Annotated in this window: 83 protein-coding genes and 1 pseudogene (1 of these 84 running past the window's edge); 53 read left to right on the top strand and 31 right to left on the bottom strand. The window is 70.9% G+C overall.

What is annotated here, in order from left to right; genetic code table 11:
- From trpB to TsocGM_RS26895, 6 genes are all read right to left on the bottom strand, one after another.
- A protein-coding gene (trpB, locus tag TsocGM_RS06655; protein WP_126724522.1) for a tryptophan synthase subunit beta crosses the window boundary here: on the bottom strand, window positions 1-335 show its 5' end (the start). Its footprint begins 886 nt before the window's first position; the window shows 335 of its 1,221 coding nt (coding positions 1-335); the start codon lies at window positions 333-335; its stop codon lies beyond the left edge, outside the window.
- A gap of 181 nt (window positions 336-516) precedes the next feature.
- Window positions 517-3,381 carry a M16 family metallopeptidase gene (locus tag TsocGM_RS06650; protein ID WP_126724521.1) on the bottom strand — a complete coding sequence of 955 codons (2,865 nt, stop codon included), beginning with the start codon at window positions 3,379-3,381 and terminating at the stop codon, window positions 517-519.
- Window positions 3,382-3,650: 269 nt separating this feature from the next.
- Window positions 3,651-5,342: a hypothetical protein gene (locus tag TsocGM_RS06645; protein WP_126724520.1), complete on the bottom strand. Its 1,692-nt coding sequence runs from the start codon at window positions 5,340-5,342 to the stop codon at window positions 3,651-3,653.
- 1,076 nt (window positions 5,343-6,418) lie between these two features.
- Window positions 6,419-6,652 (bottom strand): PEP-CTERM sorting domain-containing protein, encoded by a 234-nt coding sequence (locus TsocGM_RS06640; protein ID WP_126724519.1) that lies wholly within the window; start codon window positions 6,650-6,652, stop codon window positions 6,419-6,421.
- A 201-nt stretch (window positions 6,653-6,853) separates the two neighbouring features.
- Window positions 6,854-7,264, bottom strand: a complete 411-nt coding sequence (locus TsocGM_RS06635) for a hypothetical protein (RefSeq protein WP_126724518.1) — start codon at window positions 7,262-7,264, stop codon at window positions 6,854-6,856.
- 825 nt (window positions 7,265-8,089) lie between these two features.
- Entirely contained in the window at window positions 8,090-8,446 is a 357-nt protein-coding gene (locus TsocGM_RS26895; RefSeq protein ID WP_126724517.1) for a hypothetical protein, read from the bottom strand.
- On the opposite strand from TsocGM_RS26895, the gene TsocGM_RS06625 reads away from it, so the two are divergent.
- Genes TsocGM_RS06625 through TsocGM_RS06615 form a run of 3 tightly spaced genes read left to right on the top strand, consistent with a single transcriptional unit; the run spans window position 8,418 to window position 14,151 of the window.
- Complete coding sequence (locus tag TsocGM_RS06625) at window positions 8,418-10,274, top strand: peptidase domain-containing ABC transporter (protein ID WP_233578469.1); 1,857 nt, start codon at window positions 8,418-8,420, stop codon at window positions 10,272-10,274. The genes TsocGM_RS26895 and TsocGM_RS06625 overlap by 29 nt on opposite strands.
- Window positions 10,259-11,974, top strand: a complete 1,716-nt coding sequence (locus TsocGM_RS06620; protein WP_126724516.1) for an HlyD family secretion protein — start codon at window positions 10,259-10,261, stop codon at window positions 11,972-11,974. The genes TsocGM_RS06625 and TsocGM_RS06620 overlap by 16 nt, the downstream gene beginning before the upstream one ends.
- Window positions 11,971-14,151 carry a TolC family protein gene (locus TsocGM_RS06615; protein ID WP_126724515.1) on the top strand — a complete coding sequence of 727 codons (2,181 nt, stop codon included), beginning with the start codon at window positions 11,971-11,973 and terminating at the stop codon, window positions 14,149-14,151. The genes TsocGM_RS06620 and TsocGM_RS06615 overlap by 4 nt, the downstream gene beginning before the upstream one ends.
- A gap of 118 nt (window positions 14,152-14,269) precedes the next feature.
- On the opposite strand, the gene TsocGM_RS06610 is transcribed toward TsocGM_RS06615, so the two are convergent.
- Together TsocGM_RS06610 and TsocGM_RS06605 are read right to left on the bottom strand one after the other, a co-directional pair.
- A complete protein-coding gene (locus TsocGM_RS06610) occupies window positions 14,270-16,060 on the bottom strand; it encodes an ATP-binding cassette domain-containing protein (RefSeq protein WP_126724514.1) in 1,791 nt (596 codons plus the stop codon).
- Window positions 16,061-16,254: 194 nt separating this feature from the next.
- The gene (locus TsocGM_RS06605; RefSeq protein WP_126724513.1) at window positions 16,255-17,157 is read right to left on the bottom strand and encodes an RAD55 family ATPase; all 903 of its coding nucleotides are present in this window, start codon (window positions 17,155-17,157) and stop codon (window positions 16,255-16,257) included.
- A gap of 293 nt (window positions 17,158-17,450) precedes the next feature.
- Here TsocGM_RS06605 and TsocGM_RS06595 point away from each other — a divergent pair, with 293 nt between their 5' ends.
- The 9 genes from TsocGM_RS06595 (at window position 17,451) to TsocGM_RS06560 (ending at window position 26,945) form a co-directional block, all read left to right on the top strand.
- Entirely contained in the window at window positions 17,451-19,421 is a 1,971-nt protein-coding gene (locus tag TsocGM_RS06595; protein WP_126724511.1) for a type II and III secretion system protein family protein, read from the top strand.
- Between the two features lie 69 nt (window positions 19,422-19,490).
- Window positions 19,491-20,243, top strand: a complete 753-nt coding sequence (locus TsocGM_RS06590) for a hypothetical protein (RefSeq protein WP_126724510.1) — start codon at window positions 19,491-19,493, stop codon at window positions 20,241-20,243.
- A gap of 16 nt (window positions 20,244-20,259) precedes the next feature.
- A complete protein-coding gene (locus TsocGM_RS06585; RefSeq protein WP_126724509.1) occupies window positions 20,260-21,234 on the top strand; it encodes a tetratricopeptide repeat protein in 975 nt (324 codons plus the stop codon).
- A 303-nt stretch (window positions 21,235-21,537) separates the two neighbouring features.
- Complete coding sequence (locus TsocGM_RS25875) at window positions 21,538-21,702, top strand: hypothetical protein (RefSeq protein WP_158633409.1); 165 nt, start codon at window positions 21,538-21,540, stop codon at window positions 21,700-21,702.
- Between the two features lie 332 nt (window positions 21,703-22,034).
- On the top strand, window positions 22,035-22,598 hold the full coding sequence (locus TsocGM_RS06580; protein ID WP_126724508.1) for a hypothetical protein: 564 nt from the start codon (window positions 22,035-22,037) through the stop codon (window positions 22,596-22,598).
- A complete protein-coding gene (locus TsocGM_RS06575; RefSeq protein ID WP_126724507.1) occupies window positions 22,595-22,900 on the top strand; it encodes a type II toxin-antitoxin system RelE/ParE family toxin in 306 nt (101 codons plus the stop codon). Before TsocGM_RS06580 ends, TsocGM_RS06575 begins: the two co-directional genes overlap by 4 nt.
- Before the next feature lie 356 nt (window positions 22,901-23,256).
- Window positions 23,257-24,567 carry a Gfo/Idh/MocA family protein gene (locus tag TsocGM_RS06570; RefSeq protein ID WP_126724506.1) on the top strand — a complete coding sequence of 437 codons (1,311 nt, stop codon included), beginning with the start codon at window positions 23,257-23,259 and terminating at the stop codon, window positions 24,565-24,567.
- 97 nt (window positions 24,568-24,664) lie between these two features.
- On the top strand, window positions 24,665-25,087 hold the full coding sequence (locus TsocGM_RS06565) for a hypothetical protein (protein ID WP_126724505.1): 423 nt from the start codon (window positions 24,665-24,667) through the stop codon (window positions 25,085-25,087).
- Between the two features lie 253 nt (window positions 25,088-25,340).
- Window positions 25,341-26,945 (top strand): MFS transporter, encoded by a 1,605-nt coding sequence (locus TsocGM_RS06560; RefSeq protein WP_126724504.1) that lies wholly within the window; start codon window positions 25,341-25,343, stop codon window positions 26,943-26,945.
- Window positions 26,946-26,994: 49 nt separating this feature from the next.
- On the opposite strand, the gene TsocGM_RS27555 is transcribed toward TsocGM_RS06560, so the two are convergent.
- Together TsocGM_RS27555 and TsocGM_RS06550 are read right to left on the bottom strand one after the other, a co-directional pair.
- Entirely contained in the window at window positions 26,995-28,686 is a 1,692-nt protein-coding gene (locus TsocGM_RS27555; protein WP_261341623.1) for a glycosyltransferase family 39 protein, read from the bottom strand.
- 244 nt (window positions 28,687-28,930) lie between these two features.
- Window positions 28,931-29,827: a ParB/RepB/Spo0J family partition protein gene (locus TsocGM_RS06550; protein ID WP_126724502.1), complete on the bottom strand. Its 897-nt coding sequence runs from the start codon at window positions 29,825-29,827 to the stop codon at window positions 28,931-28,933.
- A 163-nt stretch (window positions 29,828-29,990) separates the two neighbouring features.
- Here TsocGM_RS06550 and TsocGM_RS06545 point away from each other — a divergent pair, with 163 nt between their 5' ends.
- Together TsocGM_RS06545 and TsocGM_RS25870 are read left to right on the top strand one after the other, a co-directional pair.
- Window positions 29,991-30,881 (top strand): SDR family oxidoreductase, encoded by an 891-nt coding sequence (locus TsocGM_RS06545; protein ID WP_158633408.1) that lies wholly within the window; start codon window positions 29,991-29,993, stop codon window positions 30,879-30,881.
- Window positions 30,872-31,120, top strand: coding sequence for a hypothetical protein (locus TsocGM_RS25870; protein ID WP_158633407.1), 249 nt, complete (start codon window positions 30,872-30,874; stop codon window positions 31,118-31,120). Before TsocGM_RS06545 ends, TsocGM_RS25870 begins: the two co-directional genes overlap by 10 nt.
- Here the strand turns inward: TsocGM_RS25870 and TsocGM_RS06540 are convergent.
- Together TsocGM_RS06540 and TsocGM_RS06535 are read right to left on the bottom strand one after the other, a co-directional pair.
- Complete coding sequence (locus tag TsocGM_RS06540) at window positions 31,057-31,944, bottom strand: transposase (RefSeq protein WP_126724500.1); 888 nt, start codon at window positions 31,942-31,944, stop codon at window positions 31,057-31,059. The two genes, TsocGM_RS25870 and TsocGM_RS06540, sit on opposite strands and share 64 nt — an antisense overlap.
- Window positions 31,945-32,237: 293 nt before the next feature.
- Window positions 32,238-33,827, bottom strand: a complete 1,590-nt coding sequence (locus TsocGM_RS06535) for a thioredoxin domain-containing protein (RefSeq protein ID WP_126724499.1) — start codon at window positions 33,825-33,827, stop codon at window positions 32,238-32,240.
- Between the two features lie 1,080 nt (window positions 33,828-34,907).
- Here TsocGM_RS06535 and TsocGM_RS06530 point away from each other — a divergent pair.
- Window positions 34,908-35,768, top strand: coding sequence for a hypothetical protein (locus TsocGM_RS06530; RefSeq protein WP_126724498.1), 861 nt, complete (start codon window positions 34,908-34,910; stop codon window positions 35,766-35,768).
- Window positions 35,737-35,973 carry a hypothetical protein gene (locus TsocGM_RS06525; RefSeq protein WP_126724497.1) on the top strand — a complete coding sequence of 79 codons (237 nt, stop codon included), beginning with the start codon at window positions 35,737-35,739 and terminating at the stop codon, window positions 35,971-35,973. The genes TsocGM_RS06530 and TsocGM_RS06525 overlap by 32 nt, the downstream gene beginning before the upstream one ends.
- Window positions 35,974-36,257: 284 nt before the next feature.
- Here TsocGM_RS06525 and TsocGM_RS06520 read toward each other — a convergent pair whose 3' ends face one another.
- Complete coding sequence (locus TsocGM_RS06520; RefSeq protein ID WP_126724496.1) at window positions 36,258-37,253, bottom strand: alpha/beta hydrolase family esterase; 996 nt, start codon at window positions 37,251-37,253, stop codon at window positions 36,258-36,260.
- A gap of 403 nt (window positions 37,254-37,656) precedes the next feature.
- Here TsocGM_RS06520 and TsocGM_RS06515 point away from each other — a divergent pair, with 403 nt between their 5' ends.
- Window positions 37,657-38,457, top strand: a complete 801-nt coding sequence (locus tag TsocGM_RS06515; RefSeq protein WP_233578466.1) for a Rad52/Rad22 family DNA repair protein — start codon at window positions 37,657-37,659, stop codon at window positions 38,455-38,457.
- Window positions 38,458-38,777: 320 nt separating this feature from the next.
- Here TsocGM_RS06515 and TsocGM_RS06510 read toward each other — a convergent pair whose 3' ends face one another.
- Entirely contained in the window at window positions 38,778-39,272 is a 495-nt protein-coding gene (locus tag TsocGM_RS06510) for an acetolactate synthase (protein ID WP_126724495.1), read from the bottom strand.
- A 455-nt stretch (window positions 39,273-39,727) separates the two neighbouring features.
- Between TsocGM_RS06510 and TsocGM_RS06505 the strand changes: the two genes are divergently transcribed.
- The 3 genes from TsocGM_RS06505 to TsocGM_RS06495 all read left to right on the top strand — a co-directional run bounded on the left by TsocGM_RS06505 (window position 39,728) and on the right by TsocGM_RS06495 (window position 43,081).
- Window positions 39,728-41,053, top strand: a complete 1,326-nt coding sequence (locus TsocGM_RS06505; RefSeq protein WP_126724494.1) for a hypothetical protein — start codon at window positions 39,728-39,730, stop codon at window positions 41,051-41,053.
- A 677-nt stretch (window positions 41,054-41,730) separates the two neighbouring features.
- Window positions 41,731-42,180 carry a cytochrome c gene (locus tag TsocGM_RS25865; RefSeq protein ID WP_158633406.1) on the top strand — a complete coding sequence of 150 codons (450 nt, stop codon included), beginning with the start codon at window positions 41,731-41,733 and terminating at the stop codon, window positions 42,178-42,180.
- A 148-nt stretch (window positions 42,181-42,328) separates the two neighbouring features.
- Window positions 42,329-43,081: a lipoate--protein ligase family protein gene (locus tag TsocGM_RS06495; RefSeq protein ID WP_126724492.1), complete on the top strand. Its 753-nt coding sequence runs from the start codon at window positions 42,329-42,331 to the stop codon at window positions 43,079-43,081.
- A gap of 128 nt (window positions 43,082-43,209) precedes the next feature.
- Here TsocGM_RS06495 and TsocGM_RS26885 read toward each other — a convergent pair whose 3' ends face one another.
- Both TsocGM_RS26885 and TsocGM_RS26880 read right to left on the bottom strand, forming a co-directional pair.
- On the bottom strand, window positions 43,210-44,970 hold the full coding sequence (locus TsocGM_RS26885) for a hypothetical protein (RefSeq protein WP_233578462.1): 1,761 nt from the start codon (window positions 44,968-44,970) through the stop codon (window positions 43,210-43,212).
- The gene (locus tag TsocGM_RS26880; RefSeq protein WP_233578459.1) at window positions 44,967-45,653 is read right to left on the bottom strand and encodes a fused DSP-PTPase phosphatase/NAD kinase-like protein; all 687 of its coding nucleotides are present in this window, start codon (window positions 45,651-45,653) and stop codon (window positions 44,967-44,969) included. The genes TsocGM_RS26885 and TsocGM_RS26880 overlap by 4 nt, the downstream gene beginning before the upstream one ends.
- A 475-nt stretch (window positions 45,654-46,128) precedes the next feature.
- Between TsocGM_RS26880 and TsocGM_RS06480 the strand changes: the two genes are divergently transcribed.
- A complete protein-coding gene (locus TsocGM_RS06480) occupies window positions 46,129-48,957 on the top strand; it encodes a protein-disulfide reductase DsbD family protein (RefSeq protein WP_126724490.1) in 2,829 nt (942 codons plus the stop codon).
- 132 nt (window positions 48,958-49,089) lie between these two features.
- Here TsocGM_RS06480 and hisE read toward each other — a convergent pair whose 3' ends face one another.
- On the bottom strand, window positions 49,090-49,440 hold the full coding sequence (gene hisE, locus TsocGM_RS06475; RefSeq protein ID WP_233578457.1) for a phosphoribosyl-ATP diphosphatase: 351 nt from the start codon (window positions 49,438-49,440) through the stop codon (window positions 49,090-49,092).
- A 143-nt stretch (window positions 49,441-49,583) separates the two neighbouring features.
- Between hisE and TsocGM_RS06470 the strand changes: the two genes are divergently transcribed.
- Window positions 49,584-51,059 carry a PQQ-dependent sugar dehydrogenase gene (locus tag TsocGM_RS06470; protein WP_126724488.1) on the top strand — a complete coding sequence of 492 codons (1,476 nt, stop codon included), beginning with the start codon at window positions 49,584-49,586 and terminating at the stop codon, window positions 51,057-51,059.
- Window positions 51,060-51,126: 67 nt separating this feature from the next.
- Window positions 51,127-51,954 carry a tRNA (guanine(46)-N(7))-methyltransferase TrmB gene (gene trmB, locus TsocGM_RS06465; RefSeq protein ID WP_126724487.1) on the top strand — a complete coding sequence of 276 codons (828 nt, stop codon included), beginning with the start codon at window positions 51,127-51,129 and terminating at the stop codon, window positions 51,952-51,954.
- 107 nt (window positions 51,955-52,061) lie between these two features.
- On the opposite strand, the gene TsocGM_RS06460 is transcribed toward trmB, so the two are convergent.
- From TsocGM_RS06460 to TsocGM_RS06450, 3 genes are all read right to left on the bottom strand, one after another.
- A complete protein-coding gene (locus TsocGM_RS06460; RefSeq protein ID WP_126724486.1) occupies window positions 52,062-55,949 on the bottom strand; it encodes a CHAT domain-containing protein in 3,888 nt (1,295 codons plus the stop codon).
- 123 nt (window positions 55,950-56,072) lie between these two features.
- On the bottom strand, window positions 56,073-57,395 hold the full coding sequence (locus tag TsocGM_RS06455) for a lactate racemase domain-containing protein (protein WP_126724485.1): 1,323 nt from the start codon (window positions 57,393-57,395) through the stop codon (window positions 56,073-56,075).
- A 344-nt stretch (window positions 57,396-57,739) separates the two neighbouring features.
- Window positions 57,740-58,294 (bottom strand): DUF488 domain-containing protein, encoded by a 555-nt coding sequence (locus TsocGM_RS06450; RefSeq protein WP_126724484.1) that lies wholly within the window; start codon window positions 58,292-58,294, stop codon window positions 57,740-57,742.
- 132 nt (window positions 58,295-58,426) lie between these two features.
- On the opposite strand from TsocGM_RS06450, the gene TsocGM_RS06445 reads away from it, so the two are divergent.
- From TsocGM_RS06445 to cyaB, 9 genes are all read left to right on the top strand, one after another.
- Window positions 58,427-59,239, top strand: a complete 813-nt coding sequence (locus TsocGM_RS06445) for a class I SAM-dependent methyltransferase (protein ID WP_126724483.1) — start codon at window positions 58,427-58,429, stop codon at window positions 59,237-59,239.
- A 113-nt stretch (window positions 59,240-59,352) separates the two neighbouring features.
- Window positions 59,353-60,516 carry a tetratricopeptide repeat protein gene (locus TsocGM_RS06440; protein ID WP_126724482.1) on the top strand — a complete coding sequence of 388 codons (1,164 nt, stop codon included), beginning with the start codon at window positions 59,353-59,355 and terminating at the stop codon, window positions 60,514-60,516.
- A gap of 208 nt (window positions 60,517-60,724) precedes the next feature.
- On the top strand, window positions 60,725-62,872 hold the full coding sequence (glgP, locus tag TsocGM_RS06435; RefSeq protein ID WP_126724481.1) for an alpha-glucan family phosphorylase: 2,148 nt from the start codon (window positions 60,725-60,727) through the stop codon (window positions 62,870-62,872).
- A 339-nt stretch (window positions 62,873-63,211) separates the two neighbouring features.
- Window positions 63,212-65,008: a serine/threonine-protein kinase gene (locus tag TsocGM_RS06430; protein ID WP_126724480.1), complete on the top strand. Its 1,797-nt coding sequence runs from the start codon at window positions 63,212-63,214 to the stop codon at window positions 65,006-65,008.
- A gap of 201 nt (window positions 65,009-65,209) precedes the next feature.
- Window positions 65,210-65,506 (top strand): type II toxin-antitoxin system prevent-host-death family antitoxin, encoded by a 297-nt coding sequence (locus TsocGM_RS06425; RefSeq protein WP_126724479.1) that lies wholly within the window; start codon window positions 65,210-65,212, stop codon window positions 65,504-65,506.
- A 470-nt stretch (window positions 65,507-65,976) separates the two neighbouring features.
- Window positions 65,977-69,525 (top strand): DNA polymerase III subunit alpha, encoded by a 3,549-nt coding sequence (dnaE, locus tag TsocGM_RS06420; RefSeq protein WP_126724478.1) that lies wholly within the window; start codon window positions 65,977-65,979, stop codon window positions 69,523-69,525.
- A 532-nt stretch (window positions 69,526-70,057) separates the two neighbouring features.
- Window positions 70,058-71,191 (top strand): DUF1559 family PulG-like putative transporter, encoded by a 1,134-nt coding sequence (locus TsocGM_RS06415; protein ID WP_126724477.1) that lies wholly within the window; start codon window positions 70,058-70,060, stop codon window positions 71,189-71,191.
- Window positions 71,192-71,477: 286 nt separating this feature from the next.
- Entirely contained in the window at window positions 71,478-72,440 is a 963-nt protein-coding gene (locus TsocGM_RS06410; RefSeq protein WP_126724476.1) for a TolB family protein, read from the top strand.
- Window positions 72,441-72,628: 188 nt separating this feature from the next.
- Window positions 72,629-73,198: a class IV adenylate cyclase gene (gene cyaB, locus TsocGM_RS06405; protein ID WP_126724475.1), complete on the top strand. Its 570-nt coding sequence runs from the start codon at window positions 72,629-72,631 to the stop codon at window positions 73,196-73,198.
- Window positions 73,199-73,527: 329 nt separating this feature from the next.
- On the opposite strand, the gene TsocGM_RS06400 is transcribed toward cyaB, so the two are convergent.
- Window positions 73,528-75,642 carry a molybdopterin-containing oxidoreductase family protein gene (locus TsocGM_RS06400; protein ID WP_233578454.1) on the bottom strand — a complete coding sequence of 705 codons (2,115 nt, stop codon included), beginning with the start codon at window positions 75,640-75,642 and terminating at the stop codon, window positions 73,528-73,530.
- 213 nt (window positions 75,643-75,855) lie between these two features.
- Between TsocGM_RS06400 and TsocGM_RS06395 the strand changes: the two genes are divergently transcribed.
- The 6 genes from TsocGM_RS06395 (at window position 75,856) to TsocGM_RS06370 (ending at window position 82,113) form a co-directional block, all read left to right on the top strand.
- Window positions 75,856-76,449 (top strand): pyridoxamine 5'-phosphate oxidase family protein, encoded by a 594-nt coding sequence (locus TsocGM_RS06395; protein ID WP_126724473.1) that lies wholly within the window; start codon window positions 75,856-75,858, stop codon window positions 76,447-76,449.
- A 106-nt stretch (window positions 76,450-76,555) separates the two neighbouring features.
- On the top strand, window positions 76,556-77,122 hold the full coding sequence (locus tag TsocGM_RS06390; RefSeq protein WP_126724472.1) for a beta-lactamase hydrolase domain-containing protein: 567 nt from the start codon (window positions 76,556-76,558) through the stop codon (window positions 77,120-77,122).
- A gap of 88 nt (window positions 77,123-77,210) precedes the next feature.
- Window positions 77,211-77,474 carry a glutaredoxin family protein gene (locus tag TsocGM_RS06385; RefSeq protein ID WP_233578447.1) on the top strand — a complete coding sequence of 88 codons (264 nt, stop codon included), beginning with the start codon at window positions 77,211-77,213 and terminating at the stop codon, window positions 77,472-77,474.
- A gap of 4 nt (window positions 77,475-77,478) precedes the next feature.
- On the top strand, window positions 77,479-78,198 hold the full coding sequence (locus TsocGM_RS06380) for a TIGR04282 family arsenosugar biosynthesis glycosyltransferase (RefSeq protein WP_126724470.1): 720 nt from the start codon (window positions 77,479-77,481) through the stop codon (window positions 78,196-78,198).
- Between the two features lie 50 nt (window positions 78,199-78,248).
- Window positions 78,249-79,862, top strand: a complete 1,614-nt coding sequence (locus TsocGM_RS27550) for a hypothetical protein (protein ID WP_126724469.1) — start codon at window positions 78,249-78,251, stop codon at window positions 79,860-79,862.
- Window positions 79,863-80,400: 538 nt separating this feature from the next.
- Window positions 80,401-82,113, top strand: coding sequence for a hypothetical protein (locus TsocGM_RS06370; RefSeq protein WP_126724468.1), 1,713 nt, complete (start codon window positions 80,401-80,403; stop codon window positions 82,111-82,113).
- Between the two features lie 323 nt (window positions 82,114-82,436).
- Here the strand turns inward: TsocGM_RS06370 and TsocGM_RS06365 are convergent, their stop codons facing one another.
- Window positions 82,437-83,948: a WD40 domain-containing protein gene (locus TsocGM_RS06365; RefSeq protein ID WP_158633405.1), complete on the bottom strand. Its 1,512-nt coding sequence runs from the start codon at window positions 83,946-83,948 to the stop codon at window positions 82,437-82,439.
- A gap of 411 nt (window positions 83,949-84,359) precedes the next feature.
- Window positions 84,360-86,702, bottom strand: coding sequence for a PPC domain-containing protein (locus tag TsocGM_RS06360; RefSeq protein WP_126724466.1), 2,343 nt, complete (start codon window positions 86,700-86,702; stop codon window positions 84,360-84,362).
- 390 nt (window positions 86,703-87,092) lie between these two features.
- Here TsocGM_RS06360 and TsocGM_RS06355 point away from each other — a divergent pair, with 390 nt between their 5' ends.
- The gene (locus TsocGM_RS06355; RefSeq protein ID WP_126724465.1) at window positions 87,093-87,851 is read left to right on the top strand and encodes a hypothetical protein; all 759 of its coding nucleotides are present in this window, start codon (window positions 87,093-87,095) and stop codon (window positions 87,849-87,851) included.
- 131 nt (window positions 87,852-87,982) lie between these two features.
- Window positions 87,983-88,321, top strand: a complete 339-nt coding sequence (locus TsocGM_RS06350) for a hypothetical protein (protein WP_126724464.1) — start codon at window positions 87,983-87,985, stop codon at window positions 88,319-88,321.
- A 184-nt stretch (window positions 88,322-88,505) separates the two neighbouring features.
- On the opposite strand, the gene TsocGM_RS06345 is transcribed toward TsocGM_RS06350, so the two are convergent.
- From TsocGM_RS06345 to TsocGM_RS06335, 3 genes are all read right to left on the bottom strand, one after another.
- Window positions 88,506-90,227: an ATP-binding protein gene (locus tag TsocGM_RS06345; RefSeq protein WP_158633404.1), complete on the bottom strand. Its 1,722-nt coding sequence runs from the start codon at window positions 90,225-90,227 to the stop codon at window positions 88,506-88,508.
- An 88-nt stretch (window positions 90,228-90,315) separates the two neighbouring features.
- The gene (locus TsocGM_RS06340) at window positions 90,316-91,092 is read right to left on the bottom strand and encodes an SDR family NAD(P)-dependent oxidoreductase (RefSeq protein WP_126724462.1); all 777 of its coding nucleotides are present in this window, start codon (window positions 91,090-91,092) and stop codon (window positions 90,316-90,318) included.
- Window positions 91,089-91,643 carry a cob(I)yrinic acid a,c-diamide adenosyltransferase gene (locus tag TsocGM_RS06335; RefSeq protein ID WP_126724461.1) on the bottom strand — a complete coding sequence of 185 codons (555 nt, stop codon included), beginning with the start codon at window positions 91,641-91,643 and terminating at the stop codon, window positions 91,089-91,091. Before TsocGM_RS06335 ends, TsocGM_RS06340 begins: the two co-directional genes overlap by 4 nt.
- 158 nt (window positions 91,644-91,801) lie before the next feature.
- On the opposite strand from TsocGM_RS06335, the gene TsocGM_RS06330 reads away from it, so the two are divergent.
- The 4 genes from TsocGM_RS06330 (at window position 91,802) to gltA (ending at window position 96,245) form a co-directional block, all read left to right on the top strand.
- Entirely contained in the window at window positions 91,802-93,016 is a 1,215-nt protein-coding gene (locus TsocGM_RS06330) for a TolB family protein (protein ID WP_233578439.1), read from the top strand.
- A gap of 58 nt (window positions 93,017-93,074) precedes the next feature.
- On the top strand, window positions 93,075-93,563 hold the full coding sequence (locus TsocGM_RS06325) for a DinB family protein (protein WP_126724460.1): 489 nt from the start codon (window positions 93,075-93,077) through the stop codon (window positions 93,561-93,563).
- A gap of 328 nt (window positions 93,564-93,891) precedes the next feature.
- The gene (locus TsocGM_RS06320) at window positions 93,892-94,794 is read left to right on the top strand and encodes a sulfide/dihydroorotate dehydrogenase-like FAD/NAD-binding protein (protein WP_126724459.1); all 903 of its coding nucleotides are present in this window, start codon (window positions 93,892-93,894) and stop codon (window positions 94,792-94,794) included.
- The gene (gene gltA, locus TsocGM_RS06315; RefSeq protein WP_126724458.1) at window positions 94,791-96,245 is read left to right on the top strand and encodes an NADPH-dependent glutamate synthase; all 1,455 of its coding nucleotides are present in this window, start codon (window positions 94,791-94,793) and stop codon (window positions 96,243-96,245) included. The genes TsocGM_RS06320 and gltA overlap by 4 nt, the downstream gene beginning before the upstream one ends.
- A gap of 9 nt (window positions 96,246-96,254) precedes the next feature.
- Here gltA and TsocGM_RS06310 read toward each other — a convergent pair whose 3' ends face one another.
- Window positions 96,255-97,415 (bottom strand): tetratricopeptide repeat protein, encoded by a 1,161-nt coding sequence (locus TsocGM_RS06310; protein ID WP_126724457.1) that lies wholly within the window; start codon window positions 97,413-97,415, stop codon window positions 96,255-96,257.
- A gap of 322 nt (window positions 97,416-97,737) precedes the next feature.
- Here TsocGM_RS06310 and TsocGM_RS06305 point away from each other — a divergent pair, with 322 nt between their 5' ends.
- From TsocGM_RS06305 to TsocGM_RS06280, 6 genes are all read left to right on the top strand, one after another.
- The gene (locus TsocGM_RS06305; RefSeq protein WP_126724456.1) at window positions 97,738-98,655 is read left to right on the top strand and encodes an NAD(P)-dependent oxidoreductase; all 918 of its coding nucleotides are present in this window, start codon (window positions 97,738-97,740) and stop codon (window positions 98,653-98,655) included.
- 77 nt (window positions 98,656-98,732) lie between these two features.
- On the top strand, window positions 98,733-99,959 hold the full coding sequence (locus TsocGM_RS06300) for a DUF362 domain-containing protein (RefSeq protein WP_126724455.1): 1,227 nt from the start codon (window positions 98,733-98,735) through the stop codon (window positions 99,957-99,959).
- Between the two features lie 325 nt (window positions 99,960-100,284).
- Entirely contained in the window at window positions 100,285-101,229 is a 945-nt protein-coding gene (locus TsocGM_RS06295; protein WP_126724454.1) for a hydroxypyruvate isomerase family protein, read from the top strand.
- Window positions 101,230-101,305: 76 nt separating this feature from the next.
- The gene (locus tag TsocGM_RS06290) at window positions 101,306-101,584 is read left to right on the top strand and encodes a hypothetical protein (RefSeq protein ID WP_126724453.1); all 279 of its coding nucleotides are present in this window, start codon (window positions 101,306-101,308) and stop codon (window positions 101,582-101,584) included.
- A gap of 56 nt (window positions 101,585-101,640) precedes the next feature.
- Window positions 101,641-102,480, top strand: a complete 840-nt coding sequence (locus TsocGM_RS06285) for a YkgJ family cysteine cluster protein (protein ID WP_126724452.1) — start codon at window positions 101,641-101,643, stop codon at window positions 102,478-102,480.
- Window positions 102,477-103,127 (top strand): TetR/AcrR family transcriptional regulator, encoded by a 651-nt coding sequence (locus TsocGM_RS06280; RefSeq protein WP_126724451.1) that lies wholly within the window; start codon window positions 102,477-102,479, stop codon window positions 103,125-103,127. Before TsocGM_RS06285 ends, TsocGM_RS06280 begins: the two co-directional genes overlap by 4 nt.
- A 368-nt stretch (window positions 103,128-103,495) precedes the next feature.
- On the opposite strand, the gene rlmN is transcribed toward TsocGM_RS06280, so the two are convergent.
- On the bottom strand, window positions 103,496-104,554 hold the full coding sequence (gene rlmN, locus TsocGM_RS06275; protein ID WP_126724450.1) for a 23S rRNA (adenine(2503)-C(2))-methyltransferase RlmN: 1,059 nt from the start codon (window positions 104,552-104,554) through the stop codon (window positions 103,496-103,498).
- 297 nt (window positions 104,555-104,851) lie between these two features.
- On the opposite strand from rlmN, the gene TsocGM_RS06270 reads away from it, so the two are divergent.
- The 3 genes from TsocGM_RS06270 (at window position 104,852) to TsocGM_RS06260 (ending at window position 108,287) form a co-directional block, all read left to right on the top strand.
- Window positions 104,852-106,456, top strand: coding sequence for a trypsin-like peptidase domain-containing protein (locus tag TsocGM_RS06270; RefSeq protein WP_126724449.1), 1,605 nt, complete (start codon window positions 104,852-104,854; stop codon window positions 106,454-106,456).
- Window positions 106,457-106,807: 351 nt separating this feature from the next.
- Window positions 106,808-107,572 (top strand): DUF6655 family protein, encoded by a 765-nt coding sequence (locus TsocGM_RS06265; protein WP_126724448.1) that lies wholly within the window; start codon window positions 106,808-106,810, stop codon window positions 107,570-107,572.
- A gap of 181 nt (window positions 107,573-107,753) precedes the next feature.
- Window positions 107,754-108,287: an adenine phosphoribosyltransferase gene (locus TsocGM_RS06260; RefSeq protein WP_126724447.1), complete on the top strand. Its 534-nt coding sequence runs from the start codon at window positions 107,754-107,756 to the stop codon at window positions 108,285-108,287.
- Between the two features lie 285 nt (window positions 108,288-108,572).
- Here TsocGM_RS06260 and TsocGM_RS06255 read toward each other — a convergent pair whose 3' ends face one another.
- The 3 genes and pseudogenes from TsocGM_RS06255 to TsocGM_RS25860 form a co-directional block, all read right to left on the bottom strand.
- Complete coding sequence (locus TsocGM_RS06255; protein WP_126724446.1) at window positions 108,573-111,521, bottom strand: BamA/OMP85 family outer membrane protein; 2,949 nt, start codon at window positions 111,519-111,521, stop codon at window positions 108,573-108,575.
- Window positions 111,522-111,940: 419 nt separating this feature from the next.
- Window positions 111,941-113,215 (bottom strand): DUF1559 family PulG-like putative transporter, encoded by a 1,275-nt coding sequence (locus TsocGM_RS06250; RefSeq protein ID WP_126724552.1) that lies wholly within the window; start codon window positions 113,213-113,215, stop codon window positions 111,941-111,943.
- 135 nt (window positions 113,216-113,350) lie between these two features.
- Window positions 113,351-115,343 (bottom strand): annotated as a pseudogene (locus TsocGM_RS25860) (hypothetical protein); the annotation flags it as partial.

The raw sequence follows: 115,343 nt of genomic DNA, 5'->3' as shown, positions 1-115,343 counted from the left end.
ATCCGCTGGGCCAGCAGCACCTGGCCGATGCCGTTGTTGATCTTGTGGGCGCCGGTGTGGTTGAGGTCCTCGCGCTTCAGGTAGATGTCGGCGCCGCCGACCATGTCCGTCAGCCGCTTGGCGAAGTACAGCGGAGACGGCCGGCCGACGTAGTTGGTCAGGTAGTCGTTCATCTCCTGCCAGAAGGACGGGTCGGCCTTGATCCGCTCGTAGGCCTCGGCCAGCCGGTTCAGGGCGTCGATGAGCGTCTCGGGCACGAACCGCCCGCCGAACGGGCCGAAGCGGCCGAGGGCGTCGGGCAGTTGTCTCGGGTCGGTGGCGGCGGACGTGGCCATCAGCGAGCAAGTCCTTCCGATTGCGGCAGGTCGACTCGACCGTGCGGGAGAGCGGGAGGGCGTCGGGCGGGCGATGCCTCCATTGTTTCGGCCCCCCTCCGGCCGGGTCAAGGGAAGCGGCCGGGCGGGCAGCGAACCCGGCCGAGCCCCGGGGGGGCCGGGGCGCGGCGGGGGCGGGGGGTCAGCGGCCGCCGGGCTCGGAGGAGGCGGCGGCGGGGTCGACGGGGTTGCCCTGCTCGTCTCGAAGGGAGATCGAGGGGACAAACGGCAGGCCCTCCAGCTCCGAGGCGATGGCTTCGCGGTCGCCGACGACGAGTATCGTCATGCGGTCGGGGTGGAGGTGCGTTCGAGCGGCGTCGCGGACCTGATCCAGCGAGACGGACTCAAGCGTCTCCTGGTAGGTGGTGAAGTAATCATCCGGCAGTCCGTAGAGGACCAGCGCCTCCAGTTGCGAAGCGACCCCTCCGGTCGACTCCCAGCCGCCGGGGAAGCCGAGTACGAGTTGGCCCTTGGCGTCGGCCAGCTCCTGCTGGCTGACGGGGCGGTCGCCGCTGGTGATCTCGACCAGCTCGCGGTGCAGCTCGGAGAGGGCCGGGGCGGTGACGGCGGTCTGCACGTCGGCGCCGGCGACGAAGGGGCCGGGTCCCTTGCGGAAGGAGAACGTGGAGCGGGCGCCGTAGGTATAGCCTTTGTCCTCGCGGAGGTTCAGGTTGATCCGGCTGGAGAACTGGCCGCCGAGCACGGCGTTGAGCACCGTGACCGGGAAGTAGTCGGGCGTGTCGCGGGGCAGGCCGATCTGGCCGACCCGCAGGACGGATTGCGCCGAATCCGGCCGGTCGACCAGGTAGAGCGTCCCGGTCTCGGCCGGCTCGGGCGCGGGCAGGGTGGCCGGCGGCACGTCGCTCGGCTCCCAGTCTGCCAGCGGTGAGGCCTCCAGCCGCTCGACGATCGCGTCGGCCGTCGTGTCGCCGACGACGATCAACGCCGCGTTGTTCGGCCGGAACAGCAGGGAGTGGAAGGCGGTGATGTCGTCGCGGGTGATGGCGGGGACCGTTTCCAGGGTCCCCTCGACGGGGCGGCCGTAGGGGTGGTGCTTGCCGTAGAGCAGGATCGGGAAGACGTTCGAGGCGATCGCGCTGGCGTTGTCCCGCTGGCGGAGCAGGCCGGCCATCAGCAGGCCGCGCTGGCGCTCGAGGTCGGCCTGGCGGAAGGCGGGGTCGAGCAGCACCTCGGCGAAGAGGCCCAGGGCGGTGTCGGTCTGCTTGGTCAGGGTCGAGAGGGAGACGGTCAGGCTCTCGATGCCGGCCGAGGCGCTGATCGAGGCGCCGATCCGGGACAGGGCCCCGGCCAGCTCCTGGGCGTCTCGGTGGGCGGTTCCCTCGGTGAGCAGGTCGGCGGTCAGCTCGGCCACGCCGTCCTTGCCCTCGGGCACGAGCACGGCTCCTCCCTTGACGACCAGGTCCATCGTCAGGATTGGCAGCTGCGGCCGGCTGACGACCAGCACTTCGAGGCCGTTGCTGAGTGCCCGACGCTCGACCGGCGGAGGGGAGAACTCCGGCGCCGGGCCGGGCTCGGGCATGACCGAGCGGTCGAAGGAGTCGATCACGGGAGGCTCGTCGGCCACCAGGTCCACCGCGACGGCCGCGTTCGCGGCGACCTCGGGGGCCCGGGGGGTGGGGGCGCCCGGGGTCACGTCCATCCGGACTCGGTTCGGGGTCAGGTACTGCTGGGCGACGCGGCGAACGTCCTCGGGCCTGACGTCGAAGAGGCGCTGGAGCTGCTCGCGGTAGGCCAGCGGGTCGCCGAAGGCGACGTTGTTCTGGTTGAAGTAGTCGGATCTGGCGGCGACCGACTCCAGGCCGAAGATCAGGCCGCTCTCGGTCTCATTCTGGGCCTTGAGCACCTCGTCGTCCGTCGGCCCCTGCTCTTGGAGCCGGGCGATCTCGGCGTCGATCCGGGCCACCAGGTCGTCGAGGACCGTCTCCGGCCTCCCGGTGGCGATCACGGTGAAGGTGCCCGACAGCGCGCTGGTCGGATGGAAGGCGACCACCTGGCTGGCGACCGGCTCGTCATAGATCAGCGCCTTCTCCAGCCGGCTTTGCTTGTCGAGCTGCCCGAGCACCGACGCGAGGACGTCCAGCGCCTGCTCGTCCGGGTGCCCGTAGGGCACGGTCGGCCAGTTCAGGTAGACGCGGGGCAGCGAGACGCGATCGGTGATCGCCAGCGTCACCGGCTCGTCCAGGGTCGGCACCTGGGGCGGAAGCGGTTCGACCTCCGGGCCGGCGGGGATCGGCCCGAAGTACTTGGCGATCAGCGCCTTGGCCTGCTCGGGGTCGAAATCCCCGGCCAGGCAGAGGCTGGCGTTGTTCGGGTTGTAGTAGCGTCGGAAGAAGTTCTTCACGTCTTCGAGCGAGGCGGCCGAGAGGTCCGCCATCGAGCCGATGGTGCTGTGGTGGTACGGGTGGTCCTCCGGGTAGAGGGCCGCCAGCAGCCGCTCCTGCACCTGGCCGTAGGGGACGTTGTCGACGCGCTGGCGGCGCTCGTTCTTGACGACCTCCCGCTGGTTGTCCAGCTTCTCCTGGTCCAGCGCCGGGAGGAGGAAGCCCATGCGGTCGGCCTCGAGCCAGAGGGCCAGCTCCAGGGCGTTGCTGGGGACCGTCTCGTAGTAGTTGGTGCGATCGGTATTCGTGCTGCCGTTGATCCGGGCGCCGAGCGGTTCGAGCGGGGCGAAGTACTCGCCGTCGAGGTGCTCGGAGCCCTGGAACATCAGGTGCTCGAACAGGTGGGCGAAGCCGGTGCGGCCCTCGTCCTCGTCCTTGGAGCCCACCTTGTACCAGATGTTCACCGAGACGACCGGGACGGCGTGGTCCTCGTGCAGGAGGACCTCGAGGCCGTTGGGCAGGGTGTACTTCTCGACCTGGAGGTCGGGGATCTGGGGGCGTCTCGGTTCGTCGTCCTGTGGTCCGGCGGCGGCGAGGGGGGCCGGGGTCAGCAGCAAGGCGAGCGCCAGGCCCGGCAGAGCCCGGCGAGGAGGAGGCGATGGCATGGTGAGAGGATCCCCAGTGACCTGGCGAGGCCGACCTCCCTGTCCGAGGAGGGTCCCGATCACGTCCCCGGGCCGGCAAGCGGGGCGGATGTCCCCATCTTGCCGGGCTGAGGGCCGGGCCGTCCAGGGGGCCGGGGGCCGGGCCGTCCAGGGGACCGGGGGCCGGTCAGGGTTCGAGGGGCTCCGGCGTAATCTCAATCGTGAGCGGTGCGGTTTCATGGAAGGGGGTCCGGGATGCGGTTGGCCGAGATCGCTCCGTCGCGGTCGGGTCATCGCCGGGGCACGGCCGCCGGCACCCTGGCGTTCGGATCGAGGCCGAGGATGCGGCCGCGGGGGCGGGGGATGTCGAGCACGATGGGCTCGGTGGTTTCGACGGTGCTCTGGTTGCCCAGCGCGTCGAAGACGTCGAGACGGACGAAGAATCGGGAGGGAACGTTGGGGGAGAGGGGCCAGGCGAGGCGGCCGGTGTCGGGCTGGGGAGGAGTGACCTGCTGCCAGATGGCGTCGGGGGAGTCGGGGCGGATGGAGAGGATCACGGGGGCCTCGGCGGGATGGGGCTCCTCGGTCCTCCAGGAGAGGACGAGCGAGCCGGCCTCGGCCCCCGTGCCGAGGGCGACCGAGTCGACCGTGACGCGGGGGGCGGTCGTATCCACGACCACCTCCAGTTGCGGGGGGGTGCCGGGAGTGGGGCGGGGGTCCCCCAGGCCGTTCTGCGACCGGACGACGATGCGGAGGCCGTACCGGCCGTCGCCGCCGAGGTCGACAAAGAAGGGGGACTGGCGGTCGGGGTCGGTGCCGAGCGACTCCCAGGACCGGCCGTCGTCCCGCGTGACCCACATCTCGACGACGGCCAGCGACTCGGCGGAGCCGTCCTGCACGTCGTAGCTCAGCGGGAACCTCGGGCTCCCCACGATCAGGACCCCGCCGGAGGACGAGGCGGGGGCCGGGTCCGAGGGGGGAGCAGCCGGCGAAGGGCTCGGCGCGGGGGAGGGGGGCGCGGTCGGCCCGGGAGGGGGAGCGGCCCCCATTGTGCTCGGCGTCGCCTCGCCGTGGGGAACGGGAACCGGCTCCGGCTCCAGCTCCGGACCCGGCGCCGAGGCGCCTCGGTCGATCCCGGCGAACGGGTCCGGCTCGGGCGCGGCTCCGGCCCCGATCGTCCCCCGGCCCGAGGGGCGGTTGGCCTGCATGATCGGAGGAGGGGCCGACCCGGCGGCCGGGCCGACGGTCGCCCCGGGCGTCTCGGCGCTGCCGTCGGGCAACGCGACCTCGGCCACTCCCCGGTTCCCGGCGCGGTCGGCCACCGTCACCCGGACCATCACCGGAAAGCCCGTGCCCACCTCCCAGCGCTCCTCTCCCACCAGCCGGGGGCGCGCCGGCACCCTCCTCCAGGAGTTGGCCTGGGCCCCCTGCACCTGGTACTCCAGGGCGAAGGTCGAGAGATCCAGGTTCTCGTCCTGCACGCTCCAGTGCACGCCGACCACCCCCCCGCGCCGGGGCATGGCCCGGAGGACGACCGAGGGGGGCGTCGTGTCGACGATGACCCGGAGACGGGGGCGCACCTGGTCCATGTCGGGGGGGTAGAGCCGGTCCTGGTGATCTCGGGTGCGGACGGCGAACCAGTACTCGCCGTCGTGGTCGGCGCGATAAGGGAAGGCCATCTGGCTGGGCGGCGTGTTGCCGGCATACTGCCAGGACAGGCCGCGGTCGGCCGAGACGTACAGGTGCACCTCCGCGATCAACTGGAGCATCCGATCCGGGTCGGAGAGGTTGAACGGGATGCGGAAGGAGGGGCTGTCGGAGTAGGTCAGCGGCGGAGGATTGCCCTGCGGGGCCGGCGTCGGCATCGGCCTCGGGGCGGCTCGGGCCGGGGGGGCGATCGCCAGCGCCAGCAGGACGGCGAGCCGGGCGATTGCCGGCCCGACGCCCTTCCGTCGCGCCCGATTGCCCGCCGCGTCTGTCACTGCGCCCTCCTTGGCCGGATCCCGGGCCCGACGGCCCCCGGGGTCGGATCGGATCGGCCCTCCTTGGCCCGGACGCCGCGCAGGGCCGCGCCCCTTCGATCCGACCCCCGGAATCACCGCGATTATCGACCCGACCGGTTGCAACGCTTGAGGCGATCTCGACGCCCCCCGACCCCGCCCGGCCTCCCGGCAACCCCCCCCATCCCCCGCTCCTCGACCCCCTTCCGCAACGGCCCGGATCCCGGACGGTGCGCCAGCGGAACGCTCGGCCAGAAGAACAAAAAGACTTGGCTCGGAATGAGTTGTGTGGAATCGGTTGGGTTCGCTCCGCGCGGAGGGGCGCGCCAACCAGCGCCCCTGCCCCGAGACCGGCCCGACGCCCCCCCCGACCTCCGGAGTCGCCGTCTTGCTTCCCCCTCGGCCGACCGGCCGCCGCGCCGGGATCTCTCCCGGTGCGCGGCGATGCCGGTCGTGGTGCGCGGTTGGAACGCTCGGGCGATTTGACGAAACGATCAATACAGGAATGACTTGCGTCATTCCGCTTGGGTTCGCTCCGCGCCGGCGCCCCGCGTCCCGATCCGCTCCGAGGCGTCGCGTCGGGGCCCTCCCGAGCGACCGCCGGGCCGGCCAGACGGAGCCGGACGCCTCCAGGCGGCCTCGGGAGCGGATTGAAGGCGAGCGGCAATTCAACCAGCGAATGATTGATGCGTGCGTGAGCCGGGCCGGCGGTTCGCGATCGAGAGCGGCGAGCTCGGGAGGCCGGGGGGGTGCAGGGTGGGGGGAAACCAGGCGATCGACCATCGGTGGCGGCTCCCGGATCGGGACGGACGGGGAGCCTCCCCGGATCGCGCTCGGGCCTTCGGGAGAGATCATCGCCCGAGGGGAGGGATCGCACTCACCCGCCCCCGGCCTCCGAGGGGAGGGGAGCGTCGGCGATCGGTGCCTTCGGGGATGACGGGGGAGGCGGGCCGGAGGAGCCTCCCGCGTCGGCCTCCCGGTGAGGGCCGGCCGGATCGTTGGGCCGGCCGGCCATCGAGGTCGCGACCATCTCGGCCATCAGGGCCGAGGGGATCGACTCAGCGCGTCTCACCCCTGTTCCGCGATCGCCGGGCCTGCCAGCGGCGAGCGAGCAGGAGCAGGCCGGCCACCCCGGCCATTGCGAGGTTCGACGGCTCCGGGACGGCGGTGACGGCGAAGTTGTAGGTGGTGTCGGAGGGGCTGGAGCCGTCCATGGCCAGTCGCACCGAATCGGCGTACCCGATGAAGTCGGAGCCGATCGAGCTGCCCGCACCAATGCTGATGCCCGTCACGATGGCGTTCGGGTCGACAGAGAGGATCGTGTTCCTGGTCGTGGTGATGTCTCGGGCGGCATCCGAGTTGGCGATCTTCGTCCCGCTTCCATCGTAGACGCCGCGTCCGAAGCCCGTCGTCCAGACCCAGAGGCGGTTGGCGTCGGCGCCGAAGAAGTCCCCCGAATAGATCGTGCCGGTGGTCCCGGAGCCGGCGACGAACTACCGCTCAGAGGTCGATTGCTCGCCGTCTTCCCAGATGATTTCCAGGAAGCGATTGTTCACGGTGTCCTGCACATGCAGCCTTAAGGCCGGGGCCTGGGCGGTGCCGACTCCCCCGCCGACCTGCTGGACCACCCACTCGAAGCTGAAGGCCAGCAGATTGTCCAGGCGCCCGAGCCCTCCGGTCGGGAAGAGCCCGAAGCGGGTCCGATCGCCGGTCAGTTTCACGGACCCGTCGTTGAAGGCGCCACCGAAGCTGGAGGGTTCGATGGAGCTCGACCCTCCCCCGCTATTGCCGAAGGACTGCCAGCCCTGGGGGTCGGAGGGGGTGACCACAACGAGGCCGGCCTGAGCGGGGCCGGCAAATGCGCCGAGGGTGAGCACCAGACTGAGCAAACCGATGGAACGCATGAATCTCACACTCCTGGAGAAACGTCGATACCCCGGCTCCGTCCGCCGGGTTGAAGGGGCCTCTGGAGGCAAGGATCTCCCGACCGAGTCCCAAACGCAAGGAGGGAGGAGGCCGATTATGAGATCTTGGGCGCACTCATGTCAAAGGGGGAGGAGCGACGGAATGGCCGGGAGGTCGATGATCCGTCGTCAGAGGAGGGGAGCTGGCGGGAGAAGGGAGGGAGGAACTCGGCCGGGCCGCCTGGAGCGGGGCGGCATCGAGAACGTCCTGAGGAAGACCGGCGCCCTCGGCTGAGGATGACGGCGGATCGGCGAGGGGTCGGGATTCGAGGGGCTGAGGGGGTTGTCCGCTGGTCTGGCTGGCCTTGTCCTCGAACTCAAACTCCACAAATCGGTTGCGGAATTTGGAGCGTCTCGAGGCGCGGGCAAGTGTCTGGGGGAGAAGAGATGCCTTCGCAGGGGAGGGGGCCAACGGTATGCTGCCGTTGACGCGACAGGGACGCGGTCGGGAGGCTTGGAGCGCGTTGGGGGGAACCGGTGCGGGGGTCGGCGAGGGTTGGCGGTCGCCGTTCCGGGGGACGGTCGCCGCGATGGCGGTGGTGGAAGGGGAAGCGAAGGAGTTGGCGGTGATTTAACATAGGAAGAGGAGGATCCGGCATCGCGGAGGGACCGGGAGGGGCCATCCGGGGGCGTCCGGTGTGGGAGCGGGTGGGGTGGGAAACCAGGGTGAGGGGGAGCGATGGGTTGGACCGACGACCAAGTTCTGGACGCGTGCACGGAGGCGACCGGTCTGGAGTATGACCCGGTGCTGGGGAGGCAGTTGATTCACCAGTCGGAACGGGAGTATCCGGGAGCGCCGGAGGAGACCTGGGGGCCTCGGCTGGCGATGATTGGCAAGCAATTGGGCTTGCGGATGACGCCGGTGCGGTGGTCGATTCGGGAGGCGATCGCCAACGCCCGGCCGGACATGCCGGTGGTGACGTATGCGTCGGAGGGGGAGGGGAGGCCGGGGCGTTGGATCACGCTGGTGGGCCGCAAAGGGAACCGGGGGAGGCTGGCGGCGTCGGAGCGGGGGGCGGTGGGGCCGTTGATCTCGGTGCGGGAGTTGGTCAGACGGCTGGGGGTGGAGGGACCGAGGTCGGTTGTGTCGTGGATGATGGTGCTTCCGCTAGCGCCATGCAACGCGCTCCGCGATCCGGACGCGGACGAGCCGTACCGGGGGCGGGAGCTGCTGGGACGCGAGCGGGCCGGGGGGCATGGATCGGGAGGTGATCATCATGGTCACGGTCCGTCGCCGCTGAAGCGGTTGCTGGGCTTGTTGCGGCTGGAGGTGTCTCGGGATCTGGGGCTGGTGGTTGCCTATGCGGTGGGGGTGGGGATTCTGTCGCTGGCGACGCCGCTGGCGATTGAGGCGGTGGTGACGACGGTGGCGTTGAATTTGCTGTTGCAGCAACTGATTGTGCTGACGCTGATTTTGTTCGGTTGCTTGGCGTTGGCGGCGTTGTTGCGGGTGTTGCAGACCTACATGGTCGAGTTGGTGCAGCGTCGGTTGTTTGTCCGGGTGGCGGCGGATTTGGCCTATCGGTTGCCTCGGGTGCGAATCGATGCCTACGACCGGAGCAACGGGCCGGAGCTAGTCAACCGGTTCTTTGACGTGATGACGGTGCAGAAGGTGGCGGCCTTGTTGCTGCTGGACGGGATCTCGGTGGTGCTGGGGGCGGGGATCGGGCTGGTGGTGTTGGCGTTTTACCACCCGTTTCTGCTGGGGTTCGACCTGGTGCTGCTGCTGTCGATGACGTTGATCATTTGGTTGTTGGGCCGGGGGGCGGTGACGACGAGCATTCAGGAATCGATCGCGAAGTACCAGGTGGCCGGTGGATTGGAGGAGATCGCCCGGGTGCCGCTGGCGTACAAGGTGGATGGCGGGGCGGATTTCGCGGTGGACCGCACCGACGCGGCAACCCGACGTTATCTGTCGGCCCGGCGGAGGCACTTCGTGATTTTGATGCGGCAGATCGTCTTTGCGTTGGGGTTGCAGGCGGTGGCCAGTTCGGCGTTGCTGGGGCTGGGGGGCTATCTGGTGATCCGGGAGCAATTGACGCTGGGGCAGTTGGTGGCGGCTGAGTTGATTGTCGCGACGGTGTTGATGTCGTTCACGAAGTTGGGCAAGCATTTGGAGGCCTGGTACGACCTGATGGCGGCGATCGACAAGCTGGGAGTGCTGGTCGATCTGCCGTTGGAACGCTCCGATGGGGAGGTGCATCGGGAGACGGGCGTGGTGGGTGCGGCGTTGAAGGTCAAGGACATCAGTTACGGCTATGATCCGCATCATCCGGTGGTGCGGCATTTGGATCTGGAGATCAAACCGGGAGAGCGGCTGGCGGTGATCGGGCCGAGCGGTTCGGGCAAAAGCACGTTGGTGGATTTGATTTACGGGCTTCGGCAACCGACCAGCGGCACGATCGAACTGGATGGAGTGAACACTCGGGACCTTCGGCTCGAATCGTTGAGGGCCGAGGTGGCGGTGGTTAAGGGACTGGAGGTGATCGAGGACACGATTCTGGAAAACGTTCGGATGGGGAGGCTGTGGCTGTCGTTGGTCGATGTGCGTCAGGCGCTGGAGTCGGCGGGGCTGTTGGAGGAGGTGGCTCGGCTGCCTGATGGGATGCAGACGGTGCTCTCGAGCAAGGGGGCGCCGCTGTCGGTGGGGCAGACGCGTCGGCTGATGCTGGCCCGGGCGATTGTGGGGGACCCGAGGTTGCTGGTGATCGACGAGGGGCTCGACGGCCTGGACCTGGACGCCCGGAGGCGGCTGATGGACACCTTGTTCGATCGCTCGGCGCCGTGGTCGTTGCTGATCGTCTCCCACAGCCAGGAGGTGGTCGCGCAGTGCGACCGGGTGGTGATTTTGGCCGACGGCCATGTCGAACACACGCTGGAACCGGCTCCGGGCCGGATGCGGGACATCGAAGGCTGGCTTCAGGAGGCGGGGCTATGTCGCTTGAACTGAGCCGGGCGGCGTCGGTCGAGGCGCCGGGTCCCTCGAGCCAGGGAACGCCCGGCGAGGCCCCCCCGAGACGATTGCCGGTGCGGCGTCCTCCGGCGGTGTTGGCGCCGGTTCGGTCGGGGACTTCGGTCCCAGCGGTGCGGGCCTTCGACGCGGGCTCGGGGATGCCGGCGTTGCGTCAGGTGGGCACGCCCCGGGCGGCCCGCAAGGTGGGCGTGGCGTTGATGGTGGCCCTGCTGGGGCTGCCGTTCGTGCTGGCGCTGGTTCCCTGGCGGCAGTCGGTCTTCGGCGACGGTTCGGTGATCGGCTACCACCCGTTGGATCGGCAATTCCAAGTCGAGGCGCCGATTTCGGGCCGGGTGATCAGTTATGCCGTCATCGAGGGAGATCAGGTCCGCCGGGGGGACCTGATCGCGACGGTCAAGAATGTGGACCCGCGCTACCTGGAGACGTTGCGGTCGCAAGAGGAGAACTACCAGGCGGCCTTGGAGCAGGCGACGCAGGCGGTGGCGGCCTACACCGCGGCGCTGCGTCAAAAAGAAGCCGAGCGTGACCAGGCGATCCTGGAGGCCGAGGCGGGGATCCTGGAGGCCGAGCGCAAGGTGCAGGAGGCCGAGCAAAAGGTGGCGGAGGCCCAGACCGACGCCTCCGGTTACCAAATCCTCTACGAGCAGGCCAAGGCCCTGTATGAGCGGGGGCTGGAGGCTGGACAGGCCGTGGTCAAGGCCGAGCAGACCTATCGGACGGCCGAACGGAAGCTTGACCAGGCTCGGGAACAACGCAATCAGGCACAAGCGGCGCTGGAGCAGGCCAAGGCGAAGCGAAAGGTGGTCGAGGCCAAGGCGCAGGCCGAGATCGAGAAGGCGCGCACCGACATTCAAACCGCGGAGATGAAGGTTCAGGAGGCGAGGGTCAAGCTGACCGACACGCAGGTGAAGATCCGTCAGCAGGAACAGGGAGGCCGGGTCTTGGCCCCGAGAGCAGGGACGGTCTTGCGCCTGTTGACCAATGTGGGAGAGGGGGCCTACGTCAAGGAGGGGGATCCGCTGGCGATCCTCGTGCCGGAGACACCCCGGCTGGCGGCGGAGCTGTATCTGCCAGGCCGGGACATCCCGCTGGTTCGGGTGGGGGATCCGGTTCGGCTTCAATTTGAAGGGTGGCCAGCCTTGCAGTTCATCGGCTGGCCGGCGGCGGCGGTGGGGACCTTCCCGGGCAAGGTGGCGCTGGTGGATCCGACCACGACCAAGGGGGGGAAGTTTCGCGTGTTGGCGGTGCCGGATCTGGACGGCCCGGAACTGCGCTATCGGGAGCGGCAGGGAGGGCCGTTCGCTCCGGGGACGACGGTGACCGGCCTGTCCAGCGGGCAGTCGGGAACGATCGTCGCGGTCAAGCCCGACGAGAAGGATCCGAGGGCCGGGGTGTTGGTTTTGGAGCGAACGACTGGGGAATTTCTGCCGGATGAGCCGATAGCAAGCTCCGGGGAGACGAAGGCCGTGGTGAAGAGTCCCTGGCCGTCTCGGCGGTTTTTGCGTCAAGGGGCCCGGGCCAACGGCTGGGTGCTGTTGCGGGAGGTGCCGCTGGGCTACGAGATCTGGCGGCGGCTCAACGGGTTCGCTCCCGTGGTGGCTCAGGACGAGCCCGAGCTGACCGAAGGCGACGGGGCGGGCAAGGACGACAAGCCGAAGCTGAAGAGGCCGAAATGAGCCGAAGAACACGGAGGTTCTTCGCGGTGGCGGCCGGGGCGTTGGGAGTCTTCGACCCGGCCGCGATCGTCATCGGGCAGGAGGCCCCGCAACCGCCGGCGTCCGGGAGGACCACGCTGCCGTTCTCCAATCCGCCCGATCTGATGATTGGTCCTCCTCGGGCGATGGGCGTTCCTCCGTTGGGTCAGGGCTTGCCGCCCAGCGACCTGGCGACCCCGCTCAGCGGCCCTCCTCGAGTGATGGGGGCGACCCCGTTTTTGCCGATCACTCCCGGACCGTTCACTCCGTTCACCCCGAGTGTGACGCCAGGGGGAACGTTGCTTCAGGGGCTCGCGCCCAGCGCCGACATGCCGGGGCCACCTGACCCGGGGAGCGAGCCCGACTCCCTGCTGTTGCTGCCCGGATTGTTGGGACGGCCGTCCTCCTCGGGGCCGGACGGGGCGGCGCCTCCCGGCCAGGGGGGGCCGTTCCAGTTGCCCGAGGCTCCCGAGCTGGAGTTGGGGTCCCCCCCGGCGCCGACCGGGGCCCCTCGGGTCGACGACCAGCCTCCCGGCCCTCCGCTGCTGCTGGAAGAGGTGCGGAACTCGGCCGAGCGGCGCTATCCTCCCTTTCTCGCGGTCCTGGAGCAACGGAACGTGGCGGACGGGGAGGTCCTCTCGGCCCGAGGGGCGTTCGACCTGGGCCTGAACGCCGACTCGCGCAACTACCCGCTGGGCTTCTACGATCGGTACGTCCAGGATTTCTTCTTGGAACAGCCGATCTTGCCGACCGGAGGCAAGCTGTTTAGCGGCTATCGGATCGCGCAGGGTCAATGGCCGACATATTACAATTATCTGAATACGCGCGGAGGGGGGGCGTTCGTCAACGGCTTCGAGCAGCCGCTGTTGCGGGACTTGCGGATTGATCCGAAGCGGGCCAAGCTCTTTCAGTCGGAGATCGAGCGGCGCAAGGTGGAGCCGACGATCTTGAAGGAGCGCATCACGTTGCTCAAGGACGCGGCCAAGGCCTACTGGGCCTGGGTGGCCGCCGGCCAGGTCTACGCCCTCTACCAGGATCTCGAGGAGCTGGCTCAGGCCCAGTTCCGGGCGCTGGCCGAGCAGGCCCGGCCGGAGATCGGCCGGGTGGCTCAGGTGGACGTGATCGCCTTTCAGAATGTGTTGATCAAACGGCGGCAGCAGGTCATCAACGGCCGTCGCGACTTGCAACAGGCCGCGGTGACGTTGTCGTTCTATCTGAGAGACCTTCGGGGCCTGCCTTGCCTGCCCGACTCGAGGATGATTCCCCTGGCGTTTCCCGAGGCGGAGATGCCGGACCCGTCGCGGGTGGAGCAAGACATCGCCGTGGCGCTGCGGCTGCGGCCGGAGATCTTCAGCCTGATGCTGGAGTACGACAAGGCGAGGATCGATCGGCAGCTGGCCGAGAACATGCTGCTGCCGTCGCTGGATTTCTACGTCTACACGGAACAGAACGTCGGCGTGCGCGATGTGGATCTGGGCAAGGACTTCCGGCCGTTCATCCTGGAGTCGTCACTGTTCTTCGAGGTGCCGCTGCAGCGGAGGTTCGCCCGGGGGAGGATCCGGGCGGCCGACGCGGTGCTGCGGCAGATCTCGGCGCGAACGCGGTTCGCTCGGGACCAGATTCAGGCCGACGTGCTCAACGCCGCCGCCGAGCTGAGGGCGGCCTACGACCTGCTCCGCTACTATCAGGACACCGAGATCGTCGCCCGGCAGTTGGCCGAGGCCGAGCGTCAGCGGCTGGAGGTGCAGGCGTCGTCTCCGTTGTTGTTCTACGTGGTCCGGCAGCAGCAGGTGCTCGATGCTCAGGTGCTGCGCGTGCTGGCCGAGGGGAAGTTCTTCTCGGCGCTGGCCGACTACCGGGCGGCGGTGGGTCTGGATGCGGTGACTCCCGAGATTCAACGGCAGGCGCCGCCTCCCATTCTGCTCGAGGAGGAGCCAACCGACCCGAGTTCGGCCTTGACCGAACCGGGGGCGGTCTTCCCTGGCGGGCCGATTCCTCTGCCTCCCCCGCCGAGCCTCGCGCCTGGCCAGGGAGGTCCGTTCGCTCCGGAGGCGGCGGCCGATCCCGGCCCACTCGACCAGTCGCCCGAGGAACGTTCCGAGCCGAGCGCGCCGGGCCCGGCCGCGGCGTCCGACTCGTCCCCGAATTCGGTGCCGTGAGCCTCCGTTCCTCCCGTCGGGATTGGGCTGGGAGGGTGGGGGAACCAACCGACGACGCTCCGGCGCGGGAGGACCAGACCGGGCTTCCTCGCGGCGGTCCTCCTCCGGGAGGGCGGGGCTAGGACGAGCCGCGCAGCGCCTCCAGCTCCTCCCAGCGGGAGAAGCGGTCGGCGAGTTCCCGTTCCAGGTTCTCCAGCTCGGCTCGGGCGGCGGCGATGCGGTCGCCGTCTTGCTTGTAGAAGTCGGGGGAGGCCATGGCGTCGTGGAGGGAGCCGATGCGGGCCTCCAGCTCCTCGATGCGGGAGGGGAGGGCGTCCAGCTCGCGCTGCTCCCTGGAGTTGAGCCGGCGGGGGCGGCTCGGGGAGGCAGGGGAGGGCTTCGGGGCGGAGGAGGGCTTGGGCTCGGGAGGGGGGGCGTCACGCTTGCGCTGGCGGAGGTAGTCGTCGTAGCCGCCGTTGTACTCTCGGACGAGGCCGCCGGGCTCGATGGCGAGGGTGCTGGCGACGACGTTGTTGAGGAAGGCGCGGTCGTGGCTGACGAGCAGGAGGGTGCCGGAGTAGGAGACGAGCAGGCGTTCGAGCAGTTCGAGCGTCTCGATGTCGAGGTCGTTGGTCGGCTCGTCGAGCACGAGGAGGTTCGAGGGCTGGGTGAAGAGCTTCGCCAGCAGGAGCCGGCTGCGCTCGCCTCCGGAGAGGACCTTGACGAGGGTGCGAGCGCGATCGGGGGCGAAGAGGAAGTCCTGCAAGTAGCCGAGCACGTGCCGGGGGCGGCCGTCGACGGTGATCGTCTCGTACTCGCTGACGTTCTGCTGGACGGTCTTCTCCTCGTCGAGCGTGGCCTTGAGCTGGTCGAAGTAGGAAACTTCGAGGTTGGTGCCGCGCCGGATGGTGCCGGACTGCGGCTCGAGCTCGCCGAGCAGCAGGCGGAGCAGGGTTGACTTGCCGGATCCGTTCGGGCCGATGATGCCGACCTTGTCGCCGCGCATGATGGTGGTGGTCAGGTCCCGGATCACGGGGAGGTTGCCGAAGGAGAAGCCGGCGCCCTTGGCCTCGAGGACGAGGGCGCCGGAGCGGTCGGCCTCCTGGGCCTGGAGCCGGGCCGTGCCCTGGCGGTCGCGGCGGTTGCGGTGGGCCTCGCGCAAGGCCTTCAGCGCGCGGACGCGGCCCTCGTTGCGGGTGCGTCGGGCCTCGATCCCTTTGCGGATCCAGGCCTCCTCCTGGGCGAGCTTCTTGTCGAAGAGGGCGGCCTGCTGTTCCTCGGCGGCGAGTTGCTCCTCTCGGCGAGCGAGGTAGGTGGGGTAGTCGCAGTCGAAGGAGAAGAGCCGGCCGCGGTCGAGCTCGACAATGCGGGTGGCCAGCCGCTCCAGGAGGGCTCGGTCGTGGGTGACGAAGATCAGGGTGCCTCCCCAGCGGAGGAGGAACTCCTCCAGCCACCGGATCGACTCGATGTCGAGGTGGTTGGTCGGCTCGTCGAGCAGCAGGATGTCGGGCTCGGCGACGAGCGACCGGGCGAGCAGGGTCCGGCGTTTCTGGCCGGAGGAGAGCGACTCGAACGGGGAGTCGGGGTCGAGATCGACTCGGGAGAGGAGGGCAAGGACGCGGTGGTCGGCGGCGCCGAGGGCGTGGTCGTCGTCGGGGAGGCCCTCGGCGACGAGCTCGGCGACCGAGCCGGCCCGCCCTCTCGGCACCTCCTGGGGGAGCCGGGAGACGCGGAGCCCCTGAGAGCGGATCACCTCTCCGGAATCGATCGGCAGCTGCCCGTCGATCACCTTGAGCAAGGTGCTCTTGCCCTCGCCGTTGCGTCCGAGCAGGCCGAGGCGGTCGCCGCGATCAACGGTCAGGTCGACGCCGTCGAGCAGTCGGGGGCCGCCGAAGGAGAGGACGACGTTCCGGAGAGAGAGCAGCGCCATGGGGGTCCGAGCCGGGGAACGGAGGGGCGAGGAGCGATCGCGGAGCCGAGAACCAGGGAACCCAGGGTAGCACACGGAGGGGCCGGGCTTCGACTCGGATCGGGACGACCGGGGGTGATCGGCTCCGTCTCGGCCGAGGCGTCGCCTGGCCAAGGCGTGGGGGCTTGCCCCGGCCGTCGGATCGGCGTTCCGACTCAGGCCGTCGGGTCGAATTCCAGGCCGAGATCGGTGATGCGGTAGGGGACGATGGCGTCGCTACAGGCGCTGCCCCGGTGCTTGGCGACGTAGAGGGCGCGGCCCATCTTGCCGTCCTGTCGGGTGCGGCCCATGAGGATGATGGTGTTGGCGTTGGAGAAGACGTCTCCCTCGCCGATCGGCTGGTTCATCAGGTCGTCGAGCAGGACGTGGGGGGTGGTGTAGAGGTAGAGGCAGCCGATGGAGGAGTGGTCGTAGCGGTGGGCCATCACGTGAGGCTCGTTGGCCCGGTAGTGCTCTCGGAACAGTTCCCGGGCGGCCCAGTCATCCTCCTTGCGGAGGACCTGGTGGTAGAGGTACTCGAAGAATTCGAACTGGATCGAGTCGCTCATGCGGTCGGTGGGCTCGATGCCGTCGACCACGACGCGGCGCGAGCCTCGGACGAAGTTCGCGTAGAAGAACTCGACCGACTTGCGCAGGACGCGGGCCAGGTCGGTCTTCCAGGCGTGCCATTCGTCGTATTCCAGGTCGTGCCGGGTGACGCGGCGGCCGGTGCGGTGGAAGGGGTGGAACCAGTCGCCGAGAGGGCGGGAGAAGTCCCAGACGGAGGGGAGGTTGAGGTTGGCGTCGGCGGGGTAGGGGGAGAGGGTCCAGCCGAAGTGGTCGAGGGCGTAGGAGGAGTGGTTCTGGGAGTCTCCCCGGCTGGTCAGGTCGCAGAGGACGCCGCGTCGTCCCTCGGCGCGGAGTCCCTCGTGGGCCCAGCGGAGGCCGAGTTGCGTTTTGCCCACGCCGGTGGCTCCGGCCACCACCGTTAGGGTGCCCGGCACGAGCCCCCCGCCGAGCATCTCGTCCAGCGTCTCGATTCCGAACCCCTGCCTCGTGCGCCTCCGCTGACCGCTCATCGAGCCTCCCATCCTCGGCTGAACCTGGGGAGCCTGCCGAGCGGCCCCCTTCCCGGCGATCGATCGGCCCCCCAGGCGGGCCGCCGGGCCGATTGGGCCGCGGCGGCGCATTGTCGCGACGGCCGGCACATCCGGCAAGGTCGCTGCCCGTCGCGATTCAAGGCGGTGGGGGATCCTGCCGAAATAAGGGGACGACAGGCCCGCAAAGTCGGCTTAACCAGCGCGACAGGCCCGGCCGGGGACGATCCTCACCGATCGCTCCGGTCCCGGCGGATCGATTCGGAGGCGATCGGGTGAACCAGCCGAGACGCGACGGAATCGGGGATCGGGAGCGCCGCTGGGCCGGGATGGTCGGCATCCTCGTCGTCGCGGCCCTGGCCGGGGCGTGGAGCGCAAGGCCGCAGGGCTCGGAGGCGCAGGAGGTGATCGACGCGGTGCCCCAGCCGGTGGTGCCTCTGGATCTGCCCGGCAGGCAAGGGGTCGCTCCCGACCCGGGGAGGGTGGTCAACCCGTACGCGATCGCGCCGGGGCGCAGCCTGCCGCGGCCGCCGGCGCTGCTGCCGGACTCGCTGGAGCGGTTCGCGATTCCCGGTCCGGGGGCTGGGCTGCCCGAGCCGCTCCAGGAGCCGGGCGAGCGGTTGGAGATTGGCGGGGAGGAGACGCCGGAGCCGGAGGCCGAGACGTTGATTCTGCCGGTCGACGTTCCGGAGTCTCGGGTCGACCTGATTCTCAACCGCTCGAAGTTGTTCCGCCTGACGCGGTCGCTCACCGACCGGACGATCATCACCGTCGACAATCCTCAGGTCGTCGCGGTGCGGCCGATCGGCACCCCTGTCGAGGTTCCCGTAGGGGGGGCCGCGGCCGAGAATGTCCCGTTCGAGGAGGTCCGGTATCTGGAGATCTTCGGCCTCGCCTACGGCGACGCCACCATCCGGATCATCGACGAGGGAGAGCAGGGGGAGCCGAGCAAGATTCACTCGATCACCGTCCGGGTCACGATCGACGCCGAGGAGCTGGAACATCGGATCAACGCGATTCTCCCCGGGGCGGACATCCGGGTCAGCCAGGTGGCCCAGAACCTGGTGCTCGAGGGTCAGGTGCCGACGCCGAAGATGATGGCGGACGTCAACGAGCTGATTCGATCGGAGCTTCGGATCGCCGGCGGGGAGCAGATCAACCGCGGCAGCCTGGCCAGCAGCGTCGGCTTTGGCGGCGGCGGGGGAGCGGCGGGAGCCGGGGGAGCGACCAGCTCGGCCGTCACGGGAGGGGCCGCCTCGGCGATCGCCTCGACCGGGGGGGCGCAGCCGGGCCTGATCATCATTAACCGGGTGAAGGTGCGCGGCCCTCGCCAGGTGATGCTCAAGGTCAAGATCGCGGAGATCAACCGCACCGCGCTGCGTCAGATCGGCGTGAACTTCCAGCGGCTGACCGACGGGGACAACGTCGCCTCGCTCATCGGCAACGTCGGCACGCTCGACGCGGCCCAGGTTCTGTTCCCCGACCCGCTGGACACGCAGCTCTTCGGCATCTTCGACGAGGGGGACTTCCGCCTCTTCCTCAACGCGCTGCGGCAGAACGATCTGGTCCGCATCCTCGCCCAGCCCACGCTGCTGACGCTCGACGGCCAGCCCGCCCGGTTCCTGGCCGGGGGCAGCTTCCCCTTCCCGGTGCCCCAGATCAGCACCGGGGGCGTGGCGACGATCACGATCCAGTTCCGGGACTTCGGCGCGCTGCTGGAGTTCTTGCCGATGATCCTGGAGGACGACACGATCCGCCTGGACGTGCAGCCGATCTTCAGCGAGCTGAACCCGAACTCCGGGGTGCTCGTAGCCGGCACGGCCGTGCCGGGCCTGACCGAGCGAAGCGCCCGGACCGTGGTGCAGCTCCGGGAGGGGCAGACCCTGGCCATCGCCGGGCTGTTCTCGACCCGGTCGTCCGGCTCGGTCCAGCGGGTTCCGCTGCTGGGAGACCTGCCGATCGTCGGGCAGGCCTTCAGCCGGAACATCCTGCAGACCAACGAGACGGAGCTGCTGGTGCTGGTCACTCCGGAGCTGGTGGAGCCGGTCGATGCCCCGGCCGCCCCGGCCCCGGGCGACCTGTACCAGGAGCCCAACGACCTGGAGTTCTACTTCCTCGGCCGGCTCGAGGGGAGGACCCGCCACCCGCACCGAGCCACCACGAACTATCTCGACCCGTTCCAGGTCATGAAGCACTTCCGCAGCGAGGAGCAGTGGGTGGTCGGGCCGCACGGCTTCGCCGAGTGACCAGGAGGGCGGGAGTCGGGACCGGACCAGTCTTGGGCCATCGATCGATCCTTCTCGGGGGACCACGCGATGCGAGTCGACAGGCGGATGCTCCAGGCGGCGACGATCGCCGTGACCCTGGCCTCGGGCGGGGCCCCCGGCGTCGCGAGGGCCCAGGCCCCGGCGCCGCTGCCTCCCGCCCAGATGCCCGCCCCCAAGGTGCCGCAGCCCGCGGCGTCGATCCCGGACCCGGGGCTCTCCCCGGCGCCGGGGACCGTGATCGCCCCGCCCCCCGGCGTCGTGACCGCACCTGCCGGTCCCCCGATCCACGTGCACCAGCCCGGCCCGATCGCCGGAGCGGTCCACCACCTGGGCTTCGCGATCAAGGACCGGATGATCGGCGAGCCCTGGCGGTTCGACACGCCGCCGCTGGGCTGGTCGCTGCAGCAGAACTTCTCCGCCCAGGCCCGGATGGCCAATCAGCACCGCTACACGCTCTATCGCTCCGACTTCTACTCGGGCACCGAGCGGCTGACCCCCGACGGGCTCCGGCGGCTCGGCCGCATGGTGGCCCGGTGGCAGCTCTGGGGAGGCCCGATGCTCATCGAGCTGGACCCCGATCGGCCCGGCCTGGCCGAGTCGCGCCGGGAGGCCGTCCTCCAACTGGTGGCCAACAACGGGATGCTGCTGGAGCCCGAGCGGCTGGTCGTTGGCGGCTCCCCCTACCTGGGCGAGCGGGGCGACGTGGCCGCACCGTACAACGCCGTGCTGCTCGACCGGGCCGCGGGAGCGCCGGCGGCCTACCAGCTCAACCCCTACGTGAACGCGGACTTCGGAAACTAGCGAGGGGGCCGACGCGATGACCCGACGCATGCTCACCGTTCCGACCACGCTGATCCCGGCGCTCGCCCTGCTGCCGCTGGTTTCCTCGAGCGGCTGCGTGCTCATCCCCGGGCCCCGCGAGGCCGCCGAGCCTCCTGCCCTGGCGTCGGCCTCGCCGATCGTCGAGGGGATGCCCAAGCGCGATCCAGCCGCCTCCCAAGCCGTCGCCCCTGCTGCCCCGATCGCCTCCGAGACGATGCCCGCCCTGACTCCCGACCGCACCGCTCGGGTGCACCTGGACCTCGGCCGCGTCTTCGAGGCCAAGGGGGAGCTGGACGCCGCCGAGGCCGAGTACCGCAAGGCCGTCTCCTCCCTCTCCCGCAAGGTCGACCGCGACACCCGGACCCTGGCCCACCGCCGGCTCGCCGGCATCCTCGACCGCCAGGGCAAGTTCGCCGCCTCCGCCGAGCACCATGAGGCCGCCCTCGACCTCGCCCCCCGGGACGCCAGGGCCTGGAACGACGCCGGCTACAGCGCCTACCTCCAGGGAAACTGGGACGAGGCGATCTCCCGGCTCCGCAAGGCCCAGTCCCTCGATCCGGACGACCCCCGGATCCTCACGAACCTGGGCCTTGCGCTGGCCGCCTCCGGCCAGGTGGACGAGGCCCTCCCGGTGCTCGACCGCGCCGGAGGCCCCGTCGCCGCCCGAGCCAACCTCGGCTACATCCTCGCCGCCACCGGCCGCACCGACGAGGCGCGCGACCGCTACCTCGAGGCCCTCCGCCTCAACCCCGACCACACCGTCGCCCGCCTTGCCCTCGGCCAGCTCGACGCCACCATCACCCCCCGCCCGGTCGACTCCATCGCCTCGGCCGTCCCGCCCCCCTCCCGGGTCGACCCGGCCGTCTCCCCCGCCTCCTTCTTCCCGACCGAGCCCGAGCCGGGGCCTTCCTCCCACCCCGCCTCGCTCTTGCCCCGATTGCCCGGAGCGGGAGACTCCGACCGGGAGTGACCGACCCCGGATCGGAGAGACGCTCGTGGTGGGGCCGGAGAGGCTGGGGGGGCGACTCGCCCCAAAGGACTCCAGTTCAACCCGAGGTTCGGCGGGGAGTCTGGGGTCGTGTCGACCCCAGACCCGACAGCCAGACCCGGCAACCCTCCGACGGCGGGCGGCCGGGTCTGGGGTGCCTCGGGTCCGGTTTCGGGTTCTTCCGGCGGAAGCGTCCATTGAGTTGAACGAAGGCAGGCATGCTGGCCTCTTTCTGGAGTTGCGTGGAACGGCTCCAGGGGAGAGGTCCAGCATGGAGCATGGCGCATGTCCACCCGCCTCCTTGACCATGCCTTCGGGCTGCGCGGCGACCAGGACGTCCGCACCGTGGACGAGGCGGTGAAACGCCAGGCAAATGGCGTCCGCGACCAGGAGTTCTTCAAGCGGAGGATCCTGGCGATCCACGAGGCGACGTACGCGTTGGTCGGATGAACCGGATTGCTGTTGCTCGCGATCATCGATGTGCCGCGGCGGCGCACGCCTTGCGTCTTTCCGTGGGCGGGCTAGGCTGTACAATTGAGATTCACAGGCGCCCGGACGGTGTCCGGTGAATCGTGTCGGGCGTCAGTCGTGGCGGGATGAAAGCCGCTCCAATCGCCACAAATTGTGGTCAAATCGGGAGTTCAAACAGAGGGCATTGTATGTCCGGCTTTCCGTCGCGCGCATCCGCGGGGTCGCCACCCAGCGGGGCAACCCGCTGGAGAGACGATCATCGAGGCCTCCGATGAGACGCGCGGAGTCGTGGCCGGAAGGGGAGTAGTCCCATGTCGCATAACGCTTTTGCCGATGCAGGGCGCTTCGCTTTTACCTACGCGCAGCAATTAACGGGGGATCTCGAAGCGGCGATGCGCGATCACAAGTTGGTCGCGGAGTGCTGGGAATTCGAGGACAGCCTCACCCTGCTCAACAGGTTGCTCGGAAACGTCGTGTTCTTTGGGATGAAGTGGTTGGCAGCCAAGACAAGGCCAATGCCTCCCGAGGCTTACGAATCCGAACGTCCTCTCGCCGAGGCACTCTGCCGATTGTCCGAGGTGTGCTCCGAGATCGACCAAGCCATCGGGTGGTTTGAAGGCCAAGGCTTGCTTGTCGAGGGCGCAGCGGGATTCCGCCGCAATCGGTCAGCGGTCGACGCCCTGTATCGAAGTGCGAGATTCCCTGAGAATCCTCGGCCGATCACCATTGGTCAAGACGGCTGTCTCTACGAAGTGACGGGAGATCGGATCATCGTCCCCGGCTTGGAGCCGGAGTCCGTCCTGACCAGCCTTGCGGATCGGGCTGCGGGCCGATTCTCCCCTCTGCCCAATCCCGGGGCAGAATCGGACAGATGAGTTTCGAAGTCAGACTGACCCAACGGGCGGCAGAGGATTATCGCCGCCTCGCGGCCCATCTTCGGGCGTTCCTGGAGTGTCGGCTTCGCGAACTGGGCGACTCCCCGGGCGACGGAAGTCGCCCGGTCGTCTCGCCGCCCTATCCTCCGGGCGGAATGATGCACGAGTGCGATTACATCGTAGGCAGCGAATGGCACCGCTTCACAATCATCTTCTACTACGGGCAGGATGAGGCCTCTTTGGAGGTCATCGGCATCGGCCACGTCGACTATTCGGGTTCTTCCGGCGGAAGCGTCCATTGAGTTGAACGAAGGCAGGCATGCTGGCCTCTTTCTGGAGTTGCGTGGAACGGCTCCAGGGGAGAGGTCCAGTATGGAGCATGGCGCATGTCCACCCGCCTCCTTGACCATGCCTTCGGGCTGCGCGGCGACCAGGACGTCCGTGCCGTGGACGAGGCGGGTCAGGTCCGTTGTCCGGTTCGCGATCCGACCGCCCTGCAAGGCCTGACGCTGTTCAGCCTGCGGCTCCCGGTCGGTCCGACCTCGGGCTCCCCTCCGCGCGATCCGCCGCTTTCGCCCGGCCTCTTCGCCTGCTATCGTGAGGTCTGGTCACCCCACCGGGCGCCGACGCCCGCCGGATCCACCACCGGGAGTGAGGCATGGTCAAGGGAAACTGGTCGCGACGAGGGTTCCTGCGGGCCTCGACGGCGGCGATGGTCGCCGCCGGCCTGCCGTCCTGGTACGCCCGGGAGGTGGTCGCCGCCCAGCAGGAGGAGCAGGAGGGCCGGCGGAAGAAGATTGGCCCGAATGACACGATCGTCATGGCCGCCATCGGCGTCGGAGGCCGGGGCCGGGGGATCATGATGGAGGCCGCCCGCAAGGACGGCGTGAAGTTCGTCGCCGTCTGCGACGTCGATCGCCGGCATGCCGAGCAGGCGGTCTCGGATCTGGGCGGCGGCGACGTGACCATCTACAAGGACTTCCGCGAGCTGCTGGCCAACGAGGAGCTCGACGCCGTCACCATCGGCACGCCCGACCACTGGCACACCATCCCGGCGCTGGCCGCCATCGGGGCGGGCCTGGACATCTACTGCGAGAAGCCGCTCACCCTCTGGCTCGACGAGGGCAAGGCGCTGGTCAAGGCCGTTCGCGCCCGAGACACCATCTTCCAGGTCGGCAGCCAGCAGCGTTCCGACGCCCGCTTCCGCCTCGCCTGCGAGCTGGTCCGCAACGGCCGGATCGGCAAGGTTCTCGAAGTCGAGGCGCGCATCGGCCGCAACGACCAGGGCGGCCCGTTCAAGGAGGCCCGCGTCCCCGACGAGCTGGACTGGGACTTCTGGCTCGGCCAGACCCCCGAGGTTGCTTATATCCCCGAGCGTTGCCACAACACCTTCCGCTGGTGGCGCGCCTACTCCGGCGGCAAGATGACCGACTGGGGAGCGCACCACAACGACATCGCGCAGTGGGGCCTCGGCTACGACGGCTCCGGGCCCGTCAAGGTCGACGCCGAAGGCAGCCCCTGGCCCGTGCTGCCCAACTGCTTCGACATGCCCGAGCGCTTTGTTTGCACCGCCACCTACGACAACGGTACTGTGCTCAAGACCATGAGCGACGGCGAGAACGGCGTCCTCTTCACTGGAGAGGACGGCTGGATCTTCGTCTCCCGAGGCCGCATCGACGCCAGCGACCAGGCGCTGCTCGATGAGCCCCTGGGCGACGACGCCGTCCGCCTTTACGTCTCCAACGACCACATGGGGAACTTCCTCGACTGCGTCCGCAGCCGGGAGACGCCCATTTGCGACGTCGAGGTCGGGCACCGCTCCGTCTCCGTCTGCCACCTGGAGAACATCGCCCTGAACCTCCGCCGCGAGCTCACCTGGGATCCCGAGGCCGAGGTGTTCGTCGGCGACGAGGAAGCCAACTCCCTGCTCCGGCGAGAGATGCGCTCCCCCTGGTCCATCGAGGTCTGAGCCCTCCGCCTCCCGGGGCCGCCCCGAGAGGCGGTCCCGGGCCGAGGGGGATCCGCCACGCCCCCCATCATCCTCTCGTCCGATCACGAGTTGATTCATGGACCAGCACCCCGCGCCGGCCGATCCCCCCGAGCGGTTCGAGTTCGGCCCCGAGCACGGTCGGCTGATCGCCGATCTGGGCTCGAAGATGCACTTTGTCGGTCTGCTGACTCTGGTGCTCGGCGCTCTCGCCCTGTTTTCCGGGGTCGTGAACCGCCCGCCGGACGAGGGGATCGACGGCGGCTCGATCGTCGCCGTGCTGACCGCCCTCTTCCTCGCCGCCGTCGGCTTCTGGTCGATGCGCAGCGGCCGGGAGTTCCTCCTCGTCGCCCGCACCGAGGGGGCCGACATCCCGCATCTGATGAGCGCCCTCCAGAACCTCCGGCGCCTCTTCGGCCTCCAGTACCACCTTGCCTGGTTCGGCCTCGTGCTGCTCGTCGTCGCCCTGGTCTTTGGCTTCTTCATCGATCAGGCGCACTGACGGTCCCCCGCCGATCTCGGCCCGATCTCCGCCCCCCGCCCCCCGAACCGGAGGGGAGCGGGGGAAATGGAGCGATTCCGGGGAGGTTGGGCGCTTCGAGAAGGCGCCTGGCCCCCTCCTCGACCGGTCTGTTTCCGAGAGGGGGAGCGGTGGTGTCGAACACGAGGCGTTGCTCCGAACCGGCTCCCCTTGGCTCCGGTCCTAGAATGGGCGAGAGTCCAGACCGACCCAGGATTGGAGGGAGCTCAGGACGATGGAAGGGGAAGCCGGATCGGCCGAGGAGTCGGCGCCGTCTCAGGATGCGGAACCGATCGCGAGTCCGGAGGCCGGCCCGGGGGCGGGGAGCGCCTCCGATCGTCGGATCATCACCGTCGCCCTGATGCTGGGCATGGCGGTCGCCGCGATGGAGCAAACCGTGGTTTCCCCGGCGATGCCGACGATCATCGCCCGGCTCCAGGGGGTCGAGATCTACGCCCTGGTCTTCTCGGCCTACCTGCTCGCCTCGACCGTGACCACGCCGCTCTACGGCAAGCTTGCCGACCGCCACGGCCGCAAGCGCGTTCTGCTGTTCGGCCTCGGGCTGTTCGGCCTCGGGTCGATCCTCTCCGGCTTCTCCCGGAGCATGCCTGAGCTGATCGCGATGCGCACCGTCCAGGGGCTCGGCGCCGGGGCGGTGGCGCCGATCGTGCTGACGATCCTCGGCGACCTGTACACGCTGGAGGAGCGGGCCCGGGTCCAGGGGCTCTTCAGCGGGGTCTGGGGGGTCTCGAGCATCGCCGGCCCCGCCCTAGGAGGGGCGCTGACGGACCATCTCTCCTGGCGATGGGTGTTCTTCGTCTCCGTGCCGTTCGGGCTGGTCGCCATGCTGATCCTCGCCCTCCGGGTGCGCGAGACGGTCGCCGAGCGCGAGTCGCAACCCCTGGACTGGCGGGGGGCGGCCCTGCTCACCGGAGGCACGTCGGCCCTGCTGCTGGCTGTGGTCGGCGGCGAGGGCCGATCGTGGGAGGGGGAGGCGGGGCTGCTGGCCCTGGCCGTTGTCCTGCTCGCCCTCTTCTTCCGCCAGGAGCGGCGAGCGGCCGATCCGGTGCTTCCCCTCGACCTGCTCGCTCAGCCCTCCCTGGCGGCGTCGATCGCCGGCAGCTTCCTCATCGGAGGCCTGCTCATCGCCATCGACACCTATGTGCACTTGTTTGTTCAGGGGGTGCGGGGCGGGTCGGCCACCTCGGCGGGGAGGGCGATCATGCCGCTGTTCGCCTCCTGGTCGATCAGCGTCTTCATTGCCGCGAAGGTCGTCCCCCGCTGGGGGTTCCGCAGGACGGCCGTGATTGGCTCCAGCTTCATCGCGGGAGGCTCGCTGGTCCTGGTGGTCGGCGCGATCCTCCCCGAATGGAGCCGCCTGGCCTTCCTGATCGGCATGGGGGTCATCGGCTTTGGAATGGGGCCCACCTCGCTAAGCTACATCCTTGGCGTGCAGAATGCCGTTCCCTGGGAACGCCGAGGAGCGGCCACCGGCTCGGTCATCTTCTCCCGGATGATTGGCGGGGCGGTGATCGTCGGGCTGCTCGGCGCCGCTCTTGGCCATCTGCTCGCCTGGCGGCTGGGCGGCCTCTCGGGCGTCGAGATCGCCGCCGCCCTGCGTCCCGAGACGCACGATCGGCTTGCTCCCGATCAGCTTCTGGCCGTTCGCTCGGCGCTCGGCCGGTCGCTCCGCGACGTCTTCCTCCTCGTCACGGGCCTGGCCGCGATCGGCGTCTGCTGCGCCTGGCGCCTCGCCGGCGGCAGGGCCGTCGATCGCCCCGACGCCCCTGCCGTCTCCGCCAAGGACTCCGACCTCCTCGCCGCGACCGCCGAGACCTGATGCCGGTTGGAGGGACGCCGAAGGGGCGTCAGGAGGGGCCGGGGATGCCTCAGCGTCGGGAAGCGGGAGGCCGGGAGGCGAGTTCGGGAGGAGGGGCCGCCTCCTCCCTGGCTTCGGGGTCGAACTCGACGACCCAGTAGCGGCCGACCTTCCAGCCGGTCTCGCCGCGATCGGCGTTGACGACGTAGGAGTCGATGCGGCGGAAGCGGTGGCGAGCGCTCATGGCATCGAACCAGGAGCGGAAGCCGGGGGAGTCGATCGGCGTCGGGTAGCTGTCGACGTGGAAGAGGACGAAGCGGATCGGGCGGGCTCGGCCGTCGGGGGCGGAGTCGGAGTCGGGATCGGGATCGGGGGCCGGGGGGAAACCGGGGTCGTAGATGGCTCGGTTGCAGAGGTAGGAGGCGGAGATGCCGGTGTTCCACTGCCGGGGCTCGAAGTCGAGGCCGAGGTCGGCCTTCAGGCAGAGGACCTTGGCCGCTCGGGCCTGCTCGGGCCAGAACCAGCGGGCGAACTCGCGATCCCGGGCGGCGCTGATCATATGATAGGGCCAGACGATCTGCTGGACGAGCAGGCCGAGGCCGATCAGCCCCAGGCCGGCGATCGCCAGCCGTCGGAGTCGCTCCGCCCGAGCCGCCGACCGGCACCGCTCGATGAGGCGGGACGCCCCCAGGCCGGCGAGCAGGCAGGCCGAAGGGGCCAGGTGCTGGGCGATCCGGGCCTCGCCGCCGTAGGGATAGCGCCCGAGCGCGGCCGCGGCCAGGTTCAGGGCGAAGGGGAGGACCAGCAGAGCCGCCAGCCCCCATCGTCGCGTCCTCAGGAGGGCGATCAGGCCGACGACGACCAGGGCGAGCGAGGCGGCGCTGGCGCCGTGATCTCCTCCGATCGGGTAGGAGAGCAGGTTGCCGGCGTGGATGCGGACGAGCCACCAGGAGACGGCCAGCGGCCCGTCGGCCAGCGGGGGGAAGGAGTCGGCCCAGTAGGGGAGGAGGTACTCGGTGCGGAGCCACTCGCTCCTTGCCGTCGAGAGGTGGAAGCGGAAGAGGGCGAGGAACGTGGCCGCCGAGGTCGCGCCGAAGGCGGCAAAGGCCGCCCAGACCCGGGCCCGGCCGGACCTCCAGGCGACCGGGGCCGTTACCAGGCCGATCGCGCCGACCACGAAGACGGCCGTCAGCGAGCCCGCCAGGGCGGCCGGCGCGACGGCCGCCAGCGCCCAGGGCCAGCGCGACCGGCTCGGCTCGGCCAGCCATCGGGAGGCAAGCCACAGCAGGGCGGTCGCGGCCAGCAGGTCGGTCGCGTAGGACTTCACCTCGTTGCCGTGTCGGATCGGCGAGTAGGAGACGGCGAGAATTCCGACGGCGATCGGGTAGCCCCACCCGGGCAGCGTGCGCCGGGCGAGGCGATCGAACAGCACCAGGCCGCCGATGGCGCAGAGGGTCGGGAACAGCCGGAGCGACCACTCGTTGAAGCCGAGCAGGCCGACAATCGCCCGCTCGACCCAGAGGAAGAGGATCGGGCAAACCTGGAGGTAATCCAGCGGCAGGGCCAGCTCCCGGAAGCCCCGGTCGATGAAGTTGACGGCGATGAACGCCTCGTCGTGCCAGAGCGGGTAGCGCAGCAGGAAGCGCACCAGGCGGAGGACGACCCCGAGGGCGAGGAAGCCGAGGGCCCAGCGCGCCAGCCGGGCCGGGTCGGGCTCGGCGGGGGCGAGGCAGGGGGCGTCGTCGTCCGGGTCGGGGGTCATCGGTCGCACGGGGGGCAGTCCTCCGAAGGGGAGAGGCGGGACGGGGAGGGTGGAGGATTCCGGCATCGAGGTCCCGGTCGGGAGGCCTCCGAGCCTGGGGGAGCGACGACCCGGGCCTCCCCAAGCCTTCCCGACGGCGACCCGCCGATCGATCGCCCGGGGTCCTGGGGGGGCGTCGGCTGGACCCGATCGGCGCCTCTGGTCTTCACGCGATCATGCGGTCAGACGATTAGATGGATCAACGTCATCCGCGTTCCAGCCGGTCGGCCGTCTCGGCGAGCGTGCGGACGGCGACCTGGAAGCGCTGGCGGGGCTGGTCGCCGGCGGAGGCGTAGGCGGGGGGGAAGTCGTCCCCCTCGATCCAGCAGACAAGTTCCATGACCTGTCGGGCCATGAGCTCGAGCATTTCGTCGATTGTGGGGGTCGAGACGGAGACGGGGCCGGACCGGGCGAGGTCGCGCAGCTCGGCGCCGGGGAAGCCGGGGGGGAAACCGTCGTCGGGGGGGGCGGACGCGGGATCAGCCCCGGGATCGTCCCGGCCGCGTCGGGGGGGGCGATCGGCGTCCTCGTCGTCGTCGGAGGGGCGTCGGGAGCGGGGCTCCTCGGGCATGGAGTCGCGGCCGGGGAGGAGCTCGTTGGGGTCCCGGGAGAGGCCGGGGTGGGGGTAGAACTTGCCGTCGGCGCCGAGGCGGCCCTCGCCGGGGCCGATCTGGCCGGCTCCCACCAGATCGTGGCGGACCTTGGCGACGAGGTCCCGGCTGACGCCCAGCTCCCGGGAGAGCTGGCGGTCGGAGCGCTCGGGGTCGAGCCGGAGGCGGATCTCGACGGCTCGGCGGCGCTCCTGGCGGCGGAGGGGCAGGCCGTGGGTCAGGTTCGCGAGGGCGGCGTGCTGGAGGGCCTCCTGGTAGGTCCCGCCGACAACCCGGGAGGGGATCCTCGGCTTGTTGCGGGAGACGAACGCCGCGTGGCGGTGGAAGCCGTCGGCAAGCAGCCACTGGCCGTCGACGTCGAAGACCGTGACCGGAGGCAGATCCTCGACCGACTCGGCATAGCGTTCGACGGCCTCGGGGTCGAGGCGGTCGCGGAGGTTGAGGTTCGGGTCGAGGACGATCTCGTCGACCGGCAGCTCTCGGACGTCCATGCGCGGCCCTCCCTGGCCGCCCCCGGAGGGCGACGATCCGACGGCCCCGCCCGCTCGCCGAGCGACCGGGGGCGGGGTCGACACGGGGCGGAATTTAGCCGAAGATCCCCCGACTGTGAACCGCAACCCGATCGGGGAGGGGAGCCAGGGGAGGGGTCGGCCGATGCCGAATCGGATCGTGGTGACTGGGGCGAGCGGGCAGCTCGGCTCGTATGTGCTCGACCGGCTGGAGGGGACGGCACGCGAGGTCGTCGGCTGGAGCCGATCGACCGGGGGGCATCGGGGCCGGATCCCGATCGTCCCGGTCGACCTGGCCGACCCCGGCGCGCTGGCCGCCGCGCTCGATCGGGACGACCCCGGCGCGATCCTCCATCTGGCGGCGGTGAGCCGGGTCGACGAGGCCCGGGACAACCCGGAGCGGGCCCGTCGGATCAACGTCGAGGCGACCGGGGAGATCGCCGACTGGGCCAGCCGGCGAGGCCGTCGGCTGGTTTTCGCCTCGACGGATCTGGTCTTCGACGGCTCCCGGCCCTGGTGGCGGGAGGAAGACCCCGCCGAGCCGATCCTGGCCTACGGCCGGTCGAAGCGGGAAGGGGAACGGGCGGTCCTCCGCCACCCGGGCCTCCTCGTCGCCCGGATCGGCCTGCTCTACGGCCCCTCCCGGTGCGGCCGGCCGACGTCCCTCGACTGCCTCCTCGACGCCCTGCGCCGGGGGGAGCGACGCGCCCTGTTCGAGGACGAGTTCCGGACGCCCCTCGACTACGCCACCGCCGCCGAGGCGCTCGTCCTGCTGCTCGACCGCTCCGACGCCATCGGCATCGTTCACGTGGCCGGGGCGGCTCGCGTCAGCCGGTTCGAGCTGCTGCGCCGGCTCGCCAGCCGGGAGGGGATGCCGGCCGACCTCATCGTTCCGAACCGACAGGCCGACTCCCCCGGCCCCGAGCCCCGACCGGCGGACGTCTCGCTCGACACGACTCGGCTGGCGGAATGGCTGCCGGGCCTGGATCGGCCGGCGCTGGAGGAGGGGCTCGAGCGCTGCCGGAGATGGGGCTGAGGACGATCAGACGAGGAGAGGAGAGCAGAGCAGAGGAGAGGAGAGGAGAGCAGAGGAGAGGAGAGCAGAGCAGAGGAGAGGAGAGGAGAGCAGAGGAGAGCAGAGCAGAGGAGAGGAGAGGAGAGCAGAGGAGAGGAGAGCAGAGCAGAGGAGAGCAGAGGAACGCAACGACGGCTCATCCGACGAACGCGGACGTCGCCTCGTGGATCGCCAGGATCTTCGGCTGGAAGAATTCCTGATCACGGAAGCCGTACGCAAGCCGCGTCCTGGTCTTGATCTGGTGATTGGTTCCTTCCCGGGGCCCGGTGCTGATGCGGTGGTCGGAGTCGGCCAGCAGGCCGTCCCGGTGGCGCTCCCGCGTGTCGGCCATTTTGCCCAGCATCGCGACCCCTGAGGCCCGCGCCGGTGTGATCCCATCGTCGAGGAACGTGCTTGCCGACGCCGTGTCGGGCTGGGCCCAGAACCGCCGCCGGTCCTCCTTCCGGGAGTACGCCGCGGCCAGCGGCTCGTTGAGCCTCAGCGCCTCGGCCAGCCGCGTCGCCTGGTCCCGGTCGGGGTCCAGGTTCTCCGGGTTCTTCAGCAGCAGGCACCGCGATCCCTTGAGCACCTTCCTCCGCTGCTCGGCCGCCCGGCGGTGCGGCGATCGCCGCAGGTCGGAGAGCCGCGTGATGAAGCGCTTGACGACGAGGAAGCGGTCGCAGACGACGACCGCCGCGACCTTCGCCCCGGCCCGCCGCAGCCGCTGCCAGAAGGGCGTGAGCGTGTCGCCGCCCTTGCCCTCGCCGACGAAGACCACCGCACCGCTGTCCAGGTCCGGCACCACGGTCAAGAAGCGGCGCCGGCCGACGGCGATCTCATCGATGGCGATCCGCCTCAGGCGAACGAGCCTCGGCCGGGCGAACCGCCGGTGCGGTTCGCGTTTCGGGATGTCCTTGATGACGTCCCCGCCGACGCCGAGGTGCTCCGCCACGGCGTTGACCGTCATGGGCCGCGACAGGTCCAGGGCGTGGCGTTCGAACGCCTGGGTGGAGCCGCGGCGGGCGGCGGCGAAGCCGAGGACCACCGGGCGGATCGCGCCGCAGTCGGAGCAGGCGACCCGAGGGATGGCGAAGGCGATCAGGACGGGGCGACGGCCGATGGGTCGGCAGCAGGACCGGCGCTCGATCGCCCCCCGAGGTCGGAGAACGCAGGGGAGGAACCTCGGCGGAAGGGGTCGGGCCAGGCCGGGTCAGGCCGGATGAGGCCGGGAGGACCGAACCGCCGAGGTTCCAGCGCCCCGGGGCGGGGAGGGAGAGAGGGCCGCGACCGGGGCGTCGGGGACGGGGGTCGAGGTCGGGAGAGGGCGAGGCGTCGGCCTCAACGCCCCTCCCGGGAGCCGATGGCGGGCCAGTCGCGACGGTCGGGCCGGCCGGCCGGAGGGGAGGCAGCGCTTCCGGAGGCGGGACGCCGGGAGAAGCGGTCGCCCCGGGGGGGGGAAGAGGGGGCGGAAGAGGCTCCCGGGGAGACGGGCACCCAGCCGGATCGGACGGGGCCGGAGCCGTGGCCGACGGCGGGAGTGGGGGCCGGGGTCGATCGGGGATCGCCCGAGGACGATGAACCAAAGGAGGCCGGATCGGCGTCGGGGAGGGTGATGTTGAAGAACTCGGGGGGAGGGACCTCGATCGGAGGGACGCTGAGCATTCGGGAATTGCGGCCGGCGACGGCCACGTCCTCGTCGTTCTGGAGCCGGACGATCGGGTCGGCGTCAGCATCGCCGAGACCACCGGCGCCTGCCCCGGCGCCGGGCCGGGAGGCGGGCGGCGGGGTGTTGGAGGCGATCATGGACGGGGGCAGGCCGGGCCGGCGCTCCTCGTAGAGGTGGCTCATGTTGTTGCGGTCGAGGATGGCGTAGATCGACTTCGGGGAGGCGTAGAGGCCGCGGCCGACAGAGCGGTCGAAGGCGAAGTTGCAGACGCCGGCCACGTAGCCGTCCTCGGTGAAGAGGCCGCCGCCGGATCGGCCCTGCTTCGGCGAGTGCAGGCATTCGATCGCGTCGTAATTTCGCTTGCCGGGGACCTGGTAGCGGGAGCTGGGGGCGTAAATGACGGTGTTCCAGGCGGTGGCGTCCTCGCCGTGGGAGCAGCCGACGGTGTACATGCCCATGCGGGCCTCGGGCTTCCAGCGCGGGGGGACGACCCGGGACGACGGGACGATGCGGCCGGGCCGGATGCGGACCAGAGCGACGTCTCGGTCGAAGTCGTAGTCGATGACCTCGCCGGGCATCGGCTGGCCGACGGGGCGGACGGTCTGGCCGCCGGGACCGCCAAGCTTGCCGTCGAAGAGCTCGACGAGCACCGGGTACATCCGGGAAAACTGCTCCGGGCGGGGCTGGGGGCCATCGATGCTGAAGATGTGGGCGCAGGTGAGGATGATCGCCTCGTCTTCGTTGCTCTCGATCACGGTGCCGGAGCCGTAACCGATCTTGTTACGCTCCTTGACCCGGATCCGGACCACAGTGGCCCAGGGATCCGGCAGCGGCCCGAGCCGGGCGGAGCCGGAGCCGGAAGAGGCCGGGCGAACCTGGGGCCGGGAGGGGTTGGTGACGGGAGTCGGGCCGAGCGCGTCGCGGTAGAGGTCGGCCAGCTCCCGGGCCTCAACGATCCCCTCGCGACGGGCGACCTCGCGCCCCTCGGCGTCGAGGATGATGAAGGTGGGGATGTTCTGGATCCCGAACCGCTCGGCCAGCTCGGGCTGGCGATCGACGTCGATGGAGCGGACGGGGTAGTTCTTGCGGGCGAGCAGCTCGACTCGGGGCCGCATCTGGTTGCAGGGGGCGCACCAGTCGGCGTGGAAGTCGAGGATCGCCGGCCCCCGGGAGGCTCCAGCCGGGGCCTCCCCCGGGGGGGAGGAGGCGGGGGCGGGGAGGGTCGCCAGCACGAGCGAGAGCAGGAAGGGGGCGGTGGTCATGCCGCGAGGACTCCTTCTTCCCGGGCGGCGAGCCGAGGCGTCGGGCAGGGAGGGCCTCCGCTCGCCGGTCGGCCGGCGAGGGGGAGCCCGTCCCGTCCCGTCGGGGCGGATCGGCCGCGATCGTACCCTCCGGGGGCGGGCGATCGGCCCGGCCCGGGAGGGGCCGTCGGGGTGCGACGGCTTCGGGAAACCACCGAGGATGAGGACGAGAGACGAGAGGCGAACGCATCAACCCGGTCCCACGCGCCGATCGGTCCCGGGGCCGCTGCGGCCCGGGAGATCGGCCAGGGGAGGGCGGTGCCGGCGACCGGAGTCGGCCGGCGATGCGCCGAGGAAAGAGGGGAGGAATCGAGAGAGGAGAGTGCTTGCCGGGGAGCGTCCCCGGCCCTTCCTTGGACTGGCCCCTGGTCACCGACCCCGGGGCCCGACCTCATGTCGGGTCCCGGTGCCGCCGCTTGGGGCCCTCGGCGCGGTCGTCGAGCGGTGGGGGGGGGTGGAATCACCCTCCCTGGGGCTCGTCGAGCGTCGGTCGGGGGCACGTCCACGGCTGGCGGGCCTCTTTCTACTCGGAGCAGGCATGGAGCACCAGATCAGTTATCGGCCGGGACGCCGGCCGGCTGGAGGGAATCTCGAAAACTCGGGACGGCCGAGAGGCGGCCTGCGCCGGTGGTGAGGAAGACACGGAGGGCCAGGGAACCAATTCCGGTCCGGGGTCGTCGGAAACGGGCGAACGGTTTGCCGGGGGGCGGATGGTCGGATAGAGTTGGTCCAGTCCGCCAGGTCGGACGGCGATCGCGGCGACTCGGCCCGTCCCCGAAGGACGCCTCACCCGCCCCCGCGCCCCGGCCGATCACGGAAGTCGTCCCCGGCGGGTCACTTGTGGAGCACTCATCTCGTGCGCTACACTGCATGGAGATGTCGCTCGCTCCGCAACGGCCCGGTTCCGGGCCGCTCGCCGCTTCGGTCGAGTTCACCTCCACCCAGTCCACGGTCCAGCCCCCTCTCGCCTCGCCGACCCCAGGCGTGCCGACGTGGGCCGGGCGGCCGACCGTCTGACTCCGATCGCAACGGGATGGGACCATGACGTTCGTCGGAAAAATCCTCGTCATCGTGATCCTGGCCTTCGCCCTGTTCTTCCTCGCGCTGTCGACGGTGGTGATGACCGCCTCGACCAACTGGCGGGAGGAATACGCCAAGGTGACCCAGAATCGCGACCAGTTGCAGCAGCAGCTCAACACCGCCAAGGGCGACCTGGAGGCCCAGAAGGCCAGCCTGACCGGCGAGATCAACGCCCGAGATGCCCAGATCGCCCAGCTGGAGGCCCAGGCCTCCCAGCTTCAGACCGCGATCGACCAGCTCGAGAGCGAGAACACCAGCCTCCGCACCCAGGTCGAGGAGGCCCAGCGGACCACCCAGACCCAGGTCCAGCTCGCCGAGGCGGCGACCAAGGAAGCCGCCCAACTGCGCGAGCAGTTCCAGGCGGCCCAGAAGGTGGCCAACGATTACGCGGCCCAGCAGTCGCAGCTCAACGAGAAGATCTTCCAGTTGGAGCGGCTGCTCAGCACCGCCACGCGGAACAACGAGGATCTCCGGAACGCTCTGGCCGACTATCAGAACTATCTGGAGAGCCGGGGCCTGCCGTCGGATCGCAACCGCATCCGACAGGCGGCCCAGGGCGTCGTCGTGTCGCCGGACATCGAGGGCAAGGTCCTCCGGGTGGCCAGCGACTTCATCGAGATCTCGATCGGCTCGGACGACGGCGTCGTCGCCGGTCAGGAGTACTTCGTCTTCCGGCGAGGCGGCTCGCCGCAGTACATCGGGAAGATCAAGGTCACGCTCACCGAGGCCGACAAGGCCGTCGCCCGCGTGACCGAGCCATACCTCGGCCGCAAGGTGATGGAGGGAGATGATGTCGCAGGCAAGATCCAGCCGAACAGCTAGGTCCGGCGCCGGGAGAGCGGCCCGATCGGGCCGCTCCCAGGCCATCCCCGCCCAGCGCGGCGGTCGGGGCGTCTACGTCCAGCAGGCCAAGAGCGACATCTTCGTCGTGCTGCTGGGCGTGGCCCTCGGAGCGATGGTTCTGGGATGCCTCTTCCTGGTGGTGAAGCTCAACCAGTACGGGTTCAGCACGACCGTCTCCGGTTGAGCCTCCCTCCTCGATCCGCCCGGACTCCGATCATCCGCGACGAGGCCCCGAGCCTGGGACACCTTCCCGGGCTCGGGGCCTCGTCGCGTTCTGGCAACGATTGGCTCCTCTCGAAACGGGTGGGTCAGCGATCGGACCAGGGAGGCTCGGGCCTCCCCAGAACCAGGGGTGGGGAGCAGGAACCTCGGGGCGATCCGCTCCCCGGCCGACCCCGTCCTCCTCCCGCCCTCCTTCGGCGATCGCCGTCCGTCCGCCGCCTCCTGACGGCCATTGAAGAAAAGGGATCAGCGATCCACCCGTCGCGAGGGACAGCGTTTGAAGAAGTCCCAGATGGCGAGGCTGGCGTCGAAGTCCTGGCTCGCCTTGCCGACCATCTGGACGTGGTAATTGAGCGGCCGTCCGGGCCAATTGTGGCCGGCTCCTTCGATCCGGTAGACCCAGACGAGGGCCCCTCCGCGACCGGAGGGATAGGAGAAGACTCTCGTGGTGGTGCCGTCGTCCTCGGGACTGTCGGGCAGGACGGTGACGGTGGGGAGGCCCTGGATGGCGTCTCGCTCCAGGTAGCGGGCGATCGTCGCGTCGGCCGGGGCGACCCGGCCGCGGTCCTGGGGCAGAAGCGGCGCGACCGGCCCGCCGGAGACGGGCATCAGGGGGTCGTCCTCGCCGATGATCGCCATCAGGGAGACGGGGAACTCAGGGGAGAACCGCTCGGCGACCGGCTCGGCCATGCCTCCGGAGACGGGAGCGACCGCCGTCACGAGGTCGGAGGCCTCGGAGGCGAGCCGGTGGCAGAACATCGCGCCGCTGGAGATGCCCGTGGCGAAGACTCGGCCCAGGTCGATCAGGCCAAGCTCCCCCAACTCCTCGGCAACGGCCCGGACCATCGCCACGTCGTCGACCCGTTGGTCGGTTTCCTCGCTGGTGGCGTCCCGGGAATAAAGGGCGCCGAACCCCCGGCTCCGCACGACCGGGGCGTCCGGGCCGTAGTCCCAGTTCCGGCCGACCCCCTGGGGGTAGACGACCACGAATCCTTCCTCGTCGGCGATTGGGTCGAACCGGCAATAGCGCTGAATCGTCTCGGAGGTCCCCCCCTCTCCGTGGAAAACGAACACCGCGGGAGCGGGCCGGGACCATCCCTGGGGAACGTAGACGCGGTAGGTCCGCTCCAACTCGCCGACGACCAGCGATCGGGCGCTCGTCGTTCCGACCTCGAGCCCGGCGGGGGCGTCCGAGGTCATCGTCCCGAGCATCGCGAACACGACGGGTGACCAGATCGGCATCGGTCTTGAGTTCCTCTTGAGCGAACCGCCGGGAGTTCACACCTTCCCGGCGGCGAGAGTGGGAGCCCCCCGACTCGTTCCGGGAAGGAATCGCCGGGGGTGGAGATGGTGGAGATGCATGTGGATACGGAGGGAGAACAAATCCCGTACCCGTCCGATCGGACGGTTTCGCCGCACACTCGTCAATACTGAACCCATTGACACTATGTGGTGCACGTCCTACAATCCGTACAGTGGATCGCGGCTCGGGACTCCCTGGCCAACGTCCCTGGAGCCGGGGCCGAGCTGGGCCCGGCATTGCACCCGGTGGTTCATCACAGCGAGGGCGGCGACCGAATCCAAGGCGCAATGCGTTGCACCAAAAAGAGTTCGGTGCGTCCGATCCTCCGGGGGGCGTGACTCGATGACCAAGTTTCCGGACATGTTCGCGGCCCTCGCCGCGCCGTTCGCGTCGCACGAGGTCAAGGTCCGGCAGCAGGCCGGACGGCAGTTGCATTACATCACCGCCCGGACGGCGATGAACCGGCTCGACAGCGTCCTGGGGCCAGAAAACTGGTGGGACGAGTACATTCCGTCGGATCACTCGGTCCTCTGCAAGCTGACGATTCGACTGCCGGACGGATCAACGCTGACCAAGGCCGACGCCGGCGGTTACGCCGGGATGTCGGACCAGGGGGACGACGACAAGAGCGGCTATTCCGACGCCTTCAAGCGCGCCGCCGTGAAGTTCGGCGTCGCTCGGTACCTCTACCGGGACGGCGTGCCGGAGTTCGTCCGCGACCGTGTTCCCGGCGAGGAGCTCTCCTCGGGAGAGCCGCAGCCGACGATCTCGTCGGCCCCTCCTGCCCAGTCGGCCGAGGCCTCCTCGCGTCGGGAATGGCCGTCCCGGGGAAGCCAGTCCCAGGGGCAGGGGCAGGGCCAGAGCCAGGGGCAGGGGCAGGGCCACGGGGGCGCGGGAGGCGTGGTCGGATCGCCGCCGCGATCGGGCCGGGCGCTGTTCGCCTGGGTGAAGGACCAGGAGCAGCGGCACGAGGTCGGTTTGCTGCAATACCTGAACAAATGGGGCAAGCTGCAGGACTATCCGGGGCGCATGGTCGACTGGGACTCTGACCAGGTGGCCAACGCCTACCAGGAGGCGACCCGGAAGATCCAGGCCAGCCAGCCCGACCGTAATGAGGCCTACGAGGAGGCGCTGGCGAACTGACCCGACGATCCCGCGAGGCCCGGGCGATCGGAGCCAGCCCGACCCCGGACCCCTCGCCGTCGGGTCCGAGCCCCCTTGAGGCCGACGCCCCGGGGCCGCTGCTTGGCGGCCTCGGGGCGTTTTTCGTTCGACGCGACCCGCTGGGGCAAGCGAGGGCGCAAGGCCGACGCCCCGGCCAGGGTCCGGGGCGAATTCGTCGCGACGGTCGGCCGTTCTCGGCCGGCTGACGGATCGGGTCCGAGATCGGGAGGGGACCGCGACGCTCCCGAGTCGGATCACCCTCGGGAGTCTCGGGAGGGGCATCGACCTTCCCCCGAGGTTCAGGTCCGCAGGTCCGACTCGCTGAGGACCTCGAAGCCGGAGGAGCGGAGGATTTGGCCGGCGAGCTCGACGTTGTCGATGTGCATGGCCACGGCGGCCCGGCCGTGGGGGTGGACGATCAGCGGGTAGGCGTAGTGGATGTTGACCTCGCCCTGAAGCAGCGCGGCGCAGATGTCGGAGAGGGTGCGGGAGCCGGCGGTCAACTCGGCGACAATCAGTTCGTTCTCGGCGTAGGGCAATCGGGAATGCTGCAGGATCTCGCGGCCCTGCTCGCTGTGGCTGAGCATGATCCGAACGATGCAGCAGTCGGCCGAATCAGCGATCGACAGCCCGACGATGCGGACCTTGGTGCCGGTGAACGAGCGGACAAGCTCCAGGAGCTGGCCGACCCGGTTCTCCAGAAAGACGGAGAACTGTGTCACCGTCGGCCAGGAATAGCCTTCGAGCGTCTCGAACCCCAGGCCGCTCTCGCCTCCTCCTTCGCCCAAGCTCATGGCGTCTCCCCGATCATCCCTGGAGCCGATGCGATGCCGAGATCCCACCCGGGGGGAGAGGGCCCCGGGCCGCCCTCGAAATGGCGGAGGACCGAGCCTCGGCGTAACCGGTGGCCGTCCAAAATGTAACGATGGATCGCACGTCGGTCAATCGGCGAGTTTGGCCGACTTCAAGGGCCGCCTGGTCCGGCGAGGGGGCGGGCGGGGGCATTTTGGGAAAGCCGGGGGCGTCCGGAAGCCGATGGAAGGGTGACGAGCGAGGATCGAATCCCCGGGGCGCGCCGAGCGTCCCTTGGGATTGGGCCGCCGCGCCGGGCGTGCCGGCGACGCCGAAGGGCGAGGGCGGTCCCGCTTCGGATCGGAACCGGAAGCCGAGGGAGGGTCCCGGGCCGACGTCGCCCCCCGGGGGGTGGCATCCCGCGCCGAGGGGTCGCTCCCGATCAGAGGTGGTGACCATGAACTGGCGACTGCGAGACCTGGTCCGGGCCGGGGCGGCCGCGGGCCTGCTCTTCGCGACGCTCGGCCAGGAGAGCCGGGCCCAGGAGCCCGCCGAGCTGCCCCCCGGCGCGGCGATGCTCGGCGAGACGATCGACATCCTCCGCGCCCAGCGTGCCGGCGACCTCGCCGTCGAGGCCCGGGGCGCCGGCAGCGACACGGTCGAGCTCCGGCTGAGGAACACCTCGGCCAAGCGACTGCACGTCATCCTCCCTCCCGGCCTGGTCGCCTCGGCCGCCTCGGGCCAGTTCCAGAGCATGGGCCTGGGCACCCCGGGCAACCAGCCGGAGGCCTTCGGCCGCTTTGACACCCCCGGCGAGGCGCTGGCCCCCGGCTTCCGGTCGGTTCCGGTCTCCGGCGGCTCGACGGCCGCCTCGGTGACGGTCCCCGCCGGCCAGGAGGTCGCCGTCCGCATGCCGGCGGTCTGCCTGAATTACGGCCTGCCGGATCCGAATCCGACCAACCGATTTGTCCTGATGGACATCTCGGAGTACTCCTCCGACGCCCGGGTGCAGAAGGCGCTGCGGTCGCTGGCGACCTACGGCACCGGCCGACGGGTGGCCCAGGTCGTCATGTGGCACACCTGCAACGGCCTGAGCGTCGCCCAGGTCGAGCGGCTCGCCCCCAAGCTGGCCAACCGCTGGGAACTGGCGCTGGCCGACCGCTTCATCGAGGCGCTCGACGCTTCCTCCGGGACCGACCTGGTCGATCCGGCCTACCTGACCGCCGGTCGCGTGTTCGTCCGGGTGCAGGGAGAGGGGGACCTGGCGGCCGAGGCCAACCGACTGGCCGAGGCGATCGACGGCTCGATGGTCTTCGGCCTGCCCGCCCGGGTGGTGCTCGGGGCGGACGAGCCGGTGGCGTCGGGCCCGGCGCTGTACCTGGTGGTGTCGCTCTCCTCGCAGACCGACAGCCAGACGACCGGCCGGATCGCGGTGCACGGCCTCGGCCGGGATCGGTCGTGGACCAACGGCGGCCTGGCCAAGCTCGTGATTGACGCTCCCGCCTCGTCGATCGACGGCGGCATGCTCACCTCGGCGATCGATCGGGCGGTGGCCACTCAGTTCGTGAAGGTCCGCCGGTCGGCCCAGGTCGAGGGCGGCACCAAGCTGGTGGTGGAGAATGGCCTGCCGATGACCCTCGCCGGTCTGACGCTGGACGCCTCAGCCGAGGGCGGGGCGATGGTCCCGTTCGAGGCCATCGGCATCGGCCCGCTGCGGTCGGCCGAGGTGGTCGTCCCGGCCGCAGGGGCCCGCGCCGCCTCTCTGGAGCTGAACGGACTCTGAGCCGAGAGCCGATCGGGGAGCGGATCCGACCGCTCCCCAATCGGGGTCGGGGTCGGGGTCGGGGTCGGACGGGTCGATCGGCGATCGACGCTCCCCGACCAGACCGATGGAACACGCGAGGGGCCCGGTCCTCCGCGCCGGATCGCGTTGAGCGAGGCCGGCCCGGGGGCGCCGGGCCTCTCGCCTTTGGAGGAGCCTTCCGCCACGCTCCGGAGCCGTCTGGGAGGATCGCCTGCTGGCTGGTCCGGCTTTTGCCAACGATCCTGGCGACGATGGCCAGGCCCATCGGCGAGGGCAGGGGATGCCTCCTCCTGTCGACGAGACGCGGAGCGGGACGGTCGTCACCAACTTTCCGCGAGGAGCGATGGGCGGTCATGCCCGATTCCCGATCCGAGGCCCCTCGGGAGCCCTCGATCGCGTCGGAGGAATCTCGAATCGGCAACGCGAGGACGGGCTCTGCGCGAAGGGAATCCCCCTGGAACAGACCCTGCTCCGGGGGGCGGTCGGCGATTGCTGCCGCTTGCATCCCCGATCGAAGGAGTTTATGGTGGCAGGACCGCCTGAAGGATCCACGACCGGGCCGGCGGCCGGCGTCCTCGCGCCGACACCGTCCCCCTGCCGACTCGTCCCACCTTCCGCACGGTTTTCCTCACAACATCACCCGGGAGTCGTCATCGATGATGTTGCGCAAGTGGCTCGCGCTGGCCGCCAGCGTCTCGTGCGTCGCCATCCTCACCGCCGGCCTCTCCGCCGCCGCCCCGCAGGAGGAGGAGACGCTCGAGGAGTTGATGGAAAAGGTCAGCACGGCCAACAACAAGATCAACCGCTACATCCGCACCCCGGTTTCCTTCAAGAAGTCGCAGGACGAGATCGTCTCCCTCGCCAAGGAGCTCGTCGAGCTGGGTAAGAAGTCCCGGGAGAACGAGGAGGCGCTCGACAAGGCCAAGGACGTCGAGAAGCCGAAGGAGAAGTGGCAGGCCCTGATGGACGACATGATCAAGCACACCGAGACGCTGGTCAAGCAGGCTGAGGCCGGCGACCAGGGGCTGGCCAAGGACGCCCACACCGAGGTCAAGAAGGCCTGCGCCGAGTGCCACAAGGTCTTCCGCGTCGAAGACGACTTCTGATCGCCTCCCGCCTGGCCCGATCCACCGGAATCGCTCCGCCCGAGGCCCGACCCGATTGGGCCTCGGGCCTCAGCGCGCGCCGGGGGCCGCTCGCATCCGACTCGACGCCTGGCGGCCGCGGCCCCCATCGTTCCGGCCGTTCCCCCCGATGCCCGATCCCGACCTGCCCCCGTTCCTCGCCCTCGGGCTCACCCTGCCGGGTGTGTTCGCCAACCTCGCGCTGGACGAGGCGCTGCTGATCGAGGCCGACCGCGAGGGCTCCCCGGCCGTGCTCCGCTGGTGGGAGCTGCCGGAGCTGGCGGTCGTGATGGGCGCCTCCTGCCGGATGGGCGAGGACGTCGCCGTCGACGCCTGCCGCCGGGACGGCGTGCCGATCGCCCGGCGAGCCAGCGGGGGAGGGACCGTGCTCATCGGCCCGGGGGCGCTGAACGTCTCCATGATTCTGCCGATCGCCTCGGCGCCGGGCCTCGGCGCCGTCGACGAGGCCCAGCGCTGGGTGTTGGGCCGGATCGCCGACCGCCTGAGGGCGCTCGGGCTCCCGGTCGAGGTGCTCGGCTCGGGGGACCTGACGCTCGGCGGCCGGAAGTTCTCCGGCAGCGCCCAGCGACGATTAAAGCGATGTTTTCTCGTGCACGCTTCGATCCTCTACGGCCTGCCGGTCGATCGGATCGCCCGGTACCTTGGCGCCCCTCCTCGCCGCCAGCCGGAGTATCGCGCCGGCCGGGCTCACGACGAGTTCGTCACTCTCCTCCCGCTGTCCCGAGACGCCCTCCTCGAGGCCGTCCGGGACGCCTGGCTTCCTCCCGGTTGCCTGCCGGACGCTCCCCCGGTGCCCGAGGGCCTCGTCGCCGAGCTGGTCGCGAGCAAGTACGCCGACCCGGCCTGGATCGAGCGGTTCTGAGGCCCGATCCTCCGGCAGGAGGAGCGTCCGAGGAGGGGCGACTTGCCAGGATGCCCCCGCCCCGCCCCGCCCCGCTGCGCCCCGCTTCCGGAAGGGAGGGGGGGCGGTGGAATTCTCCGGGGAGGGGTTTACTCGCCCAGCTCCTCCCGGCGATCCGGGTACAAGGGGCCGGCGGTCCGGGCGAGAACCCGGGGCTCGCCGTAGCGGTCCTGGAGCGTTCGGACGAGAACCAGCTCGGGAGCCGAGGAGGGCCAGTGCTCGAACTCCGAGGGGTGGAGCAGCACGAAGTGGGGCGAGGGGGACTCGGGTTCCAGGCCCAGGGCCTCGGGAGAGGGGAGCTGCCGGACGCGGCGGCCGACGTGGAAGGCGAGGTCGGCGGGCCAGCGGTCTCGGTCGGGGATGGTGTCGTCGAAGGCGGTGCTGTTGAGAAAATAGAGCGTCGATTTTCGGGGCATCCACTGGCCGATCGCCCGGCCCCAAGGCCCCTGGCTCTGCCGGTAGTTCCACTCGGGGACGACCACTCCCCAGTGGGCCAGCTTCAGGGCCGCCACCACGAGCACCACCGCCGCGACTCCGACCGCCGGCCGGCCGGCCCACCAGCCGGCGATCGCCACCGCGGGAGCGGCCAGGCCCGAGGCGATCAGCACCAGCGCCAGCGGGCGATACGCGCCGATCGCCGCCGCGACGTAGCCGAAGATCGGGGTCGCGAGCGCCGCCCAGCCGATCGCCGCCGAGATCGCCGCCGCCCAGAAGCACCGCCTCGCGCCGGCCGACAGGTCGGACCAGCCGCCGAGCACGCGGTCGAGCCCGGCGGCCGAGGCGACCGCCAGGCCGAAGAGCATCGGCACCCGGCCCGCGTCGCCGAGGCCCGGCACCAGGGTCCCGGCCAGGGCCAGGGCGGCGGCGATCTTCAGCCAGTCGAACACCAGCGCGCGGCCTTCGCCCGAGAGCCCCTGGCGAACCGATCGGAACCCGAGCAGGGCGGCCATCGGCGACCACGGCAGGGCATACGCCACCGCCCAGGGGATGAGCGTCCAGGCCGGGCCTTTCATCAGCGGCAGGGCGACGGCCGCCGCCCAGGCCTCGAACCGGGCCGTCGACCACGCCCAGAGCGACCACGCCCCGACCATCGCCAGCGCCCCGGCCGCCGCCCGGCCGGGCCTCGCCCCTTCCCGAGTGCCGAGCACCACGGCCGGCACGAGCACCGCCGCCAGCATCGGCCAGCCTCCGGCCAGCCCCGCCAGCCCGGCCAGCAGGCCGACGCGGAGGTCCGCCCCGATCGACCGCAGGCGGTCCAGCGCCAGGACGGCGAAGAGCCCTCCCACGAGGTTCGGATCGGGGAGGATCGGCTTAAGCATCAGCGCCTGGCTGCCGGTCAGGCCGAGCGTCAGCCAGGCGATCGCCCCGTCCAGGGCCCCGAGCCCGGCGGCGGAGCGGTCGATCATCGCCAGCGACCCGGCGGCGGCCAGGGCGGCCAGGAGGGAGGCCCTCGGGCCGAGCGTCGCCCCCAGCCGTCGGCAGGCGAGCAGGGCGATCAGGCTCGCGGCGATCGCCTCCGGCCAGCGGACGGCGGCCGCGGTGGCGGTCACGCCGCCGAGGAACCAGGCCCAGACGCGGCTGGGCAGCACCCGGCCGGCCAGCAGGCCGGGCTCCCAGGCGCCGTAGACCAGGCCGAACGGGCCGATCCGGTCGCTGGCGGCCATGCCGAGCCGGGCCTCGAGCGGCCCGAGGTCGAGGTTGCCGGCGCCGATGAGCGTGCAGGCGACGATCACCGCCAGGGCGGCGGCCGTTGCCAGTTCGCCCCAGGCCGGCCAACCGCCGGCCATTGGCACGTCGGCCCGGAGTCGGCGGGGGGCGATCACCTCGGGAGTGGTCGTCGCTCGGCTCATCGGACGGGGCCTCCGTGCTCGTCGTGGTCGCGATCGCTCGTCTCTGGTGCCAGTCCGGCAGGGGGCAGCGGGCCGGGGTCGGGCACGGGCTCGTCGCCTCCGGCCGGGAGTTCCAACCCGTTGGATCGGGGGGGGATGCCGGGGAAGTTGTCGGTCGGCCAGGGCTCGACCATGCCGTAGACGTAGCCGCAGAGCCAGCCGTCGCGGTAGCCCTGGCGGCGCATCTCCTCGGCCACGTCGTCGATCGTCCAGCCCTGGCGGTCCATCCGGTAGAGGGCCACCAGCGCCCCGGTTCGGCAGGTGCCCCGGGCGCAATGGGCGAGCACCGGGCGGCGGGTCGGGTCGTCGACCGCGTCGAGCACGGCCCGGAACTGGTCCTCGCGGCCGAAGCCGTCGCCGGGCATGGGGAGGTGGAGGAACTCGGCGCCGAGGCGCTCGACCAGTCGGCGTTCGGCCTCGACCTCGGGGCCGGGCAGGTGGAAGCTGACGACCGTCTTCAGGCGATAGGTCCGGATCGCCTCGGCCAGTTGCTCGGGGGTGAGCTGGCCGGATCGGTAGAGGACGCCGGGGGTGACCACGTCGAAGTGGTCCCAGACCAGGCGGTTGGCCCGGACCTCGATCGTCAGCCAGGTCGCCGCCCCGGCGACGACCGCCGCCAGCGCCGCGGCCATCGCGATGCGCATGATCACCTCCCGGATCCGTCCGTGTCCATCCGATGCGACGCCGACGGGCGGGCTCGTCGTCGGGGATTCCGGGTGCGCAGGGGCCTTCGCTCCCCCCTCCGTCGGGCGGGCGGATCGTAGTCCGGTCGGCCGGGGCGGTCAACCCGGATCGGATCGCGGGATCGGCCTCGAGCGATGGAGTGCTGGTGCAATGGATTAATGGATTGATGAGGGCGGCTCCCGGCCGACGGACTCGGCCCGAGCCGGGGGCGATCGCACAAACTCCGGGCGATGGTCGTAAAAGGCCCCGACGCGGCCCGCAACCTCGCGGCGGAAGGGGATCGTCCGGCGTCGGTCGGGTTGTGGCCGCGTCGGGAGGACGGCTACGATACGGGAATCACTGGCGAACGAGACAACGGGACCCGGGGGCGGGAGGGCGTTTCGGCCCCTCCCGGCCCGAGACCGAACGAACTCGCCCCGGACGGAGCGTGACGCGATGCGAATCGACCGATGGCCCGGGCCGCCGCGGCTGACGGCCGCCGGCCTGCTGATCGCCCTGCTGGCGGCCCCGGCCCCCGAGGAGGCCGCCGCCCAGGGACCGAAGCCCAGTCGGAAGGACTCCCCGGAGATCCTCCAGCCCAGGGAGGTCTCCTTCACCGCTCGGGTCGAGCCGAGCACGGCCCGGCCGGGAGAGACGGTCTCGTACTCGATCACGGCCAAGGTCGAGGACTCCTGGCATATCTACGCCTTTGCCGCCGAGCGACCCGAGGGCGTGGCCGCCGTGCCGACGACCTTCGACCTCTTCCAGTCCGGCGGCCTCGAGCCGGTCGGGGAGGGCGGCTCCTGGACCCCCTCCGAGGCGCCGATCAGGCCCAAGGGGGTCCTTGGAGCCATCGCCTACGACTACCACGAGGGGTCTGTCTCCTGGACCCGCACCCTCCGGATTCCCGAGGATGCCCGGCCCGGCACCGTCTCGATCCAGGCCCAGGTCCAGTTTCAGATCTGCACCGATCAGGTCTGCAAGCCGCCGACCCGTCGCACCGTCGCTCCGGTCGAGCTGACGATCGAGGCCCCGGAGGCCGATCCGACGCAGGCGACGCTCGGCCGGCCGATCGATCCGGTCCCCTCCGCCCTGGCGGCGCTGGGCACCGTCCTGGCCCTGCCGCCGCAAGGGGCCCCCAGGCCGCAGCGGGCCGACTCTCCCCCGGTGCTTCAGCCGAAGGAGGCGACGTTCACCACGACGATCGAGCCGAAGCAGGCGAAGCCGGGAGACACGGTCACCTACTCGGTGATCGTGCGGCTCGCACCGACCTGGCACATCTACGATCTCGGCGACTCGATTCCCGAGGGGGTCGCCGCCGTCCCCACTCGGTTCGACCTGTTCGGACTCGACGGCCTGGAGCCGGCCGGCGAGTGGACCGCCTCGAAGGCGCCGCACGAGCCGGAACCGAACAACGGCGTGCTCGCCTACAAGTACTTCGAGGACGAGGTTTCCTGGTCGATCGCGCTGAAGGTTCCCGACGACGCGAAGCCGGGCGAGCGCACGCTCCGCAACCAGATCCAGTTCCAGATCTGCGACCCCAAGAGCTGCAAGCCGCCGACCCGTCGCACGCTGGACCCGGTTGCGCTCACCGTGCTCGCCACTGGGGGCGCCGCGCTGGCCCCGGCCGATGAGGAGGGCTCGGCCGCCGGCGCCGGCCCGGCCGAGCCGGCCGCGATCGCCGCTCCGGCCGAGCCGACCGCGACCGCCGCTCCGGCGCCGGCGTCGGCTCCGGTTCCGGCCGCCGGTTCGGGAGTGGTGCAGGAGAAGATCAACCAGGGGTTGATCCCGTTCCTGGCGTGGTCGGCGCTGGGGGGTCTGGTGGCGCTCTTGATGCCCTGCGTCTGGCCGATGATCCCGATCACGGTGAACTTCTTCGTCAAGCAGGGGCAGCAGGGGAAGAAGTCGACGACGGGCCTGGCGGTGACGTACTGCCTGGCGATCATCGGGGTGTTCACCCTGGTGGGCGTCGTCTTCTCGGCGGCCTTCGGGGCGACGGCGCTGAACCAGTTGAGCAACGCCCCCTGGTTGAATTTCCTGGTCGCCGGCCTGTTCCTGGCCTTCGGCCTGAGCCTGCTGGGGCTGTTCGAGATCCGCCTGCCGACCTTCCTGCTGAACGCCTCGGCCCAGGGGGAGTCTCGCGGCGGGTTCATCGGCGTGATCTTCATGGCGATGACGCTGACGATCACCTCGTTCACCTGCACCTTCCCCGTGGTCGGCGCCCTGCTCGTGCTGGCGGCGGGGGGGAGCTACCTGTATCCGATCATCGGCCTGGCGACCTTCGCCACGGTGCTGGCCCTGCCGTTCTTCCTGCTGGCGCTGGCGCCGGGCATTCTGGCGAACCTGCCCCGCAGCGGAGACTGGATGAACGCGGTGAAGGTGGTGGGCGGCCTGATCGAGATTGGCGCCGCCTTCAAGTTCCTGAACACCGCCGAGGTCAGCCTGCGAGGCAACCCCGAGGCCGCCTGGTTCGACGCGCAGGTCCTGCTGGCCGCCTGGGTGGTGATCGCCGCGATCTGCGGGTTCTACCTGCTCGGGTTCTTCCGGACGAGCCACGACCACGACGCCCCCTCGGTCGGCGTCGGCCGGCTGCTGTTCGGGTCGCTGTTCCTGTTCCTGGCGCTGTACTTCTCCCCCGCGCTGTTCGGCTACCCGCCGAAGAGCCAGATCTATGACCGCCTGGTCGTCGGCCTGCTCCCTGCCGACGCCGGCGAGCTGGACGCCGAGACGCAGTTGCTCACCCGCCTGGAGCGGTTCGGCCTGATGTCCCCCGGCGGGGGAGGCGGCTCGGCCGAGCCGCGCGAGCTGATCGCCGACAGCGAGGATCCGCCCGAGGTCCAGCGCGCCCGAAGCCTGCACGGCGTCTGGTGGGACATGAGCCTCGACGTGGCCCTGGCCAAGGCGAAGGAACAGGGCAAGCCGGTGCTGATCGACTTCACCGGGGTCAACTGCGCCAACTGCCGGCTGATGGAGAAGTCCGTCATGCCGAGAGACGACGTGATCGACCGCCTCCGCCAGTTCGTCCCGGTGCAGCTCTACGTTGACCGAGTGCCGGTCGAGGGCCTCGGCCCCGAGCGCTCCGAGGAACTTGCTGTGAAGAACCTCTTGCGCGAGATCGAGCTGACGCAGCAGTCGACCCAGCCGCTCTACGTCGTGCTCACCCCCGAGGGGGAGGTCGTCTCCGCCGAGGGGGGCTACATCGAGCCGGGCCCGTTTGTCTCATTTCTCGACGGCGCCCTGGCGAAGTTCAGCGAGGTGGCCCGCACCGCCGCGGCGGGAGAATGATCGAGCACCGATGCGGGACGGCGGATGAGGGATGCCGGCTGAGGGGCGGCCGGGGCCGGAGTCGGGGGCCGACCGCCCCTCCGACTCGGCTCCGGCATGCTCCTTCCCGCATCGGTCCTCCGCCGTTCCTCGTCAGGCCTTCCCCGGCCTCCCCCGAGACTCCTTCTCGACGATCCCGCTGATCCCGAACCGTCTGGCCAGCTCCTTCTCGACCTCGTCCCAGCCGAGGTCTCGGGCCCGGAGCAGGACGACCGCATGGAAGACCAGGTCGGCCACCTCCCGGACGAGGTGTGCGCGCCCCTCGACTCCCGGTTCGTCGGCGGCCTCGACGACCTCGGCGGCCTCCTCGGTGATCTTGGCGTTGATCTTCGCCGTGCCGCCGAGCAAGAGCGAGACGACGTACGACCGCTCGGCCGGCGGGTTCGCCTTGCGATCGGCCACGAGGTCGGACAACGCATGCAGGACGTTCGGCTGGTCGGTCACGGTCGGCGCTCCGGGCAATCGGGTCGAGGGCTCTCCCCCGATCATACCCGACGCCGCCCCTCGCTTGTCGGCTCCGCCCCGGATCGCCAAGATGGGAGGGATCGATCGGCCCCGGGAATCGAATCGAGGAGAGGGAACGCGAGATGAATCGCATGGTCCATCACGGTTTGATGCCGTTCCTGCTCCTGCTCCTGCTCTCGGTTCTGGTCCGCGGGGCGACGGCCCAGGGGCCGGAGGCCTCCGGCTACCGGGCCGATCGCCTGCCGCTGCCGGCGGACGTGCTGCCGAGCTGCATGACGATCCGGCCGGACGGCTCGCTGGCGGTCGGCTCGATGGACGGCGACATCCTGCTCGTCGCCGACGAGGACGGCGACGGCCTGCCCGAGACCTACCGGCGCTGGGCCGGCACGCTGCCGCACTGGCCGCTGGGGCTGTTGGCCGAGGGGAACGATCTGATCGTCGCCACCCGGGCGGCCTTGCTCCGCCTCTCCGACGACGACGAGGACGGGTGGGCCGAGCGCTGGACGACGATCACCGACGCCTGGGACGTCACCCGGGACCACCATGATTGGACCACCGGCATCGCCCGCTGGCCCGACGGCTCCTACGTGGTCAGCCCCGTGACCGACGACGTGCGCGATCGCTCCGTCGAGGGCCGCCACTTCCTCCGCGGCAAGGCCATCAAGGTCGACCCGGAGGACGGCTCCGTGGCCGTGCTGGCCGAAGGGCTCCGCTACCCGACCGGCTGGACGACCCGGTCCGCCGACGGCGCCGTCTTCTTCACCGACAACCAGGGGCAACAGAAGACCAACTGCGAGATCAACCCGCTCGTGCCCGGCTCCTGGTACGGCTACCCCAGCCAGGCCGATCCGCCCTCCGGTCCCGAGGGGAGCACCCCGTACACCCCCGCCGTGCTCATCCCCTACCCCTGGGCGAGGTCGGTCAACGGCCTGGCCTTCGCGGAGACGGGGGGAAGGTTCGGCCCGGTGGAGGGACAGCTCGTCCTCTGCGAATACAACAATCGCTTCATCCTGCGGGCCTCGCTGGAGGAGGTCGACGGCGTTTCCCAGGGGGCCTGCTACCCGTTTCTCGGCGGCCTGCTCGGGCCGCTCTGCCTGGCGTTTTCCCCGGACGGGACGCTCTACGTCGGCTCGATCCGGGAGCCCTCCTGGGGAGCCGAGCCCGAGCAGGGGGCCATCTACCGGGTCCGGCCGATCGCCGACGCGCCGGGCTTCGGCATCCTGGAGGCGACCGCCGAGCCCGACGGCTTCACCCTCCGCTTCCTCTCCGAGCCGAGCGACCAGGCCCCGGCGCTCGACCCGTCTCGGTATTCACTGCGCCGCTATCATCACGTGTTCCAGGGCTCGTACCACTCGCCGCCGACGGATCTCGAGCTGCTCTCGGTCGCCGCCGTCGAACCCGGAGCCGACCCGGCCTCCGTCCGCCTCCGGGTCCGGGAGCCGATGATCCCCGGCCGGATCTACGAGATCCGGGCCGACCTGCCCGGGGCCGAGCCGGACGTCGCCCACTACACGATGAATCGAGTCCCCTCGATCGCGAAGGAAGACGAGAACCTCACGCGGAGTCGCAGCGTCACAGAGGAGAAGAAATCGAAATAAGAAAACGTCCTTTTTGTCTTTTTCTCTCTTTTTTTTCTTTGTGGCTCCGCGTGAGAGATCCATCCCCATGTCCACCCCCCCCGACAGCGAAACCGAATTCGGCGTGCCCATCCCGGGCCGCATCCTGCCCGAGTCCGAATGGGCGCGCACGGCGATCAAGCGCCTGCCTCCCCCGGAGGAGGGCCCGCTCGACTGGGCGGCCATCTTCGGCCGAGAGGCGCCCGTCATCCTCGACCTCGGCTGCGGCAACGGCCGGTTCACGCTGCTCAGCGCCCTGAGCCGTCCGGAATGCGACCACGTGGCCGTGGACCTGGTGCCGGCGGTCGTCCGCTACGCGACCAAGCGGGCCAACCAGCGCGGGCTGCACAATGTCCGAGTGGTGGTGAAGGACGCGCAATCGTTCCTGCGATCTTACGTCGCCCCTGGCAGCGTGGCCGAGGTGCACATCTACCACCCGCAGCCGTACCACGATCCGAAGGACGCCCGCTACCGCCTGATAACCCCTGCCTTTCTCAAGCACGTCCACCGCGTGCTCCGTCCCGGCGGGCTGTTCGTGATCCAGACGGACAGCCCCGAATACTGGGAGTACATCGCCTCCGTCGCCCCCGCCTTCTTCACCTTCCGAGCGCACCCCGAGCCCTGGCCCGACGCCCCCGAAGGCCGCTCCCGCCGCGAGATCCTCGCCCGCAGCCGAGGGCTGCCGATCTTCCGGGGCGTCGGCACGCGCCGAGACGACCTGACCGGCCCCGACATCCGGGAGGCCATCAACACCCTCCCCCTCCCCGAGTTCGTCTCCCGAGGTCCCTGGGAGGAACTCGACGCCCTCGAGTCCGGCGGCGACGACCGCCCCTCCCCGAAGCGGAGCCGACGCCCGGGGCCCCGGAAGAAGCGGTAGTCCCTGGGCCGACGGCCCTCGGGCCGTCGGCTCCCCGGGCCATCGTGCCGGCCTCCTCGACCGGTCCCCCGGCCGTCGGCCGGACGGGGCGCCGGCTGGGCCGGTGGTCAGGTCGCGTCCCCCGACCCCGGGCCGGTCTTCGACGATCGCCGGGAGCCACCGTATCGCCTCCGATGGGTGGAGGAACGCCCCGACCGGGATTTCGCCTTCGAGCCCTTGTCCGTCGCCGAGGAGGCGGGGAGGGCTTCCCGAGCCGCCGAGGCGACGACGGCGGCCTCGCCGCGGAGCATCCGGGAGCCGTCGAAGAAGGCGAAGTCGGGGTTGCCGTAGTGCTGGTAGGCGCCCCAGGTGTGGGCGCCGCCGGGCAGATCGTCGCGGCGGGAGACGGCCAGGCGGGCCTGCCGCATCGCTCGGTGCATCACCAGCGGGCGGATCGGATCGGGCCGGTCGGAGCCCGCTCCCGAGAGGCCGAGCAGCGACCGGTAGAGCGTCTGCGAGAAGGCGACCGCCGCCTCGTCGTCGACCGGCCAGGCGGTGCAGACGAGGTTCGACACGCCGCGCTCGAAGAACGCCTCGGCGAAGCTTGGCGCCAGGCCGGGCTGGTAGCCGACGACCTTCGGCATCAGCTCCGAGGGGACGATCCCCGACTCGCAGGCGTTGACGAACGCGAATTTTGGCACGCGGTCGATTCGCCGCAGCTCGTGTGCCGAGATCACCTCCCCTCCGGAGAAGAGCAGACCCGAGGCGGCCGGATTCGACGGGTCGAAGAAGCAGTGGCCGGCGTAGTGGAAGGCGTCGTAGGTGCGCCCCATCAACAGGCGGAGGACGTTGGTCCGTGTCGCCTCGGACGGGCCGATCAGCGCGTCGACCTCGACGACGTTGCCGGAGTGTCCCCAGGCGGCGTTGAAGGCGCGGAACAGCTCGACGGCGGCGACCCCTTCCCGGCGGGCTCCCGGCAGCGGGGCGTCGGCGGCCGGGTCGGCCACGACGAGCACGCGGAGGTAGCGCCGGCTGGGCGGGGGCGGTTCCGGGGGAGGGGCGAAGGCGGTGATCAACTGCCGGGTGAGCCCCCGGCTCGTGCCCAGGAAGGCCGTCCCGTCGGTCGCGTCCTCGGCCGAGGAGCCGGGCCGGTCGGACATCGTCCAGAGCTCGGGGCGGGCGAGCAGCTCCCAGTGGATGCGGGCGGCGGTCGGGTCGAGCATCATCACCAGCGGCCCGCCGGACCGAAGCAGCGGGCGGAAGTCGCGAGGGAGGAGCAACTGGCCGAGGAACCGGCCCCGGGCGAATTGCCGGCCGGGGTCGCGTTCGGCGGCCAGCTCGTCGTTGGCCGAGGCCACCAGCCCCGGGTCGATGTCGATCTCCCGCATCGGCAGGGCGGCCGACCGGGAGACGGCCCCGAACCGGAAGACCCGCCGGCTCGTCGCCGCGCCGGGGCCGAACCGGACGGTGATGCGCACCGGGTCGGGCGCCTCTCCCTCCTCGGGGCCGATCAGGCCGGGATCCTCCCGCTCCCAGAGGCGCCAGCGCTCCTCCCAGCGCCGGGAGAACTCGGCGCGCTCGAAGGCGATCGCCCGGTCGTGCAGCGTCCGGAGCTGCCCGGGGGTGAGCGGCGAGTAGTCGAGGATCAGCCGGCGCTCCGCGGCGAGCTTCGTCTTCAGGGCGATCAGGGTGCGGTCGACCTCGGGGAAGATCCTCGGGTCGGGCAGCACGAAGGTCACGTGGCGGATCACCTGTCCCTCGGCAGCCTCGGTGCCGCTGAAGGCGAGCTTGATGCCTCGGATCCAGGCCTCGGTTGCCTCGGCCGGCGGCAGGTTGGCGTTGCGGGTTCCGATGGGGGCCGAGGCGAGGTGCGCCTTGCCGAGCTTGCCGAGCGTCCAGACCAGCTCTCGGACCAGCACCGTCAGCTCCGGCGCCCCGAAGCCGCCGGGCACCCCCATGCCGCAGAGGGCGATCACCCGGGAGGGCTCGCGAGGGTCGGGCACGAGGTACGGCTGGCCCAGCTCTCCCCGAGCGATCCCGCGCTCGATCAGCTGGGAGAGCAGCAGTTGGGCCTCCCGCAGCCGGGCCTCCCCGCCCCCCTCGACGTTGCCGGCCGGGCCCGTCTCGAAGGCGCAGGGGGAGGCGTCGCCGCTCGGGAGCATCGCCCGGCCGATCACCTGGTCGAGCGCCCAGGCCGAGTCTCCTGGCCTGGGCTTCTCTCCGGTGTAGTGGCCGATGGCGATGGCGTCGATCGGCGGTGTGACCTGGCCGTCCTGGGTTTCCACAGGCCGGTCGCCGATGCGGGAGACGTCGTCCAGCGCCAGGTGGATCGCGATGGTCGGCGGCTCGACTGCCGATCCCGAGAGCGGGGAGCCGATTCCGGAGGCCGCCCCCGGCACTCGGAGGAAGTCGGAGACGATGGCCTCGGCCAGCTCGCGTTCCTCGGGGGTCAGGTCGATCGGCGGCGGTACGTCGGGGGCGTCGGGGGGCGATGGCGCGGCCGAGCCGACCTCGGCCACGGCGAGGCGGAGGCGGGTCCGGTCGAGCATCCGGTCGAACCGGCGGCGGTCCTGGTCGTGGGCCTCGGCCCAGCGCTTGGCGGCGTCGGGGTCGGGGCGGGGCTCGATGGGGATGACCTGCTCGGGGTCGTCCCAGTCCACTTCCGAGATCGAGCCGGGGGCCATCGCGGCCGGCTCGGCTCCTCGGGGGGCGGGGCGTTGCAGCTCGCCGAGGCGGAGCACCTCATCGACGGCCGACAGCACGTTCGGGTTCGCCACCAGCGCCGAGTGCTCCTCGCGCACGCGGTAGGTCCGCAGGGGAACGGGGGCGCCGTTGCCGTCTCGCAGCTGTCCCAGCCGACGGGAGACGCTGCCGTCTCCCTCGAAGGTGAACAGGTAATGCTCCTCGATTTTGAACCCGGCCGGCTGCGGGACGCGAGCCAGGTGGTCCAGGCGGTTGGGAGGGATGCCGTCGGCCGTCTGCTGGCCGTAGCCGGCGAAGTAGACGAAGCGGTCCTCGATCGCCCGCCGGGAGGACGCCGACTCCAGATCGGCCGTCAGCTCCTCGTGGAAGTCGCCGGCGGCGTCGAGGTGCCGGGCGGAGACGCCGATCGGGCCGTAGGTGTCGGGGTCGTAGAGCGGCTTGGCGTCGAGGTCGACGATCGGGGAGGGCATCAGTTGATACACGCCCGGGAACGAGTGGACGACGCGGAGCATCCCGGCCATGTCCCGGGTCAGGTCGAGCCGCTCGATCATCCAGACCGTGTTCGCCAGGCCGCACAGCACCTGGGGCACCAGGTATGACCCGTGGTTCGGCGTGCCGAGCATCACCAGCCGTCCCCCCCGGGAGCGGCGGTCGGCCCCTGCCGACCACATCGACCGCCATCGCTCCGGGTGCCGCTGGATGAAGCTCCGGGCCACCAGGCCCCCCATCGAGTGCGCGACCAGGTGCACCGGCTCGTCCGGGCCGAAGGTCGAGTTGATGTTCGCCAGCAGGCGATCGGCCGCCAGGCGGATGTCCTTGCGCCAGTCATACGTGAAAACGAGCACCCGCCAGCGCCTCCGCATCGCCAGCACGAGCTCGCCGTAGTACTTCCAGAGCGCGTTCCCCGGCCGGGTCGAGTAGGACGGGTCGGCCTGGAGCACGCCGTCGGGCGCCAGTTGCAGGCGGCCGATCGCCCCCTGGGCGAGCCGCCAGAGGTTCAGCCAGACCTCGTCGTCGTCTCCCCGGCGGTCGATCGTGTGCAGGGCGCTGCCCATCAGCCCCGGCAGGATGACGACGTTGCCGGCCGGCGCCTCCGCCGCTCGGGAGACGTACCGGCTCAGGGCGAGCTGGCGCATCCGCTCGAAGCGATCATCTCCCAGGTAGAGCCGGAGCGCTCGCTCCTGCTCCAGCTCGGCAGAGGCGAGCATCGCCTCCATTTCGTCCATCGTCGCGGCCTCGAACCGCCGGACGATCGCCCGGTGGCGGCCGTCGCCGCGCTCGAGCCTTGCCCCGTTGGGAAGCTGGTCGCCCATGATCGTGCGGCCCGGTCGAGGTCCGGGGGGCCTCCTGCCGGCGCTGACGACGACCGCCGCCCCGGCGCGATCCCCCCTTCCAGCATTCCCCGCGGATCCGGGTCGGGCAAGCGAAATGGGCCATCAATGGCCGGATCGAATTCCGAGGGCGCGACGCCCCCGCACGCTCTCCGGGAACATCGCCTCCTGGTTGAGCGTCCCGTCCGGTAGGAAGGGGAGCGGCTCGAAGCCCGACTCCAGCTCCAGGCCCGGGTCCGCCGCCACCTCGTCGGCCAGGGCGGGGGAGACGTACAGCGTGGCCAGCTCCAGCGTGTTCGGGACGATCACCATGCGGGCCTCAGACCGGTCGACGCGCCAGCAGGTCTGGAGGCTCATGGCGATCGCCTCGCGGTCGGTCGGCATCGCCAGGGGAATGCGGGCCCGGGTGAGGAAGTTGCTGGTGTAGCAGTTGACCCGCATCGGCTCCGGGTCGATCTGCCGGACGAAGCGATCGGTCGTCAGGTCCGCCAGGCCGATCCCCGTGGCGTTCCCCTTCGTCTCGGGGGAGAGATCCAGGACCGTCAGCCTCGTGACGACCGGCCGGGGGAGGTCCGGCATCGTCTCGACGCGCTGGCGGCCGATCACGTTCGGATCCATGCCTGTGCCGCTGTAGTTCTTGCCCAGCTCGCCAACGATCAGCACATCGATCTGATCGAACGGCAGCCGGCCCATCATCCGCCTTGCCTCGTCGAGCAACCTTGGCTCGACCTCCAGCAGCTCCTCCGGCTCCACCGCCTCGACGCTCGCCGTGCGCTCCTCCGCGTTCTCCAGCAGGGCCACCCCCAGCGCCACGGGCGTCTTCCGCAGCAGGAACTCCCCCACCTCCGGCAGCAGGACCTTCAGGCCCGGCAGGCCGAGCTTGTGCACCTGGGCCGCCCCCTCGCGCTTGCCGAGGCCGATCGTCAGCATCTTCAACAGGCCGCTCTCATACCTCCCGGTGAACGACGTGTGCGGCTTGACCCGGTTGAGCAGGACGATGCCGTCGGCGTCGAAGGCGTTGCGGTCGAAGTGAATCGGCAGGCCGAAGCTGTTCGAGCCCAGGACGACGGTGTCCATCTCCGATCGGATCGGGCAACCGGCCGATTCCTCGGTCACGCCCAGCTCGGCCAGCAGGGCCCGCTGCCCCTCGGCCGTCCCCTTGCCGTGGCTGCCCATGGCCGCCACCACGAACGGCTCGAACCCCAGGCCCTTCAGCGCCGAGACCGCCGCCGAGGTGATCCGGTCGATGCCGACGATCCCCCGGCTGCCGACCGTCAACGCCACCCGTCCTCCCTTCGGCACCCTCCCGGTGATGTGGCTCGACCGGATCGCCTCGGCCACGGCGGCCGGGGCGTCGTCCAGCGCCGGGTGGGAGACGCGCTGTCGGACTCGGGCGACGGGGGGGATGTCCTCGGGTCGGGCGGTCATGAGCGGGGCTCCGGGCGGGATCGGTGCGGCGGGGCGAGGCCATCGTACCCCGACGTCGGGGGACCCGTCAGCGCCCGAACGAGGGCCGGGAGCCGGCCGGGTTCGGTGCTCCGCGGTCCTCGCCGATGTTGCCGTCCGGCCGGGCTGGCGCTCCGGATCGGCCGTGCGGTCCTGGTTCCCCTCCCGGCCTCCGGCGACCCGGAAGGTCGAGGGCGTTCGCCCCGGGATGGCGGCGTTCCAGGGGCCAGGAGGCCGGGGACGGGCCGTGCTCGACGCTGGATCGAGCCTCGTTCCGCCGGCCTCGGCCGCTTCCGAGCGAGGGATCGGACCTCACCGCCAGGGAGTCACCGCAGCCGACCGCCTGTCCGGACGTCTCGCACGGCGAGGAGGCCGCCGAAGTGTCGGTCGGCCAGGGCATCGGCAATGAGGGAGCGGTGGCATCGGGCGGGGTCGGCGCAGGCGCAGAGCAGGGCGACGACGGCGCCGGGGGTCCGGACGCGGTCGGCCAGCCGGGAGAGGCCTCGGTGGACGGGCCAGCCGGCGGAGGGGTCGTCGAGGTGGGAACGGAGGACCGCCATGGCGGGATCCTGGCGTTGGGGGTTGCCCAGCTCCACGAACCACTCGTAGGAGATCCCCGATTGGGCCAGCAGGGGGACGATCCCCTCTCCCGAGCCGGAGGCCCGCAGGTGCCAGCCTCGGGGGCCGTAGGTGCGGGAGGGGTCGAGGTCGGAGGAGCAGGGGGCGAGCCTCACGTCGGCCAGCAGGGTGACTCCTCGGGCGGAGAGGGCCGAGGCCAGTCGATCGGCTCGCTCCCTCGCCGGCCAGGAGCCGTAGCCGACGGTCCAGAGCTCCCGGGGCTCCCCGATCGCCTGGGCCGCATCGAGATCATCAGGAGCCATCGCCGGTCCTCCTCGGGCGACTGGCCCCGGATCGGGCCGTCGCCTACCATGAGCGCTGGGGGGCCGGGCCCTCCGGCCCGACGTCCGACCGCCATCGAACCCGATCCCGAACCCGAGCCGAGCGGACCCACCATGTCGCGACCTTCGCTGCCGGCCCGATGGGCCCTCGCCTTTGTGCTTGCCCTTGCCTTCCCCTTCCCGGCCGACGCCCTCCCGATGGCCGGGCCCCGCCAGCAACCCCGTCCGGACCACGACCACCGGCACGGGACGTATCGGGGCCGGGTGATCGCCGAGGTGATGAGCTACCTTGGCGCCAACTGGCTGATGCGGCCGTCTCGAATCGAGGAGGAGCGGCCCGACGAGATGCTCGACGCGCTGGGGATCGAGCCGGGCATGATCGTGGCCGACGTGGGGGCCGGCGTCGGCTATCATAGCCTGAAGATGGCCGATCGCGTCGGCCCCGAGGGGGTGGTTTACGCCACCGATGTGCAGCCGCAGATGCTCCGGATGCTCCAGCAGCGGGCCCGGCGCGCCGGCGTCTCGAACGTCCGCCCGGTGCTGGTGACCCAGGAGGATCCGGGGCTGCCCGAGGGGGAAATCGACCTGATCCTGATGGTCGATGTCTACCATGAGGTTTCCGACCCCGAGGCGACCCTGCGGGGGCTCCGCTCGGCGCTGAAGCCCGGCGGCCGGCTCGTCCTGGTCGAGTTCCGGGCCGAGGACCCGACCGTCCCCATCAAGCCCGAGCACAAGATGACGGTCGAGCAGGCCCGGGCCGAGATCGAGCCCCAGGGCTTCCGGCTGAAGGAGGTGCTCGACTTCCTCCCCTGGCAACACATCATCATCTTCGAGAAGCCCGCCGCCGGCGACCTTGAGAAGCCCGCCGCCGGCGACACCGGCCCCGAGCCGGTCGTCGAGCCGGTCGAGGCCGACCCCGCCGGCTGAGGAGGCCGCGCGATACCGGAGGTCCCCCCAGAGTCATCGCACCGATCGCCCGCCGGCGTCCGCCATCCGCATGCCCCGATCCTGACACCGACGCGTCTCCCGGAGGCTTCGCCATGATCGACCTGCCCCTCGCCGCTCGCCGATGGGCGGCTCCGATGCTGGGGATTGCGGTCACCCTCGCCGCCGCGGCCGTGCCCGGAGGACGGGCCGAGGGGGCGGCTCCTCGGCAGGCGGTCGGCCAGGGGGACCGGGTGGTGCTGGCGTCGACCGAGGACACCCTGAAGATCCAGCGCCGGGTGGTGGCGACGGGGGAGATCCACCGGGTGTACACCGTCGGGCAGGTCAACGGGGAATGGCTCTGGCTGGAGGCGGCCGACGTGGCCGGCTGGGCCAAGGCGGACCGGGTGCTCCCCTTCGACCAGGCACTCCGGCAGGCGACCGCTCGGATCGAGGGGACCGGGGCGCCGGAGGCGCGGGACTACAACGCCCGGGGGCTGCTGTACGAGGATCTCGGCCGGGTGGATCTGGCCGAGGCGGACTTCGCCGAGGCGATCCGACTGGAGCCGGAGTGGTCGCTGCCCTACCTGAACCGGGGGACGCTCCGCCGCCGGGCCGGCCGACCGGACGAGGCGATCGCGGACTTCTCCCAGGCCGCCAAGCTCGCCCCGCTCGACCCGCTGCCGTACTTCGACCGCGGCCTCGCGTTGCTCGACCAGGGGGACCCGGCGGCGGCGCACGACTCGTTCACCCTGGCCCTCCGGGCCGACCCGAACCACCCCGGCTCCCGCTTCAACCGGGCGGCCACGGGCCTCGCCCTGGGGATCGACGGGGCCTCGGCCGACGCCGAGGCGTACCTCGCCCTGGTCGGCTGGTATGAGGCGCTCTCCCCTTACGCCGCCATCCTCGCCGCCCTGGAGCACCGCCGAGCGGGCCGGGACGCGCAGGCCGCCGGGCTGCTCGACGCCGCCGCCGAGCAGCTCGACCCGGGGGCGTGGCCGTGTCCGATCCTGGAGCACCTCCGCGGCCGGCTCGACCTGGCCGGGCTGCTCGACGCCGCCGAGACTGCCGACCAGCAGGCCGAGGCCCGCGCGTATGCCGGCCTCGCGCTGGTCATCGCCGGAGACGCCGGGGCCGCCCGGCCGCTGCTCGAATGGGTTGTCGCGCGGGCCGAGCCGACCCAGGTGCCGCACCTGCTGGCGCGGTTGGCCCTGGAGCCGCCCTCGTCCCCTCCCGCCGAGCCCCCCGGGCCGCTCCGACCGGAGGGGGCGGGGAGTTGACCGGCTCTCCTGGTGTCCTCGGGTCGGATCGTGACCCGGGGCCGGCGCCGATGCTGGTGCTGGTGCTGGGATCGGGCGGGGTTGGCGGCGCGGGGCGATTTCGACATACTAAGCCCCCAAGTTCGGCGTTCGGCCCGAAGACAGGGAAGGTCCGTCCGTCCCGGGGCGCCGCGGCCTCTCCCCGACAGATCCGACTCCGAGGAGCGCGATGGTCAGCCAGGACACGATCGTCAACAAGCTGCGCGAGCTGGCCCGGAACCTCTGGTGGACCTGGCAGCCGCACGTGATCGAGCTGTTCCGGGAACTCGATCCGGTCCTCTGGCGGGAAACGGACCACAACCCCGTCGTCTTCCTCGACCGGATCCCCCCCGAGCAGCTCGTTCGGCGCGCCTCGGAGATGGCCCTGATCTCCCGGATCGACTACGCCTTCCGGCGGCTCAACGAGTACCTGGAGAACAAGGACAGCTGGGGCACGATCCACGCCTCGATCCTCCGGGCGCGGCCGGTGGCGTACTTCTCGATGGAGTTCGGCCTGCACGAGAGCCTGCCGATCTACTCCGGCGGCTTGGGCGTGCTGGCCGGCGACCACCTCAAGAGCGCCAGCGACCTGGGCCTGCCGCTGGTGGCCGTCGGCATCCTGTACGCCGAGGGGTACTTCCGCCAGTCGCTCGACGCCGACGGCTGGCAGCATGAGCACTACCCGTTCAACGACCCCGCCCAGTTGCCGATCGAGGAGGCCAAGACCCCCGACGGCCACCCGGTGCGCGTCGCGGTCGACACCCGGTCCGGCACCCTGCACGCGAAGGTCTGGCGGGTGGAGGTCGGCCGCACGACGCTGCTGCTGCTGGACAGCAACGTGCCCGAGAACAGCGAGTCGGACCGCGCCCTGACCGGCCGGCTCTACGGCGGAGACGCCCGAATCCGAATCCGCCAGGAACTGCTGCTGGGGGTCGGCGGCGTCCGGGCGCTGTACGCCTCGGGGATCGACCCCTCGGTCATCCACCTGAACGAGGGGCACAGCGCCTTCGCCGGCCTGGAGCTGATCCGGATGGTCATGGACGCCGAGGGCCGCCCCTTCGGCGAGGCCGTCCGGGACGTGGCCGGCATGACCGTCTTCACCACCCACACCCCCGTGGCCGCCGGCCATGACCGCTTCGGCGCCGACCTGGTCGAGGAGAACCTCGGCAAGCTCCGGGAGCAGCTCCACCTGTCCTTCGACGACTTCATGGGCCTGGGCCGCGTCCACCCCGGCGACCACAATGAGCCGTTCTGCATGACGGTGCTCGCCCTGAAGCTCTCCCGGCACGCCAACGGCGTCTCCGCCCTGCACGGCAAGGTCTCCCGGCGGATGTGGCACCCCCTCTACCCGAACCGGACGGAGGAAGAGGTGCCCATCGGCCACATTACCAACGGCGTGCACACGCTCAGCTGGCTGGCTCCCCAGATGAAGGCCATTTACGACCGCCACTTCGGCCAGAACTGGGCGGGACGGATGCGGCACCCCGAGGTCTGGGCGAAGGCCTCGGAGATTGACGATGGGGAGTTCTGGGAGACGCACCAGGTCCTCAAGGCCCGGCTGCTGGAGTTCGTCCGCCAGCGCCTCCAGCGTCAGGCCCTCCGCCGGGGGGCCGACGACCGGGAGGTCTCCTCCTTCGAGTCGATGTTCGACCTGGATACCCTGACCATCGGCTTCGCCCGCCGCTTCGCGACCTACAAGCGAGCCACCCTGGTCCTGAAGGACGCCCAGAGGCTGGCCCGGATCGTCAACGCCTCCGACCGCCCCGTCCAGCTGATCTTCGCCGGCAAGGCCCACCCCGAGGACCGCTACGGCAAGGAGTTCATCCAGCAGATCGTCAAGATCAGCAACTCCGAGGAGTTCCGCGGCCGCCTGGCGTTCATCGAGGACTACGACATGAACGTCGCCCGGTTCCTCGTGCAGGGGGTGGACGTCTGGCTGAACAACCCGAGACGCCCGCAGGAGGCCAGCGGCACCTCGGGCCAGAAGGTGGCCATGAACGGCGGCCTGAACTGCTCGATCCTCGACGGCTGGTGGGCCGAGGGATACGACGGCCGCAACGGCTTCGCCATCGGCTCCGGCCGCACCCACTCGGTCCCCGGCATCCAGGACGAACGAGACTACGCCGACCTGATGGACACCCTCGCCTCCCAGGTCATCCCCCTGTACTACGACCGGGACTCCGACGGGCTGCCCCGCAAGTGGATCGCCCGCGTGAAGGACTGCATCCGCACCCTCGGCTGGCGGTTCAACTCCGACCGCCAGGTGATGGACTACGCCCAGTTCGCCTACCTGCCCGCCTGCGGCGGCCAGCCTTGCGTGATGCCCCACCACTGCTGAGCTGAGCTGAGCCGACCCAACCCGACCCCGAGCCGAGCCGACTCGACCTCCAGAGCCGGGAGGCGGGAGCCGATCACCTCGTCGACCTGGGCCAGGTGCAAGGAGTCCCGATCCTGTTGCTGACGATCCTGTTGCTGAGGGGAGAAGGGCCTGACCAGGGATCGGCCGGGGCCGCTCCGAGCCGGAATTGAACGGAGGCGGGCTCGATCGCCGGGCAGGGGCGCCTTATACTGGGTCGATGGATGGCAGGCAAGCGGCCCGCCGGGGGGACTCGCCGGGGAGTCCAGGCACGGGGGCCGGGCGGACGGCCATCGATCCGATCGCCACAGGTCAGCGCCCATGATCGGCCAGCGGCTCGGCTCGTTCCTGATCGAAGCGAAGATCGGCTCCGGGGCGATGGGGGAGGTCTACAAGGCCACCCAGCAGCTCAAGGACGGCCGCACGCGAACCGCCGCCGTGAAGGTCGTTTCGGCCGACTTTCTGGAGCGGGACCTCGCCCTGAAGCGGTTCCAGCGCGAGGCGGAGATCCTCGCCCAGTTGCGGCACCCGCACATCGTGCGCTACTACGCGCACGGCAAGTTCCAGGGCACGTACTACTACGCCATGGAGTTCGTCGAGGGGGAAACCCTCGACGCGGTGCTCGAGCGCCAGGGGTTTTTGCCCTGGCAGCAGGTGGTCGAGCTGGGGATCCAGCTCTGCCAGGCGTTGCAGTACGCCCACGACCATCAGGTGGTGCACCGGGATCTGAAGCCGTCGAACCTGATGATCACCCGGGACGGCCGCCTGAAGCTGACCGACTTCGGCATCGCCAAGGACCTGGACGCGACGGTCAACCTGACGCGCACCGGCCGCACGCTGGGTACGGCCGCCTACATGGCGCCGGAGCAAATTCGGGGCAACCCGCCCATCAGCCACAAGACCGACCTGTACGCCCTGGGTTGCCTGCTCTACCAGATGCTCACCGGCCGGCCGCCGTTCGAGGGGAAGTCGGCGGTGGTGCTCATGCATGCGCACATGGCCGAGCCGGCGCCAAGACCGAGTTCCAAGACGCCTGACGTGCCCCGGGCGCTGGACGACCTGGTGGTGCAGCTCATGTCCAAGGAGCCGCCCGACCGTCCCTGGGACGCGGCGCAGGTGGCCCACCTGCTGCAGGAGCTGCGCGACCGGACCCGCCGGGGGGACCGCGTCGAGATGGCCTTCGACCGGGCCCGCAAGCAGGTGGCGGCCTCGGGAGGCGTGCTCGTTCCCGACGCCAACGGCGACGGCCACACCGCGGCGCTTCCCCGGCCCGGCGCCCCGACGGCCGGCACGGGGGCCGGGACCCGGTCCCGGAAGTCGGGGCGCTCCCGGTCGTCCCGGGCGAAGGCGGGGGCGGACAGCTCGGATCGGCGACGGCGGATGCTGGAGACGGGGGGGCTGGCCCTGGCCCTGGTGGGGCTGGTCGCGTTGCTGGCCGTCCTGCTCTGGCCGCCAAGCATGGAGTCGCTCTACGCCGAGGCCGAAAAGTTGATGGCCTCCGACCGGCGGTCCGACTGGAAGCGGGCGATCCAGTACAAGGTCGAGCAGATCGAGCGCCGATTCCCCGATCACCCCTACACCGATCAGTTCTCCCAGTGGCGCGACCGGATCGCGCTGGACGAGGCCCGGGGACGGTCGGTCCAGTTGGAGAGCCCGACCCGGATCGGCGAGCCCCGGGCGGACCAGCCGGCCGAGGCGATGTACAAAAAGGTGATCTCGGACATCGGGCCGATGCTGATCGCCGAGCAACACGCCCAGGTCGCCCGGCGCTGGGGGGAGCTGGCCGAGGAGCTGGCCCGGCTTGGCGACCCGGAGCAGCGCGGCTGGCTGCTGCTGGCCCGGGAGAAGCAGCGGGAGCACCTGGAGAAGCTCGCCGCGCAGAAGCGGGCGGCGCTGACCCTGCTCAGCCAGGCGGAGCTGAGCCTCCGGAACGACCTGACGGCCGCGGCCCGGACACAGCTCGATCGGCTGATCGCCGACTACTCCGGGGTGGCGCTGGGGGATCCCGAGTTCCTGGGGATCATCGCCCGGGCCGACGCGATGCTCAAGCAGCTCGAGGCCCGGGACGACCCCGACTCCCCCGACTCCCCCGGCGACCAGCAGGACCCCGAGGCCTGACCGGCCCGAGGCCCTCGGCTCGGATCCAGGTGGACTTGCGTAAATCTTCGATGAAGTCATCGGCACCTGGCCCCAGGGTCGATTGACGGGCCGGGCCGGTCCCGGTACGATTTGACTCGCACATCGCGAGAAGGGAGCGCCGTCCGGGCCCCCGGACGCAACGCCCCTGGCCTGTTCGGCCGTCACGGCTAAGAGGAAGCAATGGCCCAGTCCCGCGTCCGCTTCATCGGCAGCCGCGAGCTGCACCGAGACCTGCCCAAGGTGCTCGAGTCACTGGAAGACACCGACAGCCGCTACGTCCTGACGATCCACAGCAAGCCCAAAGCGGTGATCATCGGGGCGGAAGCGTTCCTGGAATTGCTCCGGGGCCAGACCCCCTCGGACAAGCTGCTCGCCTTGCAGCTCGGTGCCCTGGTGCAGGGGCTGGGCAAGGGAAACGAGGACGAGGCCCCGAACTCGGCTTCGGAGGTCGCCGAGGCCGAGCTGATCCCCGCCTGAAGGGGACGGCCGGCGGGGCGGCCCCCCTCCCCTCCAGGGAACGGGAAGGATCGACCGCCTCCCCCGTGAGGTCGCACCAGACGAGGGCCCCGGGCTGCTCCCGGCCCGTCGGGCCCCCTCAGTCTGCGCCCTGGTCCGTCGGGCCCGCTCGGCCTGCCCCCCGGCCGACTCCCCCCGACCGCGATCTTCCTCCCTCCCTGATCCGACGACGTTCCCGGGCGCCCGGCCCGATCGCCGAGAACGGGTAAGATGGAACTGGACGGGCGTGTCGCCGCACGCCCGTGCGCCTGGCCGCGCCCGGGGCGATCGGTTACACTCAGGGGGATGTGTTCGCCGGTACAGCGGATGTGCTCGGCGCCCCGATCACCGGACGTCCCCTCCCGCCCTGTCCCGCGTCGCCCCGCTCCGGCCGAGCGCCTGCCCTGCCACGCCCCGACCTCCGGGGCCGCGTCCCGACCGAGGTGAGCGAGATGCCCAGCGCCCCGCCCTTCGTCCACCTGCACTGCCACAGCCATTACAGCCTGCTCGATGGCGGCTCTCGTCTGCCGGAGCTGACCAGGCGGGCCCGGGCGCTGGGGATGGAGGCACTGGCGCTGACCGACCACGGCAACCTCTACGGCGCCGTGGAGTTCCTGCGCGAGTCGAAGTCGGCCGGGATCAAGCCGATCGTCGGCATGGAGGCGTACGTCGCCCCCCGGCACCGGGGGGACAAGACCCCCGGGGGCGTCCTGAACAAGAAGAACTACTTCCACCTGACGCTCCTGGCCCGCACCGGAGAAGGGTTCCGCAACCTGCTGCGGCTCTCCTCCACCGCCTTCCTGGAAGGGTATTACTACAAGCCCCGCATCGACCACGAGATCCTGGAGCGGCACGCCGAGGGCCTGATCTGCCTGACCGGATGCGTGTCGTCCGAATACTCGGACTTCATCCTCAACGACCGGACGGCGCAGGCAGAAGAACTCATCTCCTGGTACCAGCGCATCTTCGGGCCGGAGCACGTCTTCGTCGAGATCCAGAACAACGGCTACCACGTCCAGGCCGAGCACCTGGAGCGATCGCTCGACTTCGCCCGCCGCCGGGGACTGCCGCTGGTCGCCACCAGTGACGCCCACTACCTGACCCGGGAAGACGCCGAGGCGCACGACGTCTTGCTCTGCGTCTCCTCGGGCAAGACGTTCGACGACCCGACCCGGCTGAGGTTCGACAGCCAGGAGTACTACGTCCGCTCCCCCGAGGAGATGGCCGCGGCGATGCCGGGGCTGGACGAGGCGCTGAAGCTGACGCAGCAGATCGCCGAGTCGGTCGAGCCGAACTACGAGAGCTTCGGCCTGGGCAAGCGCTGCTTCCCCGCCTTCGACCCTCCCCAGGGCAAGACCCCCGACGCCTACCTCCGAGAACTCTGCGAGCAGGGCCTGCTCGACCGCTACGGCGACCCCGTCCCCCCCGAGGCGAAGGAGCGGCTGGACCACGAACTGGGCATCATCGCCCGCATGGGCTTCTCGGCCTACTTCCTAATCGTCTGGGACTTCGTCCGCTACGCCCGGGAGCAGGGAATCCCGGCCACGGCGCGCGGCTCGGCCTGCGGTGCCCTGGTCGCCTACGCGCTGAAGCTCAGCCACGTCGACCCGCTGACATATGACCTGCTGTTCGAGCGATTCCTTGACCCGAACCGCTCCGAGGCGCCGGACATCGACATCGACCTCTGCCAAGAGCGGCGCTACGAGGTCATCGAGTACGTCCGCAAGAAGTACGGCGAGGCCAACGTCGCCCAGATCGGCACCTTCGGCACGCTGAAGGCCAAGGCGGCGATGACCGACGTGGGCCGGGCCCTGGGGATTCCGTTGGCGAAGGTGGAGGCGGTCAAGAAGCTGGTCCCCAACGTTCTGAACATTACGCTCGACGAGGCGCTGAAGAAGGAGCCGGCGCTGAAGGCCGAGGCGGATCGGGATCCGGACGTCGGCCGGATGATCGAGTTCTCCCGACGGCTGGAAGGGACCGTCCGCAACGTGGGCACGCACGCCGCCGGCGTGGTGATCGCCGATCGCCCGCTGCGCGACCTCTGCCCCTTGCAGAAGATCCCGAACAAGGACAAGAGCAAGGAGGTCGTCTCCACCCAGTGGGACATGGGGGACGTGGAGAAGGCCGGCCTGCTGAAGGTCGACTTCCTCGGGCTCCGAAACCTGACGAGCCTGGCCGCCGCCGTGAAGATGATCAACGAGCGGCACCCGGACCACCCGATCGACCTGAACGCCCTGCCGCTGGACGACCCGGACACCTTCGCGCTGCTCCAGCGCGGCGAGACGAAGGGGGTCTTCCAGCTCGAGTCGGCCGGCATCCGCGACCTGCTCATCAAGATGAAGCCGGACCGCTTCGCCGACATCATCGCCACCAACGCCCTGTATCGCCCCGGGCCGCTCAACGGCGGTATGGTCGACAGCTACGTCAACCGCAAGCACGGCCGGGAGGCGGCCGACTACCCGCATCCGGTGATGAAGGACGTCCTGGAAGAGACCTACGGGATCATGGTCTACCAGGAACAGGTGATGCGGATCCTCAATCGCCTGGGCGGCATCGAGCTGAGCAAGGCGTACGCGACGATCAAGGCGATCTCGAAGAAGAAGACGGACGTCATCGCCGCCGGCCGAGAGGCGTTCATGATCGGCGCCGTCGAGCGCGGCCTCTCCCAGGAGAAGGCCAAGGAGATCTTCGACCTCATCGAGTTCTTCGGCGGCTACGGCTTCAACAAGAGCCACTCGACGGCCTATGCCCTGGTCGCCTACCAGACGGCGTTCCTGAAGGCGCACTACCCGACCGAGTACATGGCGGCGGTGCTCAGCTCCGAGATGGACGGCTCGGAGCGGGAGAAATTCTTCGTCGAGCATATCGACGAATGCCGGCGCATGGGGCTGACCGTCCTGCCGCCGAACGTCAACGAGGGGCACGTCGCGTTCCGCCCGGCCCGAGAGGAGAAGACGATCCTCTTCGGCCTGGGGGCGATCAAGGGGGTCGGCTACAAGGCGCTCGAGGCGATCATCGACGCCCGGGAGTCGGGAGGGCCGTTCACCAGCCTCGACGACTTCTGCGAGCGCGTACCCCCGAAGGAGGTCGGCCAGGGAGTGGTCGAGATCCTGATCAAGGCCGGTGCCTTCGACTGCCTGGGCGCCCGTCGCAGCCAGTTGCTGGCGATCCTTCCCCGGGCGGTGCAGGGAGGCCAGGCCCGCCAGGAGGACCGCCGGCGCGGCCAGGCCAGCCTCTTCGACGCCTTTGACGCGGCCGTGGCCGTCGCCGAGCCGGAAACGGCCGTCACCGCGTTGCCCGACGTCCCGGAGCTGTCCGACGCCGAACGCCTGGCCGAGGAGAAGAAGGTGCTGGGCTTCTACATGTCCAGCCACCCCCTGACCCGGCACGAGGCGCTGATCGAGGCCTTCCGCACGCACACCGTCGAGCAGCTCGCCGAGCTGCCCGACAAGGTGGAGGTCGTCCTCGGCGGGATCATCGCCGGCGTGAAGGTCCGCACCGTCCAGAAGTCGCGGTCGGGCCTGACCCGGATGGCCAAGCTCTCGATCGAGGACCTGACCGGCTCCACCCCGGCAATGCTCTGGCCGGAGGAGTTCGCCAAGATGCAGGAACTGGTCAAGGACGACCTGATCTGCTTCGTCCGAGGCCAGCTCAGCCGACAGCGCGAGCCGGCCGAGCTGATCGTCAGCCGAATCATCCCCATCGAACGCGCCGGCGCCGAGCTGTGCCGGGGGCTGGTGGTGCGCCTGACCAAGGGGGCCCACGGCCAGTCGGAACTGGACCGCCTGGGCCGGATCCTCGGCCAGTACCAGGGAAACCTGGAGGTCTACTTCGAGGTCTTCGGCCTTCCCGGCGCCCACCGGGCGGTGTTCCGGGCCGGGGCCTCGTGGAAAGTACGCCACGACGACGCGCTGATCTCGGCCCTGGAGTCGGCCATCGGCCCGGGCAACGTCCGACTGCTGGGGAACCGGGGAGCATCGGCACCGCCATCGTCGGCCTGATCGGTCAGGCCGGCGATCCTTCTTCAAATCTAAATGTGAAGTTTTGAAGAATTGAGTTGATCGGTTCTGTCTGGTTCGCTATGATTTGTCTGAACCTGGTCCGCCCGGGCCGTCGACCCCGGGCCGTTCCCAGGTGAGATCGATTCGGGAGTGGGCCGGCCCGGTCGCGAAGAGTCGCGCCCGGGAGGGTCCGCGACCCACCCAGGACGGACGGCCGTCCCTCGTCACCATCTTCGGGTCGTCGCCGAGGATCGCGGCCCCTCCGCCACGTCGTGCGAATCGGCGACGTTCGATCTCGGCCTCCGAGGGCACACGCCCCCGCGCCTCTCGCCTCGCTCTTCGTCCGCTTCCGGCGGTGCCGCGGGGCCCCGCGACGATCACCGTCCGGGACTCTTGGGGCTGGGGCGGGGCCCGTCGTCTCCATCAGCCGCCCTCCGCGAGGCTGGTGCCGTTTCGTTTCGATCCGATCCGTCCGGCCGATCGCGAGTTCGATCGACTGACCGTCTCCCCACTCTTCGAGGACGCCTCCTCCATGCGATCGCGACGCTCCGCCTTCACCCTGATCGAGCTGCTGGTGGTGATTGCCATCATCGGCGTGCTGATCGCCCTGCTGCTGCCCGCCGTCCAGGCCGCGCGCGAGGCCGCTCGCCGCGCTCAGTGCACCAACAACCTCAAGCAGATGGGGCTGGCGATGCACAACTTCGAGTCCGCGCAGGGGTCCTTCCCCCGGAGCGGCGAGCATCCCGTCACCTGGACCGACGGCCAGACCTATAAGTCGCAGGACTACCACAGCGCCTTCACGATGATGCTCAACTACATCGAGGGCACGAACGCCTACAACGCGTTCAACCTCGAGCTGCGCTACAACTTCCCCGAGAATCTGACGGCCGCGGGCGCGGTGGTCAACACCTTCCTCTGCCCGACCAATCCCCTCTCCGGCGACCGCGGCGGCAGCGAGGGCCGCGACGATTCCGGCTTCGCCTGCACCGACTACGCCATCTGCCCCTATACCGAGCTTGACCTCCTCGGTCGGCCGACCGGACACCCGGAGTACGGCGTCGCTCCCGGCGTCAAGAAGCTGAGCCTCGCCGCCCTGACCTCGAACTCCTATCCGGTGAGCCTCTACTCCAAGTTCTCTCCCAGCGGCAGCCTGACCTACGTCTCGTCGAGCAAGACGGTTCACCTGGATCCGTCCAAGGGCCGGATCGACCCGTTCTACAAGGGCTCGACCATCGCCTCGATCCGCGACGGCACCTCGAATAGCATGTTCATCTACGAGGACACCGGCCGCAGCCCGAGGATGTGGGAGACCATCGGCCAGAACCTCGCCGCCTCCTCCGGCGGCTACCTCGATCCGGTGACCGGCGAGGCCCGGTGCCACTGGCGTTGGGCCGAGCCCGATAGCGCCTCGGGCGTCTCGAAGCTCGTCAACAACAACCGCAATGGCGGCTTCGCCCTCGGCGTGCAGCCCGCCCCCGGTGACTGCCCCTGGAACGCCCACGACTGCGGCCCCAACAACGAGATCTTCAGCTTCCACACCGGCGGCGCCAACGTCTGCTTCGCCGACGGCTCCGTCCGGTTCATCAAGGAGACGATCCAGGGCAACGTCCTCCGCGCCCTGATCACCAAGAACGAGGGGGAGGTCGTCTCGGCCGATCAGTACTGAATCGCTGGTCGCCGGCCGCCTCGGCCGGCGGCCGAAGGACGTTCGAGGGTCGGTCGGCCGTGGCCCGGCATCGTCTGCCTGTTGCCGGGCCGCCGCGTTGCCCTGGCCGCCTTCGGCCCGAACCCTCCCCGCCGGTCGCTTGCGCGGGACCGCCTCGCCTGATAGGATGGGCGGTGCCGCGACCAGGAGCGGACCCCAATCACGGGCCGACGCCTCACGCGACCGCCCAGGAGAGGCCCGTGATCGGATCCGATCGGGCCACTCGGGAGATGAAGGGGGGGCGATCGTGGACGAGCGAGTGTGTCGGGGGCGGGCGGGGGCCATCGCGGCCCGGGCCGCCGTGGCCCTGCTGGCCATCGCCGTCACCGCCGATGGGGACGTGCACGCGCAGGGAACGGCCGGGCTCTTCGTCGTCGGGGCCGACGGCCAGGGGCTGCGCGCCGTGGCGAGGCCGGGGGAGGGGCCGGGCGGATTTGTCCGGGCGGCGCACCCGAGCTGGTCTCCCGACGGTCGGGAGATCGCCTTCACCGCGTTCGACGCCTCGGGGAGGAGGCCCGAGATCCGGATCGTGCCGGCCGGGGGAGGGCCGTCCCGGACGGTGGCCGAGGGAGTGGCGCCGAGCTGGTCTTGCGACGGCTCGAGGCTGGCCTTCATGGTCAGCGGCAAGCCGGCGATCGCCGCCGACTGGTCTCGCCCCGGCCGCAACGACGAGCGGATCGCCGTCGTCCGGCTGGGGGGCCCCGACGACGATCCCGGGCCGGCCGAGGTGGTGGGCTCGGGCCTCTGGCCGCGCTGGTCGCCCACCGACGACCGCCTCGCCTTCTCCAGCCGACGCGGGGCAACCTGGGACATCTACGTCCGCTCGGCCGACGGCCTGGCCCAGAGCCGCCTGACCGACGACCCGGCGATGGACACCGAGCCCATCTGGACTCCCGACGGCCTCGAAGTCGTCTTCCTCTCGAACCGAGGGGTGCGCTGGGACCTGTACCGGGCGTCGGCCGACGGGGGGAGGGAGGTCCGCCGGCTGACCAATCACCCCAGCCGGGAAGACGGCGCCGCGCTGAGCCCCGACGCTTCCCGGGTCGCCTTCACCGACCAGCTCGGCCGCCCCACCAGCCGGATCCTCGTGCTGGAGCTGGCCAGCGAGGTCGTCCTCCCGCTGCTGCCCGATCGCCTGGGGGACCGAGACCCCTGCTGGTCCCCCGACGGTCGCTCCGTCGCCTTCGCCAGCCGGAGGCCGGTGCCCTGACCGGCGGAATCTCCCCCGTCGGGGAGGGCCTCAAGACCGATCTTCCCGTCTGCCGGTCGGCCCCGGCCGCGGGGCTGCTTCGCGGGGAGGCTGCGTCCGGTTGACCTCGCGGTTCGGGAGCGGATAGGCTGCGGCGAGGGCCGGATCGAGGACGGCAGAACGCGGGGAGTGGCTCGGGAGCATCGCCGATGACTCCATTCGAGGTCGAGATGAAGTTCCGGGACGCCGATCACGAGGAGCTGGCGGCCCGGCTGGCGGAACTGGGGGCCGAGCGAGGGGAGCAGGTCGAGCAGGAGGACATCTATCTGGCCCACCCGTCCCGCGACTTCCGTGAGACGGACGAGGCGCTTCGGCTTCGCCGCGACGGTTCCGAGAACCGAGTGACCTACAAGGGCCCCAAGCTCGCCGGCCCGACCAAGACCCGGGAGGAGCTGGAGCTTTCCTATGAGCCCGGCCTGGATGCGCTGGCGATGATGGAGCGGTTGTTCGTCAATCTCGGTTTCCGCCCCGTGGCGACGATCCGCAAGCGTCGCGTCGGCTACCGGCTCGACTTCGAGGGGAGGCCGATGCAGGTCGGGCTCGACTCCGTGGAGGGGCTGGGCTCCTTCGCCGAGGTCGAGGCGATCGCCCACGGGCCGGCCGATCTGCCCGAGGCGCAGCAGTTCGTCCTGGAACTGGCCGGGCGCCTCGGTCTGGGGCCGGATCATGTCGAAATGCGATCGTATTTGCGCATGGCTCTGGAACACCTCGGCGCCTGATCGCCCGCCGGGGCCGGCGGCCGCGTCTCGTCCGCTCCGGTCAGGGTCGGGGAGGGGATCGGCGGATCGCCGATCGGCGGCTCGGGCTCGCCGGGCCGGGCCGGACGATCCGAAAGGCACGCGGACCGACGATCGGGCCGATCAATTCCATGCAAGCGATCCGTGACGCGCCGCCGGCGCCGATGCCCGCCGCGAAGCCGGCCGCGACGGCGATCGACACCCACGGCAGGCGGGCCAGAAGGGTACCGCGTCTCGGGGATCGCTCCGGCATCGGTCGGCGCTCCGGGAGGGGGGCTTCGGCACCCGATCCCGATGCTCGAGGCGGGCGGTCAGCTCTCGCAAGGGGAGGCCGGGGGAGGGCCGTCGAGCTTGCGGACCTCGACGAGGTTGTCGAAGAAGGTGGCGCCGCCGCCCATGTCGGTCAGGGCGGCGGAGGTGGTGGCGTTCACTCCGGAGCCGCCGGGGGAGAGCCTCGACCAGTAGATGCCGGTGCTTGCCGCCGTGCCGGGCCGGACGGCGCCGGTGAGGGCGACCCGGGCGACGAAGCGGCCTCGATCGTTGAACACCTCGGCCCAGTCGCCGTCGGAGAGCCCTCGGGAGGAGGCGTCCTCGGCGGCCAGCTCGATTGTCGGGCCGCCGGCGGCCTTCAGGTGGGACGCGGAGTTGGCGAAGGTCGAGTTGAGGAACTGGGGGCGAGGGGGGCTGAGGAGCTGGAGGGGGTACTTCGCCGCCAGATCCGGTTTCGTGATCGGATCTTCATGCGGTGGAATATAGGTGGGCAACGGGTCGAGCCCGGCGGCCTTCATGCGGTCGGAATACAGCTCGCACTTGCCGGAGGGGGTGGGGAAGACGCCGTCGGCGAAGGGGCGGTAATCCTCCGGGAGGTTCAGGCGGATCGAGCCCTCCGCCTTCAATCGTTCCAGGGAGATCCCGGCCAGGGCCGGGCCGCCGTCGAGGGCCTGGCGCATCAGGGTGTCGTCGTCGGGGAACAGCTTGGGCTCGAAGCCGAGGCGGGCGGCCAGGGCTCGGAAGACCTCGGCGTTCGAGCGGGACTCGCCGACCGGGGCAATCGCCCGGGGGTTGTGCATGACGAAGTGGTGGCCGTAAGACGTGTGGAGATCTTCGTGTTCGAGCTGGGAGGTGGCGGGCAGGACGATGTCGGCGTAGTCGACGGTGTCGGTCGGGAACAGCTCGTGGACGACGGTGAACAGGTCCGCTCGAGAGAGGCCGCGGATGACCTTCGCCTGGTCGGGGGCGACGGCGGCGGGGTTGCAGTTGTAGACGTAGAGCGCCCGGACGGGGGGACCGTCCAGCTCGCCGAGCAGGGCCTCTCCCAGGCGGTTCATGTTGACCGATCGGGTGCCGGGAGGGGAGAGGTCGGGGCGGGTCAGGGCGGGCGAATTCAGCCCGTAGGTGCCGCTGGTCGAGAGCAAGACGCCCCCGCCCCGGTGCCGCCAGGCGCCGACGATCGCCGGCAGGCAGGAGATCGTGCGCACGGCCATCCCGCCTCCTCCGTGGCGCTGAAGGCCGTAGTTGAGGCGGATGAGCGAGGGGTGCTCGGTGGCATAGCGCCGGGCGAGTTCCTCGATCGAGGAGGCGGGAACGCCGGTGATGGCCGACACCCGATCGGGAGCGTACTCCTTCAGGACGCGATCGCGGAGCAGCTCGGCGCCGACGGTGCCTCGGTCGAGGTAGTCCTGGTCCTGGAGGCCGTCTCGCCAGATGACGTGCATCAGGCCGAGGGCCAGGGCCGCGTCGGTGCCGGGGCGGGGCTGGAGGTGCCAGTCGGAGCGGCGGGCGGTGGGGCTGGTGTAGGGGTCGATGGTGATGATCGAGGCGCCGTGTCGCTTGCGGGCCTCGATCATGAGGCTCCAGAGGTGGCTGTTCGTGTTGGCGGTGTTCGATCCCCAGTTGATGATGAGGGAGCAATCGACCACCGCCATCGGGTCGGCGCCGAGGCGGCCGGTCCCCATCGTGTACTCGTAGCCGACGCCGCCGGCGGAGGCGCAGATCGTGCGATCGAGCATCGAGGCGCCGAGGCGGTGGAAGAAGCGGCGGTCGAGGCTCTCGGCCTGGAGCTTCCCCATCGTGCCGTAGTAGCTGTAGGGGAGGATCGCCTCGGGGCCGTCGGGAGACTCCGCGATGGCGCGGAAGCGGTCGGCGATGAGGTCGAGCGCCTCGTCCCAGCCGATGCGCTCGAATCGGCCCCGGCCGGGCCCCTTCGGCCCGACCCGGCGCAGGGGGTGGGTCAGGCGGTCAGGGCTGTAGACGCGATCCAGGTACCTCGCCATCTTCTGGCAGAGGAAGCCTCGGGTGAACGGGTGCTCGCGGTCGCCGCGCAGGTCGGTCGCGACGCCGTTCCGCACGGTGACGACCATGCGGCAGGTGTCGGGGCAGTCAAGCGGGCAGACGTTCTTCACGACGGTCGGCGTGGCGGTGGCCAAGGCGGGAGGATCTCCGATGGGGAGCGTCGGTGGTGGCGTCGGCCTGGCGATCATCCCACCTCATTGTAGAAGGGTCGGCTCCGTCTGTCGCCCCGGGAGTCTGCGCGCTGGGGTCGGGAGGCGGTCGCAATTCGAGTCGAGGGGAGGACACCGGCCGCCCCCGGGACGTTCGCCCGCTTGCCCGGACCGGCCCGGAAGACGACAATAACCGGCATGACCGAAACCCCCTGGCGGATCGCGATCGAGCGAGCGTTGACCCTCCACGGCCCTGACCCCTCCTCCCGGTGGGTGCAATTGGCGACCATCGGCCCCGACGGTGGGCCGACGGTGCGGACGGTCGTCTTCCGGGGCTTCCTCGGCGGCGGGGGGGACGCGATGCGATTCGCCACCGATACCCGGAGCGACAAGGCCTGGCACCTGGCCGCCGACCCCCGGGCCGAGGCCTGCTGGGTGTTCCGGGAGTCCCGAGAGCAATTCCGGATCGCCGGCCGACTCCTCCTGGTCGACGACGCGCACTCCGAGTCGGCCCTCGCCGACGAGCGGCTCGCCTGCTGGGCCGGGCTGCCGACGGCCACTCGCCTCTCCTTCTGCTGGCCCTCCCCCGGCGCCCCCCGGGCCGAGCCGAGGCGATTCCGGGTCCCGACGCCCGACCCGAACCGGCCTCCCCCGAACTTCGCCCTGCTGGTGCTGGAGCCCGACCGGGTCGACCACCTCGACCTCCGGCCCGACCCGCACGCCCGGATCCGCTACCAGAGGCTGGCTCGGGGGGCCTCGGGCCCCTGGGAGGCGGTGGAGATCAACCCGTGATCGGCCGCGACTCGGGCGAAGCGCCGCGGCCTCCCGGTTTCAAGCGAAGCGATCCCGGGATCCGGCCGGCCGGCTCCCCGGGCCACTCCGAGGGAACGTCCCCGTGATGACTCGACGCTCGATCCTGGCCGCCGTGTTGCTGTTCCCGCCGCTCTCGGTCCCCGGCTCGGCCGACGACCCGGAGCCGGCCCCCTCGATCGCCGAGGCGGACGTGAAGCCTCCCCGGGCCGTCCCCGGCGGGGAGGAGATGGGGGGGCTCCACGAGGCCGGCCCCATCCTGCTGGCCGGACAGCCGCGCCGGGAGGACCTGGAGCGGCTCGCCCGCGACGGGGTGAGCGTCGTCATCAACCTCAGGACGCCGAGGGAGATGGCGTCGCTGCCGTTCGACGAGCCGGAGACGCTCAAGACGCTGGGGGTTGACTACGTGCACATCCCCATCGGCCCCGGCGCGTTCGCTCCGAGGCCGGAGGCGGTCGAGCAACTGCACGAGGCGCTGCGGTCCCACCAGGGCAAGGCGCTGATTCACTGCGGCTCGGCCTTTCGGGCGACCCAGCTCTGGGCGGCTCACCTGGTGAAGAACCGGGGCGTTTCCCGGTCGCAGGCGGATGCGTTCACGAAGTCCGTCACCGGAGCGCCGGCGATGGTCGAGCAGTACCTGGGCCCGCTCCCCTGACCCACCTCGGGATCCTGGAGCTTCCTCGATGCGGTCGATCCGATGGCCCTTCCCTTCTCGACCCCTTCCGAGAGCGGACCACCTGCGGGTGACGATCTACTCCCGGGCCGAGTGCTCCTGCTGCGAACGGGCGAAGGCGGTGATCGAGCCCAGGAGGAAGGCTCACGGGTTCTCGGTCGAGGAGGTCGACGTGGACGGGGACCCGGCCCTGGCGGCTCGGTACGGGGAGTCGGTGCCGGTGGTCCTGGTCGACGGCAAGGTCCGGTTCCGGGGCGAGGTAACGCCGGTGTTGCTGGATCGGCTACTGGAGGCCGAGGCCAATCGCGGGGAGAAGGGGCAGGCGAGGGGGTGAGATCGTGGCGTGGCCGATGCCGGACGGGGCGGTGCTGGGCATTTTCGGGAAGCGGCCGGAGCCGGGCCGGGTGAAGACGAGGCTGGCGGCCGAGTTCGGCGACGGCTTCGCCGCCGAGGCACACGAGGCGATGCTGCTGGACACGCTCGACTCCTGGGCCTCCGACCGCTTCCTCGCCCCCGGCGGCCGCCGCGTGTTCGTCTACGCGCCGGCCGACGCCGGCCCGTGGTTCGACCCGATCGTGCCGCCGTCGCTGGCGATGCAGCCGCAGGCCGACGGCGACCTCGGCGCCCGGCTGCGGGCCTTCTTCGCGGGGGAGTTCGAGGAGGGGGCGACCCGGGTCGTCGTCATCGGCTCCGACAGCCCGACGCTCGACCCGTCGATCGTCGTCTCCGCCTTCCTCTGCCTCGAAGGGAAGGACGTGGTGCTCGGGCCGGCGACCGACGGCGGCTATTACCTGATCGGCTGCCGACCGCCGGTGCCGGCGATCTTCGAGGGGGTGGACTGGGGAACCCCGCAGGTGCTCTCGCAGACGCTCGACCGCCTGCGGGGCACAGGACGGTCGCTGGCGGTGCTTCCCCCCTGGTACGATGTCGACGCTCCCGACGACTGGCGGCTGCTCGGTTCCCACGTGAGGGCGATGCGCGCCTCGGGCCTGGACCCGAGCTTGCCCCGGGTCGAGGCGCTGCTGCCCCGGGTGCTGCCGGGGGCCGCGGCGCGGTGATCGGCGTTGGGTCCGATTCGGGAGGGCGGACGGACGGAGCGCGGCGAGCGATGCGACGGCTGATCTGGCTGGCCTTCGCCCTGACGGTCGCGCTGGCCGCGATCCGATCGGCGCTCTTCCTGGCGCACTCGGCGATCGCCTTCGTCGACCCGCTGGAGGCGTTCTACTTCGAGGCGGTCTTCGTCCAGTACTGCTGGCGGGTCCGGGTCGGGGAGCCGATCTACCTGGACTACCGCAACCCGCCCTACGTGGTGAACTTCTTCGCTCCGCTGTATTTCCTGGTCGTCGGGGGCCTGGGGAGGCTGGCCGACGCCGGTCCAGAGGCGCTGGCCCGGATCGGCCGGGCGGTGTCGATCGCCTCGGACCTGGCGGCGGCCGGGGTGGTCGGCGTGGCCGCCGGGAGGCGGTACGGCCGGGGAGCGGGGCTGGTCGCCGGGCTGATCGGGCTCAGCTCGGCCCCGCTGATGCCCTTCGGGCCGATGGTGAGGCCGGACCTGATGGCCGACGCCCTGGGAATCGCCGGCTTCCTCGCGGCGATCTCCCCGAGGGCGGCCCGGCGGTGGCTGGGCGGGGCCTTGCTCGTCTTGGCGACGATGACCAAGCAGACGGCGGGCATCTACCTCGTCTCGGCGGTCGTCGGCCTGGTGCTAGGAGGACGCCCTCGGGCCGGAGGGGCCCTGGCGGTGGGGGCGGCGGCGGCGATCGGGGCGATCGTCGGGCTGGGGTGGCTGGCGACGGGCCCCTGGTTCGCCGTCTCGCTGCTGGCCAACCTGGCCGAGCCGGCCTCGCCCCCCTACTGGCGGATGGTGCTGGAGGGGATCCGCGACCGGGCCCCGGAGCTGCTGATCTTCCCGGCCCTCGGGCTGGTGCTCTGGGCCTTCCAACGGCCGAGGGAGCCGGCGCTGGCGGCCCTGGCGGTGCTGGTGCCGGCAGCGGCGGTGATCACCTCCAGGAAGGTCGGCTCGGACCTGAATTACTTCCTCGGCGCCCGGCTGGTGGCCGCCCTGGCGGCGGGGGCGGTCTGGGGGTGGCTGGCCTCGGGGAAGCGGCAGTGGGGGGAGCGGCCCCCGGTCCTGGCGGTCGGGGCGGCCGTGCTCGTCGCCGCCTTGCTCGTGCCGGGGCTCCGGGACGCGGTTCGGGTGCTGTCGGGGTCGGTGGCCGAGGCCCGGTTCTACGCCTCCGACCGGGGCCGGGCGACGCTGGAGGCCCACCGGCTCCTCGACGAGCTGGCCTCGGACCCGAACCACCCCATCCTCACCGACTGCGGCCCGATCCTGCTGCACATGGGGACGAACGCTCCGCTGATCGACCCCTGGCTGTTCCGGGACCTCTGCATGAGGAAGCGGATCCGGCCGTTCGACATCTCGGCGATGATCACCCAGTCCGATTTCGACGCGATCATCTCGGTGGGGGACCTGCTCGACCGCGACGCCCTGACCCACCACTTGCTGCTCCCCCCGGACCTGATCCTGGAGACGGTCGAGACGTACCGGCCGGCCTTCGCGATCGCCCCGGGGGACGAGCGGTATTCGCTTTACGTGTACCTCCCCCGCGACCCGACCCGGCCGGCGCCCCCTCAGATCGAGGCCGCTCGTCGCCTCGCCCCGGAGACGATGCCGACGGGCTCGGGAGGCTCCCCTCCCCGATCCGGCGGACCCGGATGACTCTGGGGGGAGGCGCACTCGAGCGCCTGTTCATCGCAATGATCAGAGAGCAGAGAGCCGAGACTTCTGACCCGAGCGTCGGCCCCAGGGCCAACCCTCGGACTTGCTCTCTGCCCGTTGCGCTCTCCGCCAAGATCGCAGCCCCGAGCGTCGGCCCCAGGGCCAACCCTCGGACTTGCTCTCTGCCCGTTGCGCTCTCCGCCAAGATCGCAGCCCCGAGCGTCGGCCCCAGGGCCAACCCTCGGACCTGCCCTCTGCTCGTTGCGCTCTCCGCCAAGATCGCAGCCCCGAGCGTCGGCCCCAGGGCCAACCCTCGGACTTGCTCTCTGCTCGTTGCGCTCTCCGCCAAGATCGTAGACCCGAGCGTCGGCCCCAGGGCCAACCCTCGGACTTGCTCTCTGCCCGTTGCGCTCTCCGCCAAGATCGCAGCCCCGAGCGTCGGCCCCAGGGCCAACCCTCGGACTTGCTCTCTGCTCGTTGCGCTCTCCGACTTCCGGCGATTACACCGCCTCCTGGGGATCGATCGGGACGACCGACCATGCGCCTGGTGCTCCGGCTGCTGCTGCTCACCTGCCTGGCCATCGCGCTGGCCCGGGCCTATGCGTTCCTGGGGTATGCGGCGTACCAGGTCGTCTCGCCGGCCGACGCCTACCACCTGGAGCCGAAGATGGCCCACCTGGCCTGGCGGGTCCAGCACGGGAGGGTCCTCTACCCCGACTGGCAATCGGGGCCGAATCACGTGACCAACTTCTTCTCGCCGCTGTACTTCCTGGCCGTTGGCGGGATCGGCCGGCTGCTGGATGCCGAGCTGGAGGGCCTGACCCGGATCGGCCGAGTGGTGACGATCGCCAGCGGGCTGGCCGCGGCGGCGCTGGCCGGACTGGCGTCGGGGAGGCGGGAGGGGCGGTTCGCCGGGCTGTTCGCCGGGATCGTGGCGATCGGGGCGGCGCCGATGATCGGCTTCTCGACGATGGTCCGGCCCGACACGACGGCCGACCTGCTCGGCTTCGCCGGCTTCCTGGCGGCGGTCGGCCGGGGCAGGCCGGGCCGGGGCCGCCTGGCCCTCGGCGGAGCGCTGCTGCTGGCGGCGATCTTCGCCAAGCAGACCGCCGGCCTGTACGCCGCGGCGGCGGTGCTGGCGCTGTGGCTGGTCGGCGAGAGGAGGCGGTCGGCGATCCTGGCCGGGGGGATCGCCCTGGCCTCGGCGGCCCTCGTGGCCGCGGTGACGATGACGGTCGAGCCCCGGTTCGCCGCCGATCTGCTCGGCGAGGCGGGCACTCCCTCCTCGCTGGAGAACTGGAGGCGGATCCTCTGGCGGCTCTGGATCCTGGGCCGAGAGATGCTGCTGCTGACGGCCGTCGGCGTCCCCTTGTGGGTCGTCCGCCGTCGCCGAGACCTGCCGCTGCTGCTGCCCCCGGCGGCGCTGATGCTCTGCTGCTCGACGGCGGTCCTCCTGAACTACAGGGAGGATCCGATCCTGATGCTCACCGCCTCGCTCGTGCCGATCGTCGTCCTTGGCCTCTGGGCGGCGATCGAGCCGGACCGGCCCCGGGAGGTGCCGCTGGCGACCCTGGCCGCCGTCTTGCTGATCGGCTCAGCGGTCGCGGCCCTGAAACTGGGCTCGGAGCTGAACTACTTCATGGGCCTCCGCCTGGTGGCCGCGCTGGCGGCCGGGGCAATCTGGGGAAGCGTGCAACGGTATTGCTCCTCCCCGGAGCCCGGCCGATCGGGAGCGGTCAGGAGCGTGGTGATGGCGGTCGGCCTGGGTGTGCTCGGCTACGGGATGATTCCCTCCCTGGTGCACGCGCTGGAGCAAAAGGGAAACGTCCGCTCGCTGGTCCGCTTCGAGCGCGGCCCCGGCGGGGTGTTCGTGGAGGCGAGGCGTCAGCTCCAGCGGGTGGCGGCCGACCCGGGCGTCTGGCTCCTCTCCGACAGCGGAGAGATCCAGCTTCGCCAGGGGGACCGGGCGGCGTTCGTCGACCCCTGGCTCTTCCGCGTGATGGTCGAGTCCGGCCGGATCCGGCCCGACGCGATCCGGCAGCGGCTCGAGGACCGAGGCTATGAGCTCGTGATCACCACCAAGGACCTCTGGGACGCGGTCGAGCCCTACGACTCCTACACCTTCGGCCTCCCCCCCGAGCTGGCCGACGCCGCCCGCCGGAACTACCGGCTCATCGGCCGGCACGGCGGCCTGTTCGTCTACCGGCCGATCGAGACCCCGGCGCCTCCCCTCGAGCGCCAGGGCGGCTGATCCCAAATCCCGGATCCCGGAAGAACCACCCCTGGCTCTTCCCCATCCTGGTGGAGGACGAGGTGATCGACTCGGCCGCGCTCCGAAGACGGCCTGAGGAGTCGGCCGATGACCTGGTGATTACGATCAGGGATCTCTGGGACGCCGTCGAGCCCGACTCCTCCTCCTCCTCCTTCGGCCTCCCTCCCGAGCTGGCCGAGATCGCCCGGCGGAACGACCGGCCGGAGGGGGAGGCGGCGGGGCTGTTCCTCGACGAGCCCTCGACGGCTTCCCGGACGGAGGGAGGGCCCCCCCGGGGATCGCCCGGGGGGGATCGATGGCGATCATTGGGCGTCGGCAGCCTCGGCCTCGGCCTCGGCCTCGGCGGAGTGGCCGGGGGCGGCGATCAGGGTGGACTTCAGGGCGCCGTCGGCGACGTTCCAGATCTTGACGGTGCCGTCCCAGCAGCCCGAGGCGAGGCAGGAGCCGTCGGGGGAGACGGCCAGACGGTAGACCCAGTCGCCGTGGCCCTGCATCGCGTGCTTCTGGGCGCCGTCGGCGGGGTTGAAGAGGCGGACGACGGTGTCGGACCCGCAGGCGGCGAGGGACTGGCCGTCGGCGAAGACCTTCAGGTCGAAGACCGGGCCGCCGAAGCCGCCGATCTCTCGAACCTGCTTGGCGTCCTCGTCGGGGTTCCAGTTGCGGATGCGGGCGTCGCCGCCTCCGCTAAAGACCGTCTTGCCGTCGCCGGAGAAGCCGACGCAATAGACCGTCTCGCCGTGGCCGGGGAAGGTGACGAGAGACTCATACGAGTTCGCATCGAACAGCTTGCTCGTTTTGTCCCGGCTGGCGGTGGCCAGCCGGGAGCCGTCGGGGCTGAAGGTGACGTCGAGCACCCAGTCGGCGTGGTCTTCGACCTCGGCCAGCCGCTCGCCGCTCTCGACGTCGAAGACGCGGATGGTCCGGTCGGCGCCTCCGACGGCCAGCCGCTTGCCGTCGGGGCTGAAGGCGACGCAGAAGACGGCGTCGCCGGCCTCGACCAGCGTCTTCGGGTCGGAGAGGACGCCGTCCTCCCCCACGGTCCAGAGCGTCGCCTCTCCCGAGAGGCCGGGGTTCCCCGCCGCGGTGGCCAGCCGGGAGCCGTCGGGGCTGTAGGCGATGTCGTAGACGCGCTCGGCCACGCCGGGCTCGCGGCGGACGAGCGATCCGTCGGCGATCGCGTAGGTGTTCAGCTCATGATAGCCCGAAACGATCACCCGGTCGCCCGACGGAGCGAAGGCCAGCGCGGTGATCGGCATGGGGTACGGGTAGGAGTCGGGGATGACGACCTTTCGGGAGGCGTTGACCAGGGCGACCCAGTCGGCCTCGGGGTCCTCGCCGTCGTACTCGGCCCCCTCGGCGACCCAGCGCTCGATGATCATGCGCTTGTCTTCCGGCAGCGGATCCGCCTTGTAGGGCATGCGGGGAGCCCCTTCCGGTCGGATCAGCTCAACGAAGTAGCTCAGGTCGGGGTCGCCGGGCTCGAGCATGATCCCCTCTCCCATCGCTCCTCCCTTGGCGAGGGCGGCGAAGGAGGTCAGGTCGTAGCGGCTCTCGGCCTTCTTGGGGTTGTGGCAGCCGACGCAGCTCTCCACCAGGATCGGCGCCACGTCCTTCAGGAAGCTGACCTTGGCCCCCTCCTCGGCGCCGGCCGGGGCCTCGGCATCCGCATTCGCATTCGCATTCGCTTCGGGCTGGGGTTGAGGCTCGGGCTCCTCATCCTGGGCGCGGAGGGGGGCGTTCCACAGCATCGCCGAGGCGAGGGCGAGGGCGAGGGCGAGGCCGAACGGGATCGACGGCGAGGGCAGGCGAGTCATGCGGGTTCGTCCTCCGGGCGGATCGGATGAGTCGGGCGGGACCGGCGAGCGGTCCGGTTCGTACCAGCATCGCATCGGCGGTCGAATCAGGGCAAGCGGAGGGCAGGGCAGGGGACGGGGGCCGCTCCGGCTGGTGGCTGGGGGAAGGACCCCTTGGTGGTTCGGAGCAACAGAGCAGAGCAGAGCGGAAGCGGAGCAGAGCGGCCGAAAACAGACGGCAGGGGCCGGCCGCCGGGCTTCGCCGGGGCCTTCCCGGCCGGGAATCGGCTGCGAGGGTGATCCGGGGTCCTGGCGGGCGAGCCGCCGGGGCCTTCCCGGCCGGGAATCGGCTGCGAGGGTGATCCGGGGTCCTGGCGGGCGAGCCGTCGGGGGCCCCGGATCGGAAGCGAGGGGACGTCGGACGGCTTGGGGTCACTCCTTTGGGGCCACCTTCACCGTCAGGGGGGCCGACAGCGGCGGATAGTCCGCGTCGCCGAGTTTGAAGGCGGCGTTCGCCTTGGCGGCGGCCTCGGCCGCGGCGGCGTCGGCCGCGGCGGTGAGGGTAAGGGTGAAGTCGGTGGCGTCGCCGGCCACGGTGACGGGCTCGGCGGTCACGCCGGCGGGCAGGCCGTCGAGGGAGACGGTGACCTCCTGGGTGAACGGCGGCTTACGCGCGAGCGTGCCGGCCACCTGGGCCGACTCGCCGGCCTTCAGCTCGACGTTCGCCACCGCCAGCGAAAGCGAGGCGGGGGCCACCACCTCGACGGCCACCGCCGGCACGGCGAACGAGCGGTCGGCGTCGTTCACCTTCCCCTTGGCGGTGAAGGCGACCAGGGCGGGGCCGAGGGGGGCGTCGGGAGCGGCGGTCACGGTGACGGGCCCTTCGGTCGCCCCCTCGGCGATCGTCGCCTTGGCGACGGTCAGCCCTCCCGGGGGCGAGACGCCCTCGACTTCCAACGCGGCGGCGGCCCCCTCGGCCCGGGTGAGCGAGAGCGGGACCTCGGCGCTGAAGCCCTGGACGACCTCGATCGGCCCGGCGGGAGACTCGACCGAGATCGGCGTCGGCAGGGCGTTGGCGACGGGAAGGCCGCGCTGGGGCCGGACGTTGGTCGGGAAGCCGGCAAGCGAGGCGAAGGTGATCATCGTCTCCGCCGCGACCTCGATCGGGCCGTTCGGGCCCTGGCCGGTGCCGACCACTCGGATCGGATCGCCCGGCAGGTCGGCGTCCTCGGCGGCCAGCAGCGAGATCACCCCGGCCGTTTGCCCGGCGGGGACGACCCCGGCCCGAACGGTCAGGCCGGCGGGGGGATCGACGACGGAGAGGGTGACCGGCCCGTCGAACCCGAAGCGGGCGATGTTCACCGGCACGTTCGCCGCCCCCCCTCGGGGGACGCTCGCCTCGGGGGCCATCAGCTCAACCTCGAAGGTCGGCTCGACCGGCTCGACGGTGATCCGGTACGGGTGGCCGATGCCCCCCCGGCTGCTCAGGTCTCGGAGGGCGAGCGTGACCTCGGTCACCCCCTCGGGCACGGCGAACTCGGTCAGGGGGTCGGGGGAGTTCATGGTCACGGCGTCGTTCCGGCCCTTCTTGCTTAAGGGGATCGCCGCGTCGTCCCCCTGAGCGATCTGCCCGCCGTCGGGCTTGAGCACGCGGAGCACGCCGTCAATTGCCGAGCCGAGCAGGGCCGCTTCCACCTTCGCTCGGTACGTCTTCCCCGGCTGGACGAGCACGATGAATTGATCCTCGTCCCCCTCCAGCTCCAGGCGGCCGTTGATCGTCGCCGGAGGGGCGACCCGGAGGGGAGGGGCCTCGGGGTCGGCCGGCTCCCGAAGCTCCGGAGAGCGGCCAATCGCCAGCGCGCCGGGCAGTTCGATGTCGAACTCGGGAACGCCGGCCAGCAGGCCGGGGATGCTCGGCCAGAGGCGGGCGGTTCCCTCGGGGGCCTCCAGCGTCACGGCGGCGACGACCGGATCGGGCAGCGTGCCTCCGATCAACTCCAGCCCGACCGTCTCGCCGAGCCGGCCGCCGATCGGATACACCTCGTCGGCCACGGGGATCGCGCCGATCAGCAGCCGGTAGTTCGGCCGGTTGGCGCCTCGGTACTGGGAATCGGACAGCTCGATCAGGTAGTCGCCGTCCTCGGGCAGCGCGACGATGAGCCGGGCGTCGGTGAGGAAGCCGGGGGAATCGTCGTCGGAGGCCACGTAGCGGCCCGAGGCGGTCGTCAGCCGCACGGTCGGGTCCAGGCCCGAGCCGATCCGGGAGGCCCGGACGTCGATGACGAGCCGATCCCCCTGCTTGCCTGGGAACCGGAAGAAGTCGACGTCGTTGTCCGCCGCTTCGCCATCGACGACGACCGGCGGCGTCACGGCCTGGGCGGCGTCCTCGGTGTTGTTCGGCTCCTGCTCGACGACCTGAGGCACCTGGCCGACGGCCAGCAGGACGGCGTTCGACAGCCCGTCGTCCGTCCGGACGCGCACCGGGTAGGTGCCGACCGGCGTGTCGGCCGGCACGGTGAGGGTCAATCGCCAGTGGCCGGCGTCGGAGGCCTGGCCCTCGGGGGCGGGGCCGACCTCGACCGGAATGGGGGCCAGGAGCCTCGGGTTGTTGTCCAGATTCCCGCCGGAGATCGTCAAGGCGGTCGCCTCGCCCCGGGGGACCCCGGCCGGGGTGATGTCGCCAATCGTCGGAGTGCCGGCCCGGGCGGGGACGTCGGCGACGCCGGCCGAAAGCGCCGCCAGCAACACGAGGGGAGCCATCGGGGGGCGGGTCATGGCGGGCCTCCTGGGCGATGCGATGCGATGCGATGCGCGGTCGATCGAGGCGGGATGATCCGGGCGGGGGCGGGCCGGCCGGGCCTTCGTCGCCGAACGGCCGATCCGCGATGCCGTCCACGGTCGCACGGTGTTCAACCGATGTCAAGCGGCCGGGAGGCCCGAGAGCCGGCAAGACGGGATCGGCGCGGGAGGCCTAGGCGGGCCGGGCGGGTTGTGGTATGCAATGCGGCTCACCTCGTCTCCGCCCCTCGCCCAACGGCGCCCGGCCGCCGACCCGACCGCCGAGGGTGGCCGGCCGACCGTTCCCGAGCGATCCCTCCCCGACCCGGTCGGGGGAGGCTCGCACCGTGTCCCCACGACGCCACGCCCCGCAAGGAGGCCCGAGCGATGGAACGCCGACCCCGCCGCTACGTCCCCGGCAGCCAGGGGCTGGAGGGCCGCCGGCTGCTGAGCACCGTCGCCGTCGCCGCCCCCCCCGCCTCGGCCCCGATCGCGGCCGAGATCGCCTCGGCCTCCCCCGCCGCCGAGGCCGGCGACCGCCTCGCCAGCGCCGAGCAACGCCAGCGGCCGGCCGACCGCCCCCTGACCCCAGCCCAGGAACAGGCCCGGCAGCAGTTGATCGACGGCCGCTTGCAGCGCATCGACCGCCTCCCGGCCTTCCTCCAGCGGCTCGACTTCGGCCGGCAGCTGCCGACAGAGGCGATCGCCGTGATCCAGCAGGAGCTGCGCGGGTACGTCGCCGCGCTGCGTCCCCCCCACGAGGGGGTGGCCAAGGGGTTCGTCGACCTGCTCCGAGACGCCATCTCCCAGGCCTCGGTCAAGCCCGAGACGGTGCTGGCCCTGAACGCCGGCACCGAACGCCTGCTGCTCTCGGCCGGGGCTCCGGAGCAGAGCGTCTCCCGGCTGACCGACGCGATGACCGAGCTGGCCCGAACCGCCTCCTCGTCGAAGCAGCCGGTCGTGGTGTTAACCAATGACTACGCCCTGGTGTTGCAGACGGCGCTGGGCGTCGGCCGGCCGATCTCCCGGCGAGACCTGATGAGCACGCCCTTGTCGTTGAATCCCAATTCCATCGCGACCCAGTCGGGAGGCGTCGGCACGACCAGCGCCTTTGGCTCGCAGGGGCTCGGGGCCCAGGGATTCTGAGCATTCCCTGGCTCCGGCACGAGGGTTGCGACCCCTCCCCCCTCGAACCCAGATCCGGGATCGACGATCCGGTGGGCCGGCCTGGTCGGCGGCCCTCGGATCGCGTCCCCACACACCCGGGGGAGACTGCCATGAATCCGAGCCGATTGCTCGTCGCCGCCCTCCTCGCCGCCCCACTGTCGCTCGCCGGCTGCGCGGGGGACGACGCCGAACAGGCCGTCGAGGAGCTCTCCGGCGTCGAGCCGGGGACCGCCTCCCGAACCGCCGACGTCGACGAGAAGACCTACATCGTCGAGCAGACCGATCGCATCATCGACCGCCAGACCGGCGAGGTCGTCGGCGAGGAGGTCAGCCGCACCGACGTGACCGTCACGGAGCAGGTCGAGGTGACGCGAGACGTGGACGTCGAGGCGGGCGAGACGACCACCCGAACCGAGGGCCAGGTGCCCGACGGGCTGGGCGACCATTGACCGTCCCGGCTCTGGCGCCGAGGGCTGATGCTCGGGAGCGGAGTGGGGCTCGACCGAGGGCCCCAGCTCCCGGGCATTTCGCATCGTCCCCCTGGTCGTCGCTGGCCGGCCGAACCCGGCCGCTCGGGGGAGGGCCTCCTCCCGCCGATTCTCCCCCGATTGACCTCGGGGGGGCCGTCCTACCCTACCGGGATCGGTCGCTCGATGCCGGCGACCGGCCGGAGTCGGCGACGGAGGGGCCCCGGCGGAGGAAGCGGTCGATGAGGCGCTGCAGCTCGTCGAGCAGGACGGGCTTGACGAGATGCGCGTCGAAGCCGGCGGCGAGGGCCTCGGCCTGGTCCTCGGCGCGGCTGGATCCGGTGAGGGCGATCAGGGGAAGGTCGCACAGCGAGGCGTCGTCCCGGGCGGCTCGGGCCACGGAGAAGCCGTCCAGGCCCGGCAGCCCCAGGTCGAGCAGGGCCAGGTCCGGCCGGTTCCGCAGGGCCTCCAGCCCGGCCAGGCCGTCGGCGGCCGTCTCCACGCGGTAGCCGGAGAGGGCCAGCAGAGTTCGGAGCATCTCGCGGTTGTCGTCGTGGTCCTCGACGACCAGGATCCGCAGGTCCGAGCAATCGGGGCCGCCTCGGGGAGGACTAGGGGGATCCTCTCCGGGCCCGGGCCCGGCCCCGGCGGCCGGTTCGGCCAGCGGCAGCAGGACGCGGAAGGTGCTACCCAGCCCCGGCCCGGCGCTGAAGGCGGAAACCGAGCCGCCGTGCCGCTCGACGATCGACTTGACCAGCGTCAGGCCGATCCCCAGCCCTCCTGGAGAGCGGTCCCTCCCCCGGGGCCCCTGGGTGAAGAGCTCGAACAGGCACGGCAGCAACTCGGGCTCGATGCCCTGGCCGTCGTCCCGGACGACCAGCTCGACCCGGTTGCCGGCCCGGGCGACCTCCAGCCAGATGTTCCCCCCTCGGGGGGTGTATCGGGCGGCGTTGGTGAGCAGGTTGACGACCACCTGGGAGAGCCGGGCGGCGTCCCCTTCGGTCAGGATCGGCCCGGCCGCGATCGAGAGGTGCAGGCGGTGGCCGGCCGACGCGACCGCCGGCATCGCGGCCGGCAGCGAGCGCTCGAGCACGTCGAGCAGGTCGACGCGCTCCCGGTCCAGCCGGAGGACGTCTCGGGTCACCCGCGAGATGTCGAGCAGATCCCCTAGCAGCCGGTCCATCTGCTCGGACTGCCGGGCGATGACGTTCACGGCCCGCTCCTCCCCCGGCCCGAGGGGAGCGGCGGACCGCAACACCTCGGCGGCCGAGACGATCGAGGCCATCGGGTTGCGCAGCTCGTGCGCGAGCATCGCCAGGAACTCGTCCCGGCGCCGGACCGCCTCGCGGGCCTCGTCGTGCAGTCGGGAAGTGTCCAGGGCCAGGGCGCCAAGGGAGGCCAGCTCCGTCGCGGTGGGCAGGTCGACCGCTGAGAAGGACCGCCCGGGGGAGGTGGCCAGCAGGGTGATGGCCCCCAGAGTCCGACCTCGGGCGACCAGCGGCACGATCAGCAGCGATCGGATCCCCAACGCCCGCACCGCCGCGCGACGGCCCGGCTCTCGGGCCAGGCTGTCCAACGCCGAGGCGGCGGCCAGGCCGTACAGCTTCGGCCTCCCGGTGCGGAGCACCCGAGGGAGGCCGGAGGGGCCGCCCGGGTCGACGCAATCCCCCCCGAGCAGCGGGGCCATGACGGCGTCGAGGCGGGCGTCTCGGTGGTGGGCGGCCTCGCGGAGGATCGTCCCGTCCGGCCGGATCAGGTCGATCAGGCAGCCGTCGGCCAGGTGCTCGACCACCAGCCGGGCGAGGCGGTCGAGCGTCTCGGACCGGTCGAGCGAGCCGGCCAGCTCGGCGCCGGCCTCGGAGAGTCGTCGAGGCGGTGGTTGCCCCATGCGCTGATTCCTCATCGCCAGCGATCGTCGCTGAACCTCCGGCCTGGCCGCTCGCCATCCGGCTCCGGGGACCGGGACCCCGTCCCCCTCAGGTCGGCTCGTCGTCGACGCCCAGGAACCGCCCGCCGTCGACCCGATAGCAGCCTCCCGTCGCAAAATCGGTCCCCTCCAGCAAGTAGAGGATCAGGCCGTTGACGTCCTGGGCCGTGCCGATTCTCCCCAGCGGCGTGGCCCGGGCGATCGCCCGCCGCTCCGACTCGTCCAGCTCCGGCGGGGGCTCGATCGTCCCCGGCTGGACCAGGTTCACGGCCACCCGAGGCGCCAGCTCCTTCGCCAGCGCCAGGGTCATCGTCGTCAGCCCCCCCTTGGCCGTGATGTAGGGGAGCTGGCCGCGCCGGGGACGCGCGGTGGACCAGTCGCCAACCTGCACGATCTTCCCCGACAGCCCCGATCCCCCCGCGATCGGCTCCTGGTCGAGCATCGCCTTGCCCACGGCGACTGCGGCATAATAAGGCGCGATCAGGTTCGTGGCAAGCATCCGCTCCAGATGCTCCGGGGTCAGGTCCCGGAAGGGGGTCCGCTCGTAGACGCTCGCCATGTTCACCAGGGCGTCGATCCGGCCGAACCGGGCGAGGACCTCGCCGACGGCCCGCTCGGCCTGGGCCGGGTCGGCCAGGTCGGCGGCGACGGCCAGGACGTCGGCGGCGCCCCGGTCCTTGCATTCCTGGAGGGTGCGGCGGATCGTCTCCTCGCTGGTCCGGTAGGTCATCGCCAGCCGGGCCCCTCGGCCGGCGAGCAGCCGGGCCAGATCGCCGCCGACTCGGCGGCCCCCGGTGATCAGCACCGCCGAGCCGGAGAGGATCACAGGCCCCTCCAGGGCACGTCCGCCACGCCGGCCTCCGCGTTCGCGGCCCGGGCGAGCACGAAGAGGTAGTCGCTTAGCCGGTTGAGGTAGACGACGATCGGCCCCGGCACCGACTGGCCGGGCGTTTCCCGCAGCGCGATGACCGCGCGTTCGGCCCGTCGGCAAACGGTGCGCGCCAGGTGCAGCCGAGAGGCGGCCGGCGATCCTCCCGGCAGGATGAAGTGCTCCAGGGGGGGGAGCCCAGCCTCGACCGCGTCGATCTCGCGCTCCAGCCGATCAATGAAGGCCGGAGCCACGGCGCCGTGGAACGGGCCCTCGGGGTCGGGATCGGCCAGCGCGGCGCCGACCGTGAACAGCTCCTCCTGGATCCGCCCGAGCCGTCGATCCAGCTCCGGGCCGATCTCGGGAGCCGACCTCGCCACGCCGAGCACGGCGTTCAGCTCGTCGACCGTGCCGTAGGCCTCGATCCTCCGGTCGTGCTTGCTCACCCGGCCGGGTCCGAGCAGCCCGGTCGTGCCGTCGTCGCCGGTTTTTGTGTAGATTTTCGACAAGAAACAGGTTCCTCCGCGCAGGGACCCCTGGTGTCGGGCGCCTCGCGGGGCGAGTCGCCGGGCCGATTGGCGAGGGCTCCCGGAGCCCCTATACTAGACCCGCCGCCGGGGGTCGAAAAGAGAAGCCCCGGCCCCGATGCCACCCCGGAGGCTCCCCGATGACGCTCGCCCTCGCGCTGTCCGCGGCCCTGCTGGCCCCGACGATCGCCCCGACGCCGCCGCAGCAAGGGGGATCCGGCCGCCCGTCGTCGTCTGGCGGCCCCCCCGCCGGCCAGGAGATGCCCATGGAGGAGGTCGCCGCCCGCGAGGCCCGCCACCTGAAGAACATCCGCCAGGTCACCTTCGGCTTCGCCAAGGCCGGCGAGGGGTACTTCAGCCCCGACGGCCGCTCCATCATCTTCCAGGCCGCCGAGTGGCCCGAGCCCTCCACCCTGCAGCCCCCCCCGGAGGGCTGGGACTCGTACCAGATTTACCTCTCCGAGCTGACCCCCGGCGCCGTCCCGGTGATGGTCAGCACCGGCAAGGGCAAGTGCACCTGTGCGTTCTTCCACCCCGACGGCAAGTCCATCCTCTTCGCCTCCTCCCACCTCGACCCCGCTCTGCGGGACGGCTCCGCCCAGGCTGACCGCCCGAAGGCCCCCGCCTACAGCCGATCCGAACGCTACGCCTGGGACTTCGACCCGTACATGGACCTCTTCCGGCTCGAGCTCGACGCGCTCGGCGGGGTCTTCCGGAACGGCGGAACCGCCGAGGACGGTCGCCCCGAGCTCGGCCGGTCCGTCGCTCCGGAGACGCTCGTCCGGCTGACCGACGCCGAGGGCTACGACGCCGAGGGGAGCTACTCCCCCGACGGCAAGCAGATCGTCTTCACCAGCTTCCGCGACGGCGACGCCGACATCTACGTCATGGACGCCGACGGCTCCCACGTCCGCCAGATCACCAACGCCCCCGGCTACGACGGCGGCCCCTTCTTCTCCCCCGACGGCTCGAAGCTCATCTACCGCAGCGACCGAGGCCAGAACGACCTGCTCCAGATCTTCATCAACACCCTCGACGGCCAGAACGAGCGCCAGCTCACCGACAACGAGCACGTCAACTGGGGCCCCTACTTCCACCCCGACGGCCGGCACATCGTCTACTCCACCAGCGAGCACGGCCATTACAACTACGAGGTCTACCTGATGGACGTCGAGACCGGCAAGAAGGAGCGCATCACCTTCTACCCCGGCTTCGACGGCCTCCCGGTCTTCAGCCCCGACGGCTCGAAGCTGATGTGGACCTCCAAGGGCCGCACCTCCGACAACACCAGTCAGCTCTTCATCGCCGACTTCGTGCTCGATCCCCCTTCGGCAGACGCCGCCGAGGCCCCCTGACCGACCGTCCCCCCGCCCTCGGCCGATCCCCGCCTCCTCCCCGGAGTTTTCTCCCCAAATGAACGCCAAGGACGTCATCCGCAACACCATCGACATGAGCTCGATGGTGATCGATTCCTACCTCAAGGATCTCTCCGACGCCGACCTGCTGGTCCGGCCGGTCGCGGGGATGAACCATATCGCCTGGCAGCTTGGCCACCTGATCGGCGCCGAGCGGCATTTCGTCGAGCTGGTCGCACCCGGCTCCTCGCCGGCGCTGCCCGACGACTTCCAGCAGGGGCACGGCCGCGACAAGCACACCGAGGACGACCCCTCGAAGTTCTACCCCCTGGCCCGGTACCGGGAACTCTGGGGCGCCCAGCGCCAGGCGACCCTCGCCCTGCTCGACCGCCTCGCGGAGGCCGACCTTGACCGCTCCGACGCGACCTTCCCCCCCTTCGCCCCCACCGTCGGCGCCCTGCTGAACATGGTCGGCAACCACCCGATGATGCACGCCGGCCAGTTCGTCGCGGTCCGCCGCGCGCTGGGCAAGCCGGTCTCCCTCTGATCCCGGCCGGAGACGCACGCCCCGGGTCCGGGCCGGTCGGGGAGGCCTGGGGATCGTTCCCGAGCCTTCCGCCGCTCCCGTCCGACTCGGGTCGCTCCGATCATCAGGAGGACCGCGTCCGAAGGGCTCGCCGCTCACGTCAGAGCGGCGGGCTTGCGGGAATCCGCTCGTCGGGAAGGCCGGGCTCCAATAAGATGAAGATCTGGGGGCGGGCCTCACGAGGGGGCGCTTTCCGCTCCATCGCGAGCCTCAGGGCGGGGCGAAGGCCCGTCGTCAGCGACGGGACGACGGTTCTGCGACCGGTTCCCCCCCCGTCGGGACCCCTGTCATGTTCCCGATCCTCGAGGCCGAGTTCCTCGCTCCCGAGATCAAGCGCTTCGTGATCGAGGCGCCTCGGGTCGCCCGCAAGCGCCGGGCGGGCCAATTCGTCATCGTCCGGCTCCACGAGCGGGGCGAGCGCATTCCGCTGACGATCGCCGACGGCGATCCGGAGCGAGGCACGATCACCCTGATCGTCCAGGGCGTCGGCAAAACCACCAAGCTGATGAACCTGCTGGAGGCGGGCGACGCGATCCTCGACCTGGTCGGCCCGCTCGGCTCCCCGTCCGACGTGAGGCGCTACGGCACGGTCGTCGTCATCGGCGGCGGCGTCGGCACCGCGATCGCCTGGCCGACGGCTCGGGCGATGAAGCAGGCCGGCAACCGCGTTGTCGGCATCGTCGGCGCCCGCTCCCGGCAGCTGGTGCTGCTCGAGCCCGAGATGCGGGCCATCTGCGACGAGCTGGAGATCGTCACCGACGACGGCAGCTCCGGCCGCCAGGGAGTGGTCATCGACCCGCTCTGCGAGCGGATCATGCGCGGAGACCGGATCGACCTGGTTCTGGCCATCGGCCCGGTGCGGATGATGCAGGCCGTCGCCGAGATGACCCGGCCCTCGGGGATCAGGACGATCGTGAGCCTGAACTCGTTGATGGTCGACGGCACCGGCATGTGCGGCGGCTGCCGCGTCTCGACCCGGGACGGCACCCGCTTCGCCTGCGTCGACGGCCCGGAGTTCGACGCCCACGCCGTCGACTTCGACACCCTCGCCCGGCGCAACCGCACCTATCGCGACAGCGAGGCCGCCGCGCTGGAGGCCTTCCGCGCCGACCCGAACTCGGCGTTGGCCCAGGTCCGCCACTCGTGCCGCCTGGAACCGACCCACCCCCCGGAGGAGGCCGCGTCCCGATGAGTGCCAACCCGCTGCCCCCCAAACAACGGACCAAGATCCCCCGCCAGGAGATGCCCGAGCAGCAGGCCGCCGCTCGCCGACGCAACTTCGACGAGGTCAACCGCGGCCTGACCGTGCTCGGCGCCTCGACCGAGGCGATGCGCTGCCTCGAGTGCGCCAAGCCCGCCTGCGTCTCCGGCTGCCCGGTCGGGGTGAAGATCCGGGACTTCATCGCGCTGATCACCGCCGGCGACTACCTCGGCGCCGCCGCCAAGATCCGGGAGGACAACGTCCTGCCCGCCATCACCGGCCGCGTCTGCCCCCAGGAGACCCAGTGCGAGGGCTGCTGCATCCTCGGCAAGACGTTCGAGCCGCTGGGGATCGGCCACCTGGAGCGCTTCGTCGCCGACTACGAGCGGGAGCACGGCGAGCTGGGCCTGCCGGAGATCGCCCCCCCCTCCGGCCGGAAGGTCGCCATCATCGGCAGCGGCCCGGCCGGGTTGAGCGCCGCCGGCGACCTCGTCCGCTGGGGGCACGCCGTCACCGTGTTCGAGGCCCTTCACGAGATCGGCGGCGTGCTCGTTTACGGCATCCCCGCGTTCCGCCTCCCCAAGGCGATCGTCCGCCACGAGGTCGAGGCGCTGGCCCGCATGGGGGTCGACTTCCAGGCCAACGTGGTCGTCGGCAAGACGGTGACGATCGACGAGTTGATGGATGAAGAAGGGTATGATGCCGTCCTCGTCGCCACCGGCGCCGGCCTGCCGAAGTTCCTGGGCATTCCCGGCGAGCACTTGCCCGGCGTCTCCTCGGCCAACGAGTTCCTGACGCGCGTCAACCTGATGCACGCCAACGAGTTCCCCAGCTACGACGAGCCGGTCTTCGACTGCCGGGGCCGCGACGTGGCCGTCATTGGCGGCGGCAACACGGCGATGGACGCGGTGCGCACCGCCTGCCGGCTCGGCGCCCGCCGGAGCCTGCTCATCTACCGCCGGACGGAGGCCGAGATGCCCGCCCGGGTCGAGGAGATCCGGCACGCGAAGCAGGAGGGGATCGAGCTGCTGACCCTGGCCAACCCCGTCGCCTTCCTCAGCGACGACGAGGGGTTCCTCGCCGGCGTCCGATGCCTCCGCATGGAGCTGGGACAGCCCGACGCCTCCGGCCGACGATCGCCGGTCCCCATCCCCGGCTCCGAGTTCGAGGTCCCGGTGGCGATGGCGGTTGTGGCCCTCGGCACCGGCGCCAATCCCCTGGTGCAGTCCTCGACCCCCGACCTGGCGACCGACCCCAGGGGCTACATCGCCGCCGACCCGGAGACGCTTCGCACCTCCAAGCGAGGGGTCTTCGCCGCGGGGGACATCGTCACCGGGGCCGCCACCGTCATCCTCGCCATGGCCGCCGGCCGCCGGGCGGCGGCGGCGATCGGCGAGTTCCTGGAGTCGGGGGCCTGGATCGACGCGGAGGCCGTCGGCTGATCGGCCGGCTCAGGCCTGGGGTTCCACCCTCGGCCTCCCCTCCCGGAAGTATTTCAGGCCGTACTCGAGCCCCTCGAGCAGATCGGGGAAGGTGCCCAGGACGTTGAGGAACCCGAAGATGACCAGGGCGTGGTGCGCCCTCGGCTGGAAGCTGGCCAGGTCGGCGTAGAACGTCTCGTACGTCTCGGCCAGGCCGGCGGTGATCAGCAGCAGGCCGGCGAACAGCTTGACGCCGGGGTTCTCCACGAAGTCCCGGAGCCGGTTCAGCCATCGGGAGGCCCGGGTCGGCGCCGACGAGGCCGGCGGCAGCACCCCGGTGCGGTAGAGGGCGTAGGAGGCCATCCCGAGCCGTCCCCGGAGGTAGGCGGCGCGGATCTCGACGACGTCCAGCGGCAGGTCCTCTCGGTGGTCCAGCAGCAGGCGGGCCCGCTCGTAGTGGGCTCGGGCCTCGTGGAAGCGGCCTCGCTCGCTGAGCAGGTCGGCCAGCGCGACGTGAGACTCGTCGCGCTGGGGATCGGCCTCCAGCGCGCGACGCAGCAGGCGCTCGGCCTCGGGGGCGTCTCGGAGCGAGGCCAGGGCCAGGCCCCAGCGGAAGAGAGTGTCCACGGGGGGGGACAGCCCGGCGTCCTCGTAATTGGCCAGCGCCTGGCGCTGGTGCTCAAGGAAGGCGTCGGGCTCTCCCCGACGGAGCAGAACCTCGGCCATCGCTTCGTGGGAGACGGCCCGCTCGGCGGGAGACTCGGCCAGCTCGATCGCGTGGCGGGCGACCCGCTCGGCGTTCTGGAGCTCCCGGTCTTGCAGGGCGTAGACCAGGGCGAGCCGGGCCAGCGGCAGGGAGCGTCCCCGGTCGGCCCGGGCGGCGTCGGCGTAGGCCTGGGCCGCTTCCATCGGCCGGCCGGCCGCCTCCAGCTCCATCCCCAGCCGGAGCCTCGCCTCGGCCAGGGAGTCGGGCTCCTCGTCGGCGACTCCGGCCGAGGCGACGGGAGCGGGGGAGGGGGCCTCGGCCGGGGTCGCCGAGACGGGGGCAGGGGGCTCGGCCGGGGCCGGCTCGGGGGGGAGGATCGGGGCCGGCTCCCCTCCTGCCGAGCCTCCGATCCGGGGCGATTCGGGGACCCCGGAGGGGATGAGCGGCGCCGGCCTCCTGCGCACCGAGGATTGCAGCGTGAGCATGGACCACCCGCCTCCCCTCGCCTTGCCTTGCCTTGCCGGGGCCCGACCCCCGTTCGAGGCCATGCCGGCTCCCGGTTCGTGTCGCCAGTCGGGGCGTCCCGAAGGACCGAGGCCGCCGCGCCGGGGCGCGCAATCTCGACGCCGATGCCTCGGATTCCTTTATTGAAGTCTAGGACCCGATCGCTCCTTGGACAACCGTCCGCCCCGGAGGCCCGGCGCGGCGGGGGTTCCCCGGCCGCTTCCGGGATCGCCGGTCTCCTGGTAAGGTGGCGGGCGACGCTCAGGACAACCGCAACCGGACACGCGAAGGCGAGGCGAGACGATGGCCCTGGAGATCGCGCCGGGCAAGGCGAAGGTGGGCTGGATCGGCACGGGGGTGATGGGCTGCTCGATGTGCGGCCACCTGATCGACGCCGGCTACTCGGCCACGGTCTACAACCGGACCCCGGCCAAGTGCGCCCCGCTCGTCCAGAAGGGAGCCGCCGAGGCCGCCGGGCCGAAGCAGGTGGCCGAAGCCTCCGACGTCATCTTCACGATCGTCGGCTACCCGAAGGACGTCCGCGAGGTGATCCTCGGCAACGACGGCGTTCTCGCCGGCGCGAAGCCCGGCAGCATCATCGTTGACATGACCACCAGCGAGCCGAAGCTCGCCGAGGAAATCTTCCTCGCCGCCCGGGCCAAGGGGGTCCATGCGATCGACGCCCCCGTCTCCGGCGGCGACGTCGGCGCCAAGGAGGCCCGGCTCTCCATCATGATCGGCGGCGAAACCGAGGCCGTCGACACCGTCCGCCCCCTGTTCGAGCTTATGGGCAAGACCATCGTGCACCAGGGGCCGGCCGGGGCGGGCCAGCACACGAAGATGGTCAATCAGATCCTCATCTCCACGAACATGATCGGCGTCTGCGAGGCGCTGCTCTACGGCTACAAGGCCGGGCTCAACCTGGAAACGGTCCTGCGCAGTGTCGGCTCCGGGGCCGCCGGCTCGTGGAGCCTGAACAACCTGGGGCCGAGGATCATCACGGGGAACTTCGACCCGGGGTTCTTCGTCGAGCACTTCATCAAGGACATGGGGATCGCCCTGGCCGAGTCGCGCCGGCTCGGGCTGTCGATGCCCGGCCTCGCCCTGGCCGAGCAGCTCTACCAGGCGGTCGCCGCCCAGGGCTACGCCCGCAACGGCACCCACGCCCTGATGCTCGCCCTGGCGAAGCTCTCCAACATCGACTGGACCGCCCGGGGCTGACCCGGACCGGGGGGCCGGCCGACGGGCCCGGCCCGCCCCCTTCTCGCCGAATGGTGCCCGCCGGAGGAGATCCGATCATGTCCAGGCGATACCCCTGCGGAGGACTTGGCCGGCGGCAGTTCCTCGCCGGCGCGGCGGCGCTGCCGGCGATCGCCGGCGCCCGGGTGTCGGCCCAGGAGCCCCAGGCCGCGGCCGGAGCCATCGGGCCCGACGAGAACTTCGGCATCCCCGGGCCCTGGCCCGGCCGCGTGATCGAGGTCCGACACCCCGGGATGATCCGCAATGACGTCAAGGACCGCGCCGCCATCGGCTCCGCCCTCTCCCGAGGCATGGCCGAGCTGACCGGGGCCGACGACGCCGTCTCCGCCTGGCGGGCGATGTTCGAGCCGGGAGACGTGGTCGGCATCAAGATGAACCCCGTCGGCAACCCCCTGGCCAACAGCTCCAGCGAGCTGATGCTGGAGGTCATCGAGGGCCTCAAGGCGGCCGGCGTGAAGCCGAGGGACATGGTCGTCTTCGAGCGCTACCGCGACGAGTTCATCGGCGCCAAAATGCACGAGGCCGTGCCCGACGGCATCGCCTGGACCGGCTTGGGCATCGCCTACAACGGCCAGCAGATCGACATCCACGGCGACGACCTCGGCACCGGCAACCTCGACCACGTCACCGGCTACGACCCCGACGAGTTCATCCACATGAACCTCGTCGCCGCCGGCCACGACCCGAAGGACGACCGCACCCGACGCTCCCACCTCGGGCTGCTCGTCACCCGTCGCGTCAACAAGATCGTCCTGCTGCCCGTGCTCAAGGACCACGGCTCGGCCGGCATCACCGGCGCGCTGAAGAACATGAGCCACGGCCTGGTGAACAACGTGAACCGCTCGCACAGCACGCCCGACACGAACGTCTGCAACCAGTTCATCCCCGAAGTCGTCAGCCACCCGATCATCCGCAAGAAGTGCGTCTTGCAGATCATGGACGGCATCAAGGGGGTCTACCAGGGAGGCCCCGGCGCCTCCCGGCCGGAGTGGACCTGGGAGAACAACGCCCTGCTGCTGGCGACCGACCCGGTGGCGATGGACCACGTCGCCTGGCGACAGATCGACGCCAAGCGGCGCCAGATGGGCCTTCCCCCCGTCGGCGCGGTCGGCCGGCTCGGCCTCGACGCCGACCGCGAGGGATTCGACATCCGACAGCCCCAGCACATCCGACTGGCCGCCCATCTGGGCCTGGGGATCTTCGAGTTCGACTCGCCCCGGGGGCGGAAGCACTCGATCGACCACCGCGTGATCGACCTCGCCTGACGGCGGCCGGCTCGGGCCCGGCGCTGCTCGGTGCTCGCCGGGCCTTCCGTCCGGCCGTCCTCCGGGAGGCCTCGGGTCGAGGGCGGCTCCTGCGCCAATCCGATCGCCCCCGATCCGATCGGCGTCGGGGACCGCCAGCCCCGACGGTTCGCCAGGCGATCGAGCCGGAGCACGCCCCTCGGCCGGCGGCCCGTTGTGGCGGGCGGCCGGGGTGGTAAAGTCGGGGGGAGATCGCCGGCCGGTCGAGCGCCCGAGGGGTCGGGGCCGTCGGCCCGGCCAATCGCGACCGATCCCCTCCCGCCCCGACCGACGGAGCCTGCTTCCGATGTCCCTCAACCGCCGCGATTTCGTCGCCGCCGGCCTGGCCGCCGGCGCCTCGCTGGGCGCCTCGGCCACCGCCTCCTCCTTCTCCGCTCCCCACCCCCGGCACGACGCCTCCGGCGACGTCCCCCACCGAGACTTCCGCCTGAAGTACGCCCCGCACTTCGGCATGTTCCGCAACCACGCTCCCGGCGGCCCGCTCGACGAGCTGAAGTTCATCAAGGACGTCGGCTTCCGCGCCGTTGAAGACAACGGCATGATGCGCCGTCCCGTCCAGGAGCAGGAGTCGATCGCCCGGGAGATGGATCGCCTCGGCCTGGAGATGGGCGTCTTCGTCGCCACCGCCAGCTTCGAGGAGCCGACCTTCGCCTCCGGCAACCCCGACTTCGCCGAGAAGGTCCTGGCCGACATCACGCAGGCCGTCGAGACCGCCAAGCGGGTCAACGCGAAGTGGACCACCGTGGTCCCCGGCATCTTCGACCACCGCCTGCCGCTCGACTACCAGACCGTCAACGTCATCGAGCTGCTGAAGCGCTGCTGCGACCTCTGCGCGCCGAGCGGACTGGTCATGGTGCTGGAGCCCCTGAACCACTACGCCAACCACCCCGAGCTGTTCCTCTGGCAGATCCCCCAGGCGTATCTGATCTGCAAGGCGGTCGGGCACCCGTCGTGCAAGATCCTCTTCGACCTGTACCACCAGCAGATCAGCGAGGGGAACATCATCCCCAACATCGACGCCGCCTGGACCGAGATCGCCTACTTCCAGACCGGCGACAACCCCGGGCGCATGGAGCCCACCACCGGCGAGATGAACTACAAGAACATCTTCAAGCATCTCCATGCCAAGGGCTTCGACGGCGTCGTCGGCATGGAGCACGGCAACTCGAAGCCCGGGAAGGAGGGCGAGATCGCCCTGATCAACGCCTATATCGAGTGCGATTCCTTCTAATCGCCCGACCCCTCCCCCCGCCCCCGCGTCCCCCCTCCGGCCGCGGGGGCTCCATCCTTCCCTGGAGGACCGGACCATGCACCACTTCCGAGGCCGACTGCTCGACGGCGCCACCCCTTGCCTCGAGCCCGCCAACGCCTACATCGAATACCTCGGCCCCCAGGACGGCTCGAAGCCGAACTGGAACGGCTATCTTTTGATCGGCGAGGGGACCGACCTCCGCCCCGGGGCCACCTACACCCTCTCCCTCGAGGACGGCCGCTCGGGAGACCTCGCCATCGACCACATCGAGCCCGACGACTCCGCCCCCGGCCGCCTCCGCGCCCTCTTCCGGGGAGAGAGTCCGCTGGCCTGACCCTCACCGCCGCCGACGTCGCCGACGACTCCCTCTTCCCCCCGACGAGGACCTCCTTGCCCCCTCCCTCCCGTCCCTCCCCCCGCCGCCAGGAGCCCCCCGCCGCCCGACGTCGGCGACCGGGGGCCGGCCCCTCCCCCGGAGGGCGCCAGGACCCCTGGTCGCTGGAGGCCCTCGTCCGCTCCCTGCGCGACCGGGTCCGCTCCTACGCCGCCTCCCACCCCGACGAGCCCCCGAGCCTCTGGCTCTACCGGGAGATCGACTCCTGGGCCGCCGACCGGGACGACGACTGGAAGCGACGCCGCTCCTCCCGGGCCGTCCTGCCCCTCGCCCCCGAGCCCTCCTGCCGCCCCGGCTGCGTCCATTGCTGCTACCAGCACGTCGCCGTCACCCCGGCCGAGGCCCGGCTCCTGGCCGATCACCTCGCCCGGCTCCGGCCCAACGCCGAGGTCGAGGTCGAGGCCCTCCTCGCCCGGCTCTCCCGGGCCGCCGAGGACTGCCGCCGCCTGATCGCCGAGGCCCCCGACCCCCGAGCCTCCCGGCTCGCCCTGGCCCGGGTCCGCCGCCCCTGCCCGCTGCTCGACGAACGGCTCGGCCGCTGCCTCGCCTACGACGCCCGGCCGGTCAACTGCCGTCGCGAGAACTCCCTCGACGTCGAGGTCTGCCGCCGCTACCGGGACGATCCCGACTGCCCCGATTCGTCCCTCCGCCTGGTGCGATATGATGTGATCTGGGGGGCGGCGTTCGCCTTCCTCGCCCGCTGGGGCCCCGCGCTGCTCCTGCTGAAGCCCGGCGCCATCGAGCCCCTGGACGTGGCCCTCTCCCGGACGATGACGCCGGGGAGTCCGATCGGAGCCGAAGACGCAGGAGGGGCCGACCACCCCGCCGAGCCATGAGTACCTCCGCCTCCTCCGCGACTGGGCCGATCACCGCCCGGGGCCGACGCACCCGAGACGCCATCCTCGACGCCGCCGCCGAGCTGTTCCTCCGCCTCGGCGTGCATGCGACCAGCGTCGAGGACATCCTCGAGGCCTCCGGCACCGGCAAGGGGCAGCTCTACCACTACTTCGGCAGCAAGGAAGGGCTCGTCCGAGCCGTGCTCCGGGACCGGGCCGACCGCTACTTCGAGACCCACGCCCCGCTGCTCGACGACCTCGACTCCTGGGACGGCCTCGGCCGCTGGTTCGACGCCATCCTGCGGGCCCACGACCGCCCGGGCTGCCACGGCTGCCTCTTCGGCATGCTCGCCTCCGAGCTGGCCGACCACGACCCCGAGCTCCGAGCCGAGCTCGACCGCTTCTTCGACCGCTGGCGAGGCCACCTCGCCCGGGGCCTCGCCGCCATGCGATCCTCCGGCCTCCTCCGCCCCGAGGCCGACCCCGAGGCCCTCTCCCTCCTCGCCCTCGCCGCCGCCCAGGGCGGCTTCCTCCTCGCCAAGGCCTCCGACGACGTCCGACCCGCCCGGCTCGCCCTCGACCAGGTCCTCTCCTACTTCAAGTCCCTCTCCCCGGCCAGCTCCTGCCCGACGCTCGGCCCCGGCTGACCGCCTCCCCCCCTCCTCCCCGATCTTCTTGATGACGGCCCCGCTCCCCCCCCAGCCCGAGTCCTCCCCCGGCCGTCGCTCATTGGCATCTTGTGGATGCATGATTGATTCGCGTCTGCCGGGAGGACCGCCACCCGGACCTCGGCCGCGACCGGATGGCCGGGATGGCTCCCCGACGGGCCGGAGCGGCACTGGTCGGCCAGGGCCAGGAATCCTGTCCTTTTGTTCCGATTTGGGCGGCCGGCCTCGAGGTCGGCGGACTGGGACCAATCTCCCGAAACGAACCCAAGGCGATCGCCGCAACCCCTTGCGATGATGGTGCGATCGTCCGGCGGGCTCCACCGCGCCAAGGCGCACCGATCCGCTTCTCAGCCCGTACCGGCGAGCGTGCCGCAGGCGGCCTGGATGTCGGCCCCGCCGGAGTAGCGGCGAACGACCGGCTGGCCGAGGTGGCGGGTCAGGGCGTCGCGGAAGGCGGCCAGGGCCTCGGCCGAGGGGGGGCGGAAGCGGCCGGTGGGGTCGGTCACGTCGATCAGGTCGAAGCGGACGGGGGTGTCTCCCACCAGGCGCCCGATCGCCTCGGCGTCGTCCTCTCCCACGTTCAGGCCGTCGATGCAGACGTAGGAGAGCATCACCCGCTGGCGGCGGGCCTCGGCGTGGCGGCGGGCGGCGGCCATGACCTCCGCCACGGGGGTTCGGGAGGCCACGGGGACCAGCATCGCCCGCTTCTCGTCGGTGGCGGCCCCCAGGCTGATCGACAGCCGCATCGTCCGGCGCTCCCGGGTGAAGCGGTCGATCTCCGGCACCAGACCGACGGTGCTCACCGTCATCGCCTTGGCCGACAGCGCCCCGCCGAAGGGGCAGCGGAGCAGGTCCCCGGCCCGCATCACCCGGTCGTAGTTCAGGAACGGCTCTCCCATGCCCATGAACACCGTCCCCGTGACCCTCCTGCCCTGCGACCGGGCCAGATCCCGGGCCTGCACCCACTGGTCGACGATCTCCCAGGTCGCCAGGTTCCTCCTCGACTCCATCCGGGCCGTGGCGCAGAAGGCGCAGGCCATCGGACAGCCGACCTGCGACGACAGGCAGACGCTCACCGCCCCCGGCTTGTGCAGCGGAATCAGGACCGTCTCCACGGCCATGGCGTCGGCCGTTCGGAACAGCAGCTTCTGGAACCCGTCGGCGGCGGACGTCTCCACCCGCTCCAGGGCCAGCCGGGGCAGGGGGGGCCAGTCGGCCACCAGTCGCCGGGGGACGTGGAAGCGTCGATTCCAGGCCGCCGGGTCGTGCTCGCCGTGCTGGAGGATCGCCGAGAGCAACCGACGGGGAGCCTCCGCCGGCGCCCCCACGGCCTCGGCCCGGGCGATCAGCTCCGGAATGGGGCGGTCCCTCGGGTCGAACGGCCCGCCATCGTCTGCTCGATCCATCGGTCCCCGTCCGCTCGATTTCGCATTGCCCGGCTCCGCGACCATCTTAAAGTAGAGGAAAGCGGCGCCACAGGACAAGGGAAGGCCGATCTGATCCGATCCGCCCCCGCCGGGTCGGGCCGATCAAACCTTCCCCAGTGGACGTTCGTAGAGGAGGGAGAACTGGCGGCGCGGGGCCCGTCTCGCTCTTGGGCGTGCCCCTCCCTTCGGCAACTCGACTCGACTCGATGCCGACCGATCGGCCCGGGGTCTCGGGCCCGATCGCCAGCGATCATGGAGTTCAGGAGTCTTCAACGCATGAGACGAAACACTGTCGCCTGGGCGGCGCTGGTCATGTCGACCGCCGCCCTGATCGGCTCGCAGACCTGGTATCGCCCCGCCCCCGCAGGCCCGCAGCTGCCCCAGGAGGGGCTGGCCGAGGCCAAGCGGCTCTCGGCCGCCTTCGAGGCGGTGGCCGAGTACGTTGGACCGTCGGTTGTGCAGATTAGCGTCCAGCGTGTTCCCGAAGTCCGGCGGGGAGACGGCTCCCCCCGCGGCCTGACCCCTCGGGAGATGACCCCCGAGGAGCTCGAAGAGTTCATGGAGCGCTTCCGCCGCTTCTTCCCCGACGGCCCCGGCGGCTTCCCCGAGGATTTCTTCCGCTTCGAGCCGCAGCAGTTCCGCGTCGAGGGGACCGGCTCGGGATTCGTCTACGATGAGCAGGGGCACATCCTGACGAACAACCACGTCGTCGAGGGGGCCACTGGTGACGGCGACATCCTCGTCAGCTTCTCCGATGGAAGCGTCGTCGAGGCCAAGGTCGTCGGCACCGACCCGGCCACCGACGTGGCCGTCATCAAGATCGACCCGAAGGAGCTTGACGAGACGCCCCGGCCGGTTCGCATCGGCTCCAGCGACGACCTGCACGTCGGCCAGTGGGTTCTGGCCATCGGCTCCCCCTTTGGCCTGAGCCAGACCGTCACCGCCGGCATCGTCTCGGCCACGAACCGGGCGGGCGTCGGCATCCTCGACCAGCAGGAGGGCTACGAGGACTTCATCCAGACCGACGCGGCCATCAACCCGGGCAACTCCGGCGGCCCGCTGGTCGACATCGAGGGCCGGGTCATCGGCATCAACTCCGCCATCGCCACCCGGACCCGGGCCAACGCCGGCGTCGGCTTCGCCGTCCCGATCAAGCTGGCCTCCTACGTGGCCGACTCGATCATCGAGAACGGCAAGGTCCAACGGGCCCGCCTGGGCGTCTCCATCTCGCAGCTGACCCCCGACCTGGCCGAGCCGTTCGGCATCGACCCGAAGCTCGACGGCGTGCTCGTCAACGAGGTCTTCCCGGGCACCCCCGCCGAGAAGGCCGGGCTGCAGGCCGGTGACGTGATCGTCGGCTTCAAGGGCCAGCCGGTCGAAAGCATGCCCGCCTTCCGGCTGGAGGTCTCCACCAGCCCGCTCAACCAGCCGCTGGAGCTGACCTACATCCGGGAGGGCAAGCGCCAGACCACCACCATCACCCTGGCCCCGGCCGAAGAGGTCGAACTGCCTGCCTTCGCGCGGTCGCGAGGCCCCGGCCGCTCTCCGGAGCCCCCTGGTTTGGAGCTGGATCGCTTCGGCCTGGAGCTCCAGGAGTTGACCCCCGACCTGGCCGAGCAGCTGGGCCACCCGGAGGGGGCCGCTGGCGTTCTGGTTCGAGGCGTCGCTCCCGACTCTCCGGCGGCCGCGCAGGGCATTGCCGCCGGTGACCTGATCACCAAGGTCATCAAGGACAAGAAGCCGCAAGACGTCTCCAGCCTCGACGAGTTCGAGCAGCTTGTCGGCGACTCCTCCGACCTGGCCGTCTACGTCCAGGGGGCCGACGGTCGAGGCCGCTTCGTCGTCCTCAAGGCCGAGGAGGAGGCTGCCCGGGACAACTGACCCTCCTCCCCGTTCCCCCCGGGCCGGCCCGGCCTCTCCGCACCGGGCCCGGCCGGCCCGGATCGATTCCGGTTCGACCGCTCGCCCGGGCGTTCTCGCCGATCGTTCCGATCGGCGTTGACCTCCCGGGCGGTTCTGTTTAACCTTCCTCCCCGGCCCGGTCCAGCCCGATCCGGGACGACGACTCGTCCCCCGGACTCGTCCCCGATCGCTTCCTTCCGGTTCGATCCCCCTGGTTCCTGGCCCCTTGCCTTCGGGTGACCACCCGCTTGCGCTCCGGTCGCGCTGCCTGAGAACCGGAATCCGGACTCTGGAACCCCGACCCGTCCCTCCCCCCGGAGGCCCCGCCCGATGAGCACGGACGCGACGACCTCCCGACGCCTCTGGACGGCCTTCCTGCCGCTTTCCCTTCTGCTGCTCGGCCCGACCGCTGGCTGTGGCAGCACCCGGATGACTCATACCTCCCGCACTGGCACGGAACAGTTGCTGCTCACCACTGCCTGGGACCAGGCGCTAAACCAGGTGGACTTCCGCCCCCTCATCGGCGTCCCCGTCTTCCTGGAGACAAGCTATCTGGAAGCCGTGGACAAGGGCTGGGTCATCTCCAGCCTCCGCCAGGCGATGCTGGCGCAGGGGGTCCTCCTCCGGGAGAAGAAGGAGGACGCCCAGTGGATCGTCGAGGCTCGTACTGGGGCCTACGGCACGGATGACTACGAGCTGCTCGTCGGGCTTCCCCAAATGAATGTGCCGGTGACCATCCCCGGCGTTCCGGCCGGCGCCATTCCCGAGGTGCCGCTCATCAAGAAGAGCGACCAGCACGCGGTCACCAAGCTCGCCCTCTTCGCCTACGACCGCGCCAGCGGCCAGCTCGTCTGGAACTCGGGCACCGTGCTCGGCACCGCGAACGACAAGAACGTCCATATCGGCGGCCTTGGCCCGATCCAGTCCGGCTCCATCCGCGGCGGCACCGAGTTCGTCGGCGTGAAGATCCCCATGACCGAGGGACAGGCCAAGCAGGCCCCCCACGAGCGAGCCGGAGGCGCCGTCCCCTTCACCGAGCCCGCCATCCGAGTCCCCGCCGAGGTCCTCGACCGCGACGACTTCCTGCCCCGCTGAGGCCCGCTCCCCCCCCCCGCCGATCGCTCGCGCGGCTCCTCACGATTTCGATTTCGAGGACGGCGGTTCACCCCTGGCGTCGCTTGGGGCGATAGTATAGGAGTCCTCTCCGACTCCGAACCGGACGAGTTGCACCCCTCGACCGCGACCCAACGCGATCGCCCCCGGAGCGACCTCCCGAATGAGCGGCACGACCGACGGCATCATCCTCCAGGATTACATCCGCAACATCCCCGACTTTCCCAAGCCGGGCATCCAGTTCAAGGACATCACGCCGTTGCTGGCGCACCCGGCCGCGCTCCGAGCCGCCGTCGAGCGGCTGGCGGCCCCGTTCGCCGATCGCAAGGTCGACGCCATCGCCGCGGCCGAGGCCCGGGGCTTCCTCTTCGCCGCCCCGATGGCCCTGATGCTCGGCGTCGGTCTGGTGCCGATCCGAAAGCCCGGCAAGCTGCCGTACACCACCGTCTCCGCCGAGTACGCCCTCGAATACGGCACCGACCGCCTCGAGATGCACAGCGACGCCCTCTCCCCCGGCCATCGCATCCTCATCGTCGACGACGTCCTCGCCACCGGAGGCACGATGAAGGCCTGCTGCGACCTCGTCCGCGACGCCGGCGCCGAGGTCGTCGCCTGCGCCTTCCTTCTGGAGCTTGGCTTCCTCAACGGCCGAGCGAAGCTCGCGCCGACCGAGGTCTTCAGCGTCCTGAGCTACTGACCCCTCTCCGCCCGCCAACGCCGGGCCGACCGCCGACCGAGGCGGGGGATGCGCAATGGCGGGCGTCGGATCGCCGAGGGCCGAGGGCCGAGGGCCGGAGCGGCAGCCGGGGCCGGGCCGGGGCGCCTCCCTCCCCCTCAGATCGGAGGGGGCCGAAGACCCGGGGGAGGAGGAGGGGAGGGGGGCTCACATCGGCCCTCCGGGCCCGATCGGCGGGGCGGGCGTCACCCGAAGGCCCGCGTCCGACCCGACCGCCTCCCGCAACCGCCTCGCTCTAGAGAACGCTCAATAGAACGCCCCGATGAAGAACGTGAACACACGTTCCCTGTCGTCCGGTCCCTTCACGATCGGGAACGCGATGTCGAACGCCAGGGGCAGCGGCCCCAGCGCCGGCAGGGTCACCCGCAGGCCGGTGCCGACCGCGACTCGGTAGTTCGAGATGCTGTAGTCGTTCTCGACCGTGCCGGTGTCGGTGAACACGACCGCCTGGAACTGGTCGTTGGCGGTGAGCGGGAACTGGTATTCCAGCGAGCCGAGCAGCGTCATGATGCCGCCGACGTTCGACCCCAGGATGAACGGCCCGACGCCTCGGTAGGCGAACCCCCGCAGGCTTCGGAAGTCGCCCGCGTAGAACCGCTCGTACAGCGGGGTGTCCCGCCCCGAGACGCCGAAGAAGCCCCTCATGCTGAGGATATGCTTGCCCGTCAGATCCGGCCGCTGCCAGATGGTGAAGTGCTGCCGGCCCTCGACGGTGAACTTCGGGAAGGTGAAGTCGCCCCACCCCTGCTCGTAGGCGAACTCCAGGTAGGAGCCCTCACTGGGCAGGAACGGATCGTTGCGGTTGTCGAAGTGAATGCTCGGGCGCAAGGTCGTCAGGAAGGTGCTGCCGGAGACGGCGTAGAACTCGGCCGGGGCTGGCGTCCGGAATCCGGAGATGTTCACATCCTCCACCCGCACCGCCAGGTCGGCGTAGGTCTGCGTGCCAAACTGCTTGCCCAGGGCGAAGCGGCCGCCGCCGCGGGCCTCGTTGAAGTCGGGGTAGAAGCGCGAGAACGTGTAGCCCGAGGCGTTCAGGCCGATCCGGCGGTTGAACAGGTCCGGCTCCCGAAAGCTGACCACCGCCCGGTTGATCAAGGTTCCCGGCGACAGCTCGATCCGAAGCTCCTGGCCGGCGCCTCGGAAGGCCTGGCCGTTGAGCAGCTCCCGGAACGACCGGGGGACGTTGAACAGGTCGAAGTTCCGCTCGTGGAGGATGAAGTTGCCGCTCAGGCCGCCGAAGCTCGTCGCCCCGATGCCCAGCAGGATCCGACCCGTCGGGGCCTCCTGCACCTCGACGTCCAGGTCCGCGAACGACCGGCCGCCGCCCCGGGGCTCGGCCTGGGTGGCGATGTCGGCCAGCGATCGGTTGGCGTAGGGCTCCTGGCGGTCGGGGCCGACGTCGGAGAAGTTCGTACCCGGCAGGGTGGGGAAGGTTCCCCTCGGCGTCCCGTCTCCCGGCGGCGGGGCGGGCACGACGCCGACGCCCGGGAACGGAGCCGGGGAGTCGATGGGCGGGACCTCGATCGGGGGCAGGTCGCCCGGGGCCGGGTCGAACGCCCCGCCGGAACCGAACGGCACGACCGACGCCGGGCCGTCCCCCGGCGCCAGAGGCTCGCCGGCCGGCGGCAGGGGAGGCAGCTCCGGGACGGGAGGCTCGAAGTCGTCGGGGGCCTGGAACCGGGTGGTCTGGAGCGGGCCATCGGCCGATGCGGGGGAGACGTCCGGGTCCTCCGGAGGCATCCCGCCGGCGCCGGCCCCGGCGTCGAAGCCGGGCAGGCCGGCCTGGCGGACGATGTCGTCCAGTTCCGGCAGGGCGATCTCGCCGTAGGGCATGTCGGGGCCGCGGCGGTTGGTGATCCGGAGCTGGATCGGGTCCCCTTGTTGCGGGTCGGTGATGAAGTAGTTCAGGTTCGCCAGGCGTTTCTTGGCCGTTTCCAGCCGCCGGCCGTCCAGCGGCTCTCCCGGCAGCAGGCCCGCGGCCGCCAGCTCCCGGAGCACGACCTTGGCCTTGGTGCGCTCGTTCCCCTTGATGTTGATCTTCCCAAGCAGGTAGCGCTCGCCTTCGTTGATATGATAGACCAGGTCGACGACGCCGGGGGTGTCGGTGAAGCGGGGCTCGGGGGCGATGTCGATGTCGATGCAGCCGATGGCCGTGTAGCGCTCGGTGAGGGTCATCAGGTCGCGCTGACGGAGGTTGTCGCGGAAGGGCTGGCCGGAGTGCAGCACCAGGCCGTCGCGCAGCTCGTCCTCGGAGAGGAGCTCGTGGCCGTCGAAGGTGATCTGGCGGACGGTGTACTGCGGCCCCTCGGAGATGACGAAGCTCAGGCGGAGGTCCCCCACGCGATCGCCGTGGCGGACGACTGGGGTGCACTGGCACTCGAAGTAGCCGATCGCCTGGTAGGCCTCGACGATCCGCCTGGCGTCCTCCTCCGGGCCCTCCGCCTCGTACCGTCCGCCGATCAGGCCGAGGATGGGAGGCTTGGTGTGGATCTTGGTGCGGAGCGTGGCGTCGGAGAAGACGGTGTTCCCCTCGAAGTCGACCCCGCCGACCGCGAACTTCGGCCCCTCGAAGATCTCGAAAACGACCCGGCGGTCGCCCGGATCGCCCCCCTCCAGCAGCCGGACCTCGGCCTGGAGGTAGCCCTTCTCCTCGTAGAGCCGGCGGATCTGGGCCACCGCCGCCCGGGTGCGGATCGTGTCCGCCCGGGCGCCGGCGTTGAGCCCGGTCGATTCCTCCAGCTTCTTCTCGCTGATCGCCGATCGGCCGCGGTACTCGACCGCCTCGATCACCGGCATTTCCTCCACCTTGTAGATGAGGATGATGCCGCCCCGGTCGGGGTCGTCGAGGTAGGTGGCGCGCACGTGGGAGAACCACTGCGTGTTCTTCAGCGCCCGGAAGTCGCGGTCGACCACGTCCGGATCCAGCGGCCGTCCCGGCCGGGTGAGGAGCTTCGCCCGGATGCGGGACTCGGCGATCGACTCGTTGCCCTGGATGCGGACCTCAGTCACCGTCTGGCCGTAGGGGTCGTCGGCCGGGGCGGCCCCCAGCGCCACGGCGCAGACGGCGCACGCCGCCGCGACCGCCGCCCGGGCGAGGCGACGGCGTCGAGGCCGGGACGGTTCCAGCCCGCCGCCCGGCCCGTTCCGGCCCGCCGAGGGTCGCGATCGCGGAAGTTGACGAAGGCTTGCGCTCATGGGCTCTCGATCCCGAGCGACCCGCCGGGTCCGGCCGACCCCTCGGGGCGACGGGCTCCGGCGGCCAGGTCTTGCCGGTTGATTCGCTCTGCCGATCGGGCCCGCCGCACGGCCCGGGGGCGGAGGCCGCCCACCGGAATCGAAGACGTGATCGCGAGGAGGGGGGCGTACGTTCGGGCCCGATCGCACCGCGAGCCGCTCCCGTCCGTGGGGCAGCCCGCTTGAACTCGATGCGGCCTTGTACCGCACCGTTCCCGTCCTGGCAAGGTCGGAAACCCGAGTCGATCGGCCGGGGCCGCGCGCTCGCCGCAATGAAAACGACCCCGAAGCCGGGAATGTTCCCGGCCTCGGGGCCTGGTCCGCGTCGGGAGCGAAGGGAGCGGGGGTCGGGGCCGAGCCCGGCCCCCGGCGTCATCGCATCAGTTGCCCGTGATCTGGTCGGCGGAGACGGGCAGCTGCTTGAAGCCGGGCATGGGGCTGCCGCCGCCCTGAACGGTCGCGGGCAGGTTCTCCCCGGAGGGGGTGATGACCTTCGCCCAGACCGTGCCGTCGATCGTGTCGTTGATGATCTTGGTCGAGCCATCGCACATCACACAGATGATGATCCCGGGGTGCAGGCTGTTCGGGAACGGAAAGCCGCCCTCGGTCGGCACGGCGCGGCCGCCATTGATGTTCTCCATCGTGGCCTTATTGTTGGCCAGGGCCCAGCCCGGCCCGTCGATGACCTTGCCGGTTGAGGGATTGGGGGCGGGGGCGAGCTGGCCGGACGTGCACGTGGTCGAGCCGTCTCCGCTGGTGCACACGTTGTCCGAGGCCATGAACGCGACGAAGTTCGGATGCGCGCAGGCCCAATTCGTGACCACGCCGCCGGCGTACTGGGTGTTATTCTGGGTGGCGCCGGCCAGGGTGTTCTCCGTGAGCATGACGGTCGTGCTGGCGCCGTCGGTGATGGCGCTCGGGGTGGTCTTGTAGTCCCACGGCTTGTTGCCGGCGAGGGTTCCCGGCCAGAAGACGCCGGTCTTCTTCGCGTTGTTGCGGGCTTCCTCGGCGGTCGCGCCGAACATCACGGTATGCCCGGTGACCGCGGGCTGAACGGCGCCGTTCCAGCCGTTGCCGCTGTACCAGTACCGGTTGAAGCCCGAGTTGACGACGTAGGAGAGGTTCCCGGCTTCCTGGATCACGGTATCGTCGTTCGGGCAGGTGAGGATCCCGATGTCGGTCGAGCTGATGGTCAGGTTGTTCGTCGCGTTGTTGACGGCGGTGCTGAAGTAGACCTGATTTCGATTCCAGTCATTGAACAGCGACTGGTTGTCGATGTACGGGAGGATGTCGACCACCCAGCTATGGAGCGGGCCGACGTCGTGCGGGAGGCCGGCCGTCGCCGCCGGGACGAAGGAGAGGTCGTTGGCCTCATAGCCGCCGATCGCCGACGGGTTGCCGCCGAGGGCCACCGGGTAGGTCGCGTTGGCCGGCTCTCCCCAGGTGACCGAGTTGGGGAAGTTGTTCTTGGCGTTCATGTAGCCGAGCAGGCCGAGGCCGATGTTTCGCTGGTTGTTCATGCACTGCGTGCGGCGGCCGGCTTCCCGGGCGGCGTTGACGGCGGGAAGCAGCAGGCCGACGAGCACACCGATGATCGCGATGACCACCAGCAGCTCGATCAGGGTGAAGCCGGGGCGGCGGTGACGGGTCGACATGACGTTCTCCCTTACTCCGAGAGGGGACGACGGGACGTGTCCTAAGTGTATCGGCCGAACTCTCCCTGGGGCAAGCCGATCGGTCGCGATCGGCCCCCCCGGGGAGCCTGGCCCGGGCGTTCGGTGCCGGGCGGATCACTCGATCCGGCGGCTGTAGACGATCACGTCGCGGTAGTCGCCGGGCCGCAGCGGGTTGAATCCCGTCGCCCGGGTGCGATCGAGCACGAAGAAGGCTCGATAGCGGACGTTGGAGCCCGACGCCAGCCCCAGTTCGGGGCCGAGCTCGTCGGGGATGAACTGCGCCCGGTCTCCCGGCCGCACCACCTCGAACAACCCGATGGTGATCCAGACGGCGTACTGGTGCGTCCTCGGGGTGGTCAGGTTGGTCAGCTTCTGGAGCAGCTCGGTGCGGTAGTAGGGGTGCCTCCTCAGGTCCAGATCCGGGCCGGGGGCATTGTCCACGGTCCAGGTGCCGGCCGGGGGCGTGATGGTCGCCGGCATCGGCGTGCCGTCGGGCCGCTGGATGTCCTGGTCGACCACCGAGCCGCCGAGGTAGGCCGACGCGCCTGATCTTGGATCAACCCAGCCCTGACCGATCAGCGCCGTATCGGTCGGATCCGACGGGTCGAAGCCGGGGTAGGTCCACTCGGGGAAGAGGCTGGCGTAGTTGCCGGCCGTCGGCGAGGCGGCCGAGAGGGCGGTGTTGGTGTTGTCGATCGGCGAGTAGTTGGTGATCTGAGCGGCGCCGACGGCCGCGTTCGACGGCGAGGGGTTCGGCAAGCCGCCGGAGTTGGGCCGGATGCCGGAGTCGGGCACCTGGAACCAGCGGCGGGGCGGGATCGGCGGCAGGATGGGCTTGAGCCCCGTGCCCACCGGGCGGGCCGGGTTGGCGTACAGGGCCGAGACGTTCGCTGCCGAGGCGATCGTTGCCGGCGGCTGGTAGACAAAGCCCGGGTCGAGGAGCGTGCTGTCGTTGGGGTCGAACTGCGAGTTCTTCAGGCCCGGATCCACGACCGTGACGCCGTCGTAGGGGGGGGTGGTCAGAGCGGTCGGCTCCATCGTCGCCGGCCGCAGCAGGGTGCGCTGGATGTCGAAGTACGACAGGGAGCGATACGGCCGGTCGGCGGCCACCTTGGTGTTGACCACGGGGGTCGTTGTGGGGGAGCCGACCGGGCCGTCGCCGAAGGCGAAGAGGAAGTTCGAGCCGCCGTGCCGCTGGACGAGGAAGTCGGCGAAGGACCGCTTCATGCGCATCCAGGGGAAGCTGGCCGAGGTGGGGTTGCCGTCGAGCAGCGCCCCGCCCTGGTCGCTGGAGAAGACGGTGAAGCCGCGGTTCTCCATCGCATACGACGCGGTGGGGGTGCCATCCAGGTCGACCTGGGTGACGACCTGTGGCAGGCCCGAGGGGTTGCCGATGAGGCTGCGCTGGAGGTTGGTCACGTCGAGCAGCCTCGGGTCGTCGACCAGGCCGAAGAAGACCTCCTCATCAACGACGAGGTTCAGGTTGATCTGGCCGGGTCGGCGGTCCTGGCGGAACCAGTCGAAGTTGACCCCCTGGGCGACGGGGCCGACAGCGTCGATGACCGGGGAGGGGACCTCGAAGATCTCCAGCATCCGGTGCCAGCCGGCCGAGGTGGGCCCGCCGACGAGGTGGTTGCTTGGGCCGTTGCCCAGGCCGTTGATCGGGTCGACGATTACGGTCGGGTCGGACGTGTAGAAGAATTCGTGGGCCAGGTAGGGGTAGATCCGCACCTGGTCGTGGGGCAGCGGCTCGGAGGCGCCGTCGACGTCCTGGCCGTTGCGGGGGACCTGGGCCGAGCTGGTGGTCGGCACGGGGGCGGCGACGCCGAGGCGGTCGGGGGTGCCGTCGCCGTCGGAGTCGGTCATGACGGGTACGGGCATCGAGCCGGCGGCCGTGACCGGCGGCCACTCGACGAACTGCTTGGTGAAGAGTCCGGGCGGGCAGGCGGGGACCAGCAGCAGTTCGGCGACGCTCATGAAGTCGCGGTCGTTGAAGGCGAGGTAGTCCCACGTTTCGTGGCCGCTGCCGCCGCCGGGGAGGTCGCCCTGATCGTTGATGCGACCGATCGTGTGCCGGACCTGGACGGTGGTGGCGGGGGGGGTGGGG

Source organism: Tautonia sociabilis (genome assembly GCF_003977685.1).
In the GTDB taxonomy this organism is placed as follows: Bacteria; Planctomycetota; Planctomycetia; order Isosphaerales; family Isosphaeraceae; genus Tautonia; species Tautonia sociabilis.
This window is presented reverse-complemented; position numbering and strand designations above follow the sequence as displayed.

What these genes read in the sequence shown, in the direction of transcription:
- TsocGM_RS06650 (WP_126724521.1), bottom strand. Translation starts at nt 3,381, where the DNA reads ATGCCATCGCCTCCTCCTCGCCGGGCTCTGCCGGGCCTGGCGCTCGCC.
- TsocGM_RS06635 (WP_126724518.1), bottom strand. Translation starts at nt 7,264, where the DNA reads ATGCGTTCCATCGGTTTGCTCAGTCTGGTGCTCACCCTCGGCGCATTT.
- TsocGM_RS06625 (WP_233578469.1), top strand. Translation starts at nt 8,418, where the DNA reads ATGATGGTGCTTCCGCTAGCGCCATGCAACGCGCTCCGCGATCCGGAC.
- TsocGM_RS06620 (WP_126724516.1), top strand. Translation starts at nt 10,259, where the DNA reads ATGTCGCTTGAACTGAGCCGGGCGGCGTCGGTCGAGGCGCCGGGTCCC.
- TsocGM_RS06615 (WP_126724515.1), top strand. Translation starts at nt 11,971, where the DNA reads ATGAGCCGAAGAACACGGAGGTTCTTCGCGGTGGCGGCCGGGGCGTTG.
- TsocGM_RS06610 (WP_126724514.1), bottom strand. Translation starts at nt 16,060, where the DNA reads ATGGCGCTGCTCTCTCTCCGGAACGTCGTCCTCTCCTTCGGCGGCCCC.
- TsocGM_RS06605 (WP_126724513.1), bottom strand. Translation starts at nt 17,157, where the DNA reads ATGAGCGGTCAGCGGAGGCGCACGAGGCAGGGGTTCGGAATCGAGACG.
- TsocGM_RS06590 (WP_126724510.1), top strand. Translation starts at nt 19,491, where the DNA reads ATGCGAGTCGACAGGCGGATGCTCCAGGCGGCGACGATCGCCGTGACC.
- TsocGM_RS06585 (WP_126724509.1), top strand. Translation starts at nt 20,260, where the DNA reads ATGACCCGACGCATGCTCACCGTTCCGACCACGCTGATCCCGGCGCTC.
- TsocGM_RS25875 (WP_158633409.1), top strand. Translation starts at nt 21,538, where the DNA reads ATGTCCACCCGCCTCCTTGACCATGCCTTCGGGCTGCGCGGCGACCAG.
- TsocGM_RS06580 (WP_126724508.1), top strand. Translation starts at nt 22,035, where the DNA reads ATGTCGCATAACGCTTTTGCCGATGCAGGGCGCTTCGCTTTTACCTAC.
- TsocGM_RS06575 (WP_126724507.1), top strand. Translation starts at nt 22,595, where the DNA reads ATGAGTTTCGAAGTCAGACTGACCCAACGGGCGGCAGAGGATTATCGC.
- TsocGM_RS06570 (WP_126724506.1), top strand. Translation starts at nt 23,257, where the DNA reads ATGGTCAAGGGAAACTGGTCGCGACGAGGGTTCCTGCGGGCCTCGACG.
- TsocGM_RS06565 (WP_126724505.1), top strand. Translation starts at nt 24,665, where the DNA reads ATGGACCAGCACCCCGCGCCGGCCGATCCCCCCGAGCGGTTCGAGTTC.
- TsocGM_RS06560 (WP_126724504.1), top strand. Translation starts at nt 25,341, where the DNA reads ATGGAAGGGGAAGCCGGATCGGCCGAGGAGTCGGCGCCGTCTCAGGAT.
- TsocGM_RS27555 (WP_261341623.1), bottom strand. Translation starts at nt 28,686, where the DNA reads ATGACCCCCGACCCGGACGACGACGCCCCCTGCCTCGCCCCCGCCGAG.
- TsocGM_RS06550 (WP_126724502.1), bottom strand. Translation starts at nt 29,827, where the DNA reads ATGGACGTCCGAGAGCTGCCGGTCGACGAGATCGTCCTCGACCCGAAC.
- TsocGM_RS06545 (WP_158633408.1), top strand. Translation starts at nt 29,991, where the DNA reads ATGCCGAATCGGATCGTGGTGACTGGGGCGAGCGGGCAGCTCGGCTCG.
- TsocGM_RS25870 (WP_158633407.1), top strand. Translation starts at nt 30,872, where the DNA reads ATGGGGCTGAGGACGATCAGACGAGGAGAGGAGAGCAGAGCAGAGGAG.
- TsocGM_RS06535 (WP_126724499.1), bottom strand. Translation starts at nt 33,827, where the DNA reads ATGACCACCGCCCCCTTCCTGCTCTCGCTCGTGCTGGCGACCCTCCCC.
- TsocGM_RS06530 (WP_126724498.1), top strand. Translation starts at nt 34,908, where the DNA reads ATGACGTTCGTCGGAAAAATCCTCGTCATCGTGATCCTGGCCTTCGCC.
- TsocGM_RS06525 (WP_126724497.1), top strand. Translation starts at nt 35,737, where the DNA reads ATGTCGCAGGCAAGATCCAGCCGAACAGCTAGGTCCGGCGCCGGGAGA.
- TsocGM_RS06520 (WP_126724496.1), bottom strand. Translation starts at nt 37,253, where the DNA reads ATGCCGATCTGGTCACCCGTCGTGTTCGCGATGCTCGGGACGATGACC.
- TsocGM_RS06515 (WP_233578466.1), top strand. Translation starts at nt 37,657, where the DNA reads ATGACCAAGTTTCCGGACATGTTCGCGGCCCTCGCCGCGCCGTTCGCG.
- TsocGM_RS06510 (WP_126724495.1), bottom strand. Translation starts at nt 39,272, where the DNA reads ATGAGCTTGGGCGAAGGAGGAGGCGAGAGCGGCCTGGGGTTCGAGACG.
- TsocGM_RS06505 (WP_126724494.1), top strand. Translation starts at nt 39,728, where the DNA reads ATGAACTGGCGACTGCGAGACCTGGTCCGGGCCGGGGCGGCCGCGGGC.
- TsocGM_RS25865 (WP_158633406.1), top strand. Translation starts at nt 41,731, where the DNA reads ATGATGTTGCGCAAGTGGCTCGCGCTGGCCGCCAGCGTCTCGTGCGTC.
- TsocGM_RS06495 (WP_126724492.1), top strand. Translation starts at nt 42,329, where the DNA reads ATGCCCGATCCCGACCTGCCCCCGTTCCTCGCCCTCGGGCTCACCCTG.
- TsocGM_RS26885 (WP_233578462.1), bottom strand. Translation starts at nt 44,970, where the DNA reads ATGAGCCGAGCGACGACCACTCCCGAGGTGATCGCCCCCCGCCGACTC.
- TsocGM_RS26880 (WP_233578459.1), bottom strand. Translation starts at nt 45,653, where the DNA reads ATGCGCATCGCGATGGCCGCGGCGCTGGCGGCGGTCGTCGCCGGGGCG.
- TsocGM_RS06480 (WP_126724490.1), top strand. Translation starts at nt 46,129, where the DNA reads ATGCGAATCGACCGATGGCCCGGGCCGCCGCGGCTGACGGCCGCCGGC.
- TsocGM_RS06470 (WP_126724488.1), top strand. Translation starts at nt 49,584, where the DNA reads ATGAATCGCATGGTCCATCACGGTTTGATGCCGTTCCTGCTCCTGCTC.
- trmB (WP_126724487.1), top strand. Translation starts at nt 51,127, where the DNA reads ATGTCCACCCCCCCCGACAGCGAAACCGAATTCGGCGTGCCCATCCCG.
- TsocGM_RS06460 (WP_126724486.1), bottom strand. Translation starts at nt 55,949, where the DNA reads ATGGGCGACCAGCTTCCCAACGGGGCAAGGCTCGAGCGCGGCGACGGC.
- TsocGM_RS06455 (WP_126724485.1), bottom strand. Translation starts at nt 57,395, where the DNA reads ATGACCGCCCGACCCGAGGACATCCCCCCCGTCGCCCGAGTCCGACAG.
- TsocGM_RS06450 (WP_126724484.1), bottom strand. Translation starts at nt 58,294, where the DNA reads ATGGCTCCTGATGATCTCGATGCGGCCCAGGCGATCGGGGAGCCCCGG.
- TsocGM_RS06445 (WP_126724483.1), top strand. Translation starts at nt 58,427, where the DNA reads ATGTCGCGACCTTCGCTGCCGGCCCGATGGGCCCTCGCCTTTGTGCTT.
- TsocGM_RS06440 (WP_126724482.1), top strand. Translation starts at nt 59,353, where the DNA reads ATGATCGACCTGCCCCTCGCCGCTCGCCGATGGGCGGCTCCGATGCTG.
- glgP (WP_126724481.1), top strand. Translation starts at nt 60,725, where the DNA reads ATGGTCAGCCAGGACACGATCGTCAACAAGCTGCGCGAGCTGGCCCGG.
- TsocGM_RS06430 (WP_126724480.1), top strand. Translation starts at nt 63,212, where the DNA reads ATGATCGGCCAGCGGCTCGGCTCGTTCCTGATCGAAGCGAAGATCGGC.
- TsocGM_RS06425 (WP_126724479.1), top strand. Translation starts at nt 65,210, where the DNA reads ATGGCCCAGTCCCGCGTCCGCTTCATCGGCAGCCGCGAGCTGCACCGA.
- dnaE (WP_126724478.1), top strand. Translation starts at nt 65,977, where the DNA reads ATGCCCAGCGCCCCGCCCTTCGTCCACCTGCACTGCCACAGCCATTAC.
- TsocGM_RS06415 (WP_126724477.1), top strand. Translation starts at nt 70,058, where the DNA reads ATGCGATCGCGACGCTCCGCCTTCACCCTGATCGAGCTGCTGGTGGTG.
- cyaB (WP_126724475.1), top strand. Translation starts at nt 72,629, where the DNA reads ATGACTCCATTCGAGGTCGAGATGAAGTTCCGGGACGCCGATCACGAG.
- TsocGM_RS06395 (WP_126724473.1), top strand. Translation starts at nt 75,856, where the DNA reads ATGACCGAAACCCCCTGGCGGATCGCGATCGAGCGAGCGTTGACCCTC.
- TsocGM_RS06390 (WP_126724472.1), top strand. Translation starts at nt 76,556, where the DNA reads ATGACTCGACGCTCGATCCTGGCCGCCGTGTTGCTGTTCCCGCCGCTC.
- TsocGM_RS27550 (WP_126724469.1), top strand. Translation starts at nt 78,249, where the DNA reads ATGCGACGGCTGATCTGGCTGGCCTTCGCCCTGACGGTCGCGCTGGCC.
- TsocGM_RS06370 (WP_126724468.1), top strand. Translation starts at nt 80,401, where the DNA reads ATGCGCCTGGTGCTCCGGCTGCTGCTGCTCACCTGCCTGGCCATCGCG.
- TsocGM_RS06365 (WP_158633405.1), bottom strand. Translation starts at nt 83,948, where the DNA reads ATGACTCGCCTGCCCTCGCCGTCGATCCCGTTCGGCCTCGCCCTCGCC.
- TsocGM_RS06360 (WP_126724466.1), bottom strand. Translation starts at nt 86,702, where the DNA reads ATGACCCGCCCCCCGATGGCTCCCCTCGTGTTGCTGGCGGCGCTTTCG.
- TsocGM_RS06355 (WP_126724465.1), top strand. Translation starts at nt 87,093, where the DNA reads ATGGAACGCCGACCCCGCCGCTACGTCCCCGGCAGCCAGGGGCTGGAG.
- TsocGM_RS06350 (WP_126724464.1), top strand. Translation starts at nt 87,983, where the DNA reads ATGAATCCGAGCCGATTGCTCGTCGCCGCCCTCCTCGCCGCCCCACTG.
- TsocGM_RS06345 (WP_158633404.1), bottom strand. Translation starts at nt 90,227, where the DNA reads ATGGGGCAACCACCGCCTCGACGACTCTCCGAGGCCGGCGCCGAGCTG.
- TsocGM_RS06330 (WP_233578439.1), top strand. Translation starts at nt 91,802, where the DNA reads ATGACGCTCGCCCTCGCGCTGTCCGCGGCCCTGCTGGCCCCGACGATC.
- TsocGM_RS06325 (WP_126724460.1), top strand. Translation starts at nt 93,075, where the DNA reads ATGAACGCCAAGGACGTCATCCGCAACACCATCGACATGAGCTCGATG.
- TsocGM_RS06320 (WP_126724459.1), top strand. Translation starts at nt 93,892, where the DNA reads ATGTTCCCGATCCTCGAGGCCGAGTTCCTCGCTCCCGAGATCAAGCGC.
- gltA (WP_126724458.1), top strand. Translation starts at nt 94,791, where the DNA reads ATGAGTGCCAACCCGCTGCCCCCCAAACAACGGACCAAGATCCCCCGC.
- TsocGM_RS06310 (WP_126724457.1), bottom strand. Translation starts at nt 97,415, where the DNA reads ATGCTCACGCTGCAATCCTCGGTGCGCAGGAGGCCGGCGCCGCTCATC.
- TsocGM_RS06305 (WP_126724456.1), top strand. Translation starts at nt 97,738, where the DNA reads ATGGCCCTGGAGATCGCGCCGGGCAAGGCGAAGGTGGGCTGGATCGGC.
- TsocGM_RS06300 (WP_126724455.1), top strand. Translation starts at nt 98,733, where the DNA reads ATGTCCAGGCGATACCCCTGCGGAGGACTTGGCCGGCGGCAGTTCCTC.
- TsocGM_RS06295 (WP_126724454.1), top strand. Translation starts at nt 100,285, where the DNA reads ATGTCCCTCAACCGCCGCGATTTCGTCGCCGCCGGCCTGGCCGCCGGC.
- TsocGM_RS06290 (WP_126724453.1), top strand. Translation starts at nt 101,306, where the DNA reads ATGCACCACTTCCGAGGCCGACTGCTCGACGGCGCCACCCCTTGCCTC.
- TsocGM_RS06280 (WP_126724451.1), top strand. Translation starts at nt 102,477, where the DNA reads ATGAGTACCTCCGCCTCCTCCGCGACTGGGCCGATCACCGCCCGGGGC.
- rlmN (WP_126724450.1), bottom strand. Translation starts at nt 104,554, where the DNA reads ATGGATCGAGCAGACGATGGCGGGCCGTTCGACCCGAGGGACCGCCCC.
- TsocGM_RS06270 (WP_126724449.1), top strand. Translation starts at nt 104,852, where the DNA reads ATGAGACGAAACACTGTCGCCTGGGCGGCGCTGGTCATGTCGACCGCC.
- TsocGM_RS06265 (WP_126724448.1), top strand. Translation starts at nt 106,808, where the DNA reads ATGAGCACGGACGCGACGACCTCCCGACGCCTCTGGACGGCCTTCCTG.
- TsocGM_RS06260 (WP_126724447.1), top strand. Translation starts at nt 107,754, where the DNA reads ATGAGCGGCACGACCGACGGCATCATCCTCCAGGATTACATCCGCAAC.
- TsocGM_RS06255 (WP_126724446.1), bottom strand. Translation starts at nt 111,521, where the DNA reads ATGAGCGCAAGCCTTCGTCAACTTCCGCGATCGCGACCCTCGGCGGGC.
- TsocGM_RS06250 (WP_126724552.1), bottom strand. Translation starts at nt 113,215, where the DNA reads ATGTCGACCCGTCACCGCCGCCCCGGCTTCACCCTGATCGAGCTGCTG.